Below are 102,483 nucleotides of genomic sequence, written 5' to 3' on the forward strand. Positions count from 1 at the left end.
TTGGTTGTTAGTGGTTAGTAGTTAGTGGTTGATTGTTGGTTGTTAGTTGTCATTGGTCATCATTTGTCACTATTTATTCTCCTCACACTCCTCACACTCCCCCCACTCCCAACCGCACAGCTTTTACTAAATCATTTGGTGTACCAATATCTAGGTAGGTTCCATCGGCAAATACTTCTGCTTGTACGTGAAAACCCTGTTTAATTGCAGCTTGAATGACATCTCCAATCGGCACTTCTGGTAACTGAGGCAAATTAGGATTAGCCCTGAGAGGAATAAGATACTTATGTAGAAACTGAGTAAAAGCTGGTGTCCAAACGGCAATACCCCACATATATCGCAAGTCCGACTGATGGGGTTTCTCGATTATTTGCCGTACTCTACCAGTATCATCAAAGTCAACCATACCTGCTTTCTCTGGTTGATCAGTAGGGAATAATCCCAAAACCACATTTGCTTGAGTTGTCTGTTGACGTGCTAACACCTTTACAAACGCATCTTGAGGTTGAAATAAGATATCAGGAAAACCCAATGCGATTATTGCATCCCGAACAAAAGGGTAAGCTTGATCTAAGGTAAACGGTACACCATAAGGCAAACCCATAATTAGATAGCCCAAGCTCATAGAAAGCATAGCACCATCCCTAAAATACTCCGGGATATCCCACTTCCCCGGACGCAAAATAAAGTATGCCTGATTAATTCCCGCCAGTTGCATTTTTTCTAGCAAGTACTGGCAAACCACTTTCGGTCGCCAATTATTTGGCTCACCAAAATCTTGAAAACCGACAGGATATAACTCTTTGCTTAATGGTAAAGGAGAAATCCGTTTTGCCTGTCCACCTGCTGGTAGCAGCCCAATAACTTGGTGGTTATTCATAAATAATTTATAAGTAGTTAGTTGTTAGTTGTTAGTTGTTAGTTGTTGTAGAGACGTGCCATGGCACGTCTGTACAGTAGTTAATAGTTAGTAGTTAGTAGTTAGTAGTTGGTTATTTCCAATGCCTACTCCTCACACCCCCCACACCCCTCACACTCCACCCTTACCTTAAGCCTATGAGCGCGTCTACACAACCCTCACACTCTCTCCATCTCCCCAATCCAAAATCTAAAATCCAAAATCCAAAATTGTATAAAAAATACCCCCCTTCCCTAGCCATTCTGGCAACAGAAGGGGGTGATTCAATTTTAAGATTCGGTTGCAACTACTTAACGGAAACTGCATCAACATCTACAGTTGCGCTGGAGGTAGAATCCTTAGTATTGTCAGTGGCTTGAACTTCTACATTGGCGTCTATATTACCTCGACGCGCTTTGAAACCTTCAATTACCAGCCCTGATACCTCAGTTACCAGTAAAGTTAAAAGAAAAACATCGTCAATTTGTCCCACAATCGGTAAGAAGTCTGGGGCAATATCAATCGGACTAACAAAATATAAAAGTGTTCCCAAAATTACCCACCAGCGGTATTTAGGGTTACGAATCAAGTCGCGATACCAAGTATAAAGAGATTGAACTGAAAATTTCATGACCTTCACCTCTAGTTACTTTTAATTTTGGCAAATGATTCTTTATAGTTCTTGGGGAAATAACCGTCCTAACATGTCTGGAAGTTGCTACCAAAATTGGGAGATAGGGGATAGGGAAAATGGAAGGAAGTATTTTTCTGTTTCTCTCCCCAATCCCCGATCCCTGATCCCCGATCCCCAACCCCTAATCCCTAACTCCTAGTTAAACTTGTATGTCTTCCCAACTCTGGCCCTACCTAAGTCCTGGTATTCCCGATGATTTATTTGAGCATTTGCCAGGAATTCCCCTTAGTCAAAGAGAAATTAGACTACTGTTGATTGCCCAATTACGCCTATTACCCAACACAGTTTTATGGGATATTGGTGCAGGTACGGGTACTATTCCCGTAGAAGTTGGATTGTTATGTCCCCAAGGGCGAATCATTGCAGTAGAACGGGATGAAGAAGTTGCTAACCTAATTCGTCGTAACTGCGATCGCTTTGAAGTCAAAAATGTTGAAGTCATAGAAGGTAGCGCTCCTGAGTGTTTGCATAATCTCAAAGAAACACCGCACCGTGTCTGTATAGAAGGTGGACGGGCCATCCAGGAAATTTTGCAAGCAGTCTGGGATTATTTGCCACCATCAGGTAGAGTGGTCGCCACAGCTGCTAATCTAGAAAGTCTGTATGCGATTTCTCTAAGCTTTGCCCAACTGCAAGCGAGAAATATTGAAGTTGTACAGTCTGGAATTAACCGCTTAGAAACACGCGGTTTTTCTCAAACCTTTACTGCTGTCGATCCAATTTTTATCCTCAGTGGTGAAAAGTTAGATTAAATTCAATAACAACAAGCTAGGAGATTACTCAATTCAAAATTAAAAAATCTTAATTGATTAGTCTCCAGTCCCTAGTCTCTATTTCCTACCTATGCCTTGGTCTCGAATTTTTAGTGGAATTGTTGCGATCGCTGTTGCTTTATCAGCAACTGTTTTGGGTGGATGGTACTTTACCATCGTATTTGCAATCATTATCTTTTTAGGTCAAAACGAATTTTTTGATTTAGTCAGAGCCAAAGGCATAGCTCCCACTGTTAAAACCACTATGGTTGTTAGTCAAATTCTCCTAGCAATTTGTACACTAGATGGCAACTTAGCTGATGCTGTTATGCCCTTGGCAGGTACTTTTATTTGTTTTTACTTGCTGTTTCAACCCAAAATGGCTACGATCGCGGATATTTCCGCTTCAATACTGGGACTTTTTTATACTGGCTATCTGCCAAGTTATTGGGTAAGATTGCGAGCATTTAACACTACAGCTAGTAATCTTCCTCTAGGAGGCTACTGGCCTCCTAGTTGGGCAGATTTCTTCGCACATAAACACTCAGTTACTTTACCAGATGGTCTGACAGCTACACTGATGACTTTCCTTTGCATCTGGGCAGCAGATATTGGTGCTTATACTTTTGGTAAATTTTTTGGTAAAACCCCCTTATCTGATATTAGCCCAAAAAAAACTGTAGAAGGTGCTGTCTTTGGTGTTGCTGCGAGTGTAATGGTTGCATTTGCTACAGCTTACTATTTTAACTGGCCTAAATACCCTATTACTGGTTTAATCTTGGGCTTGTTAATTGGGGTTGCTGGTCTTTTAGGTGACTTAACTGAGTCAATGCTGAAACGGGATGCTGGAGTCAAAGATTCAGGGCAACTAATCCCCGGTCACGGTGGCATTTTAGACCGTACTGATAGTTATATTTTTACCGCTCCTTTAGTTTACTATTTTATATCTCTTCTATTACCGTTATTGATTTAGTTAGTAGTTAGTAGTTAGTAGTTAGTGGTTAGTGGTTGGTTGTTGGTTGTCATTGGTCATTGGTCACTATTTATTCTCCTCACACTCCACCCTTACCTTAAGCCCTCCGGGTACTCTACCCTACGCTCACGCCTTACGGCGTACGAGAAGCCGGGCTTCGCCCGTCTACGGGGGTTCGCATACCCTTACCTTAAGCCTATGAGCGCGTCTACGTGACCCAAAGCCCTTTCGGCAGTCGCTCATGGGGGACTCACCGGCCCCCACGATCGACAGGGAGGAGCCAGTGCGGTGGACGGGTTTCCCGGCATAAAGCACCTGGCGTTGGGGATTGGGGGCTAGGGGCCCCCTTTGGGGTTGGGGGAGGGAACCCCCCTTCTGCGCGCTGCCTCACCACCGCACTGCCTCGTCTACACACTCCTCACACCTACCCATTGCCCCATCTCCCAATACCCATAACTTAATAAATCTAATTAAATTTCTAGTGATGCTGATAGTAAAGATTACAAAGTTCTATCGTTTACTTTCAAAAGCAACCCTGAAAAATATACTTTAATAAGGATAAGAAATAATATATTATCTCAATACAAGGGATAAAGTAGTTGCATTGCAACTATTGACAAAGTATATCAACATTCTAGGCTGCATTCGACCAAACACTTCGTACCCATATAAATAATTTTTTGAAAAAAGTGGCAATAACAGCCCAGCGGCAAAGGAGAAGGCAATGCGGGGGGAACAGTCCCTGGCCATTGATGTGACTAGAGTAGATGTTCGTAAGCATGTTCTCACCAGACCGCCCATATTATCAAGCCATGAATCAGGATGGGAAAACCTGGGTTTGGAGCATCACATCCAGCCTGCCTATGAAAGCCCGGAACATTACTCTACTAATTATGTGCTTGTAATTAGAATTAAATGCCAGTTAGAATTAGAAAGGTGGCTAGGTGAATGCCATAAAAGCGAAACCTCCATGCCAGGAGATGTTGCAGTCATCCCGCCTTACATAACTCACAGAGCAATTACTGTAGAGGAATCAGAGTTTATAGCTTTAACTTTAGATTCTGAATTAGTAGCCAAAATAGCCCACGAATCAGTTGATCCAGACGTAGTTGAAATCATACCCCACTTTTCCAAGCCTGATCCTTTGATTTATCAAATTGGGCTTGCCCTCAAGAGGGCACTAGAATCTAATCATTCGGTTAGTCGTCTATATGCTGATTCTATGGCAACTGCATTGTCAGCCCATTTGTTGCAACATTACTCTGCCCCAAAACATTGTCTGCAAGATTACCGAGGAGGTTTACCCAAACACAAGCTACAACGGGTAACTGAATATATTATTGACCATTTGGCAGAAGATTTGTTGTTGGGAGCAATGGCTCAGGAAGTTGGTATGAGTAGGTACCACTTTGCCCGATTATTCAAGCAATCCACAGGTCTTTCTCCCTATCAGTACGTAATTCACTGTCGAATTGAGCGTGCTAAGATGTTGCTCTTACAGAGTAAACTCAAAATTTCTGAAGTTGCCTCCATAGTCGGTTTTGCAGATCAAAGCCAATTTACACGTCATTTCAAGCGTATATTGGGAGTCACACCCAAAGAATTACGTAGGAAATAGCAATAATATCCTAAAAAAGCAATAATCATCTATACAGCAACAATCAAGTTTATATACCTTTAGATAGAAGATTTAAAATCCCTATTGAATTCGGCTAGTGGTGTTCAGCCCTAGCAATCCCCCCAATTTCTGCCCTAACAGGCAGCTAGCTGTCTACAACCCAAAGTAAACCGATGGGTAAAGGTTAAAGATCAAGGGGAAAGGTACTTTTCATCTATAATTAACCCTTTCCCTTTTTCCCCTCTTCTTTACCCTAACCTCTGCGATGAGTCTGGTGCTTGTAAGGAAATCAACAGGTGTGAGGGGGGGATAAAAGCTTAAGCAAAAGTCTGAAAGTGCATCTCAACAGATACTTATGCCAAAAGCGCTAGCTGGGCGTTCTACCACTAGATCCTTTTCTTTCTTCTCTAAGGAGAGCGAATGAACGGTAGTAGTGAGCCTCGCGGTAAACGCCTTGATACATCTGAAATTAGTCTGCCCTTACAAGTTCGAGCGCAACTTATTGATATCCTCAATCAAACGCTTGCAACCACGATCGATCTCAAGACTCAAATTAAGCAGGCACATTGGAATGTTGATATTACAAATTCCTCCAATTTACACGAGTTGTTCAATGAAATTGCAGCTGAATTAGATTTGTATATCGACTTGCTGGCACAGCGAGTTACAGTTCTTGGAGGTTTAGCAATTGGTACTGCTCGGAGTGCAGCAGGACTATCAATTTTACCTGAATATCCCCTTCATATTGTACAAGGTAAAGATCATGTGAGTTCGATCGCAGAGCGTTTGGCAATATACGGAAATTTACTCTGGGAAAACATTGATCGGACAGCAGTTTTGGGGGACGCTGATACAGCTTACCTTTATGCAGAAGTTTCTATGGTGGTTGATAAGCGTTTATGGTTCCTAGATGCCCATCTAGTCAATTCGGTTTTGCAAGTTAGTCACCAGCTTGCGGAATATAACTAGACCAGTGTAAAAGTCAATTGTCGATGGTCAATAGCAGAAAAACTCTTGACAATTGACTACATTTATTAAGGGTTAACATTAATTCGTCCGTGACAAACTAATTTTCCTGGGAGCAGCTTTAGCTGTTGGATATCAACATCTGAACCCAAATTCAGATAGTGTCCATTATGGCTTTCTAGGACTGTTCCCTTATTGTTTTTTGCCTGGATGTGTGATATTTGCAACTCATGAGCGCTGAGTAACTCAATGTTTGCACATACTTCTGAAACTGTGAAGCTGTTTTCAGCAGGTTGAGAAATGTAAAGTATTATCCGACTGTGATCAAGAATAATTTTTTGGTAAAAAATTGACTTGGATTTTGGACACTGTTCTGGTAAAAGTTTATCCAGTACATCATTTAAAGCAGTTGATAACAAAGAAGATGAAACAGAAGCGTTAAGTTCATCCTCCTCTACTATGACTTCGCCAACCACTGGTACAGTTTCTAAGAGCCGTAATGGCTGACCCTTGAGTACTGAGCCAATGTTGATACGAATATTTTCTGCCACAAGTTGAATTTGCGTAAGATGAATATCTTGATAAACGGCATGACTAGCAAAAATAGACACCCAAGGAATGTAACCAGAGAGAATTTCGTTATCGCTCGCCTTAATCTCGACTTCCAACTCATAGACTTGGCTGACTTGGGATCTTAGCCATAATTTGAGTGCTTTCGTCAGCACATTCGTAATGATGCGAATTTTTTTGTTGGGAGTTTGCGTTTCTAAATTGTTTTGTGCCATCTACCACTCTATTATTTGTTTATGATTAATTACTTACAAATCTATAAATATTTAAACAAGTCTTAACTGTATCATTTGCGGCTACTTACTACCAACCGCAAAGGTAAAATCTTGTGCAATTAATTGTGTGTTTTATTATTGACTAAAAGTCAAGTAATTTCCACATGGAGGAAAGGTTACAAAAAATCTTATCCCAATGGGGTATTGCCTCACGCCGTCAAGCCGAAGAAATGATTAGGCGATCGCGCGTGCGGGTTAATGGCGATTTGGCACATTTGGGTCAAAAAGTAGATCCTCAAAAAGATACAATCACAGTTGATGGAAAGCCAGTATCATCTGGGCAGCGTCCGAATTTAGTGTATCTGCTACTGCACAAAAGCGTAGGCGTAGTTTCCACTTGCCATGATCCCCAAGGAAGAAAGACTGTTTTGGATCTGCTACCACCAGAATTGCACTCTGGTCAAGGAATTCACCCTGTTGGTCGCTTGGATATAGACTCCACAGGAGCAATCATCCTGACAAACGACGGAGAGTTAACATTCTGGCTAACCCATCCACGCCATAGTATCCCAAAAACTTATCGTGTTCTAGTAGAAGGACATCCGACCGAATCAGTACTACGCATGTGGCGTCAGGGTGTGCTGTTAGACGGAAGAAAAACACGACCAGCACAGGTGAAATTAATCAAAAATTTTGCTGATACTACTTGTTTGGAAATCATTTTAAAGGAGGGAAGAAATCGTCAGATTCGCCGTGTAGCGGAACTGTTAGGACATCCAGTCATTAAATTGCACCGTACCGCCATAGGTCCAATTCAACTACAATCACCTGGAAGTAAATCCTTACGTGAAGGTGAATATCGTCACCTAGAAGAAAGTGAAATTCGCTTTTTACAAAAAGTTAAAGCAGATTCCTATTAACGATTTAGCTAGATTTAAGGAGTAAAAATAAAACATGAATTGGCTAAGTAGGAAAAAGAAGCATGAGTTTACAATTTCATTAGAGCAACAGCAAAGGGAAAAGTTAACAGCAATGGGCGCACAACTTAACTCCTCACGTCAGGAAAAAGGTTTATCATTAGACGAAATGGTTTTATTGACCAGAATACCCCGACGGCTGTTGCAAGCAATTGAACAAGGTAATTTAGCAGAACTACCCGAACCAGTTTACATTCAGGGCTTAATTCGGCAATTTGCTGATGCATTAGGTCTTAATGGTGCAGAATTTGCGAGTAGTTTTCCGATAGGGACTCATCGAGTCAGCTTAAAATCTAGTTGGAAACATACACCAATAGGTGAGTTACGTCCATTGCATCTTTACCTACTTTACATATTTATGATTTTGTTTTCTGTAGGTGGCTTATCTCAGTTATTGAATGCTAATGCTTTGCAAGCAGCAAACAATAATCAAAATAAGTCCAAACAGAATCAAGAGACTGTAATTCAATCGCAAAAGTTTCAGCCTGTTAGTCATATAAATAAAAGTGTAAATCCTCAACAAGTGCAAATTGGTTTGACCCTAACAGAAAAATCTTGGATTCAGGTATTAGTTGATGGCAAGGTAGAGTATGAAGGTGAACTACCAGAAGGAACTCACAAGACTTGGAAAGCTCAAGAGCAACTAACAGTCAGAACTAACAATGCTGGTGGTGTATTAGTAAGTATCAATAAAGAAAAAGCTAAGCAACTCGGAGAACCAGGGAAACAAAAAGAAGTGACGATCGCTGCTAATACGAGGTCATAGTTAAATTGTGAATTATAAACTTGTGCTGTCTATGCTTTGGGTATGGCAGCACTATTTTTTTAGTATTTTAACTCCAAGTTTAGCAGTCATCGGTAATCGTAAAAAGTTGCGATCGCTGTTCATATGGCTGTCTTCATGGGCAAATTAAACATAGGGTTAAATCAAACTATGGTTAATCCGATACCATCAAGCAAACTAGATTCATTATAGATTCATGAGTATATCTAACTCACAACAGGATTTAGTATCCTTAATCTTCAGAATTTCACAGCTAGAAGAAGAACATAATATCCGTAGAAAAAATATTACATGGCTGAAACATTATCTTGATGAACTGAAACAAGAATTTAATGCCAGACCAGAATTAGAGCAGATCGAAGTTATACAGCAGGCGATTGTGCAGTTAACTGCACAAGTTGCTGAGTTACAAGAGCGATTCAAGTTATTGCCTATTTTTAATACCAATCTGGAGCGGAATAACACTACTTATGCATCAAATGAGTTGGTAAATCTTGATAATGCTGATGGTATTAAACAGCAACAACCTCAAGAAGCATTGGTAGACAAGTTTGCTATTCCTGTAAGTATTAGTGCTGTTGAAAGTGTGGGGCAGGTCTGAAGAACGCAAATTTAGAAAAAGCCAACTTGAAAGATGCAAATTTGAGTGGAGCCTATCTGGAAAATGTAAAACTCAGTGGTGCTATTATGCCAGATGGCACAATTCACGATTAGGCATTTTGCAAACAAATCTTTGAGGGCGAAGCATTTGTATAGAGATACTTCTTTTTGACCAAAAATTATGGCAACAAATGCTTCGCCCCTACAAATCGCATATTAAATAAATCAAAATATTTTAATTAATCATGAAATTTGATCCGCAAAAACATCATCGTCGTTCAATTCGCATCCCTAAATATGATTATGCGAAGTTAGGAGCATATTTTGTCACTATTTGTACTTATCAAAGAGAGTGTTTATTTGGTGAAATTGTAGATGGTTTGATGTCTCTGAATAATATGGGTCTAATTGTTCAGATGTGTTGGAATAATTTGCCGTGCCACTTCACAAATGTGCAATTAGATTCTTTTGTAATCATGCCTAATCATCTGCATGGAATTATTGTTATTGGTGATGATTGTAGGGGCAAAGCACTTGTGCAGACAAACCAGAATTCAAACTCAGAGATTTCAACACAAGTGCTTTGCCCTTCTTCACAATCCCAAGGAACAAAACCAGGTTCTTTAGGCGCAATTATCCAAAATTTTAAATCGGTTTCTACACGCAAAATTAACCAAATTAGGGCGAAATATTCTCATCTAGCTGACGGAATACAACACCCCTACATTTGGCAGCGTAATTATTATGAGCATGTTATTCGTAATGAGGAATCATGGCATAACATTCGCCAATACATTGTTGAAAATCCTATACACTGGGCAGAAGATAAAGACAATCCAGTCAATCATGTCAAATAGTAGTGCGATCGCTCTCAACTCCACTGATTAATATTAAGTTAGGGATATACCCTTGTAGGAGCATCCCCACCATGAGTGAAGCAAAAGTTGCAGTAGTCGTTGGTGTCGGGCCAGGATTAGGTTCTGCCGTTGCTCATCGGTTTGCCCGTGAAAGATTTGCTGTGGGGCTGATGGCTAGAAATATAGATAAACTTAGGCAATTTCAAAAGGATATTGAAGCTAATGGTGGGAAAGCGCTGGCTGTTGCTTGTGATGTGTCTGATCCTGCTTCTGTCAACAACGCCTTTGAGCAAGTAAAGTCGCAACTCAATGCACCGGAAGTCTTAGTTTATAACGCTGGAGCCTTTACAATGGCTGGTATTCTGGAACTGACACCAGAACAGTTTGAAGCGAATTGGAAAGTTAACTGTTTTGGTGCATTTCTCGCAGTACAGCAGGTTCTACCCGCAATGGTAGAACGAAGTCGAGGTACAATCCTGCTGACAGGTGCTACTGCTGCAACCAGAGGAGGGGCGCGGTTTGCAGCTTTAGCTGTAGGCAAGTTTGGGTTGAGGGCGCTGGCGCAGTCCTTAGCACGGGAGTTTGGTTCTCAAGGTATTCATGTTGCTCACATTATTATTGATGGCATGATCAATACTCCCAGAGTCCAAGCAATGGCAAGCAACCGAGATGCACATACTTTAGTTTCACCAGATGCTATAGCCGAAACTTACTGGCAACTCTACAAACAGGATACAACTGCTTGGACTTTAGAACTGGATTTGCGACCTGCGGTGGAGAAGTTTTAGAGTTTTGTTAGTGGTTAGTGGTTAGTAGTTAGTAGTTAGTGGTTGTTGTAGAGACGTGCTATGGCACGTCTCTACATTGGTTAAGTGGTTAGTTTTTTATTTTCTCCCGTTCTCCCCTGTCCTCCGTGTCCCCCTTGTCTTCCTTGTCCCCTTGTCCTCCCCATCTCCCCTCTCCTAATCATCATCAATGCCAGATTCTTCTTCGCTTTTTGTTATTTTTTTGATTACTAAATCATCTGTTTCTTTTGCAGTTTCCTCGTTTAATTTATCAGAAACTATGACAAATTCAGTTTCTCTTTTAGATTTACCATTCCATTGATCTAAAACATCTTTCACAAAAACTTCTTCCAACCAAATTTTTGCTACTACAGTTAGCGGTAGAGCTAAAAATAAGCCTAAAAAGCCAAATAAATAGGCGAAAAATAGTTGAGCAATTAAAGTAATCGCTGGTAGTAAGGAAACTTGATGCGCCATCACTACTGGTGTGATGAAATTGCTTTCAGCTTGTTGAATGAAAAAGTAGAGTCCCAAGACAGCCAGAGATTTCCAGGGAGCATCCAAAAGAGCGATCGCCATTGCTGGGATGACGCTGAGTGTTGGGCCTAGATTAGGAATCAAGTTTAAAAATCCTGCTAAAACCCCTAAAGCTAGGGCGGCGGGAACCCGCAAAATTGATAAGCCGATGACACTCATCAGTCCTACTACAGACATGGCAATAAAAGCGCCTGTAACCCATCCTTCTAAGGAAACTTCGCATCTATCCAAAATTCCATCTACTCGTCGCCGATAGAAGGAAGGAAATAACCGAATAAATAGCTTGCGGTATGCTTGGGGTTCGGCTAAGAACATCCCTGTTAAAACAAGCACTAATAATATTTTCAGAACAGCTTCCAAAGAACCAGAAACGACGGCAAAAGAAGTACCGACTGCACGATTAATAAAGGGTTGTGCTTGTTGGCTTAAACTGTTGATATCAGGAATGTATGGAGTTACCTGGCTAGGAAGGGCTGATCTGAGATGGAAAAGCCAAGTATTAAAGCGCTCTATACCTCTAGGAACCTGATAGGTGAGTTGTTGAAACTGAACGGCAAAAGGCGGGACGATTAGCCAGAAAAAACCAATAATACCAGCTATAAAAATGCCTACAGACAAAGCTACAGCCAATCCACGTCTCATTCCCGAACGTTGAAATCTGCGAGCGAGCCGATTTAAGGTAGTTGCTAATACAATCGCAGCAAACATCAGTAAAAGTACTTCTTTTAGTTGCCACAATATATACAGTGATAAAAGTATGGCAATTAAGCCTATCCATTGACCTAGATTCACGCCTTAACTCCTGGCAGTTAATAGACTGCTATCTGAAATCAGTCATCACCTACCAATTTTCAGTGAACAGGCAAATCTGATAACTGTTAACTGATAACTGATAACTGTAAAAAGCAGCTAGGTTAGCTGATTTTAGCAACTTTCACCTTGTAGGGATAAGCTAGCTTTGTTTGTGGGCTTGAAATCGCCATAACAGAGCGATCGCCATCATCACAGTCGGGAATAAAACTATAATCAAAGCGTTGACTGACGTCGCAGGTATGAAGAGAAAAGGACCCGCATACTTAATCAATAGCGAAATCACAACAGAGAGAAAAAATACCTTTAAAACAAAGCTAAGTTGATCTTTCATAGAAAGTACGGCTATTCCCATTGTTATAGGGGGGTACACACGAAAACGAATTGTAACACCCAGTTTTTACAATAAATTCAAGCAGAGCAAAAGCAAATTCCCTGCTTGCACACCCTTTATGATCTATTTGCCAGTTTCACTACTGCTATTTCTGCTGCTGCTGTTACTAGTCCCTTTTCTCTGGTTAGTGCTGGCAGTAGATGTGGTAAGGATTGCAGTAGCTAAGTTGGGATTTTCTCCTAATATAGCTTTTCTATTGTTGACGCTGGTAATTTTAGGCAGCACCATCAACATACCTTTGTACCGCGCTCAATCTGAGATTGTTGTAGCAAACGACTTGATTGATTTGTGGTTAAAGGAGTTTTGGGGTATTCCTCTGAGGAAGGTGCAACGTTCCACTATCATAGCCCTCAATGTTGGTGGTGGTTTAATCCCTGTGCTATTAGCGCTGTATCAATTTACGCAAGGAAATATATTAGCTATTTTGTCAGTGACTGCAATTGTCACAGCAGTAAGCTACTTTGCAGCGCGGGTAGTGCCAGGAATTGGTATCCAAATGAACCCCTTACTAGCGCCCTTGGCTGCTGCTGTGTCAGCTATGTTAATTGCTCCTTCCCACGCGGCACCTGTTGCCTTTGCAGGTGGCATTTTGGGAACTTTAATTGGTGCTGACTTATTGCACCTGAGGGATATCATCACTAAAAGTTCAGGAGTATTAAGTATTGGAGGTGCTGGCGTATTTGATGGTATCGCTTTGTGTGGCTTATTTGCACTGTTATTGAGTTGATGGTTGGTAGTTGGTTGTTGATTGGTGATTCCAACAACAAACAACAATTGAGTTGATAGTTGGTAGTTAGTTGTTGATTGGTGATTCCAACAACCACCAACAAACAACCATCAACAAACAACCACCAACAAACAACCACCAACAAACAACCAACAAAACAAACTTTTCAATCGGAGAGTAAATCAAAAATGCCTGTAGAAACTAACAATAATAAAAATCCCATTAAACCCCCAAAGGCGCGGCAGTTTGGTGGCAGTTTACTGATCCTTTTTACCCTGCTGTTACTCCTTAACTTTATTGTTCCCAGTTTTCTTGGCCCCAGGTTGCCGCAAGTCCCCTATAGTGATTTTGTGGCTCAGGTAGAAGCAGGTAAAGTTGATCGGGCGGTTGTAGGTAGCGATCGCATTGAATATTCCATCAAAACTCAAACGCCCGATGGCAAAACTGTTGAACAGGTTTTCCAAACCACACCCATAGCAGTTGATCTGGATTTACCTAAGATTCTCCGCGACCATAATGTCGAATTTGCAGCACCGCTACCAAACCAAAATGGTTGGATCTCCACTCTTCTGAGTTGGGTTGTACCACCATTAATTTTCTTTGGAATTTGGGGCTTTTTACTCAATCGTGGTGGCGGTGGCCCTGCTGCACTTACTGTAGGTAAAAGCAAAGCTCGTATCTATTCCGAAGGAACAACAGGTGTAAAATTTACAGATGTTGCTGGTGTAGATGAAGCTAAAGCCGAACTGGAAGAAATCGTAGACTTCCTGAAAAATGCTGCTAAATACACCCGCTTGGGTGCAAAAATTCCCAAAGGTGTGTTATTGGTAGGCCCTCCGGGAACTGGTAAAACCCTCTTAGCCAAAGCCATAGCTGGGGAAGCAAGTGTTCCCTTCTTCAGCATCTCTGGTTCCGAATTCATCGAGTTGTTTGTGGGTGTAGGTGCGGCCCGTGTCCGTGATTTGTTTGAACAAGCAAAACAACAAGCGCCTTGTATCGTCTTTATTGATGAATTAGACGCGCTGGGTAAATCTCGTGGTGGTGCAGGCCCCATTATGGGTGGTAACGATGAACGGGAACAAACCCTCAACCAGTTACTCACCGAGATGGACGGCTTTGATGCTAACACCGGCGTCATCATTATTGCTGCAACCAACCGTCCAGAAGTCCTTGATCCAGCTTTGCGCCGTCCCGGACGTTTTGACCGTCAAGTAGTTGTAGATCGTCCTGATAAAATCGGTCGAGAAGCAATTCTGAAAGTCCATGCCCGCAACGTCAAGTTAGCTGAAGATGTAGACTTGGGCATTATTGCCGCTAGAACCCCTGGTTTTGCTGGAGCAGATTTAGCTAACCTGGTGAACGAAGCTGCACTGATGGCTGCACGGCAAAATCGGCAAGCAGTGACAATCGCAGATTTCAACGAAGCGATCGAGCGCCTTGTAGCTGGTTTAGAAAAACGCTCTCGTGTCCTTAATGAAACCGAGAAGAAGACTGTAGCTTATCACGAAGTTGGCCACGCTATCATTGGTGCTTTGATGCCAGGAGCTGGTAAAGTCGAAAAAATCTCCGTTGTACCTAGAGGCGTGGGTGCTTTAGGTTACACAATTCAGATGCCGGAAGAAGACCGCTTCTTGATGATTGAAGACGAAATTCGTGGTCGTATTGCTATCCTGTTGGGCGGACGTTCCGCAGAAGAAATAGTGTTTGGCAAAGTCTCCACTGGTGCTAGTGACGACATCCAAAAAGCCACTGATTTGGCAGAACGCTATGTTACTCTCTACGGAATGAGCGATAAACTTGGCCCTGTGGCATTTGAGAAGATTCAACAGCAGTTTATTGAAGGTTACGGTAATCCGCGTCGAGCTATTAGTCCACACGTAGCTGAGGAAATTGACCGGGAAGTGAAGCAAATAGTAGATAATGCTCATCACATGGCTTTAACTATTTTGCACGAAAACCGTGACTTGTTAGAACAAACCGCTCAGGAACTGTTGCAAAAAGAAATTCTCGAAGGTGCAGAACTGCGCGAGAAACTCAATCAAGCCAAAGCACCAGCACAATTAGAAGAATGGTTGCGTACAGGTAAGGTATCAGAAGATCAGCCTTTGATGCAAACACTTCTTGTTTAGGGATTTAAGAACGCATCCCAGAAAAAGCGATCGCATATCTAGGCGATCGCTTTTTTGTGTTTTGAAACTTGCACAACTATCACAACAAGATTAAACTTAGTCTGTAGACTTAGTCATAAAAAATATGAAAACTGTAAATATCCATCAAGCTAAAACAAACTTATCAAGGTTGTTAGCGCGTGTGGAACATGGAGAAGAAATCATTATTTCCAATCGAGGTATCCCAGTTGCGAAACTAGTTCCGTTTCATACCTCATCCAATCGACGAGATAGTCTAGGACAAGATCGAGGTCATTTCGTAGTTCCAGAAGATTTCAATGCGCCTTTACCGTCAGAAATCTTGGCAGCATTTGAAGGTGATCAAGAGTGAGACTTTTGCTGGATACACAGTGCTGGTTATGGTGGTTTGCCCAACCAGAACGGTTGAACGAGCAAGCGATCGCGCACATTGCTGATGAAACGAATGAATTGTGGTTCTCTGTTGCTAGTATCTGGGAGATAGGCATCAAGGTTGCGATCACAAAGTTATCATTGCCTGAACCAATTGACAGTTATATTTCTAAGCGAATGGTGCTGTTGGGTTCGCGATCGCTAGAGATTACAGCACCTCACGCTTTACGAGTAGCTACGTTACCTTTACATCATCGAGATCCCTTTGACAGAATACTGATTGCACAAGCTCAGATAGAAGACATGACGCTGGTAAGTGCTGATGCAATATTCGGGAAGTACAGCGATATTTCTATTCTTTGGGCAATCAATTAACCTTTTCGATTCACTTGTAACCAGCGATAACCGTATGCTTCTAAGGGGATAGAAGACAAATCCCCATCACCATCAAGTGGTTCATATTGTGAATCGCTAAATAAATCAAACAAATACTTGTAATCCTGTACTTGGAGTCTGGCTATACATGGCTTGTCCGATAAATTATGCACAGCAAGCGCTGCTTTACCTTCCCAATCACAACAATGAGCAAAGACACATTCAGAGTCTGTCTCTAAAATTTGCCATTTACCCCAACCAAACTGCGGACATTGTTTGCGAATCCCGATTACTCGTTCCATCCAGTTAATTAAAGAATCGCGATCGCGCTGCTGTGTTGCAACATTAACCCGTTTATACCCATACTCTCCTTCTTTGATCACAGGTTGAGCAAGTGCATCCGGCGAAGCTGTGGAGAAACCCCCATTATGTGCATCCGACCATTGCATCACTGTACGAACACTGTCTCGACCCGGAAGCGACAGGTCATCACCCATACCAATCTCTTCCCCGTAACGTAACAGTGGTGTACCAGGTAGACTAAATAACAGACTGTAGGTGAGTTCGATCCGACGCCGGTCACCTGCTAACATTGCTTCCTGTACTTCTGGGTTCGCAATGTTTAAATCTGGCTGTTCTTTGTAAAAATGATGCAGATAGTATGCCCCAGCTTTTTCGTCGTACTCCCAAATACTTTCCTGCTCACCAGGAAAGTTAATCTGTTCTGGTTGTGTTTGGGGTGGATTTTCCACCCAAACATAGTAGTCATGGTACTTAGAGTTTTTGTCAGAACGTGCCGCTTGAAACCAAGGATGTAAATTAGATGTATGATTTACTACCAAGTCAATCATTACCCGAATCCCACGTTCCCCAGCCTGATGCATAAACTCAACAAAATCCCCCAAAGTTCCTAGTCGGGGGTCTATGTTGTAATAATCCATAACATCGTAGCCGTTATCCCGATTAGGCGAAGGATAAAAAGGTAGCAGCCACAAACAAGTAATTCCCAATGCAGAAAGATAATCTAGACGGCTGGTCAGTCCTTGAAAATCACCAATTCCATCACCATCTGAGTCCATGAATGTTTCTACATCCAAGGAGTAGAAAATAGCATTTTTATACCACCAGTTTCTCATTGCAATTGTTTTTATCAGCTTAACAACAAGTTCGAGTGTAGCAATTGTGAAACATCCCTATCCACACGCACACATGTTTATAAGTACAAGTATGTGTTGGATAGGGATACAAACGTTACTAAAAATGTATTGAAGTTAGATATTAGGAATTAGGTTTGATTCAAATATTAGTCCTAATATTTGCACAAGCAACTTTTAACTTGATTTAGTTCAAAAAGACCTGACCATCCTGTTGAATTCTCAATGCACTGCGACTGTTATTAAAATCAGTCGTTTCATCCAGCAAAACTGTTAGTACTCCCTCTGGGGAATCAGAGGCAGGTTGAACTTGGAGCAGTCCTCCATCTTCACGTACCATTGTTATGGTTACAGGTGTTGGTAGACCTTGCAGGACAATTTCTTCTCTACCTGCAAGCGATCGCGGTTCCGTATGTCCGATCGCTTGATAGGAAACACGGGCATTAGTGTTATTTTTTATTCTCACATTTACTGTGCCTGCTGTTGGTGTGATGGTGGCGATCGGACTCTGTCTAGTTTCTGGCAAAGGTGGTTGTACAGGAGTCACACCTGTAACACTAGGAGCAACAGGAGGAGTCTGTTCTCCAGATACTTGACCTTGCTGTCTCAGGGTTGCAGCATTCGGTGGACATCCCTGGGGAACCAAAACTCGATTATTATGTGGCTCTTCGTAGAAAATTCTAGGACAGGGGTTGAGTGCAGAAGAAGGAGCTGCTGATGCAGCTAAGGGTATAACAGGCAAACCGATTAATAAACCGCCAAATATACTTCCTAATAGCCCTAGCTGTTTTGTAGTTTTGAGATTTTGTTGATTCATAGTTATCTCCATTGATTCAATAGAAATTTGCAAGTAAAAGATTTAATTCTGATTTTTATATTCTTTAAATTTTTTCAATAACAACTTATAGTCTTACTTTTGCTTATCTGTTGAGAGTTATCATTCAGAATAGATCAAAACATTGCTTTAATTCCAGCTTAAAATCCGATAGTGAAAAATTAGTGAATCATAGAAGGTAATTTTAAAAATTACTACTTAAGAAATAGTATTCACAGCATTTCTGAGATTTTCTAATTTTCTGAGGGCTTATAAATTAAAACTACAGACTGATAAATATTTAATTCTGAAGAGAGAAGCTAAAATCAAATCTATCTTGCCTAGCTAAGTTTTAATATTTGAAAATAAAAGATGATAGCCATCCAAAATCTAAATTTGTCTAACTATAAACTGTGTACAATCAAATACATAAGAATAACTTATTAATTCGAATTTTTGATTGCGAAACATTAAGGAATATTGCAATTACGTGAAATCCTAAGAGACACAGAGAAATGAGCCAAAAGTCCGTGATACTATGCTTTCGGTAAATGTGAAGATTGGGAGTAGACCTTTGACACTACGGGTTGCTGTTGTTGGGTCAGGCCCAGCTGGCTCATCTGCCGCAGAAACTTTGGCAAAAGCTGGGATTGAAACCTACCTGTTTGAGCGCAAGCTAGACAATGCCAAACCCTGTGGCGGTGCAATTCCCCTGTGCATGGTCAGTGAGTTTGACCTGCCTCAGGATATTATTGATCGCCAAGTGCGGAAGATGAAAATGATTTCACCCTCCAATCGTGAGGTTGATATCAATTTAGTAAAACAAGAAGAATATATAGGAATGTGCCGTCGCGAGGTGCTAGATGGTTATCTGCGAAATCGTGCGGCAAAGCTAGGCGCAAATTTAATAAATGCCACTGTTCATAAACTAGATATTCCCACAAACAACACTGACCCCTATACCATCCATTATGTAGACCATACAGAAGGTGGCGCCCAGGGCATTGCCAAAACCCTCAAAGTTGATTTAATCATTGGGGCAGATGGGGCGAACTCCCGTATTGCCAAAGAGATAGATGCCGGGGATTACAATTATGCGATCGCTTTCCAAGAGCGCATTCGCCTGCCCCAAGAGCAAATGGCTTATTATAATGACCTAGCAGAAATGTACGTCGGTGACGACGTTTCTACCGACTTCTACGCTTGGGTTTTCCCCAAATACGACCACGTAGCCGTCGGTACTGGCACAATGCAGGTTAACAAAGCCAGCATCAAACAACTGCAAGCTGGTATTCGTGCCCGTGCTGCCCGTAAACTGGTAGGCGGTCAAATCATTAAAGTAGAAGCACATCCCATTCCGGAACACCCCCGTCCCCGTCGCGTCGTCGGTCGTGTCGCCTTGGTGGGAGATGCAGCAGGTTATGTGACCAAATCCTCTGGAGAAGGTATTTACTTTGCTGCAAAATCTGGACGCATGTGTGCCGAAACCATTGTAGAAATGTCCAACGGCGGTACTCGCATTCCCAGCGAAGCTGACCTTAAGGTTTACTTAAAGCGTTGGGATAAAAAATACGGACTCACCTACAAAGTATTAGACCTCCTGCAAACCGTATTTTATCGTTCTGATGCCACCCGCGAGGCATTTGTGGAAATGTGTGCTGACCTCGATGTACAAAGGCTAACTTTTGATAGCTATCTGTACAAAACTGTTGTGCCAGCAAATCCCATTACCCAACTCAAAATTACTGCCAAGACAATTGGTAGCTTAATTCGCGGTAATGCCCTTGCTCCCTAATCGGGTGAAGATTGAGACTAAGGGTTATTGAGAAGAGGACACATAAGACGCACCTGATTTGGGGAAAACTCTCCGTTTTAGGTGCGTCTAGTCGTTGAGGAATATACTGATTTTTCTACGGCGGGCTGTCTTGAAAATAGTGATCAGGGATGAAACCTAACAGCAAACCCATAATCCATCTGTGTGCCATGAGTGTACCTTACGGAAGTCTATGAGCGCGTCTACGTCTATTTCTTATGCCCTGGTTGTACGCAATTCCCCCTGGGGTTCTAGCTTGTAATTTTTGGCGATCGCTCAAGTTTTCTATCTATTGTCTATCTTTGGGTAGATAGACATCGCATTATATCTAACTACAAATGATAGATATAAAGCTCTTTATACCTGTTTTTGCAATGGCTCTGAAGGTAAAAAGGCTGAGTGCAGAGCAACCGATGATTGGCAAACTTGTTCGAGAACTGCGGCAAGCGATGAACTTATCCCAAGAAAAATTTGCTCAGGAATTAGGGATGACCTTTCCCACGATTAATCGTTGGGAGAATGGACACGCTACACCTTCGCCTCTAGCATTGAAGCAAATTGAGATTTTACTGCAACAGTTAGGCGATCGCGGCGAGGCATTGCGAACAAAATATTTTCCAGAAGATAAGTCAGAATCATGAGTGCAGCGCAACCAGGGGCGATTAGTGAAGAAATTTTCGCGGGTGACAGTGAGATGGCTCAGTTAATGCGATCGCACGACTGGTCAAAAACGCCCCTCGGCCCTGTAGAACATTGGTCGCAGAGTTTGAAGATTGCGGCCAATATTTGTTTGAACTCGCGCTTTCCGATGGTGATTTGGTGGGGTGAAGAGTTGACCCTACTTTATAACGATGCATGGCGACCGATTTTAGGCAACAAACATCCGCAAGCATTGGGCAAACCAGGACAGGAAGTTTGGTCAGAAATTTGGGACATTGTTGGCACACAACTACGCAGCGTCCTCACAACTGGCAAAGCAACCTGGTCTGATGATCAGCTGTTATTAGTCTATCGCTACGGATATACCGAGGAAGCCTACTTCACCTATTCCTACAGCCCAATTTTTTTGGAAACAGGAGAAGTGGGGGGAGCCTTTACAGCAGTTGCTGAAACAACCCAGCGAGTTGTAGGAGAACGTCGATTAGCCACCTTACGGAATTTAGCTGCTCAAACTGGGCAATCCAAAACGGTCGAGCAAGCTTGTCAAAAGGCGATCCAGACCCTTTGCGAAAACTCATCTGACATTCCTCTTGCCCTGCTTTATCTGTTGAATTCTGAAGCAACCCAGGCAACCTTACAAACACAAACTCCTGCTCAAATTCAGCCTGTGATTGCCCCAGCAGAACTCGACCTGACTCAACCGAGCGATCCGTTGACACAAGCACTTGCTTGTGTCGTAAAAAGCAACGAACTGTTTGTATTAGAGAATCTGACCCAATATTGGGGAGATTTCCCAGTGGGACCCTCACACCTTCCTCTTCAGCAAGTGATCGCCCTGCCGATTCGAGCTTCAACCCAAGATTCAATGGTGGGGGTGCTGGTACTGGGAGCCAATCCCTATCGGGCTTTAGATGAAGATCAAATGCAATTTTTAGAGATGACAACGGGGCATATTGCCAACGCGATCGCCAGTGCCCGCGCCTACGAAGAAGAACGCAAACGAGCGGAAGCATTAGCAGAACTTGATCGGGCCAAAACTACATTTTTCAGTAATGTTTCCCACGAATTTCGCACGCCGCTAACGCTGATGTTGAGTCCGTTAGAAGAGTTGTTGGCAAACGAGGGCGTGATTCCACCCGAACAACATCAGCAAATTGAACTCATCCATCGCAACTCATTACGGTTACTAAAACTAGTCAACACACTACTAGATTTCTCGCGGATCGAAGCCGGACGGGTGCAAGCGGTTTATGAACCGACCGATTTAGCCGCATACACCGCAGAATTAGCCAGCGTGTTTCGCTCAGCGATCGAGGGATTAGAGGCAGGAGCAGACGACTACTTGACAAAGCCCTTTTCTGCCCGGGAATTACTGGCGCGAGTGGAAGCAAACTTGAAACTAGCTCAACTGCGGCGAGAAACAGCACAAAAAGAGCAGGCACTACGACTCGAAGCAGAAAGCGCCAAGCAAACTGTCGAAACCATTTTGTCAAGCATCAGTGACGGGTTTTATACACTCGATCGCCACTGGCGTTATACCTACGTCAATGATCGCTACTGTGAAATGGCTAGGATGGAGCGGGAAGCTCTTTTAGGTAAAAGCATTTGGGACTTGTTTGCTGATGCCGTTGATACCGATATTTATTTTCAATTCCAGCGGGCAATGAGTGAGCAAGCACCCCTCCAGTTTGAGTATCTCTACGTCACCTGGAATCGTTGGTATGAACACCGGGTCTACCCCTCGCCTAATGGACTAACGGTTTTTATTGCTGAAATTACTGATCGCAAGCAGACAGAAGCCGAAATTCAACAGCTTAATCAGCAACTCACCCACCGCCTCAACGAACTAGAAACTCTGTTTGATTTGCTACCTGTTGGCGTGGCGATCTCCCAAGACCCAGAGTGCCGCATAATTCGCGTTAATTCCTACCTATCTGAACTGATTCGCCTTCCAGTCGATGCCAACGCCTCCCAATGTGCGCCGCCCGAAGAACGCCCTGTGTATCGCATTTACCGGGATGATCAAGAGATAGCCACCGCAGACTTGCCTATGCAGTATGCGGCATTTCACAACACAGTCGTGCGGGATGAAGTGGTAGACATTGTACATCCCGACGGAACCGTGATCAAGCTGCTGTGTTACGCTTCCCCGTTACTGGATGAGCAGGGCAATGTCAGAGGTGTGATTGGAGGATTTGCAGACATCACTCAGCGCATCCAAAAAGAAGTTGCCCTCAGAGAACAACGAACATTACTAGAAACCATTTTGCGTCAGGCAGCCGATGGCATTATCGTGTGTGACGCAACAGGAAAGCTGACTTTTGTCAATAAGGAAGCCAGACGACTGGCACAGCAAGACCCAGACGGTACAACCCTCGATCTCAACTTGCTGGATTGGGGCACTGCTTATGATACTGATGGAAATCTCATTCCTCTAGAAAGTTACGCCATCTCCAAAGCCTTGCGGGGAGAAGTTAGCAATGGCTTTGAAACACGTATGGTTCGTCGGGATGGTAGTTACTATGACATACTGGTGAGTGCAGCGCCTTTATGGAACGAGAAGCAGGAGATTATTGGTGCTGTTAACACTTTTATTGATATTAGCGATCGCAAACGAACTGAACAAGCCCTACGCCGCAGCGAAGAACGCTTCCGCATCAGTCAAGAACTCTCCCTCGATGCCTTCACCATTCTCGATAGCGTGCGTGATCAAAGCGGCAGGATCATTGATTTTGTCTGGACTGTGAGTGCGATCGCCCTCACTGCCTATGCCGGGGAATATGACCAACAAAAAGCTCTAAAGGCTGGATTTCAACAACATATTCCTAAACCTGTAGAGCCAGAAGTGCTGGTGAGTGCGATCGCCACTTTGGTAAATCAGAAGTGAGGCAATACTTTTCGGAAGAAGCTAGCAAGAGTTTTCTTTACTATAGGGTGAGTACTGCCCAGTGTGTTACACTCTTGTTTATTTACGTGAGCCGATTTTTTTCTGCCTATTACCTATATTCTCACTAGAGGCGAAGCCTCCCAGTGTCGTGTACCCAAACTTTAACCAATTTACAAAACAACAACCAACAACCAACCCCCAACCCCCAACCAACCAATAAAAAAAGGGATAGGCGGTGTGCCTACCCCAAGGCAATAGCCTTAGAAAACCTAGCTATAGCTTAAGCTTTTCTTCGATGACTTTTGGTAAATTATCGGTAAAGATTAGGTTCCAGAAGTCCAAGAATTGATGTACTCGATTTGTTCTGGTGTCAGGGTGTCTATTTTAATTCCCATTGCCTGTAATTTCAACCGGGCAATTTCTTGGTCTACTTCGGTAGGAATGGCGTGAATACCGGGTTCTAGCTTGCCTTTATTCTTCACGAGGTATTCGCAACCAAGAGCTTGGTTAGCAAAACTCATGTCCATTACTGCACTGGGATGTCCTTCGGCAGCAGCAAGGTTAATCAAGCGTCCTTCACCCAAAACTACAACTGACTTGCCGTTTTGTAGGCGGTATTCTTCGGTGAAAGGGCGGACTGTCTTGACTTCTGTGGCTTTAGCGCCTAAAGCTTTCAGGTCAATTTCAATATCAAAGTGACCAGAGTTACAGACGATCGCACCATCTTTCATTACGTCGAAATGTTCGCCGCGAATCACGTGCTTGTTACCAGTAACGGTAATAAACAAGTCACCTAGCGGTGCTGCTTCTGCCATTGGCAGGACGCGGAAACCATCCATTACAGCTTCGATCGCTTTGATGGGGTCAATTTCGGTAACAATTACGTTCGCACCTAGTCCCCGGGCGCGCAGGGCTGTACCTTTACCACACCAGCCGTAACCAACAACAACCAAAGTTTTACCAGCTAGCAGGATGTTTGTAGCGCGGATGATCCCGTCCAGGGTTGATTGTCCTGTACCGTAGCGGTTGTCAAAGAAGTGCTTGGTGTCGGCGTCATTCACATTCACAGCGGGGAAGCTGAGAACGCCATCTTTGAACATAGCACGCAACCGCACAATGCCTGTGGTGGTTTCTTCTGTTGTACCAATGATGTCTGCCAGTTGCTCTTGGCGTTCTTGTACGAGGGTGGCAACTACATCACAACCGTCATCAATAATAATGTTGGGACGGTGGTCTAAAGCAATTTGGACGTGGCGATTATAAGTTTCGTTATCTTCGCCTTTAATCGCAAAGACGGGAATTTCGTAGTCAGTGACGAGGCAAGCAGCTACGTCATCTTGGGTGGAGAGGGGGTTGCTGGCAATCAACACAGCATCTGCACCACCAGCTTTCAGGGCAATTGCCAAATTTGCTGTCTCAGTTGTGACATGGCAGCAAGCTACAAGGCGAATGCCTGCAAAGGGCTTTTCTTGAGCAAAGCGATCGCGAATCTGCCGTAAAACTGGCATCTCACGTCCTGCCCATTCAATGCGCTGTCTTCCCAAGGGAGCGAGGGCGAGGTCTTTAACCTCGTGCTTTAATCGGGGAGATGTTGCGGTCATTAAATAGTTCCTCTATTCAAAGTAATAAAGTTACGTAAATTTTTACGCACTCTACTAGATTATTCCAAGACTGGCGGATTCAACCAGAATTTTTAGTTTTAAATTCAGGTTTTGGGGATTGGGGATTGGTAGTTTATTTTCTCCCGTGTCCCCCTTGTCCTTAATACCTTTTCCTTCTTCCCTTTTCAGCCGTTGAGCTTGCGTAGCTCAAAAATAATTTTGAAAAAAGAATAAACTTCTTCTAAAGTAAATAGGGGTAAATACTCAACAGTAGACAGGTATAATCACTGAAACAGATTTGGCAGTATGAATTTAATCAGTGATCAGTTATCAGCTATCAGTTATCAGTTATCAAATTAAATTACTCACTGGTTACTGATTACTGTTCACTGTCCACTGTTCACTGTTCACTGATAAAGGAGGTATCCATTGCGCTCTCGATTCGTAGCGATCGCTTTCTCTTCAATAGTCGTCACTGTTGGAGTAATGCCACAAGCTACAGCGCAGATTCCCTTTATACCCAACCTGCAACCCCCGAATTTGCGGAGTAGTGAATCGGATAGCAGAACAGTTACAGGCTGGGTTTATTTGGATGGTAAGCGTTTATTTCAGATCACCGCACCAAGAGCGAATATTACGGAGCGTTTAGAGAATATCCAACAAAAAGTCGATCAAATTAGTCAAGAATACTTTCAAAATCCGGATGCAAAACTAGATGTGCAAGTTAAGTCTGAAAACGGATTGCCAGTAATTTATGTCAACAACCGACAGTTAATGACTATTACTGACCAAGATGCCAGACTGCGACAGGTAGATGCTTCGACATTAGCAAATCAAATCTCCCAAAGCTTAGAAGAACAACTAGAACAGGCAAAACAAGAGCGGGAACCAGAGTTTTTAGTCCGCCAGGGTGCAATTGCTGTTGGATGTGGACTAAGCATCCTTGTCATTAGTTGGGGACTTACTCGTTGGAAAAACCGCTCACAAAGGACTTTTATCCAACAGCAACTAGCTTCTACCGCTTCACCAACAGCTAGACCAATTACGACACAGCTAAATCAACAGCAACAACGCCATATCCAAGAAGTCACAAAACGGCTGTATCAGATCGCTCAAGTAGGTATTTGGGGAGGCGGAGGATTATTTATCCTGGGTTTGTTTCCCTATACGCGATCGCTCCAGTTAGGAATTTTCCTCGGTTTACAATATCCGGTGATCTTAGGTGCTGTAGCAATTGCAACTTATGTATCGGTGCGTCTTAGCTATGTACTTATTGATCGCTTCACCTCTGCTTTTGTCAGTAGTAGTGCTTTACTGACTCCAGAAACTTCCGAACGTCTACAACTACGAGTTTCTACTATTTCTGGTGTCACAAAAAGTATAGTTACAATCGTTTGTGCAGGGGTGGGTATTCTATGTGCGCTGCTGGCCTTAGGTATAGATGTCGTTCCTTTGCTAGCGGGTGCAGGTTTAGTTGGTGTGGCTGTATCTCTCGCTTCCCAAAACTTGATCAAAGATGCGATTAACGGCTTTTTGATCATCCTAGAAGACCAGTACGCTTTAGGTGATGTCATTTCTGTGGGGACTGTGGGAGGTTTAGTAGAAAATCTGAATTTGCGGATGACTCAAGTTCGAGATGCAGAAGGACGCTTAATCACCATTCCCAACAGTGAAATTAAAATCGTTGCGAACCTCTCTAGTCGTTGGTCACGCGCTGATTTAACAATTCCAGTTGACTACAAAACTGATATTGACGAGGCTTTGAATTTAATTAAGAAAGTCGCCATCGAAATGGATGAAGACCCCAATTGGCAACATCAAATCGTTGAAACACCCCAGGTTTTGGGGATAGATAACTTTGGCGATCGCGGTTTATTAATTCGTGTCTGGATCAAAACCCAGCCACTCAAGCAATGGGACGTAGCGCGAGAGTTTCGCCGCCGTCTCAAAATCGCCTTCGATCATGCCGGAATTTCTATTCCTGTCCCCCAACAAGCCATCTGGGTAAACGATGCTCAACTGTTAGTTAGTTCAGATTCTAGAGTCAGGGGTCAAGAGTCAAAAGTCAATGGTCATCAGTAGTGGTTGGTGGTTGATTGTTGGTGGTTGGTGGTTGGTGGTTGATTGTTGATTGTTGATTGTTGGTGGTTGGTGAGACCAGCCCCCCAAAAAGGCGGTCTCCGTCACGATGGGGGACTGGCGAACCCGAAGGGTGGTTGGTGGTTGGTGGTTGGTGGTTGGTGGTTGGTGGTTGGTGGTTGGTGGTTGATTGTTGATTGTTGATTGTTGGTGGTTAGTAGTTGTTTAATACTTACTCCTCCCACACCCCTCACACTCCATCCTACGGGAAGCCGAAGAAGGTGCATCTACACACTCCCCCAACTCCCCTAGTTTATTTATAGTACTCATGTACTATAATAAAAAAGGATTCACAAAGTGAAATGTGGAAAGGACAAAGGGGTAAGGATTTTAAATCCCTTTACCTTTTCCCTTTCCCGTTTTCTCCAACTAGACAGACTTCTGGAGATGGGTCAAGGATTTGCCATATGATTAAGCACTATATTCTCAGCCTCAATCCAACTGCTAAACATGACTGGGATCGGTGTATTCTACGTGATCCACTAACAGCCAAGCGTCCAGATATTGCCAAACTTGTAGCTGAGGCTGTTGGTGCTGACACAGGTAGTTATTTGGTGAGTGTGAATATCGAAGTAAAAGTTTTAGAACAAGCAACTGTAGTTCAGGCCGAACAATTATCTTTAAATGTTTCAGAGGTGAACGAAAAACCACAACTAAGGGAAGTAGCATAGTCAAAATTGAACTACCCTACCTATACCGAAGGTTAGGTAGGGATTGTGTCTAGAATATTAAGGACACGAAAATTTATTGTTCCTGTGAACAGCGACAAAATTATATATATTACTTCAGCTTGCTTTTGAGTTTTTCGGCTTCTGACTCTGGACAGGTTAAATATCAAGCAAGTGTTGTTAGTATATATAAAATAATTAAAAATTATCGTTTTATTTAAAATGCCGACTGCTTTAATTACAGGAGCCTCCGCTGGTATTGGCAGAGCCTTTGCTGAGGAGTTAGCTGCACAAAATTATAATCTTGTTCTTGTCGCTCGTTCAGAAGAGAAATTAAACGAATTAGCAAACCAATTAAAGCAAAAACATGAAATTCAAGTTGATGTAATAGCTAAAGATTTGACAGAGTTAAGTGCTACTAATGCTGTCTTTGAGTTTACCAAAGAAAAAGAATTGACAATTGATTTATTAATTAATAATGCTGCTTTTGGAGACTACGGAGACTTTGCCGAAACAGATGAAGAGCGGCAAATTAAAATGATACAATTAAATATCTTGGCATTAGTAGATTTAACCCATAAATTTTTACCACTGATGCGACAGCGCCGTTCTGGTAGCATCATTAATGTTTCTTCTTTAGCTGCATTTCAACCGATACCATATCTTTCTGTTTATTCTGCTAGCAAAGCTTTTGTACGTCATTTTAGTGAAGCATTGTGGGCAGAAAATCGTCAATATGGCATTCGCATCTTAGTTTCTTGTCCAGGGCCAACAGAAACAAACTTTTTTACAGAAGCAAAGTTCCCATTAACTCTTGCAAGCAAAAATACTCAAATTTCAACTTCAGAACAAGTCGTGAAAGAAACCCTCAAAGCATTAGCAAGGGGAGATTCTACTGTTGTAATTGGCGGATTTTCTACTCACTTCATTACCAAAGTAGCTGGTGTAGTCCCACGTGAGACTTTGTTAAATCTTTTGGAAAAGCAGTTTAAAGCGTGAAGGTGTTGGTAGTTGATTGTTGGTAGTTGGTAGTTGATTGTTGATTCTTCCAAACAACAACTAACAACCAACCAACAACTACATATAACGAGTCAATTGCACACGATATCTGTCTTTTTTGGTAACAGCAATATCTCCAACTTCTAAACGTCCTTTACCACGAATGGCAATTAAATCGCCTGTTTTGACTTGAGAACTAGCTTGAGTGATTTCTTTCCAATTGACGCGTACATCACCACCATCAATTAACTCCACCATTTTACTGCGGGACATGCCAAATCCGGCTGAGGCGATCGCATCCAATCTTAAGGAAGCTTCAACAGTAGTTAATTCTTTTTTCTTCGGTTCTCGTACTTTTAACTCGCTTAAATCAATGCGTTGAGTTTTGACAGGAACTGAACGTACCTGCTTGAGGTTCATTTCTAAAAATTCTACCAATTCCGGTACAACAATCGCCTGCGCTCCTCGTTCACCCAGAACAATAATATCCCCCGTCTTTTCGCGGTTAATACCAGTTCCCAACATTGCGCCTAAAAAGTCGCGGTGATTGGCAGTATCAAACAGAAAATTTCCAGCAATATCTAGTGCTGCGATCGCAACTTGAGATAAATCTAAAGAAAGTTCCGAGCGTGCGATCGCCATTCTTTGACGTTCAGCTTGCGGGTATCCTCCCCACGCTAATAACTGCACCTCAGTTAACCGACTAAATACCCGTTGAATTTCTGCTAACTCTGGGGGAGAAAGAAAATGAGTCAAAACTACTTCCCAAGTTTTAATCGCTTGCTCAGCTTGATCAATGACACGAGCAACCGTATCTCTATTTTCAATACCTTTTAAAAGTTCTTCCCTTGGTAGCATTATTTCATTCTTTTGGTGGTTGGTGGTTGGTAGTTGATAGTTGGTAGTTGATAGTTGGTTATTTTTCTAAACAACAAACAACAAACAACTAAAACTACTCTTTATAACCTTGAATATTTTCAGGCTCAAACTGACGTAAAATCCGAGTTGCTTGACGGTGAACACTATCTGAACCTTGCACCACTATTAAGTATTTACCTTCATTCAAGCGATTGCGGTAAGGTAAAGCGTCGCCGCTACCAGCAATTAGACCTATTCCTCCACCAACAAATACACTACCCAAAGCCCCACTTCCAGCGCCCAGCAACCCTGCAACAACATGATTGCCGATTTCACCCGCCCAGGCAAAGGTATCTAACCCTGTAATGATGTTAAAAGTAGCTCCTGCAAAAAATCCAAAAGGTATCAGCCAGAAAGCCATCAGTCTTGCTTGCTTTTGAGCAACTTCTTTGGGGTCAATTAAGCCAAATTCATCAGCACTTTTATAACCCTTACCGAGAATTGTACCTTTTATGCCTTCTTTTTCTAAGGCTAAGTAAGCTGATTCGGCTTGAATACGGTCTGCTAATACGGCAATAAGGTAATTCATTGATATAACAATAGTCGTCTCAAGTAAAATTTGCCCTATTTAACAGGGTATCAGTGGTGATTAGTTAGTGGTTAGTAGTTGGTGGTTGATTGGAACAAACAAAAAACAACAACCAACAATGACCCTTACTCTAACACTTCATCTAGTGGTTCACAAAAAGTATTAACGCCTTGTTTAAGGACATACATCAAAACTGGTGTTCCTAAAATTTGCGGAAATGTGGATATTGTTTTTAACTGTGCCATCATCCCTTGGACTGAACCTTGAAGCAAATCTTCGCGAAATCCTTGCTCACAGATCACAGCACGCCACTTTTTCGCCAAAGCATCCAACCACTCTGAGTTACCTGTTTCTGGTTGTTGTCCGGCTCGAATGGCTAATGTCATTGTTGCATCTTCCAAATCACCTTCACAATCCTCAATGACATCCAGTGCTTCCATCACCGTAGGGTTTTCTGCTAGCTGAGAGCGAAACTGTGCTATTTCTTGCGCTGTGACTTTTGTCATAGTTATACTTTTTCCTAGCCGAGGGACTGACCACTCAGTGTATGTTATTCCAAATTTGACTGCATAATTAATCGCAAGTAATTTATAATCAATAATTTTTAATTAATTAGGTAGTTGCTCATCAATTCATCTATTTTCCCTTTCCCCCGCCAAACTCTTCAACGCTAACAAGCCAGCACCGTAAGCAGGTTCATATCTTGGCAAAATAACTTTGGCCGAAGAAAATTTATTGCTCATAGATGCTGAAAATCTTTCATACATATTGCATCTACCTTGCCATATACTTCCGGTTGTGACGATTTCAAAAACTTCGCCGGGACTAAAAATAGCGTTAACTATTGTAGAAGTTGCTTTGACTAACTCTTGAACAGCACCGTCAATAATTTGATTTGCAACTTCATCTGCTACAGCTGCGGCATGATCCACAATTGGTGCTAAAGCTGCTATTTCTTTAACACCCCAACCACGTCGGTATACTACTTCAATTAAATCTTCAATACTTGCTAAACAAAGATGCTGCTTTAAATCTGCCAAAATTCTAGTTTTGATCTCACGTCCGTCATAATATTTTAACGCTGCTTGCATACCAGCAATAGCAATTTTATAAGCACTTCCTTCATCGCCTAAAAGATAACCCCAACCCCCGACTCTTTTAGTAACTCCTTGCTGATTTCGTCCCAAAACTATTGAACCAGTTCCAGCTGCAACGACAATTCCTACATCATTACCAATTCCCCCAACTAAGGCGATCAAAGCATCATTGGTGATGATGATATTAGATGATTTTAATGACCAAATAACAGGAATATAGCCGCTATTTTGCAAATATTCTAATATACCTTTAATAATTTCGATATCAGCGGCACGACCTACACCTGCTAGTCCTAGACAAATAGCTTCGACCGTAATTGGATCAGTTAAATTTAAGGCGGCGATCATTGCAGTTTGAATTGATGTGATAGCTGCTTCAACCCCAATAATCTGATAATTCGATGCACCAGCTTCTCCACGACCTACTACTTCTCCTTGATGATTCATTAAGACACAAATCGTCTTACTGCCACCACCATCTATTCCTAAAACATAGCTCATATTATTTTAGATTAGGATTGTAAAAATAATATGGAATGAAGAATGCGATCGCCTCTCCCACCTAAAATACTATACTATTTTTCTTCATTTAAAGGAATAAATAGCATAGAAATCATACCAGGAATAGTTAATATACAAACCAAGATAAAAAATAATGGATACCCAAAAAACTGTTGAAGATAACCACTAATAATTCCTGGTAACATCATACCCAAAGCCATGATGCCAGTTGAAATAGCAAAATGAGAAGTCTTATATTCACCTTGAGAAATATACATTAAATAAACGCTAAAAGCCGTAAATCCAAAACCATAACCAAATTGCTCCAAAGAAACTAAAGGATATACTAAACTGAGTGAAGGTTGATGATAAGCCATATAAGGGAGATACAAATTGATGTTTCATAAATCGAACCGTAGAGGTACAGAGAACTCAGAGAGAAGTTAAGAAGAGAGGATAATAGACCTCTTGCAAAAGTCTATTTTCAAAAAACGAACACCGATGAACACCGATAAACACCGATAAAATCTATATCCATCTGTGTCCATCTGCGAAAAGTTTGTAGACGCTTTGCGGCTTCGCGTCTACGCGTCTACAAAGCAGCGTCCCGGAGGGAACCTCAAAGCTTTTCAAGAAAGTGTTCGTAATTAATAATTCTCCTGATTTTTGCAAGATATCTAATCTATTTGACACTGTTTTGGAGAAAATTTATATAGAAATTCATAACACCAACGAATATACTTTCTCCATTCTCCTTCCTCTGCGTCCTCTGTGTCTCTGTGGTTTATTAACACCCAACTGGACACCAATAGGCAATATTATCTGTAATTTCTCCCTCAGAAACACGCATTCCTAAACCACCAGCAACAAACTTGTCATAGCCATTGTTATATAACCAAGCACCCCAAACCGTAGTCATAGGTTCGCCAACAATTTCTACCTTGGGAAACTCTAATAACTCTTGGTAAACATAAGTTTGTTCCGTGTACCACAGATTATTACTGCTACTTTTTGCAACTATTTTTCCAGAATTAACAGCAAATCCACCTTCACCTTCCCTACCTAAAATAGGTTTAGCAAAATAGGAATCTCCTATATCATTTGCATTCAATGAAGTCTTGGGAAAATATTCAAAAATTGTCTCTGCATCTTTACCACAAAAAAAATTCAAGCCCAAATCAGAAATTAAAGCAAATACACTCTTTGGTTGCAATGCAAACGCAGAACCAAAATTTACAATCACAACCTTTATCTGCAAAATCAACTTTTCCAAAGCCGGCCATAATATTTCGCCATTTTCATCAGTATCATGGATTGCCCATTCTACCGGATACCACATGAATAATATATCTACAGGCTTGCCAGTTCTCTGGTCAAATAAACATTTGCCATCTTGAATTCGCAAATATTCCAGCGGCATAATAGTACTTCGATGCACATAACCACTCAACCATTGCATCGTTCCTAAATCTTCAGCATTATTTAAAGTAGTAAAAACAACTTCACATTCCTCAAGCGGTTTATCTAAAAATACTGCTGCCCTTTTTATATGCTGATTGAGTGTAAATTGTAGCGTATCGTGAGCATTTACATCAGGCGATCGCAAGCCAAAATGTTCCGCAACCCTATGATTCCCCACCGTACATTCAAACCAAAAACTCGGCGTTTGGGGATTAGTTTCCACAACCTTCTTCACCCCAGTTTGTTCATTCCAGCACCAATCAAGCCGCATACAAAAAGGTGCAAGCGCATCATACTTCACCAACCTGATACTTTCTTGGGGAAAGCCATAATAAAGTAACGCTTCCTCATCAAGATTGCGAATCACCGACCAAGCTTGCATCAGTACACTACCAACCGCTTCCGAAGCTTGTTTAATTTCCCTGATAGTTTGCGGCGAAACTTGCTGACAATGATAAAGAGCATAAGGACTTGCTTGCTCAGTCAACAGCATACCTGTTGTTTCATCAATTGGGCAAACATTATACCAACCCATTTTCATCGAACGAAACAAGCGATCGCGTTGGGGACAATCAAAAATATTCATCACACTACTCACTTTATCCACTCACCCGACTACCACTACCGAAACTACCAAAACCACCACGCCCTACTTTAGAGTTGCTCTTTGTCGTGGAAGTACCAGACTTGCTTCTGTAAGTGCTAGAACGATGGCGACTGCTGCTATGACTACCAGAGTCATCATCACAGTCATCAGCTTGCTGTGTAGATTGTTGCGGATTATTGCAGTATGACTGATTTGTATTTGAGCTTGTGGTACAGGAAGCCAGTAGTGATACTGTCATTAAGACAACGATGAGTTGGAATAAGCTAGGTTTCAGTTTCATGCTCTGGGTATAAGGTAGAAATTGATCAATAAATAAATACAAGGGTTGGGGGTAGATTTCGCTTTATAGTGTTATTTTTTAATGAACCGCAGAAACGCAGAGAACACAGAGAAAAGAGATTTAGGAGAGGATGATGCGTTTTATACCTTCTTTGAGGAGGGGAACGTTAAAGTTGATGAGTAGACCGAGTGAGTTTTTGGTCATTTTTAAGTAAGACATGACTTGTGCTTCGTGAATTGGCGCTAACCTTTCTACAGCTTTCAGTTCAACGATTAGGACATCACCAACGAGAAAATCTAATTCGCCCTCGCCAACTTGATGATTTTTATATTTAACTGCTACAGGGTGCTTAAACTTGTGAGGTATCCCCCGCATCTCAAACTCAAACCTTAAAGCTTGGTGATACACCGACTCCAAAAACCCCGGTCCCAATAACCGATGCACCTCAATCGCTGCACCAATTACCATTCCCGTCAGCCGACTCATCTCCTCTCCTAACTCTCTTTTCTCTGCGCCCTCTGCGCCTCTGCGGTTCATTTCCATAAAACACCCTCCAACCCTGTGGCAAAATTTATTAAAGTCCTTCCGCACTTAGTTTTCCCAGCATGACCGCAACAATTACTAATCTCCCTGATCGATACGATCCCTTTACCACCGAAGCCAAATGGCAAAAATTTTGGGAAGAAAATCAAACCTACAAAGCCGACCCCCACGCAGGCGGTGAACCCTACTGCATCGTCATCCCACCGCCCAACGTCACCGGTAGCCTGCACATGGGTCACGCTTTTGACAATAGTTTGATTGATACCCTCGTGCGCTATCACCGCATGAAAGGAGATAATGCTCTCTATCTCCCCGGAACTGACCACGCCAGTATCGCCGTCCAGACAATGCTGGAAAAGCAACTCAAGGCAGAGGGCAAAACTCGCTATGAATTGGGACGCGAGAAGTTTCTAGAACGAGCTTGGCAGTGGAAGGCAGAATCTGGGGGGACTATTGTCAATCAACTGCGACGCTTGGGTGTGTCGGTAGATTGGTCGCGGGAACGCTTTACCCTGGATGCAGGTTTAACCAAAGCTGTTTTGGAAGCTTTTAACCGTCTCTACGAAGAAGGGCTTATTTATCGTGGCAAGTTTTTAGTCAACTGGTGTCCAGAGTCACAATCAGCTGTTTCTGATTTGGAAGTGGATGCCAAAGAAGTTGATGGTCATCTTTGGCACTTCCGCTATCCGTTGACTGATGGTTCTGGTTATGTGGAGGTGGCGACGACTCGACCAGAAACTATGCTGGGTGATACGGCGGTGGCGGTGAATCCCAATGATGAACGCTATCAGCATTTGATTGGCAAGACTCTCACGTTGCCTATTATGAATCGGGAAATTCCGATTATTGGCGATGAGTTGGTTGACCCGACTTTTGGGACTGGTTGTGTGAAGGTGACTCCTGCCCATGATCCGAATGATTTTGAAATGGGCAAACGTCACAGTCTGCCGTTTATCAATATTATGAATAAGGACGGCTCTCTCAATGAGAATGCCGGCGAGTTTCAAGGGCAAGACCGCTTTGTTGCGAGAAAGAATGTGGTTGCTCGTTTAGAAGCAGACGGTTTTCTGGTGAAGGTGGAAGATTATAAGCATTCGGTTCCTTATAGTGAGCGTGGTAAAGTGCCTGTGGAACCGTTGCTTTCAACCCAGTGGTTTGTCAAAATTCGCCCGCTAGCAGACCGGGCGCTGGATTTCCTCGACCAGAAAAATTCGCCCCGGTTTGTGCCTCAACGCTGGACTAAGGTTTACCGTGATTGGTTGGTGAAACTGAAAGATTGGTGTATTTCCCGGCAATTGTGGTGGGGACACCAAATTCCGGCTTGGTACGCTGTGAGTGAAACGGGTGGCGAAATTACCGATAACACGCCGTTTGTGGTGGCGCGGAGTGAGGCAGAAGCACGAGAAAAGTTGATAGCACAATTTGGCGAAAATGTCAAGATAGAACAAGATCCAGATGTACTGGATACTTGGTTTTCTGCTGGACTTTGGCCGTTTTCCACTTTGGGATGGCCGGAACAAACCCCGGATTTAGCGACTTATTACCCTACTAGTACTTTGGTTACTGGTTTTGACATTATCTTTTTCTGGGTTGCCAGAATGACGATGATGGCAGGACATTTTACTGGGCAAATGCCGTTTAAGGATGTTTACATCCACGGGTTGGTATTGGATGAAAATGGTCAAAAGCAGTCTAAGAGTAAGGGTAATGGTATTGACCCGTTGATTTTGATTGAGAAGTACGGTACGGATGCCCTACGCTACACGATGATTAAGGAAGTAGCTGGTGCGGGTCAAGATATCCGCATGGACTACAACCGTAAGACGGATGAGTCGCCGTCGGTGGAAGCGTCCCGCAACTTTGCCAATAAGCTGTGGAATGCGGCGCGGTTTGTGATGATGAATTTGGATGGACAGACGCCGCAGCAGTTGGGTGAACCAAATCCTACAGAGTTAAGCGATCGCTGGATTCTTTCGCGTTACCATCGTGTTGTTCAGCAAACCCGGAATTATCTGGATAATTACGGTCTGGGTGAAGCTGCTAAGGGTCTGTATGAGTTCATCTGGGGTGATTTTTGCGACTGGTATATTGAACTCGTCAAATCTCGCCTGCAAAAGAATGCTGATCCGGCATCGCGGCGGGTAGCACAACAAACTCTGGCATACGTGCTGGAAGGGATTTTGAAACTGCTTAGTCCTTTTATGCCTCACATTACGGAAGAAATTTGGCACACTCTCACTCAACAAGGGGCAGAGACTAAGCAAAGTTTATCTCTGCAATTGTATCCAGAGGCACAGACAAATTTTATAGACTCTGGTTTAGAAGAACAGTTTGAACTGTTAATTAGTACAATCCGCAGCATTCGCAACTTGCGCGCCGAAGCCGATGTGAAACCAGGGGCAAGAGTAAATCTCAACTTGCAAACCGACAGCGACAAGGAAAGGCAAATTCTCACTGCCGGACAATCTTACATTCAAGATTTGGCGAAGGTAGAGAATTTAACAATTACTGCTGGTGAGAGTAAGCAACAAGCAGAAAAACCCCGGATTGGTTGGAAGAATATCGCCTTAATTATTGCAGTAATCTACTTTTTCCGACTTGGTTTAGCGATCGCTGATGCGGTTGATGATATTCCCTTGCTGGGAAGTTTCTTTGAAGTTGTAGGTTTTGGTTATGCAACGTGGTTTGTTAGCCAAAATTTACTGTCTGCTGAGGCTAGACAAAAATTCTGGCAACAATTGTTCAAACCAAGTGCTGAGCAAATGGCATCATTGGAAGTATCACCACAACCACACGCACCAGAAAAAGCGATCGCAGGTGTGGTTGGTACAGTACAGGTTCTACTTCCCCTGGCTGGCGTGGTAGATATAGATGCTTATGTAGCCAAACTGCAAAAGCGCCTGACAAAGCTGGAAGGAGAGATTAAATCCCTAACTGGTAGGTTAAGTAATCCTAAGTTTGTCGAACAAGCCCCGCCCAATGTGGTACAGGAAACACGAGACGCTTTAGCAGAAGCTCAAAAACAAGCTGAAATTTTGCGCGATCGCTTGCGTCAGCTAGCATAACAATAAAGAATTATGAATTATAAATTATGAAATTTCTAATCATTGATAATTCATAATTCGTAATTCATAATTTTTCTAAAGTCATGTTATATCTAGCCCAAGTACACAAAAACGAATTTTTAGACCAGTTCCAGTTACATTTATTAGCACGTCAGGAAGCTCAAAATATATGGGTGAGAATCCCAGAAGAAGCTTTTATTCTCCTGGGAAAGGGCAAGACTCTGACAGAAAAATTGCTTGTTTTAGTCGAGCTTTCTCCCACAGGTGATATAGAAAGAATAGAAGAAGCTACTAACTGGGTACTGGATTTAATAGGTACTTACCTCACCACTGGTATTACTCCAGATTTTTTGCGCCAAGAAGCAGAAAGGGCTGAACAGTGGCGGCAAAGTTTGACTTTGCAAAACCAAGATTTAGCACGTCGTACCCTGGAATTAGAAGCACGTCGAGAACAAATTCAAGCCCTCGAAGAAAGTCTGAAACGAGAAAAAAACCTGGTCAATAAAGGTGATAATCCTGGGGAGTAGGGATTGGGGATGGGAGATGGGGTGATGGGGTGATGGGGTGATGGGGTGATGGGGTGATGGGGAGTGGGAGGAGAATAAATAGTAACAAATGACCAATGACTTTTGACCACTAACTACTAACCACTAACAAATGACAATTGACAATTGACCATTGACCATTGACAAATGACTACAGAATTTGAAAAAACAAGTTTAGGTTGGCAGAGTTCTCAATTTCAGCAACAAATTGGAGAATGGCTGGAATATCAGTGGTCTCGTCTTAATCCCACACTACCAGAATTGCCTTCTGGCTGGTCGATTGATTCTTGGTTTATCTCGCTCTTAAAGTTTCTGTTGTGGCTGGGAGTCGGTGTATTTGTGGTTTGGCTAGTCTGGTGGTTGTGGCGAGAATTTAGTCCTTATTTATATTCCAGACTAGCTGGAGGTAGTAGTTCTAACTCTGCTTGCCAAACAGCAAACGTTGAGTTGTCAGCAGCAAAATTATTGACGCGATCGCAAGAATTTTACCGACAGGGAAACTACCGTGATGCTTGTCGCTATCTTTACTTAGTGATGTTACAGCACTTGCACGAAAAAGGTATTCTACCCCATAAAAAAAGCCGTACCGATGGCGAGTATTTACAACTTTTGCGCTTGTCATGTCCCCAAATCCAGCCCTATGAAACTCTAATTACAACTCATGAGCAGTTATGCTTTAGTGATGCTGAGATGCTTGCTGAAAATTACGAGCATTGTCAGCAAGCATATCGGGAAATCTTTCAAGAATAGTATTAGATGAAACCTTCAAATCGCCTAATCTGGCTAGGTGCGATCGCTATTGCAGTATTAATTTTACTAACCATCATTGCTGCTCCCAGTAATAGCAAAATTAACAGTGGTTCTACTTATGGTCTTGCTCCTGATGGTTACGGAGCCTGGTATGCTTTTATGCAAGACCGTGGAACAACAATCAAGCGCTGGCAAAAGCCTTTTGATGAATTAAAGAAAGAAAAACGTCCTGTAACACTGTTGCAAATTTACAGCCAACTAAACCACCCGGTTCTATTATCCCAAGAAAGAGAATGGGTGGAAGCAGGCAATACTCTGGTAGTTTTGGGTGTGCGTGAACGGGTAACAGCAGCCAACTTTAGCACCATGCAAAATTCGCCCTTTGGCGATGTCAAAATTGAAACACGACGACGATTGGCGTCCATATCTGATCAGGAAAAAATTTCTTTAGGCGATCGCTTTGGTGCTGTTGTTTGGGAAGAAAAGCGTGGTAAAGGCAAAATAATTTTTTCTACTACTCCCTATTTAGCTGCGAATGCCTACCAAGATTATCCCAGTAATTTCCAGTATTTAGCCAGCTTGGTTAGCCAAAAAGGTAACTTATTATTTGTGGATGAGTATATTCACGGTTATAAAGATCCCGAAGTCAGAAAAAGTCAAGGGGAAGGGGATTTGTTTAGTTATTTAGCTAAAACCCCATTATTGCCAGCATTTATTCAGGTATGTATCTTACTATTAGTGTTAATTTGGGCCCATAATCGCCGCTTTGGTAAGCCTGTAGCTTTGGAGACACCAGAACTAGATAATAGCGAAGCTTATATTCAAGCACTAGCTGGAGTACTGCATAAGGTCCAATCCACCGATTTTTTGGTAGAAATGATCGGCAAAGAAGAACAGTTACAACTACAAAAAACCTTAGGTTTAGGGTCAGATTTACTAGATAGACAAACTTTAGTCAATACCTGGCAGCAACAAATTCGCACTGCAACAGCAGAACTTGATGCTGTTTTGCAACAATCTCCAAAGCGTCGCATGAGTGAACGAGAGTTGATTAGTTGGTTAGGAAAGTGGCAAACCCTAAGGAGAATGAAAAATAATGCTTAGTTATGTGAATTAATCATTAGTTTCTAGAGAAGCGATACAAATAATCTATCAGTGTTCATCTGTGTTTATCTGTGTACCCTACGGGAAGCCCTACGGGTACTCTACCTTGAAGCCGGGCTTCGCCCGTGTACGGGGGTTCGCATACCCTTACCTTAAGCCCATGAGCGCGTCTACGTGACGGGAAGCTGCGCCACTGCGGTGGACTCTTCTCCCGGCATAAAGGAGCCACTGCGCCCTTGGGGGTTCCAACAGTTGTAGCACGTGGCGTCACGTGGCGTCCAAGACTGCGACCCCCTCACCGCTTGCGCGTCTACGTTAAACAAAATAAAACTGGACAATTGCCAAAAAACCTTATGTTGCTTGTTCAATTCACATTAGAAGTAAATTGAGGCTGTAAACAAAATTGAGGTTTAGAGAAATCGAACACCGTGCAAGGCGATGAACACAGATAGACACAGATAGATGATTCGTAGGTATTTATGTTAGGTGTTGGCTGGGTATACCACTTCTAGCTTACATGGCTAGAAACACGATTAATCACATCTGTGTGATTAATTGCATTTCTACTTCATCAGTGTGTATCTGTGTGCATCGGTGTACCCTGCCTTAAGCCGCTACGCGTCTACGATGTCTCAAATTTCATTGCAAACCGCTATATAATTTATTGTCTAAATTCGGTAACTGTGCATTAAGTAAAAAAATGACTATAAAGGTTGGTTAATAGTTTTGGTTGGTAGTTGGTTATTCTATTTATCACTATCCACTGTAGGGACGCACAGCTAGCTGTGTATCCCTATTAACCACTAACTACTAACCACTAACAACTAACAATTAAAAAAATGAGCGAAACCCACACTGTATTTAATCGCCTTAGTCAAGCTTTAAACCGAGTCATTGTTGGGCAGTCTGGCATTGTACAACAGCTACTCATTGCACTGCTGGCAGGTGGACACGTAATTTTGGAAGGTGTGCCAGGAACTGGTAAAACACTCCTGGTAAAAGTTTTGGCACAGATCATCCAAGCGGAGTTTCGTCGTATCCAACTCACGCCGGATGTCTTACCCGCAGATATTACTGGTACAAATATTTTTGACTTAAATAGTCGCAGTTTTACCCTGAAAAAGGGGCCAGTGTTTACTGAAGTGCTGTTAGCAGACGAAATTAACCGCACTCCCCCCAAAACCCAGGCGGCGCTACTAGAAGCAATGGAAGAAATGCAGGTAACGCTGGATGGTGAAAGTTTGCCACTACCAGATTTATTTTGGGTAATCGCCACACAAAACCCTTTGGAGTTTGAGGGTACTTATCCTTTACCAGAAGCACAACTAGACAGATTTATATTCAAGCTAGTGGTTGATTACCCAGATGAAGTAGCAGAAAAACAAATGTTACTAAATCGACAGGCGGGGTTTGCAGCACGACGCTTAGATATTGCTAGCCTTAAACCAGTGGCAAATGTAGCAGAAATATTACAGGCGCGGCAAGAAGTCAAACAAGTCCAAGTTTCGGAAGCAATCATAGATTATCTTTTGGCATTGGTAAGAACATCGCGACAGCACCCAGATTTAGCTTTGGGTGCATCACCCCGCGCTGCTACTTCTTGGTTTGTGACAGCACAAGCAACGGCATACTTAGCAGGTAGGGATTTTGTTACTCCCGATGATGTCAAAACTGTTGCAACTCCACTGTTGCGTCATCGTTTGCTGTTGAAACCAGAAGCACTGTTAGATGGTTTGCAAATTGATGCAGCGATCGCTTCAATACTTAATAAAGTGCCAGTACCAAGGTAATTATTTGAGTTGGATTTGCTTGAAGTTCTGGTTTCAATCCCTGATGGGGATTTATTAATTTGCAACCGTTAAAACTGAATAGAAGGCGATAATGAAGAAACCAGTAGAGCCAACGCCTAAGCAGGCAATAGCTGCAATTATCGTCTGCGCTCAATTGACAAGAGTTTATAAACGGATAGACTTAGTCAGGCTAGATGAGCGTGATGGAAGTATCTACATACTAGCTAACGATTCAATTGAAGCGCAGATCAAACCAAATGGAGAAGTGATTTGGTTATGACAAAACCAGATTTCAGCCAAATGACAAAACAAGAATTGAGAGCATATGTACTTGCCCATCGGGATGATTTGGAAGCTTTCTATGCTTATGTGGATAGAATGAAACAGCAACCTGGAGTGATTGTTACTTCAATGGAGCAATTAGAGCAATTGATTCGAGAAAGGGAAGACAATCAGACATCCCGAACCGACTAACCCTAATCTCCGCATATCTTAAGATAATGATTCCCTCAAAACGAGTTTATTTACTTTTAATTTTAGGAATTGCGATCGCCTCTACTTTAGCGATCTTTTTTGGCGTTCGTGCTAGCATCACTATGATTTTGCTATATGATGCCGTAGTTTTGGCATCTATGGTTGTGGATGGTTTGTTAGTTCGTCGTCAGCGGGTGCAGGTGTCACGGGAATTACTACCGCGCTTGTCTGTAGGACGGGATAATCTGGTAGTACTGCGAGTTACTTCGGGAAAAACTCAGGCAATCATTCAAATTCGCGACTATTACCCAAGTGAGTTTGGCGTATCTACACCAACATTGCACGCTGCAATTCCGAGTCAAACCACTGAGGAACTAACTTATACTGTCCACCCAACCCAACGGGGAGAATTTCCTTGGGGAGATATCCAAGTCAGACAACTCGGTGCTTGGGGTTTAGCTTGGGACGATCGCAAGATTCCCCAAAGTCTGAAAGTTTGGGTTTATCCAGATTTAGTCGGATTGCGATCGCTTTCTATTCGCTTGACATTGCAATCTTCTGGTGCTATTCGTCAGTTTCGCCAGTTGGGAATTGGCACAGAGTTTGCAGAATTGCGAAACTATCGTACAGGTGATGATTTGCGGTTGATTGACTGGAAAGCAACGGCGCGGCGGGTTGGTTATGGGAATACACCGCCATTAGTCAGGGTATTAGAACCGGAACAAGAGCAAACTTTGTTGATTTTGCTGGATCGGGGAAGATTGATGACAGCAAAAGTCCAGGGTTTGCGACGGTTTGACTGGGGTTTAAATGCAACTTTATCTTTAGCTTTAGCAGGATTACATCGAGGCGATCGCGTCGGGGTAGGTGTATTTGATCGCCAGATGCATACATGGATTGCACCTGAAAGAGGACAAAATCATTTAGGAACTCTGATTGATCGCTTGACTCCAATTCAACCAGTGCTACTGGAATCGGATTATATGGGTGCGGTAACTCATGTTGTCCAACAACAAACTCGTAGAGCCTTAATCGTAGTCATCACCGATATAGTTGATAATACTGCCTCTGCTGAACTGCTGGCTGCCCTTTCTAGACTTACACCCCGCTATCTTTCTTTTGCTGTCACTTTACGCGATCCCCAAGTAGATCGTCTGGCGCATATTTCCCCGACAGCAGACTTTGAGGGAGTGAAAAATGCTTATACCCGGGCAGTTGCTTTAGACTTATTAGCACAGCGACAAGTAGCATTTGCCCAACTCAAGCAAAAAGGTGTGTTAGTACTCGACGCACCCGCAAATCAAATTACAGAACAACTAGTAGATAGATATTTGCAACTCAAAGCGCGGAGTTTACTTTAAAACCCGATTTAATTTGCCACTGCTATAACCTTCTAAATCTAGAGTGACGTAGATAAAACCAAACTCTTGAAATGTGGTGACAACTGTGTTTAAATCTGTATTCAAGACAAAATTTTTGATTTTTTCTGGTGGTAATTCAATCCTGGCAGTGTCGCCTTCTGAACGAACCCGTAAATTCTGCCATCCCAACTTACGCAGAAAAATTTCTGCCCTACCTACACGTTGTAACTTCGCTACAGTAATTTCTTCGCCATAAGGAAAACGAGAACTCAGACAAGGTTGGGCGGGTTTATCCCACCAAGGTAAACTTAGTTGTTGGGAAAGTTGCCGCACTTCGGCTTTGGTAATCCCAACTTCTGCTAGAGGCGATCGCGCACCTCTTTCTTTTGCCGCCTGAATTCCTGGGCGATAATCATGCAAATCATCAGCATTCACCCCATCTACTACGTAGGGATAACCCATTTCTACAGCTAAAGGTTTGAGGGTATCGTGCAATTCACTTTTGCAGAAATAACAACGGTTAACAGGGTTAGAAGTGTAATTAGGATTTTCCATCTCATGTGTAGTGATGATTTGATGGGGAATCCCAATCGTTGCTGCTTGAATTTTAGCATCTTCCAATTCTTCAGGTAACAGACTTGGCGAAACAGCTGTCACTGCCAAAGCGCGATCGCCCAAGACATCATAAGCAACCTTAGCAACCAAAGTACTATCAACACCACCAGAGTAAGCAATTAAAGCTTGGTTCATCTGGGCGAATATTGCTTTAAGTTGCTCAAGTTTTTCTGTCAGCATCATTTTCTAGCCTAGCCAAAACCCCATAATTTACATTGTAGTTAGTGGTTGGTGGTTGGTGGTTGGTTGTTGGTGGTTGGTTGTTGGTGGTTGGTTGTTGGTGGTTGGTGGTTGGTGGTTGGTGGTTGGTGGTTGGTTGTTGGTGGTTGGTTGTTGGTTGTTGGTTGTTGGTTGTTGGTGGTTGGTGGTCATTTGTCAAAAGTCATTGGTCATTAGTTACTATTTATTCTCCTCACACCCCCACACTGCCCACACTCCTCATACTCTCCCTTCCTGTGTCCTCCTTGTCTCCCTAGTCGCCAAATGTATCAGATAGTGAAGCGATATTACTTATTTACTACTATCTACTAACAACCAACAACTAACAACCAGCAACTAACAACTAACAAATAACAACCAACAACTAACACAATAAAATATCCCCACAACTGGTTGGTAACTTGACGGAGATTCCGCCAGAGCCACTAGCAAGTGTGGGGAGTATGATGGTATTAAGAAATAATGATCAATTTCAGGTGCTATTTTGCACTTAGACAAGCTCAAGCAAAACTACACCTTGAGACAGTGTGACTACTGACTTTCGATTAAGACATCGCTTGAATGATGTAATCAAAGTAAGGTGCTGCTTCAGCAGAGTCGCCTGCATTCAGTAAATCAAGGGAGGCTTTTTTCAAGCAGTTGATGGCTTCTACCATTCCAGGTACAGGAACACCCAAGGAATTGTACATTTCTCGCACACCTATTAAACCAATTTTTTCGATTGGTTCTTTGTCGCCAGCAAGTACGCCATAAGTAATTAGGCGTAAATACCAGCCAAAATCACGGATACATAAAGCACGTTGGCGTTCTCCGTAGGCATTGCCTCCTGGCGAGATAAAATCAGGACGCTTTTGCCAAAGCTGTTTGGTAGCTTCCTGAACAATCTTTTTTTCATTTTCAGCTAGGGTACTAGCAATGCGTACCCGCTGTTCGCCAGTTTGCAAAAACTCTTTGATGCTTTTGAGTTCACCACTGCTGGGATAACGCAGTTCGTCGTCGGCTTTGAGAATAACTTGGCTTACTACAGTCATGATATTGAATCACGAGATTTATTATTTGCTAGTTTAACGAGTCTTGTGGACACAAGTGAAGGGGGATTGAGGAGATGGGGAGGTGGGGAACTCGGGGTCCCCTCTGGGGATTAGGGGCTGTGGGGAGATGGGGAGATGGGGAGGTGGGGAACTCGGGGTCCCCTCTGGGGATTAGGGGCAGTGGGGAGGTGGGGAGTGTGAGGAGTGTGAGGAGTGTGGGGAGTAGGGGAATAATTACTAACTACTAACCACCAACAAACAACAAACAACAACCAACCACTAACCACTAACCACTAACCACTAACAAACAACAACCAACAATCAACTATCGACAAATGACTAATTCTTTTTGGAAACAAGGTGAATTAATAGAAGTTCAGATCACAGACACAACTGATACAGGCGATGGTGTAGGACGATCGCATGAACGGGTAGTGTTTGTACCAGATACTGTACCAGGCGATCGCGCTATTGTCCGTCTAGTACACGTCAAACCTAACTATGCTCACGCCAAGCTTAAACAAATATTACAACCCTCAACCCACCGCATTCGGCCAAGCTGCATAGTCGCTGATAAATGTGGTGGTTGTCAGTGGCAACATATAAATTATGAATATCAGCTAGAAGCGAAACGCAATCAAGTTATTCAAGCTTTAGAACGTATTGGTGGTTTTGTCCAACCACCTGTAGATTTGGTTTTAAGGGCTGCTTCACCTCTAGGTTATCGCAATAAAGCCACCTATCCTATGGGTGTATCTGCAACTGGAAATGTCCAAACAGGCTACTACCAAAAAGGTAGCCATCAATTAATTAATTTAAATCAATGTCCAGTCCAAGATCCACGATTAAATTCTTTATTGGCAGAAATTAAACAAGATATTCAAAAGCGAAATTGGGCAATTTATAACGAAAAAGACCACACAGGAATAATACGTCATCTTGGGTTACGCATCGGTCGGCGGACAGGAGAAATATTATTGACTTTAGTTGTGAAAGATTGGGATTTACCAGGTATTAAAGAGCAAGCACAGGAATGGTTAAATCGCTATCCTGCTTTAGTAGGAGTTTGTTTAAACTATAACCCGAAACGCACAAATACCATTTTTGGCAGGGAAACTCGTTGTATCGTCGGTAATGGTTATCTGCGAGAAGAATTTGCTGGGTTAGAATTTCAGGTACGTCCAGACACGTTTTTCCAGGTTTCCACGGAGACGGCAGAGACATTGTTACAGGTTATTCAATCAGAACTACATTTACGTGGAACTGAGGTGCTACTTGATGCCTATTGTGGTATCGGTACGTTAACTTTGCCACTAGCAAAACAAGTTCACCAAGCCATTGGGTTGGAAATACAACCAGAGGCGGTAGAACAGGCGATTTGCAATGCTCAAAACAATCAAATTAGTAATGTGACTTTTCTGACGGGTACAGTGGAAAAATTACTGCCACAACTGGAAATTAAACCGGATATTGTTTTGCTAGATCCCCCACGTAAAGGATGCGATCGCCAAGTTGTCGAAACTTTATTAACATTTCAAGCAGAACGTATAGTTTATGTCAGCTGTAAAGTAGCAACCCTCGCACGCGATTTGAAATTATTTTGCGAAAATGGTGTATACACTCTTACACGTGTACAACCAGCAGATTTTTTCCCTCAAACCGCTCATGTAGAAGCAGCAGCCTTTCTTGTGCGATCGCAGCTGCCTTAAACAACGATATATGGTTTATTTAAAAAACTCTAATTGAAAATTTGTAGTCCAGTCGATAGTAAAAATGCTAAACTTGAATTAAGCTAAAAATATAATTCTAATTGTGCAAAAAAATAGAAGCTGCATGGGCTACTCTCAGATATGAATTGGGTCGTCTAAACTAAAAATCGGCAAATAAAAGAGTATGTTTATACTCTATTTGTGAAAGCAAAGCAATTAAAAACTGCTCATTGCTTAGGTAGGTTTACTTCAGCCGTTTTATGTGAGAACAGCCCAAAATCATTTAGGAGAGCCAATGCTCCCTAGCATTTTCAAAATTTAGTTCCAAAGACGTTAGGTTTGAAGGCAACACGACCACCTCACAAATAATCAGGGTGCCTGTGACAGCAAACTGATGTCTAGCTAACTCTGAAGCTGCGGGGTTTCTCTTGTGATCACCATTTCACTTCGTCCAGTTGGACGTAGTTGGGGAACTATTAGTTTCGCCTCAACTTTATATCTCTGTCCAATCTTAGATTTGCTTCTGGCAGAAATTCCAACGCCCATGCAAGCCGAACTACGACTAGGGCTTCAAGAAGCCTTAGTCAATGCAGCTAAACATGGCAATAATCTTGATCCAAGTAAAAAGGTAATAGTACGTTATTCCTTAATAGATAATAAATATTGGTGGATCATATCAGACCAAGGCGGAGGTTTTACTCCTTCTTGTAATTGTGATACAGATCCAACCGAGTACCTGCCACCAGATGAGTCAGAATGCGGTCGTGGTTTATCGATTTTGCATCTTGTTTTTGACGAAGTAGAGTGGAATACCAAAGGTACTGAGTTAAGGCTGTGTAAGCAATTGGAGCAAGCTCGACCGCGTATACCATTGCTGCGCTAAAGATGGGGAGGTGGGGTGATGGGGTGCTTTTTTTCCCCATCTCCCAATCTCCCTATCACCCCATCTTGGTTCCGTGTGTCGGACAAGGGGGTGCAGAAATAGAGTGGTCTAACCAACCTGTTGCTTGTTCTAACCTCGCGAGGGCTTCCTGTGGTTCTTCCTTAAGGAGGAAGACAAGAGCTGCTGCTGCTTGCTCACCAGCGCGAGCTTTACGGTTAGATTTAAGGCGATGCCAATCATTAGGAGAAATGCTCAACCTCTCCATGAGGGCTTGAGCTAATTCTAAAGTAGTAAATTCATTCAGTTGACTGTTTTTAAGCGGCTGTGTAGATTGAGACATACACTCCAAGGTATCGTCGCATTTACTTTTACTCTACTACTTTAATGAAGCAGCCTCAAAAACCGTCAGAACCACCACAAGAAGATAATCAAGAACTTGATTTTGAACAAGAACTCTTAGAAGTCGAGCGATCGCTTGCAGCTTTAAGAGAACGCTATCAACAGGTACAGCGCGATCTTCGTCAACAAAAACAGTTACAATACAAACTTTATAAACTCAGTCAAGATAAAAAACCGACACCAGAAATACAAGCAGAGTTACGGCAAATTCAACAGCAATTAGAAGTATTAGAAGTCTGCTTAGAGAGTCAACTGTTTTCTTGGCGCAGTTTCAAAGAACCTTTCTGGCAAGCCATACGCTTTGGTGGAATGGGCGTAATCATAGGTTGGATATTAAAGTCTTGCGCTGGGTAGGGATCGGAGATTGAGGATTTATTTAAGATTTAATTCTTTTAAATTAAAATTTAGAGTCTACAATTCTAAAAATGTCACACTCTAAATTTTATGCTTTGATAGAGACATGGTAGATAAAAGAATTGTAGAAATATTACGAAATGGTCAGCCTGATGACTCACTCGAAGTAAAAGGCTGGGTGCGTACCAAACGCGAATTAAAAGGTTTTGCTTTTATAGAAGTAAATGATGGCTCATCTCTAGCTAACCTACAAGTAGTAATTAATCAAGATTTGCCCGATTATGAAAATATCTTGAAAAAGTTAAATACAGGCGCTTCGGTGGAAGTATCTGGGGTTTTAGTAGCTTCTCCTGCCAAAGGACAGCGTGTAGAATTAAAAGCAGATAGCGTCAAAGTATACGGAGAAGCTGATCCCGAAACTTATCCTCTACAAAAGAAACGTCATTCCTTTGAGTTTCTGCGGACTATTGGACATTTGCGATCGCGTACTAATTCCTTTGGTGCGGTTTTCCGTGTCCGTAACGCTTGTGCTACCGCGATCCACCAATTCTTTCAAGAACGGGGTTTTATGTGGGTACATACTCCTATTATTACCGCCAGTGACTGTGAAGGTGCAGGCGAACTTTTTAGCGTCACTAGTTTAGATTTAAAAAATATTCCCCGCACAGAAAATCAAGCAGTAGACTATAGTAAAGACTTCTTTGCCAGACCCACATATTTAACAGTTAGCGGTCAATTAGAAGCCGAAATTATGGCGATGGCGTTTAGCAACGTCTACACTTTTGGCCCTACTTTCCGTGCCGAAAATTCCAACACTTCCCGTCACCTCGCGGAATTTTGGATGGTTGAGCCAGAAATGGCTTTTTGTGATCTCCACGGGGATATGGATTTAGCAGAGGAATTCCTCAAATATATCTTTAAATATGTGCTGGAAAAATGCCCAGAAGACATGGAATTTTTTAACCAGCGCATTGATAACACTGTGTTAGCAACCGCAGATAATATAATTAACAATCAATTTGAACGTATCACTTATACAGATGCCATCAAACTTTTAGAAAAAGCCGATGTGCAGTTTGATTATCCAGTCAATTGGGGCTTAGATTTACAATCAGAACACGAACGTTATCTTTGTGAACAATTATTCAAAAAACCAGTAATTGTAACTGATTATCCAGCCCAAATCAAAGCTTTTTATATGCGCTTAAACGACGATGAAAAAACCGTCGCAGCGATGGATATTCTTGCACCGAAAATTGGCGAAATTATTGGTGGTTCCCAACGGGAAGAACGTCTAGAAGTGTTAGAAAAGCGGGTACTAGCACAAGGAATGAAACTAGAAGACTTGTGGTGGTATCTGGATTTGCGCCGTTACGGTACTGTTCCCCATGCTGGTTTTGGATTGGGCTTTGAAAGACTGGTACAGTTCATGACAGGGATGGGGAATATTCGTGATGTGATTCCTTTCCCGCGTACCCCAGAAAGTGCGGAGTTTTAGTTTCACACAGAAGCAAAGGCGCAAAGTATTAGGGTATGTAGGGTGCAAAAGCTACTTTGAGTAGACTTAGATTATTAGCCCGCAGTTGACTTGCGGGCGAGTCAATTGCTTAGGTAAAATTTTTTGTTATTCGTGCGTCAGAAGAAATGCTTAGACTTTCTATACGTCTGGTAATACATCATCTTAAGTATGCTTCAGTCCCACTTAAGATGTCCTACACTCATCTGATTGCAGCGATCGCCTGATTCCTCTTCTATTTCTATAATTTGATAGTATTATTAATTTATTAATGTTGTCAATATAGTATTAATAAATTATTTTTAATAATAAATGTATGATTTTAAGAAATAATGCCTATACAAAATCGAGTCAAAAGCTTCTTAGAAGCCAGAGATTTATCTGCATACCAGTTCATTAAAGATACTGGTATAGCTCCCGCTACTGGTTATAAGTTGGCCAAAAAGTCTAGCTACCTGCCTTCTGTCCGTGTACTAGAAGTTATTTGCGACACATACAAAGTCCAACCAAGTGAACTTTTAGAATGGGTAGAAGAACAAAAAAGCCTTATGGATATGGAACAGGATGATGAGAATGTGTAATTTATTTTGTTTAGCTAGTTAGTTATGTAGTTAGTGGTTAGTGGTTATTTCCACACTCCTCATACTCCTCATACTTCCCCCTTGCCCCTAATCCCCAACGCCAGGTGCTTTATGCCGGGAAACCCGTCCACCGCACTGGCTCCTCCCTGTCGGTCGTGGGGGCCGGTGAGTTCCCCATCACCCTATCACCCCACTGCCCCTAATCCCCAACGCCAGGTGCTTTATGCCGGGAAACCCGTCCACCGCACTGGCTCCTCCCTGTCGGTCGTGGGAACCGGTGAGTTCCCCGCCTTCCCCATCTTCCCCTCACGGTAGCCAAGGATATTGCCGGAAATTAGGCGGACGTTTCTCTAAAAAGGCCTGTTTCCCCTCGGCTCCTTCTTCTGTCATGTAATAGAGTAAAGTCGCATTACCAGCGAGTTCCTGTAAACCTGCTTGTCCATCGCAATCAGCATTGAATGCTGCCTTGAGACAACGAATAGCAATGGGACTTTTTTCTAAAACTTCCTTTGCCCACTGGATGCCTTCTGCTTCTAATTGTTCCACTGGTACAACACAGTTTACCAAGCCCATTTCCAGCGCTTGTTGAGCATTATATTGACGACAGAGAAACCAAATCTCTCGTGCCTTTTTTTGTCCTACAATCCGCGCCAGATAACTAGCACCAAAACCACCATCAAAGCTACCGACTTTCGGACCCGTCTGTCCAAAAATAGCATTGTCGGCGGCGATGGTAAGGTCACATATTAAATGTAGGACGTGTCCGCCCCCGATCGCATACCCAGCTACCAAAGCAATCACTACTTTTGGCATTGACCGGATGAGGCGCTGCAAATCCAATACATTCAATCGGGGAATGCCGCTATCATCTACATAACCCGCGTGTCCCCTTACACTTTGATCCCCGCCAGAACAAAAAGCATATTTACCATCTGTGTGTGGCCCGTAACCAGTAAGCAAGACAACTCCTATATTAGTATCTTCCCGGGCATCACAAAAGGCGTCGTATAGTTCAAAGATAGTTCTCGGGCGGAAAGCATTGCGCTTGTGGGGTCGATTGATGGTAATTTTGGCAATGCCATCGGCTTTGTGATAAAGAATGTCTTCGTAAGTTTTGACGCTTTGCCAGTTAATTTGCATGAGTGGTGGAATGCGACTTCAAGTTGAAAATTGTAGCTCAGGCTAGGTAACACACTATCAACTAGCTTGAAAAAGGGGTAAAAGGGAGTTAACTTAGTACAGCTTTACATAAAATCGTAGCGAACTTAAACCCAGAGGAACGCAGAGTCTTCTTATGGAAAATTCGCTATGAATTAATGAAATGCTCTACTAGCAGCACACGCGTAACCCATCTGTGTGCATCTGTGTTCATCTGTGTTCGATATTTCTATGCCCCTCATTGTGGCCATTTGCCCTTGGAAATTTCCGGAATGAATCAAAAGCTTGGTGTATCTCCTCTAAATGCTTAGCTTGGTTTGACCAAACCTATAAAAGCCCAAAGGAGTTTTTCAACTATGAGCGATGATATGTCGTCCCTGTCAGTCAATGACTTTGGTGCTTCCTTTAAAAAGTTTCTTGAGCAAGTAACGACTTCTGCCCCCACTGAAGAACCTTTTTTTAAGAGTCAGTTACACACTCATTTTTCAGAAGATCCCCGAACTCTTCCTGTTGTCTCTCAACAATTTGAAAAATCAGACCACCCCAATCTGCAACTTGCTATAGATGAATATTTAGCACAAGGCGGATGTTCTGCTCAATTGTTGGGTGTAATTACCCCTCATGAACACCTGGGAGTCAGTTTATCTCAATTAGTTATTGATACCAATGGGGGGTTTATGAGTTCAGTACAACCGACTCCCGGTCCTGTGCAGTATGTCAATCTTCCCCTTGGTAATGACCAACTTTTAGCCTGCGTGCAATCTGGACTTTATCTGATTAGCAATGGCGATTTACATTTGGCTGTCATGGTGCGTGGTGCTAGTGATTACAGTTTTCGTGCGGGGATTACTGTAGAGGTAATGGCAAGCGATCGCTCCAGTGCCGAAGCCTTTCTCGCCCAGTTGCGAACTTCAATCCGCAGGCGTAATATCTATCGAGGACGGGTAATTTCTCTGGTACAAAGTGAGGATAGAAGGAGCTTAAACGTTATTTTTCATAGTTTACCGTCGTTAAATCGTGATCAAATTATCTTACCAGACGGCTTGCTACAAAGAATTGAGCGACAATCTATAGGTTTTTCCCAAGTAGCTGATAAGCTACAAGCGGCAGGGCGACATCTGAAACGAGGCATACTTTTATACGGGCCGCCAGGAACTGGGAAAACATTGACAGCGATGTATCTTGCTTCCCAAATGCCAGACCGGACAATCATTCTAATTACGGGTCGGGGTATGGGTTTAATTGAAAAGTCTTGTGAGATGGCACGTCTTTTGCAACCTGCAACTTTGATTTTAGAAGATGTAGATTTAATTGCTGAAGAAAGAAGCAGCGACAAAGGTTGTAGTAATGTAGTGTTATTTGAACTGCTGAATCAGATGGATGGGTTGAATGAGGATGCGGATGTTCTGTTTGTGCTGACAACTAACCGACCCGAAATCCTGGAACCAGCTTTGGCAGCACGACCAGGAAGGGTCGATACTGCGATTGAAATTCCCTTACCTGATGCATCTTGTCGGCGCAGACTGTTTGAACTTTATGGCAAAGGTTTGCAGGTGTCGTTGGAAAATTTAGATAGTTTTATTGCACGTACGCAAGGAGTGAGTGCTGCTTTTATTCGTGAGTTAATGCGAAAAGCGGCGCTGTTTGCCGCAGATGAAGGTCAGGAGATATTGATTTGCGATCGCCATCTTGATGAAGCACTATACGAACTTGTAGAGTTAGGAGGCGAACTAACTCACAGCATTTTGGGAGCAGGAGAAGCTTTTTCCTAAAGCTTTGGGATACACTCGTAATCATGACTTGTTTGAATTCAGCTACTTTGCCCCCATCCCTGATTCACGGTGCTTACCCTCTCAGTGTTGCACCGATGATGGATCGTACAGACCGCCACTTCCGGTATTTTATGCGGCAGATTACACGCCGCACTTTGCTTTATACCGAGATGGTGACAACTGCCGCGATTTTGCATGGTGACAAAGAACACTTACTCGGCTTTTCCCCAGAAGAAAAGCCCCTTGTTTTGCAAGTGGGGGGCGATAATCCCAAGGAGTTAGCCCAATGTAGCCGGATTGCTGAGGATATGGGCTACGACGAAATCAATCTCAATGTCGGTTGTCCGAGTAGCCGTGTCCAAGATGGTAATTTCGGTGCTTGTCTAATGGCACAGCCTGAAAAAGTGGGTGAATGTGTAGCTGCGATGATCAATGCTACTCATATCCCAGTTAGTGTTAAGCACCGCATTGGTATTGACGATCGCGATCGCTACGAAGATATGGTAAATTTTGTTCGTGTCGTCTCACAAGCCGGCTGCCAACGCTTTACTGTCCATGCCCGCAAAGCTTGGTTACAGGGGTTAAGCCCGAAAGAAAACCGAGATATTCCACCCCTGCGTTATGCTGATGTGTATCGTCTGAAACAGGAATTTCCCCACCTATTCATCGAAATTAATGGTGGAATTCTTAACATGGAGCAGGTAAAAGAGCATTTACAATCGGTAGATGCGGTGATGATTGGGCGTGCAGCTTACGATCATCCCTATTTATTCGCCACAGCAGACAGTGAAATCTACGGCGAGGCGATGCAACCTCTATCTCGCCATGAAGTTGCTGAAGCGATGTTGGCTTATATTGATTACTGGGTGGCAAAAGGTCTGAAACTCAACAAAATTACCCGCCACATGTTGCAATTATTTGCTGGACAACCTGGTAGTCGAGTTTGGAAGCGTCATCTCACGGAAAATTCCTGCCGTCTGGGAGCAGGTTCTGCTGTGGTACAAGAAGCGTTAGCACAAGTTCCCGACTCGCCATTACTGGCAAATGTGCTTTCAGCCTGTTGATAACGCTTGTGTTTGCAGCATCGACATCAAATCCTGAATTCCCTTTTGCAGATACCGTGTGACTGTCATTGGACTAGTGCCAATTTTCTTAGCGGCATCTTTGCGAGAAAGTTCCTTCAAGAATACTAGTTCTACTGCCATGCGAGGCTTTTCTTCTAACATGCTAATTGCCCCTTGCAGTTGTTGCCGTTCTTCGTGTTGTAGCTGTTGGGCGCCAGAACGAGGACAAGGAAGCGCCTCACCCAAGGTGATTTGACAATCAATGTAGTTAACTACCGTGGCGTCTAAACTCAAAGGCATACGATTTTGAGCAGCTAATTTGGTTTCTTGCCACTCTTGCACAGATACCTTAAGTTGCTTAGCAATTTCTGCATCTTTGGGAGGACGACCTAAAATTTCCGCCAATTCCTTACGAACTTTTTGCCCTTCATTGTAGAGTTCTTGCCAACGACGGGGAATTTTTAAGAGAGTACTGCGATCGCGCAAAAAGTGCAGCATCTCGCCCCGAATATATGGGACAGCAAAGGAACTAAAAGCATATCCTTGGCTGGGATCAAAACGCTCAATTGCTCTGATTAAACCAAAGTAACCGATTTGCTCTAAGTCTTCATAAGGCTCATTACATTGATGGCTAAATTTATGAGCCATTTTCCGTACTAAGCCAGTATGTAATTTAACAAGCTGATTACGAAGTTCAATAGAAGGATTCTGATGGTATAACTGCAATAACTCCATACCATCAGACCGCATAGAGGACTGACTTGTTTCCATAGAAATTCCTTTTGGTAACTCCTATTCCCTAAAAAACGGAGTTGCGTAAACTTCACTTAAGCTGTAATTATTTTCCTTAGGAACGGTTGGAGAAACCATTCGTTGTTTCACTGAACTTATGTAGACTCTCACTCCGTAGCTCAGTATTTACACGCATAATTTTTGTACCCATATCTATTGGATGCAGAGATGCATGATATTGACGTTAAGTTTTAGCGAGCATGTAACCCTTGTGCAGTGCGAGGTCATCAAAGACCTTGATAAATATGCCCAGCGCTTGCAAACACAATGTCTACGGATTCATTTCTCTAATTATGAGCTAAAAATCTAGGTAAGAATGGAATTAGTCAGTAAAATTCTCAAATGTAAAATATGAGCAATACTAGCAACTTCCGTGATGCCATCCGTGAAGCCAGAACTCAAGCCCTAGTCGGACCAAATGTCATAGCCAACGCTCTGCCTTATCTCGGAGGCGGTCTCATCTTAACAGCATTGGGAACCTATGGCGGTTTAGGAGTTATCCGTGCTAACCCCGGATTGTTCTTTCCCACTTTCATCGGTGCAGTGATTGTGGAATTAATTTTGTTCTTTGTCGCCCAGAATGTTGCTGAAAAGGGCAAAAATAGTGTTGCATTGCCGCTATTGGCCGCGTATAGCCTTTTATCTGGTTATACTCTCAGTGGCTTGGTATTTGTGGCACTCAGAAGTGAGGGTGTAGGTATTCAAGGAATAGGTTTAGCAGCCCTTGGTTGTGGAATCACCTTTATCGCCGCTCGTCAGATAGGTTCAAATCTTTCTGACACTGACGGTATGGCTCTGACAAAAACCATTAATCTGGGTATTATCGCCCTGGTCGTGGTTGTCGGCTTACAATTTGTTTTTGCTTTGTTTGGCGTTTACACTCCAGGCTGGTTAGAAATAGGTATTTCTGCTTTGGGGGTATTCCTATTTGCTGGAGCATCTGTAGTTGATTTTTACATCCTGCCACGCACCTACCGCAATGACCAATACCTACCTGCGGCTTTGTCGATGTACTTAACTTACATCAACCTTTTCATCTTCATTTTGAGGCTGTTGATCGCCCTAAATGGTCGTGACTAAGTATATCTAGTAGAAAAACCAATGTTTTAAACTTAATGCCGTGGTTATCTTTCTGATAACTACGGTTTTTTGTGGCTTACATGCTTGGGAAAGTCCTTTCTTGCCTTCTCTTTCACTTTATAGTAAATAGTTAGGTGTACTACGAGATAAATCTGTGGTATGTCTCCATATCTGAGATTTAATTGACAGCATGACGATGTTCCTTACAGATTCCGCCGACATCACCAGGATTTATTTCTCTTCAAGGTTGAATCTGAAGCAGCGTAGTGAGTTGGGTCAGTTTTTGACCCCTGCCCCAATTGCCCGTTTTATGGCGGGACAATTTAGTAGTCTATCGGATCACATCAGTCTTCTAGATCCTGGAGCCGGAGTTGGGTCATTAACTGCTGCTTTCGTAGAGCGGTTATTAGCAAATCCTAACGAGGTTAAGAGTTGCTTCATAACAGCATGTGAAGTTGAATCAGCCTTTCTGTCCTCTTTGAAGCAATGCCTTATAGAGTGTTGTGCAGCTTTAAAGAGCAAAGGAATTCAAGCAAATTATTGTTTGCGTGAAGAAAGCTTTATAGAGGCTTTTCCCCAAATAAATTTGCCGCTTTTTACTACATCATCTATAAATTTTACTCATGCGATTCTGAATCCACCTTATAAAAAGATTCACAGCCAATCCGTCGAAAAGAAGATCCTTTCCAAGATTGGAATTGAAACTGTAAATCTATATAGTGCATTTGTTTGGCTTACTATATTACAGCTTGCCGAGGGTGGAGAAATAGTTGCAATTACGCCTAGAAGTTTCTGTAATGGTTCTTATTTTCGTCCTTTTCGTAAAGCTTTCCTGGAAAGCATGGGACTTAAAAAAATTCATATTTTTGAGAGCCGTTCAGCAGCTTTTGCAGAAGATGAGGTATTGCAAGAAAATATTATTTTTCATGCTATCAAAACAAAAAGCAAGCCTGATTATGTAGAAATTGCTAGTAATTCTGGAACCGAGTTAGATAAGTTTTCAGAATTAAGACATGTTCCTTATAGCGAAGTCGTTGAAGCCAATGACTCTGAGAGTTTTATTCATATTGTGACAAACTCTCTTGAAGATTGTTTGAGAGTGCAAATGGATAAGTTCTCATCTACTTTGGATGAAATTGGTTTAGAAGTTTCTACGGGTCCAGTTGTCGATTTTCGTCTCAAATCAGCTTTGAGAACTTACTTGGATGAGCAAAGTGTTCCACTACTCTACCCAGAAGCTATGAAGGCAGGGAAAGTTTTATTTCCACCCAGCAATCCTCGTAAGGCGATCGCTATTGAACAAAACCAACAAACAAGCAAATGGTTAGTTCAATCTGGTTGGTACGTTTTGATAAAGCGTTTTTCTGCTAAGGAGGAAAAGCGTCGTGTTGTTGCTGCTGTCTGTTCTCCTTTAGATGCACCAGCAATAGGTATAGAGAATCACCTAAACTACTACCATGCTAAAGGTAAGGGAATGAACGCTGATCTGGCACGAGGTCTAGCAGCATTTCTCAATTCAACTTTATTTGATCATTACTTCCGGCAGTTTAGTGGGCATACACAAGTCAATGCAACAGATTTACGTAGAATTAAGTACCCCTGCAAAGATGATTTAATCCGACTAGGAAGCCAGATTGGTGATTTTCACTTTGATCAAGAGCAACTTGATCAGGTTGTACATAAAACTTTGTCGATTATGACTGAAGCAATCAATGCAGTTCAGGCTAGTAAACGAATTGAGGAAGCACTTGCAATTCTCAAAAATATTTCTGCTCCTAGAGAGCAACAGAACGAACGATCAGCACTTTGCTTACTCGCATTGGCAGACATTCGACCTGAAACACCTTGGAATCAAGCAACAGCACCAAGACGCGGAATTACAGAAATGATGGATTGGTTTCGCGATCACTATGGTAAACAATACGCACCAAATACACGCGAAACAGTTCGACGGCAGACGATGCACCAGTTTGTACAGATGGGGATAGTCGTTGAGAATCCAGATCGACCAGATCGACCGATTAACAGTCCAAAATGGTGTTATCAACTTCATCAACAAGCATTGTCACTTCTTAAATCCTATGGCTCTGAGCAGTGGGAAGAGGCTCGTCGAAATTATGTTGTTTCAGTCACAAATTTATTGCAGGCTAGGAATCGCAACATACCAATGATTCCCGTAACTTTGCCTGACGGTCAAGCCATTCAGTGAATTAAAGCAGCTCTTTCAGTCCAGTCGTAAAGGATTAGTTTTTGTTACTGCTTTTCCAAGCCGTAAGGAAATGACTCGTTATCTTGCTGAGATTTCTTGGGAAACTGAAGTTTGGTTAGCAGACCAACCTGATCACATGATTCATTTCAATGGGGAGAGATTCCTTGGTCCCTATGAAGATCCAAAGAATCGTTCTTGAAAATCCCGGTTGTGACAGTAAACCTAACAACACGATTGAACTGACGGTTGAGAAATCTCGATTTTGATGCATAGGTTATCTGCTGCTACTCATCTTTGATAAATTTCACTGGATCTTTTTGGTAGGTGACTTTTCTTCTCCATTTCCCTACTTTCTAAGAAAATCTCAAGTTGATCTATATTAATTAATCCGAAATTGAGATATGTTAAAAATACGGTTCATCTATCGCCAATTAGGAGTTAACCGTGATATCTCCCTCTTTTCCTGTCATAAATCATTCTGATAGAACTATCATTCGGTATTTTAAACAGCGTTCTTTTATCCCACTTCCGCAAGATATACTCTGGAAGATAGAAAAAGGAGTAGTACGAAATTTAACTTGGCATGAAGACGGTACACTCGTCACTTTAGGGGTTTGGGGACCAGGAGATGTCGTTGGTAGAGCTTTATCAAAAATAGAACCATATGAAATAGAATGTTTAACCAAAGTAGAGGTTACTATTTTTCCTGTAAATGATTCATATCAACTCACAGAGATACTACTAGCACACATCGAACAAGCAGAAGCATTAATGATGATTCGCAGCAATAAAACAGTAGAAATTATGCTGATTAAACTCTTGAGTTGGTTAGCCAAAAAATTTGGTCGTGCAGTAGAAACTGGGCAATTAATTGATTTACGTTTAACTCATCAAGACATTGCAGAACTGTTAAACTCAACTCGCGTGACTATTACTAGAGTTCTCACTAACTTAGAAGAAAGAGGATTGATTCACCGTCTGCCTTTGCATCGAATTGTGCTGAAAGAAGAGCAGATATGGCACTATGAAATATAGGAGCGTGATTAGTAGTTAGTGGGTAGAGACGCGATGTTCCTCGCGTCTATACATTAGTAGTTAGTGGTTAGTGGTTGAATCTTATTTTATACAACTGAAGGTAATTGATACAGCAATCCTATATGATTGGTGAGAATTGCAAAGCCAAGATCCCCGACTTCTTTAAGAAGTCGGGGATCTTGTCGCTCAACTTCACACAACTAACTACTAATACCTAACAAAACCAACTATCTCCATCAACATTTGGCTTTCCTACAATTTTTAAATTTAGGGATTCTAAGTAACTTAAACCAGAAGAAATTTGTGATATATCTCCCCTAATTTGTATATCAAAATATCCCTCATAACCTGTGTTTTTTCCTAAACTAGCCCCAGTAATATTTACGACCAAATTATATTTGGAAATTAATTGAGAAATCACAGGTTGATGTTGATAACATGCAGGGATATAGAGGCGAAGACGAATCTGAGTAGCATTGCTGTGCTTGGAAAAATTTGACAATATTATATTTTGCTGATGATTCAAGGTTGTCATTGATGTAATGATTGATGAATAATATCAAGTTTGGTTGGTTACTGATAATAAAAAACCTCACCCCTATCCCCTCTCCTTGGTAAGGAGAGGGTTTTTGTATGATCATGAATAAAAAAACTATTTTAATAGTGTAAATGTCTACGTCTTTAAAAAGTACTAACTAATCAAGCATTAATAAAAAAACTTTGCAGATAGCTAAAGCTAGAAAAAAGCTGATCTTGACTTCCCCAAATTTCTAAGTCAAACCAACCATCATTTTGGACATCAGGTTTTAATAGGGCCCCGCTAATATTAACTGTTACTCCATAGCGAGAAACCAATTCAGAAATTACAGGTTTGTGATAATGATTTTTCGAGATCCACAGTTGTAAACGTATTCTATTGGTTTGATTACTAGAAATTTGTGGATAGAGTTGGTTTTCCCATTTGGTGACTAAACTAGTATGTTCATAGCGTTTTATATTACTCTCTGAAATTGGAAAAGACTGAGAGTCTTGACTAGGCTGAATACTTCCCACAATACTTACTTGCATGAGATCCACACCCATTCGTTGCAAATAAGAGAGGCTATTAATTACTTGTTCTGGATTACCCTGAAGTTCTAAATCAAACCAACCGCAGCTATCAATGTCTGCTGTGAGAGAAGCTGCTTTAATGTTAACTGTAAGATTATAACGGGATATTAATCGAGAAATTACAGGTTGTCTTTGGTAGTGCTGAGGTACGCGAATCCGGATGTGGACTGGGGGTATTTTTGCAGACTTAGATTTAAAGGTAGTCATACAAAATTGACTGGAAAATATAAATGTTTATAACAGGGACTAAATAGCTTTGCACCCTTACAGTCATTGATTGTTAATTGTTGATTGTCGAAACAACCAACAATCAACAAACAACAAACAACTATTTACCAATTACCTATGTTGTTGTCTTCCCAAATTTCTAGTTCCAATTCTTTGAGATAATTCAGTCCACTATCAATTTGCTCAGGTGTTCCTTGTAAGTCTAGGTCAAACCAACCATCACCAATGGCATTAGCTCCAAGAATAGCAGCAGATATATTCACCGTTAGACCATAGTCAGAAACTAAGCGAGAAATAACAGGTTCCTGACGATAATCTTTGGGAATTCTAACGCGAATTCGTTTGTTGGTAAGGGTATTCTGAGAAACCATATTTGAATTCTCCTATTCCACTTTTGATGAATTAGTCATTAGTCGCATTGGTTATTTGTTGGTAGTTGATCGTTGATTCTACTTGCAAACAACAAACAACTTCAAAATGACTAATGACTAATGACTAATGAGCCTTTGTTGATTTGACACCTGTTTTCCGTTCTAAAATCCCCTTCAACACCAAAGTTACGACTGCAAGCAGCGCTAAGATCACAGCAGCTGAGTAGGCTGCTTCTGTTTCATACTGTTTGTAAGTATCTTCTACGAATAGGGGTAAGCTTTGAGTTTTACCAGCGATGTTTCCAGAGACTACGGAAACCGCACCGAATTCACCCATTGCTCTGGCATTGGTTAAGATTAAGCCATAAAGCAAACCCCAACGGATATTCGGTAATGTCACACGCCAAAATGTTTGCCAGCTGTTTGCGCCCAAAGTTTGTGCTGCTTCTTCTTGATCGCTTCCTAACTCCTCTAACACCGGAATGACTTCACGGGCAACAAAGGGCATACTAACAAAAGCTGTAGCCAGTAACATCCCAGGGAAAGCAAAAATAATTTTGATCCCATGCTCTTGCAACCAGCCCCCAAACCAGCCATTTCGTCCGTAAAGTAGCACGATCATTAAACCGGCGACCACGGGCGAAATTGAAAAGGGTAAGTCTATAATACTCAAAATTAAAGTGCGACCAGGAAATTTGTGACGAGCGATCGCCCAAGCTGCACATAAACCAAATACAGTGTTTACTGGTACAGCAATTAAAGCTAGTAGTACTGTCAGCTTGGCTGCACTCAGAAAATCCTCTCGCGTTAGGTTAGAAACAAACGGCCCGACTCCATTTTTGAATGCTTGGTAAAAAACATTGATAGCAGGGATATACAGCATCAACGCTAAATACCCCAACGCGACCCCAATTAATATTACAGGAACAAAACTTCTTGTTTTGGTTGGTTTTTGTTTGTTGGAATTTGCTTGTGTTGTATGAAAATGGGGTTGTGGAAAAGAGGCTTCTTCATTTGGTGTCATATCTTCTTGCCCAACTTTGTAAGAAATTAATAGCTAGCAATATCAGCAAAGAAATCACTAGTAGCACCATGCCAATTACCGTTGCACCAGAATAGTCATACTGCTCTAGACGTTGGAAAATCAGTACAGGTGCAATCAAATCTTTGAAGGGAGTGTTGGAAGATATAATTACCGTCGAGCCGTATTCGCCAACAGCACGGGAGAAACCCAAGGCTATACCTGTCAAAATAGTGGGAAATAATGGCGGTAAAATCACTTTCCAGAAAGTCTGCCATTGCGATGCACCTAAAGACCAAGCAGCTTCTTCGATTTCTTTTTCCATCTCCTGAAGCACAGGTTGCACTGTCCGTACTATAAAAGGCAGCGAGATAAAAATCATCGCCACTGCTACACCCAAACTAGTAAAAGAAATCTTGATACCGAAAGGGGCCAACAGCGAACCAATCCAGCCATTATCGCTGTACACAGTAGCTAGCGTTAAACCTGCTACAGCTGTTGGCAATGCAAAGGGTAAATCCACGGTGGCATCAATAAATCTTTTGCCTGGAAAGTCATAACGAACTAAGACCCAAGCAATCAAAGTACCAAAAACACCATTGAGTAAGGCTGTCACCAATGCCGTTACAAAAGTGACTGTATATGCAGATAAAGCGATCGGACTAGTAGCAATTTGCCAAAACTCAGCTGGGGATTTAGTCGCTGCTTTCAGAAACATGGCAGCGATTGGGACAATCAACATCACTGTTAGATATCCCAAGGTAATTCGCCATGTCCAAGGAAGATGGAAAAATTGATCCAAAAACTTCTTCCAGTCTGGAGTTTTGCTTTTAGTTTTTTGCTGAGGTGGTGATGAAGGAGAGGATACGGTCATGGGAATTGAGGGATCAGGGAACTCGGGGCCCCACTCCCCCAAGGGAGTGAGGATTAGGGGCGAAGGGGCAACGGGTATAAGAGGGACAAGGAGAATAACTAATGACTAATGACCATTGACCCTTGACTAACGCTTGATTTTGGCTTGGATTTGGTCAAAAACTGCTCCATCTTCAAAAAATTTCTTTTGCACTTCAGCCCATCCGCCGTAGTCTTGAACGCTTCCTAGATTATTGACTTTTGTATATTTATCGGCAAGTGCTTTGAGTTCTTTATTTTGGGCTACTGCCTCATCTAGAGGTCGAAATCCCAGTTTGGCGAACTCTTGCTGTGCTTCTGGGGTGAACAGGTATTGAACAAAAGCTTCTGCTACTTCACGAGTACCATGCTTATCAACGTTCTTATCCACCACTGCAATTGGATTGTCGATGGAGATATTTACATCTGGAACAACATAATCAATTTTCTCGCCCTTCTGTTGTGCTAGAATCACTTCGTTTTCGTAATTAATCAAAGCGTCTCCCTGACCCTGCTTAGCAAAAGCGTCAGTAGCTTCACGGGCGTCTTTCGTTAAAATTGGTACATTACTGTAAACTTTAGTCACAAAATCGAGGGCTTTGTCTTCTCCTCCCCCTGTTTTAATGACTGAGTTCCACAACGCTAGAAAGTTCCAACGAGCAATACCTGAGGTTTTGGGGTCAGCAGTAATTACTTTAATATCGCCTTTTTCCAAATCTGCCCAAGTTTTGATGTTTTTTGGGTTTCCAGGACGAGTGATGAGGGCTGCAACCGACCTAGAGACAACAGCATTGTTAGGGACTTCTTTTTCCCATCCAGGTTCAATCAGTCCGGCCTTTTCAATTTTTTGAGTGTCTAAAGCCAGCGCTAAGTGAACTACATCTGCTTCTAAACCATCGATAACTGCACGAGTTTGCGAACCAGATCCCCCATAACTTTGCTTGAAGGTAACGTTTTGGTTATGCTCTTGTTTCCACTTTTCAACAAACTTAGGAATAATAGCATCGTGAGCAGCTTTAGTAACTGCAAAGGAAACGAGGGTTACTTCAACATCCTGTTTATTGTTCCCTGCTGCCACAGGATTTGCTGTAGGATTATCAGCAGTACCGTTGCCATTCCCACCAGAGCAGGAGGCGATCGCTACACTCAAGCTTACTCCAACTAAAGCAAGTGATAGAAAGCCTTTAATTGAGTTAACTTTTACCCTACTAGTGATTTTTAATAAGGTTTGTCTTGATTTTGTAATAACACGCTGCCACGAACTCATTCGATTTACCCCGTTTGCTTAAAAACTACTATTATTCGGTCGGTTTATAGGATTTGATGGTTATTTGTGAGCTATATTACATGGGTGCTGCTTAAAAATCAAGAGAATATCTACGCTTCATTGGTAGGAAAAGTGAGAATAGTTTGAGATTTGTGGCTGAAAATAGAGTGATGGGGTAGTAGTTTACTATATTGATTTTGGCAAGTTGACACTTCCCTGACTTTTTCAAAAAGTCGGGGAACTGTCCCCTCGCAACTTGTTCTTTTCCACTAACTGTATTAGATGTTAAATGCTGATGCAGTCAAGCTCTCAATTACTTTCAATCTTCCTGAATGATTGTTTTGTATTGTATTATTTACCTTGGCTAAAGATATCAAATTTCTCCCTACACCCCTATTTATTGACTAAATCACATCTAACAAACTCTGCAACATTAAATAAACAGAAGTCGCCCCTGGATCTTGATGTCCTACACTCCGTTCTCCTAAATAACTGGCACGACCTTTTTTAGCCTGCATTGGCGTTGTATCTTGCATTCCCTTCTCTGCTGCTGCTACAGCTTTTTGCATTGCTGATAACATATTTTCACCTGCTGTCACAGCTTGCCCAAAGGCTGTAACAGCTGGCGATAAAGCATCCACCATTGTTTTATCGCCCAGTTGTGCTTTTCCTCGCCCAACGACGCCATCTAACCCTGCTTGCAGCATCGCCAGCATATCTTGCTCACTGAGTTCTTGTTTGTCAGCTACTACCGTACTTGCTCGTAAAAATAATGTGCCATAAAGCGGGCCGCTTGCACCACCAACCGTGGAAATTAGCGTCATGCTCACCATTTTTAAAATACTACCGATGTCTTTATCTGCAACAGTTGGCAACTGAGTAATTACCTTTTTAAAGCCACGTTCCATATTTATACCGTGGTCAGCATCACCTATGGCTGCATCTAATTCTGTTAAATAGTCTTTGTTTTCTTCGACTACAGTAGCAAAGGTTTGCAACCACTGTAAAATTTGCTCTTTTGTCACCATCTGTGTACCTCCTGCTGAACGCAGATATCAAAGAAAAATATCCGAGTTTTTACGGTTTCGGTATTGAACAAATGTAAAAGGGATTAGTAAAGTATCTAAGAGAACATCAGCTTGTGATTTTTGCCAAAGCCTCTATCTACAAACAAATTCCCTGCTTGGTTTTTGTGGCTCTTGTCACTTCTACTTGTGCTGACTATACCAAAAATACTGATATTCAAATTGCCCAAGCTAGCCCAAGCGTGTCAGAAAATATTGTATTTCCCAAAAATGTAGGGGTGATAGATGTTACAGCGCCAGAATATGGAGCTATACCCAATGATGGCAAGGATGATACAGAAGCTATTCAAAAAGCACTCAGTCAATTTCCTGGTCAAGGAAGAATTATTTACTTACCTAACGGTGTGTATGATATCTCTAATAGTCTACATTGGCCACCTGGAAAACGTCACCACACCGACTACAAGTACACTACTCTACAAGGTCAAAGTCGTGATGGCGTGATAATTCGCCTTCGAGATCAATCTCCTTTATTCCAAGACTCCAGCAAACCCCGTCCAGTTATTTCCACAGGATTTGATCCAGATTTAGATCCTAACTCAGAAGATTTTAAAGCGAGTTTAGTGGCTCAACGTTTTGGTAATTCTGTAAGAAATCTCACTATTAAAGTGGGAAAAAATAACCCAGGTGCAGAAGGATTGAATTTTGTTGCTAATAATCAAGGAGCAGTAAGAAGCGTCAAGATTATCTCTGAAGACAAAAAGGGAACTACTGGTTTAGCTCTCACTCATGGTGAAATTGGCCCTCTTTTGATTGAGAATGTAGAAATTGTTGGCTTTGATTATGGTGTGCGTACCAATAACAACATTAATAGCATTACCATGCAGAATATTACAGTCCGCGATCAAAATTTTGCAGGTATTTTGAACAATGGACAAGCAATGAGTCTAGAGGGTTTCAACAGTATAAATTCTGTATCAGCGATTATCAATGGTCTAGATCCTAATGAAGGTGTTGATTTTGGTAGCACTTTAACTCTAGTAAATGCTAAATTAATTGGTCGCGATCGCGCTAAAAAACTACCAGCAATTTCTTCAGCTGGGTTTATCTATGCCAGAAATGTATCCTCTTCTGGCTATAAAGAAATTCTCTTAAACAATACCAAAGAAGCCAAAAAAATAGTCAAAGGTTCCAGCTTGGATGAATATACATCCCACCCAATGATTTCGCAATTTCCTTCACCATCAAAGTCATTGCAACTTCCCATTAAACAATTTCCCAAGTTGAAATGGGATAATCCCCAAAAGTGGGTGAACGTCGAGAAATTTGGTGCAGTTGCCAACGATAATAAAGATGATACGGCTGCTTTTCAAAGGGCTATTGATTCTGGTGCAACAACAGTAGTAGTACCAGGTGGAAAAGGAACGTTTATAATTGACGGTTCTCTGCGACTACGAGGCAAATTAGAAAGATTTATTAGTACAGGGGGAGCGCTGAATGGCAAAGGAGAAATAGTAGCAGATAACGGTAGTAAACCAACACTGATTATTGAAAACTTCTTTGTTGAATTTGGTTCTCACTTGAGATGGAAGAATGTTGCCAACAGAACTGTTGTTTTCCGCAGCATTAGTCACCTGAGTTTGGAAAGTAACGGTACAGGAGATGTATTTATTGATGATGTTGTTGTGCCGTATAAAATCAGATTTCTCAACCGTAATCAACATATCTGGGCACGCCAGCTAAATCCTGAAGGAGCTTCAGAAACTAATGTGGTTAATAATGGGGCAAAGCTTTGGATTCTTGGCTTTAAAACAGAGCAAGGTAAGATAAAAATCGAAACTAGCAATGGAGGCTTCACTGAACTTTTAGGTGGCCTGATTTATGCTGCTGGTGGACAAAATCCAAAAGATCCTCTTTTCCGCGTAGTCAATGCTTCTGCTGCTTTCGTTGGTGTTGCTGATACTTATTTTGATAATGATACTTATCAAATATGGGTAGAGGAAACACGTGGCAGGCAGACAAAAAGGCTCACTAGAGATAAAGTTCTTAATAGGATAGCTGGTAACGGTCGGATTCTGCTGTTATATACGGGTTTTGAAAAGTCACCACGTAATAAGTAGTTGGGCAAAATGAAATTCATTCGTGGAGGTAGGGAACTATTAACAGGAAACAGGAAAAAAAGATGTGTAATTAGTTCTATTTGAGTACATAAAACTTATATTAAATCACTTAACAATGAACAGTTATCAGACATATGGTAGGGGACTTATACCCGGTAATGAAACTGATAAATGATAACTGATAACTGATAACTGATAACTGTTAAATTCCCCACCGCAAGCTTGGAGTTTTGACAGGTGCATCCCATAAACGAATCATCTCGTCATCTAGTTTGAGTAGAGTGATTGAGCAACCTTGCATTTCCAAGGAAGTGATATAAGCACCTACTAAATGTCGCACAATTTGTAGTCCCTGCTTTTGACAAATTTCTGCAAGTTTGCGGTAGACAATATATAACTCAGAGAGCGGAGTACCACCCATACTATTAACAAAAGCTAATAAGCGATCGCCTTTGGCAAAATTTGCATCTGTCAGTTCCATTTGTTGCCATTCGCCCATTTTTTCGTCCCACTCTTGCAATGTCCGAGTATAGGATGCATCCTCAATAATTGAAAGCGCTAACATCTCAGCTATCTCATCTGCTGATTTTATACTCATGCGTTCTCTGCCGGGTTCACCGTGAATCCCGATACCCATTTCTATTTCTTGGTTTCCAAGTGCAAATGTTGGTGTACCTTTGGCTGGTACTGTACAGGAAGTCAGCGCCATACCCATACTTCGTCCATTCAGGTTGATGCGCTTGCATAAAGCAGCTACTTGTTGTAAATCGTATCCCTGCTGGGCTGCTGCACCACAGATTTTTTCCGCTAGGACTGTAGTTCCCACACCTCTACGTCCCTGAGTATACAGGCTATCTTTGACTGCAACATCATCATCGATCACAATATTTAGCACCCGGATACCTTCACTCCTAGCTAACTCCGTTGCCATCTCAAAATTCATCACATCCCCGGAGTAATTTTTGACAATGTATAAAATTCCCGCTTCACCATCTACAGCCTTTGCTGCTGCTAGCATTTGATCAGGGGTAGGCGAAGTAAAAACCTCTCCAGGGCAAGCAGCATCCAGCATTCCCATTCCCACAAAACCAGCGTGCATCGGCTCGTGACCACTGCCACCCCCAGAAACAATTGCTACTTTGCCTTTTAGGGGTGCATCAGTTCGATAGACAAAATTAGGATCAAAATTAACTTTGATGAGATCCGAGTGAGCGATCGCCATACCTTCTAGACTTTCGCGCACAAAATCATGGGGATTGTTGATTAGTTTTTTCATCTTTTGCTCGTAGGAAATTTTTGGACAAATATTTGAATCAAAATAATTGTCTTTTTTATTAGTCTAAGAGTTTTATGAACAACGAGCAAAAGATAACCAGAAGTTTTTCCTACTGGTTATTGAGATGCTGAAAACTCATTTCTTATAATATTTTTCAAGTAATTAGGCGTTGCTTCTTGCTATCAATAATATGGAATTCCACATCTATACCATTCATATAGGAACTTATGTATGACAGTAGTCCATAGATAAAGACGATAACACCCATCATTTCTAGCACTTCTTCTAAAGTAGTTATCAAGACAAAAATCATATTGGTATCAGTATAGTAATCTGCATAAAATCCACCCACCATTTCAGCACCAATTGCACCTGCTATATAGATTGTCCCAGCAATCAAAAATAATCTGCGTATCTTTTTAGGAAGGGTAATGACAAATCGCCAAAATAGCAACAAAAACAAAGCTACACAAATAGCACCTGCAATCACCCAAGGGTAGTAAAGAAAGCCTCGGGTATGCAATGCATTTCGTAACGGTAGAATTAGTTTTTCATGAATACTGATGAATTCATCAAAGGATAGATAAACAAAGACTATTGATAGTCCTGCCCATGAGCGATAATCATTATTTCCAGCTGCCTTCTTAGCTTTGCTGATCGTTGCAAGTAGAATAGAACAAAATAGTAAAGCTCCAGCGGAGTAAAGTGAAGGAATATTCATCTCACTGTCAAGATCAAATAAATCTTTAAACAGTTCCCTTGAAGGGTAATCAGGTAGATAATGCTCAGTGAAATTCACAACCACACTAATGATGGTAAGAAAAAATACTATACCAAGTAGAAATTTGACGACTCTTTTAGCAGAAAGAAATACATCAAGTTGATGATATTTTCTAGTTTTTGTAGGATCTACTTGCTCAAGTACACTCAAGTGTTTACTCTTACTTCTATCCGCATCAGAAGATGTGTTGTTGAATTTCTGTCGCTCTGGCAATACTACTTTTTCCATGAAATACTCAATGGTTTGCTGTTTGATCAAACCAAGCATCACTAAAATTTCTCCCAACTGTTTTTCACTTACCTTCTGCTCTTCAAGTGCTATGTTTAATTCAGTTGGGGTAATCAATTCAGCTTCAACTAAGTACATTCCTAGCGGCTTTGGTTGAAATTCTTTGGTCTTGGCGTGGCTTACCATTAGCTTTCCTTGTTTATTTTCATGCGAAAATTCACACTAAAGTCATAAATGATACCAATCACTGGTTATCATTAGAATTTAATGAGTTTATAATTTTCTATTAATTTTTACTTAACCAAGAAGTATAACCGAGTAAATATAAATTTTTGGCAACAAAAGTATGAAGTTAATATATAAATGTGTAATTTTACAATATTTTTGACCGTAAAATTACTTATATGTAGCTTCTCAGGCAAAATATTTCATTTCACTAAGTAAGTAAAATTTTTAATCTATAGGAAAATATAAAAATTCTGTAGGAATCAGCATTTGCCTTCCCATACTTCCAAGAAAAAAGCAAGGATGGGAAGATTTTAAATATCTTTTAATTTATGTAACTAGATGTAAAATAATATCTTTTATAGTGCGGGCAAGATACCCACACTATAAACTTATTTAACCTATTCTTCACTCGTAGATTTTGCTTGGCTTGTACTACCATGCAGCTTAATAAAACTATCAAATGCATACCATGCCAACACATACCAGGGAATGGTTTCTAATTGCAAACCTTTGTTGAGTAATTGTCGAATAGAAAGGCTAGCAAGTCCTATAGGCATAATAATTCGCAAATCAATTAAACCGTTGGTTACATCGTGGACTCGCTGGTTCAAATCAACAATGGAATTTGATACTCCTGCTGCTGCTTCAGTTTTTCCAGCTGTAATATCAGCGAAAACAATGCCTAAATCATATAGTGCAGCAAGAACGTTTTTAAAACTTTCATCGTCAGCATTATGCTGGATAGTAATACTGCCTTGCTGAACATTCATCCGCACATCATTAATACTAGAATTTGCCTCCAAGGTTTTGGCGAGACGTTGCATTTCTTGCTTTTGACGATGGGAATGAGCAACTCGCAAACGTAACCGCCCTGGAGTATTACTGATTATTTTTGTCAGTATAGGTTTAGGCCGCGTTTTAATGATTTTATCTGACATTGTCTTTGGCATATCAGTAAGACTGCCATTACTATTTTTCCACACGTAACCACTCTCCTTGAGCAATTACAAATTTTATTCAACTAGTTCTGTAAGGAGTTTGCAATAAAGCGAATAACTTCTGGGAAAAGCTTTCATACTAAGTTGCAGTTGAGCGTAACACTTTGAGGCATGAGGTGGTGAGTGATATTGTTTTCCCGATCCCCCGATGCCTCAGTTACTATTTTTGAAAGCAACTTAGTATTAATCTAAAATCCAAAATTGCTAAAGGGCTAAGGTGAAAAAGTTTCCTTTTTCCTTGCCCTTTAAACTTTACCTAACAATCGTGTCATGCACCATTGTCAGATATATTATCAGCAGCTTCAACGGCTGGCAGTTGCTTAGATTCAGCGAGTTCTGCTCTGGCTTCGGCTACCATGTCTTCCCAGGTTTCGCCTAATTCTGCAAAAGCTCCTTTGCTCTTTTCGTAAAGAACCAGTCCGCCTTTGATCAAAGACTTAGCGATTGGTTTACCAACTCCAGCTACTACTGGAATCACAACTGGTGCTAAGATAACTGCACCAATACCTGCAATAATTCCAGGTGCGCCAGCATCTTCTACAAAGTCAGTAATTTTTGGTGCCATTGTCATTAACCTCACGAGGATTGAACTTTATATTAAAACCTCTAAATTTAGTTCAGTAGAGATAGATATCTCATCCTGCTGTTGATAGAGATTTTGAAATTTGTTGGTTGTTGTTGGGGACAACCACCAATCAACAACCAACAACCAACCACTAACTATTTTTTGGCTGGAGAAGTGGACGTAAACCGTTGACTCCCGCAACGACTGTGGAGCCATTGTTAACTACTGTTGCCGCTAAAGGATTTAGACCAAAGAAAACGGCTACCATCAAAGCAGCTAAGTTAGGAATGGCAATAATGCCCGTATTTTGCTGAATTAATTGCTTGGTTTGGCGAGCGATCGCGATCGCTTCTAGTAAGCCATGCAAGTTATTGTGCATCAGTACCACGTCTGCTGTTTCACGAGCAATATCGGAACCGTTGGCGAAGGAAACGGAAACATCAGCGTATGCTAAGGCAGGCGAATCATTGATGCCATCACCAACAAATGCAACTGTTTTGTTTTGTTCGTGTAATTCACGGACAACTGTTGCTTTCTGCTCAGGAAAAGCTTCGGCGTGGGTATTGATTGGGGCAATGCCAAGCTGAGCGGCTACAGCACTAGCAGTCTGCTTGTTGTCTCCGGTTAGCATGTGTACTTCCACATTTTCGACCGTTAACAGTCTGCTAATGACTTCGCGGCTTTCGGGACGCAAAAGGTCACTATATTCTATTATACCTAAAAGTTGACCGTTGCTGCCAACATAAATTGCCGAAGCAGGTTTTTGGCGTCCCTCCAAACCAGACATATCCACTTCTTGCAGACGCAGAAAACGTTCACTACCCACAAAAACTGTCTCGCCGTCAATCTCTGCTTTTACACCCAAGCCCAATTGATAGTCCCACTTGCTACGTGGCAGCATTTCAACTTTGTGAGCTTCGGCGTAGCGCATGACTGCTTCTGCAACTGGATGAGTTAGGCGTTGTTCCGCAGTTGCTGCAAGTTGCAGTACCCGCACAGAAGAAACGGCAGGATTCAAACTTTCTACACCAACAACAGCAGCTTCGCCTTGAGTCAAAGTACCAGTTTTATCAAAAACAATGGTATCTACTTGTGCCAGCTGCTCTAATGCCCTACCACTGCGGATGAGAACACCGCGCTGGGCTGCATGAGTGAGGGCTGCTAAAACTGTAGTTGGTACTGATACACGAATACCCGTAGCAAAGTCTAAGGTGAGGACACTGGCTGCTCGTGCTGGGTTACGAGTCAGGGCAAATACTGCTGTTCCTAGTAGCAAAGTTGGCAGGACTGTTCTTTGTGCTACTGTCGCTGCATAGTTTTCCATCCGGGTATCGTGGACGGGAGCTTGCTCCATTAACTGCAAGCTTTTACCCGCAAGAGTATCGTGACCGACTTTTTCGGTCAAAATATACATGCGTCCTTCCCTGACCAAGGTAGAAGCAAAAACGTTTTGTCCCTTAGTTTTTAATACAGGTACAGACTCACCAGTCAGTTTTTGTTCATCTAGCAGCGCTTTCCCCCGCAATATCTTACCGTCAACTGGGACTTGTTCTCCTGGATAGACGATGACGATATCACCGCGCTGCACTTCGTGAATGGGAATTTGTTGCTTTTGAGCATCTCGTTCTACCCAGGCGAATTGCCCCAAGGAACTGAGCAGGTCTAAAGTTTGCTGTGCGGAACAACGAGCAGTGCGATCGCGAATTTTTTCACCAATATCAATTAAACTCAACATCAATGCTGGGGCGAGAAATCTACCTTGAATCGTGGTAATTGCGATCGCGATCAAATCCAAAAAGTCTATATTCAGTTTTCGTTCTACCGTAATTCCTTTCCAAGCGCGTTGGAGAACAGGCAAGGTGGCAAGAGAAATGGTTCCTACCATGAAAATAGGTGAAATGGGTAATCCCAAAGGGCCACCCAGCACGGCTAAAGCAGTAGCAGCCCCAGAAAGTTGTAATCCAGGCCAGGATGTTTCCGTTGCTTTTGTTGTTTTGTGCTTTGTCGGTTTCAAAACTACAACTTCTGCTGCGGATTGAAATACATGCCCCAGATGATGGCGTAGCTTAAATTCTGAGACTGTTTTGGGATTATAAGTAACAGCAACTGATGCAGCAGCTGGCTTGAGTCGAAAAGATGTAACTAACGCATCTGCTTCTAGCAGAACTTGGAGGCGCTGTGCGTAGTCGGGATTGTGACGCAAGCGAGGTACTCGTAATCTTATTCTTCCCGGAATTGCATGGATAACACTGTAATCTACTTTGGGAAGATGCGTGCGTGAATGTCCCTTGTGTTCTATAAAATGGGCTTTCCCATTCTTTTGGGTCAAATTCAGTTGGGATTGACCTGTGGAGGATGGTAGACCCACCTTAACTTGTACCATTGCTTCTCTCTCATACAAAAATATTGGTGAACATTGGCGACGAGAAGACAGTTTGTAGTGAGCGCTGTCTTCGCTCATTGAGGACTAAAGTCCTGACTACAAACAATAATCTTCAAGTCTTTAAATTTAAGAGTCGATATCTTGCAAAAATCAGAATAATTCTTAATTACGTAGACGCGTAGCCGCTTCCGTAAGGTACACTCATGGCACACAGATGCACACAGATGGATATGGATTTTATCGGTGTTTATCGGTGTTTATCGGTGTTCGTTTTTTGAAAATAGACTTTTGCAAAAGGTCTAGTAGTCAGTCAAGAGCGCATCTTCGCTTGGGTTTAAGTCTCCCACTATACGCCTGTTCACTGATTTAGTAGATTGGTTAGAAAATTTAGGCAACTGCCACATCACTGGCAGATTGCAGCAGATTTGCTAAATGTGAGATTGCAGCTTCCAAAACACTGCTATCACGGTCTTTAGTATTAGCTTTCACCGCAGATTTGTATGTGATGACAACTGATGCTGCGGCACGGTTAATTCGTTCGCCGATGACCGTTGGATCTGCTTGTAATAAAGCCTCTAAGCGTTGCACATACTGCGGATCTTTTGCGATTCGAGGCACATGAAACCGAATTCTTCCCGGAATGACATGAGCAACGCTATAAGCTACTTTGGCTGATGGCTTTGCTTGCTGTTCAGTTTTCTGGGGAAGTACGGCAGATTTAGGGCGAGACGAGGACACTGGCAGGACTTGAATACCTATGCAATCAACCCTTCTGCCTTCTGCCTCTTTGAAGCTCAGATCGGAGGCTTCCTCCGCTGTGACTTCTCTGTGCCTTCTGCCTTCTTTACTTTCTTTAGGCAACTTTCTACTCAGCAGAAATTTGTGTTCTGTGATGGTTGCAACTACAATTTTCTTAACAGCAGTGACGTTAAAATGTCTGCTAACTGGAGTAGGGGAAGGTGCAGGGAGAACTGACAATTTCTCCTCGTCTTGTTGTCTGTTTTCTGTGTGGTTGACTGTTGGGTATGAAGTCGTTGGTTGTATAGTTGCTGGCTCTGCTGTACCAGATTGAATCAGATCAATTAGATGCGATCGCATCTCACTATCTGAAATTTCTCCAGATTTGTACATTACCACAATAGACGCGGCAGTGATATTTATTTGCACCTTCGTAACCAATGCCTCTGCTTTCAACAACTTTACAAGACGCTCTTGATATTTTTCATCTGTGGAAATGCGAGGAACACAAAACCCAACTTGTCCTGGCATTGCATAGGTAATGCTGTAAGTTTCTTTTGCCATTCCAAGTTCAGTTTGTTTCTGAGTTTTGGGATAGGAATTTACTGGTTGAATCGTTGCTGGCTCTTTGACTCCAGATTGAATCAGATCAATTAGATGCGATCGCATCTCACTATCTGACATTTTCCCAGACTTATAAGTTACTACCACAGAAGCGGCGGTAATATTGACTTGCACATCTATGACTAAAGCTTCTGCTTTCAGCAACTTTACAAGACGTTCCAGGTAGCTTTGATCTCTGGAAATACGGGGTACGCAAAACCCGACTTGTCCTGGCATTGCATAGGTGATGCTGTAAATTTCCTGGGGTGATCGCTCTTCAGGGCGATCAGTTTGTTGCGTAACTCTTAGCTGGGTTTTTTTTTCTGGGATAGACGCCAGTCCTAACCTTGATCCAACCATTGCTTTCCTCCCTCCTCAGTCCGGGGCTGCATTAATAGGAAAGTTCGCCATAAAGGCGAGAGCATAAGACAAAGCAGGGGCTTTGAATGTAGCCCATAAACCAGTTACCTCTGGTGTAGGTTCCACTGTTGCTGTTCGGAATTCTTCTGGTTTGCTCGACTCAGTAACTGGCTTGGCAATTGGGTGCGTATGAGCGTCTTTTTCTGTGACTCGCGGTGCAGCCTGCTGTGCTAGCTGCATTAAACCAATCCAGTGACCTGCTGCAATATTGCTTGGTTGATATGCGATCGCCACTGATGCAGCATCACAATTAACACGTACGTTTGTAACCTGGGGATCAGCTTTCAGCAATCTTTCCAAGCGTGTTGCGTAATCTCGATCTTGAGCTAGTTTTGGTACACTCAGCCGGATACGCCCCGGAATTGCATGGACAATGTTGCAAGTAATCTTTGCATTGTCCGCAGTGCCTGTTGAGAATAACTCTTGTTTGGTAGGTGCGATTTGCTCCACTTTTGCTAAAGAGGATTGCGATGTAACCTGATGTTTTTTTGTTGATTGTGTTGCAGAAGCTGTATTCAATTTTTTATTCTTTTTAGTTCCGAATAATTGAGGTTCTATATAGTCAATCACACGTCGGGTGGCATCTGCTGTAATCATGTATACCGGAATTGCTGCCAACCCATTGATTCCCAGTGCCCCTGTCACCCCCAGTCCTGCAAATAAAGGAATAAAGGAAAGTCCTTGCTCTTTCCAAAATTCTGCTGATTTCCAAGCAGCGAAGGGATCGGTATTAGTTTGTGAATCAGAAGTAGCTTGATATTGCTGAATGCCAAACTCTTGAAGTCTTGCCAACATCAGTGGCAAAGGCAGCCTACCTTCATCAAATTTAACCACTAAACTACTAGTTTTGTGATTAGTGGTGACTTGTGTTACACCATTATGCTGCCGTAATTCCTGGGATAAACTTTCCAGTATCGAGTTATGACTGACGTCAGTGGCACGAATTCGCACCCGCCCTTGGCTAACATGAATAATTTTTAGACCGCTCAGCCCTAATTGTGCCGTTGACCGTGTAGATACTTCACCCTTGTGATTATCAACTTCATCGCTTTGCTGATGAGCAAAGATTAAGCCAGAAGATTGTTGCAGCGGTTGACTTAACCCCTTGCGACTACTAATAGTATTTGTCATTTACCCAATAGCTACCTCAAAGCCAAAAGGTTAACATCAGATTAAATCTAACTTAAATTTCCACCTGCTGTATAGCTCTTTAGAATTATTTATTGTCAAATCTTGTTAACAATTAATTTTTGATACTCGTGATCAGTGACAATATCTAAATTGCTTTCCAAGCGGTCTAAAAATACTATACCATCAAAATGATCGTATTCGTGTTGAAAGATCCGAGCAACAAAATTAGTTAACAATTGCCTTTGTATCTTGCCGTTTCTGTCGGTGTATTCAACTTCTATTGCCTCATACCTTGGTACTAAACCCCTAATACCAGGAATGCTCAAGCAACCTTCCCAATCTTTGATCATTGTACTCGAATGAGCGATAATCCGGGGATTAATCATGGCCGTGGGTTCCATATGTGGGGCATGGGGATACCTGGGATTAGGGCGTGACGCCACAATCATCACACGATATGATTGGGCAATTTGAGGGGCAGCAATGCCTACACCATTGGACTCAGCAACTGTAGCCATTAAATCGTCAATCACCGTCTGAACTGTTTCATCTTGGATATCTTCAACTTCAGTTGCTTTTTGACGAAGTATGGGATTACCTAATTGAATAATTGGGAGTAATGCCATTTTGGATTTTGGATTGGAACAACTTAATCTCGGTATAGGTTTTTTAAATCTATCGGTCGCAATAATTTTTCAAATTGGTGTATTTCAACCATTATCTCAAGCTCCTAATTATGACTATCAAAAATTATAAGTTATTAAATCTTTTTATTCATAATTCACGCCTGATGTGAATAGATATAGAGACTTATGTTCCTTACGTCTGGTAAAAAATTATTATTTTTAGAAATCGACCACCGATACACACCGATAAACACAGATGACACAGATGGATTTCCCGTAGCTGGTTAGGTGGTAACTGGTATGTTGACTATTCCCCATAATCTATTACCGGCTTTTTTAATTCACAGTCTTACGTAATTCATCATTCATATTAGCTTTCACGCTGAACTGGCAAAGGAGCAGGTCTGACTGCAACTTGCAAATTTCGTCCATCGCGTTGTACTTGTATTTGTAAAGGAATTCCTATTCTACTGTTTTCTACTAATTTTTGCACTTGTTCAACATCAGTCACAGGCTGGTTATTGATACTCTGAATTACATCACCTTCTCTTAATCCAGCATTGGCTGCGGGAGAGCGTGCTATAACAGCAATCAGTAAAACCCCTTTATCCGTTGCCAGATTAATACCTAATTTACTGATTCTTTCTCTAATTTCGGGTGTCAGCGTCGCCATTTGAATACCCAAATAGGGATGATCCACTTTCCCGTTAGCAATTAATTCTTGGGCAATTCTTTGTGCCGTATTGATGGGAATAGCAAAGCCCAAGCCTTGAGCGCCGCGAATAATGGCAGTGTTCATAGCAATAACTTCACCACGAACATTTAGTAAAGGGCCACCAGAGTTACCAGGATTAATAGCAGCGTCAGTTTGAATATAATCAACACGTTTGTCGCTAGCACCGATCGCACTACCAGAACGTCCTGTGGCGCTAATAATTCCAGAGGTTACAGTATTGTCTAAACCCAGAGGATTACCAATTGCAATCACTGCTTCTCCTGGCTGTACAACATCAGAATTACCTAGAGCAATAGTAGGCAAATTTTGGGTATCAATTGTCACTACAGCTACATCTGTGACTGGATCTTCCCCTATGACTCTTCCGTCAAAAGTCCTGCCATCTTTTAATCTTACCGTTACCGTATCAGCACCATTAACTACATGAGAATTGGTTAAAATTTGACCATTGGCACTGATAATAAAACCAGAACCACTACCCCGTTCGACTCGCTGTCTAGGCTGTAGTTCTTCGCCAAAGAACCGCCGGAAAAATGGATCGCCAAATTCATCTGGCGCTGGTGAGGTGATCGTTCTAGCAGAATCTATGCGAACCACCGCAGACCCTACCTTTTGTACTACATTCACTACAAAATTGGGATCTCCAGATGATTGCAAAATAGGAGGCGGAGCGGGAGCAGGGGCGCTTGTCGGGTTTTGCGCTTGAGAATTGGGTGTTTGATTCCCTGGCATATTCACTGGTAGGGAACAGCCCCCAAGGGATACAATTGCTACGCTACCCAGTAGCAGGAACCGCATAGAAGACATGGGGAATTTATTAAACACCCTCTGCGCGTCTTGCAAAACCGTATCTGTTAACTTACTTAATTCTGTATTAAGATTTATTGTTTGCAAGTCATTGTCTGGTTTCTTCATCCGTGCTTACTTCTCCATGTGAATGTGTCAGTGGTAGGATATTGCCTACCGGGGGAGTCCAAACAAAGATTACAACTTAAAAGCATATTCCTGGTCTAGAGTAGCTGAATGTTAAATTGGTGCTTGCTTATATTATTGTGACGATTACCAGCAAAGGTGGTAGATAATGGCAATTCCCATAGATAATCTGTGGAGTCAGGTTCTGGAACGCTTGCAGCTAGAGCTATCTCGTCCCACCTTTGAAACTTGGATCAAAACTGCTAGCGCTGAACGACTGGAAAATAACTATTTAGTCATTCGTACTCCCAACCCCTTTGCCCGTAATTGGCTGCAAAAATATTACATTAAGACAATTACTAATGTTGTTCAGGATATTTTGGGTCATCCTGTAGAAATTTATATTACTGTTGCTCAGGGTGATGATGTGTCTCAGTTAACAGACAAAGAAGGAACTTTATCATTACCACCTCCGACCATTATTTCGGACAATGCTGTTAAAAATCCGCCCAAAACCACTGAATTAAATCCAAAATATGTATTTTCACGCTTTGTAGTCGGAGCCAACAATCGCATGGCTCACGCTGCGGCTTTGGCAGTTGCGGAATCACCTGGTAGAGAATTTAACCCCTTGTTTTTATGTGGTGGTGTAGGTTTAGGTAAAACTCACCTGATGCAGGCGATCGGGCATTATCGCTTAGAAATTTGCCCAGATTCAAAAATATTTTATGTTTCGACCGAACAGTTTACTAATGATTTAATCACTGCTATTCGCAAAGACAGTATGCAAAGTTTTCGCGAACACTACCGAGCAGCAGATTTGATTTTAGTTGATGATATTCAGTTTATTGAGGGTAAAGAATATACCCAAGAAGAGTTTTTTCATACATTTAATACTTTACATGAAGCTGGTAAGCAAGTTGTGATTGCTTCTGATCGCCCTCCTAATAAAATTCCTCGTCTGCAAGAACGTCTAAGTTCTCGGTTTGCAATGGGCTTGATTGCTGATATTCAACCGCCAGATTTAGAAACTAGAATGGCTATTCTACAAAAAAAAGCCGAGTATGAAAATATCCGGCTACCGGAGGATGTAATTGAATATATTGCCTCTAATTACACCTCAAATATTAGAGAACTGGAAGGAGCATTTATTCGGGCGCTGGCATATGTTTCTATTTGGGGTTTATCCATGACGGTAGAAAATATTGCACCTGTACTGGAACCTCCTACTCAAAAGGTAGAAGCAACCCCAGAAACAATTTTAACCATCATCGCCGATGAGTTTAATGTGACGATTGACGACCTCAAAGGCAACTCACGACGGCGAGAAATTAGTTGGGCTCGTCAGATAGGAATGTATCTAATGCGGCAGCACACGGATTTAAGTTTGCCTAGAATAGGAGAGGAATTTGGTGGTAAAGACCACACAACGGTTATGTATAGTTGTGAGAAAATTACGCAATTAAAAGAAACAGATCAAAACTTAGGACAAACACTACGTCAACTGAGCGATCGCATTAATATGACAAGCCGACCTAAGTAGAAGGACAAGGAGGACAAGGGAGATGGGGTGATGGGGTGATGGGGTGATGGGGTGATGGGGTGATGGGGTGATGGGGTGATGGGGTGATGGGGTGATGGGGTGATGGGGTGATGGGGAGACAATTAACTACTAACCACTGTACAGACGTGCCATGGCACGTCTGTACAACCACTAACAACCAACAATCAACAACCAACAACCAACAATCAACTAAATCATTAAGTGAACTATCCACTCACCACTAACAACCAACAATCAACAACCAACAATCAACTAAATTATTAAGTGAACTATAAAAAACTATTAAGAATAAATTAGATTGTGGAAAATCCCTAATTAATTGTGGAAAACTCATAAAAATCCTGTGGAAAACTTAATTAAGTATAATTATCCTGTGGAAAAACTAGAGAGATTTTCCACATATTTTCCACAATTTCCACATACTGTAGTTAGTGGTTGTACCAGACGTGCCATGGCACGTCTGTACAGTGGTTAGTAGTTCTTTAAAATATTTACTCCCCCCACTGCCCATTGCCCTAACCTTGCCTAACGGTGTTACCATATCCAAGCACACCAGCTAACTTTGACTATGAAACTCGTTTGTACTCAAAGCGATCTCAGTACTCACCTCTCATTAACCAGTCGTGCTGTTCCTTCTCGTCCTACTCATCCAGTTTTGGCGAATGTGCTGTTGCAGGCTGATGCTGAAACGAACCAAGTTAGCCTGACAGCGTTTGATTTGAGTTTGGGTATCCGCACCAGTTTCAGTGCTGAGGTAGTACAATCGGGAGCGATCGCTGTGCCTGCGAAACTGCTTAATGACATAGTCTCTCGTTTACCAGAGGGAGAAATTACCCTGGACGATGAATCATCAGCTACTGACAATTTACCAGACTATAACGGTTTAATTGTTACACTCACACCTAAGAGCGGACGTTATCAGGTACGAGCAATGGGGGGCGAAGAGTTTCCAGAACTGCCCGTGATTGAAAATACTCAACCTATGCAGTTCAGTGTTAGTACATTGATTGAGGGTTTACGGGGTTCATTGTTTGCCACCAGCGCAGATGAAACCAAGCAAGTACTTACTGGTGTACATTTAACGATTAAGCAAGACACTCTAGAATTTGCTGCAACTGACGGACATCGCCTCGCAGTCGTGGAAACTACCAATGAAAGTCCAGATGCTAATAGCGAAGATGGTTTAGAAGTAACAGTACCAGCAAGAGCCTTGCGCGAACTAGAGCGAATGCTGGCTCATAGTTCTGAATCTGAAGAATCTGTAGCGTTGTATTTCGATCAAGGTCAAGTAGTATTTGAATTTGGTAATCAACGCTTGACTAGCCGTACTCTAGAAGGGCAGTATCCAGCTTACCATCTGCTTATTCCCAAACAATTTCAAAGAGAATTGACATTAGAAAGAAAGCAATTGTTGAGTTCTTTAGAACGAATTGCTGTACTCGCAGATCAAAAAAATAATCTAGTGAAAGTCAGCCTCAATGGTGATGCTCAAGAAATTACCTTATCTGTGGAATCTCAAGATGTGGGTAGTGCTATGGAAACCATACCAGCCCAGATATCAGGAGAAGATATAGATATAGCTTTTAATATTAAATATTTAATGGAAGGTTTAAAAGCTTTGCCAGCTTCCGAGATTCTCATGCAGATGAATACAAACCTTACGCCAGTGATTTTCACTCCCTTGGGTGGTTTGAAAATGACTTATTTGGCAATGCCTGTTCAACTGCGTAATTAAATCTAAACTCAAGCAAGCGATCGCCTACATTCAAGCTCATTTATCTGAAGATATCTCGTTGGAAGCGATCGCGACTAAAGTAGAGATGAGTCGCTATTACTTTTGTCTAGTTATTCAAACAATCTACAGGCATTTCTCCTCACCAGTATGTGATCAAATGCCGCATTGATCTAGCCAAAGCGTTGTTATTGCAAGGACAGAGCAGTATTGCCGATGTTGCCCTCCAGGTCGGGTTTACCAGTCAAAGCCACTTTAGCAAGCACTTCAAACACCTGAGCGGCAATGACACCCAAAGCGTATCGGGAGAGTTGAACCGACTACTCAGGTTGACCTACGATACAAAATGAAAAGCCAGGAGGATAATCGTCATGACCATTAAACTTGACCTCAAGCCAGAAATAGAAGCCCGACTGATTGCCCAAGCCACAATACAGGGAGTCTCCGTTGATCGCTATCTCGAATCGCTGATTGAACGCCATTTGGCGACCCAAACAGAACCCGAATGGAAAGCGCTCCTCGATCAATTGGGCAGAAGCCCTTCTCTGGCAAAAGCGCCGCCATTATCAGATGAAGCAATCAGCCGCGAAAGCATTTACCGGGAACGGGAAGATCAGCTGCTATGAGTTATCTGGTAGATTCAAATGTACTCCTGCTGTCGCATCGGAATTTCAATCCAGAACTCTGTACCAAATCCTGGACGGGAGTCACATTTAAAAACACCACCGTGTTTATCCACAATTATTTGGTAACTAATCGAAAGTCCTAAGCCAGTACCTTTACCAACTGGCTTGGTGGTGAAAAAAGGATCAAAGATACGATTAATAGTCTCTTGTGATATACCAGGGCCATTATCAGCAATTCTGATGACAACACTGGGTGTATTGCCAGAAATTTTACCCACAGCTGTTCTGATTGTAATTGTTGGGATATGAGTTTCTGAGATAGACTGCCTTTGCTGCTCTAGCGCATCGATCGCATTACTCAAAACATTCATAAAAACTTGATTCATTTGCCCGGCATAGCACTCAACCAAAGGTAAGTCACTGTATTGTTTAATTACCTGAATAGCACAGCCCTCTGGTTTAGCTTTGAGGCGATATTGTAAAATCAGCAGTGTATTGTCAATACCCTCGTGAATATCAACAGGCTTCATATCCGCTTGGTCAAGCCTGGAAAAATTTCGTAAAGACAAGACAATTTGACGGATGCGTTCAGTACCTATCTGCATGGAATTCAGCATTTTCGGCAAATCGTCAATTATAAAATCTAAGTCAATTTCTTCTGCTCGTTCCCGAATTTCTGGATTGAGATCATGGTAGTGCTGCTCGTAAAGAGCCAGCATATCTAGTAAATCTCTGGCATAGTCATTAACATAGTTGAGATTGCCATGTATGAAATTCACAGGGTTGTTAATTTCGTGGGCCACACCCGCCACTAGTTGACCAAGCGAAGACATTTTTTCGCTTTGAATCAACTGAGTTTGCATTTGTTGTAAGTCATGTAGTGCTTCAGCTAATTGTTCTGCTTGTAACCTGGTTTGACTAAGTAAATCAGCTTGCTCAATTGCCACACTCAGCTGGGCTGCAACTTGAGTAGTAAACTGAATTTCTGATGGTTGCCATTGCCGAGGTTGACTACACTGGTGAATGCAGAGTAAGCCCCAAAGTTGGTCGCCTTTGGATAAGGGTACAACTAAGTTAGCTCTAATCTGAAATTGTGCCAGAACTTGAAGGTGACACTCTTGTAATCCAGCGTTGTAGATGTCAGCTACTGCTTGAATTCGTCCTTGGGCATAATGGATGGCATACTGTTCGCCAAAGCAGTGATCGTGAATTTTGGCACCTAAAGCAGAAGGAAAATCTGGCAACACGTCTTCTGAAACGAACTCGCCATCACTAAAATTGGAATCGAAAGCAAAGTGAAATATCCCTACTCGATCAGCATTCAAACAACGCCGCACTTCCCGCACACTGGCAGCAAAAATGTTATTTAGATCCAGCGATTCCCGCATTTTTGCAACAACTTCAAACAAAATTCGTTGTTGTTCTGCTGACTGTTGCAAGTCTAAAGCTTGCTGCCGTGTTTGCGCGAGTAGTTCTGCTTGCTGGAGTGCTACCCCTAATTGGACAGCAATCTGGCTCAGAAAGTTAATTTCATAGGTTTGCCAATGCCGGGGTTTGGTATGCTGATAAGCTGCGAGTAAACCCCAAAGTTTGTCCCCAACAAAAATAGGAGCAAGTATAAAAGCTTTAATCTTGTAATGCTCTAAATTTTCCAGATGACACTGCTCAAACCCCATTTGATATATATCATCGACAGCAAATGTTTGATTGTGGCGATAGCGTCCCCCTTGTGTTTCTTGTAGATAAGTATCGTTCCAAACTAGATTCACGCCTAATTTAGAGACATTTGACAAGTTGGGATTAATAGCCTCGAAATCACCAACAAATTCACCACCCCATTCAGAATCGAAGCGATAAACTGAAACACGTTCAGCTTGTAACAGCTCGCAAGCTTCTTTAGTGGTGGTTTGAAAAATAGTGTTGGCTTCGAGAGACTCACGAATCTTGGTAATGACGCCAAATACAGCCTGTTGTTGTTCAGTTGCTTGTTCCAGTTGCTGCGTGCGCTGCTGGACTTGCTTTTCTAGGTTGGTATTGAAACTTTGTATTTGTTGGTACAACCTGTATTGCTGAATCGCTGAGGCAAATTGTTTACCAATTTCCCTAGCCAATTCAATTTCTGCCAATGTCCACTTGTGAGCTTGTGCTTTTTTAGACTCGCGCCAGACCTCAAACGATAGGCGAGGATATTGTTGCCGACTATCCGGATCAAATTGTCCTGCCCAAAGTTTTTCTGTGTCTATTTCATTGCGGAAAATACTTAAATAACCTAGTAACTGCTGACGATATTGCAGCGGTATCATCAACATGCTACGAATTTTAGTTGCTGCAAAAGCTGGTTGCAAGGTACGTAAGCCTGGAGTTTCATAAATATCTGAAATTCCCCATACATCATATTCACCAGACTTGTAATATTCTTGCCAGACACTATACTGTTCTAGGAATGGGTATACGGTTTGTTCTGGAATCGCAGGCTGTTGTCCGTAGGTATAAAGCTTGACACAGTCATTTCCAGGTATTAAACACTCATTTAAGCTTCTGGTGTTGCTGCTGTGAAAATTTGAGGGATCATCTCTCACACAAAGCCTACCACCAGCACCACCAAAGGCAGTAACTGCCGTTTCTAAGGCTGGCTGTAATGCGATCGCAGGTAGTGAATGCAATAAGGTAGCAATGCGGTTGACAATGCTTTCCCTTTCGGCTTGGGTACGAGCTTGAGTCAGCAGATCACTGTGAGCGATCGCCACTGACAGCTGTTCAACCACCATTTGCAACACTTCAATTTCATATTCATTCACCGAACGTGACAGGGAATGATGAGAAACCAATAAGCCCCAAAGTTGATCTTGATGGATAATTGGCACTACAATACTCGATTTCACCCCCATCGCCTTTAGGTACTCTATATGACAAGGATCTACAGGACGGTAGTGGATATCCTCGGATAAAACCTCACCAGTGTCCAAGTCACGCACTATACTTTGACCAATTTGCTGATGATCCAGATCAATAACTGATCGTACTCGTGACTTGATAAACAACTCCCGAGCATCTGGCGGAATATCATCTGCTGGAAAGTTTAACCCCAGCAGTGATGGCAAATTATGATCATTTATTGACTCAGCAATCACCTGACCGCTTTCATCATCATGAAACTTGTAAATCATAACTCGATCCGTACCGAGAAATGAGCGTACTTCGGCCACTGTTGTTGTCAGAATTTCTTGTAATTTTAATGAGCGGCGAATGCGGTTAGTAAGGCGACGCAACAAGTCTTTTTGCTGAAGATTTGCTTGCAGGTTTTGTTCCTGAGATAAAGTCATTTTTTTATCAAAAAATATCAGCAGAATAATTGACGCCATTACCTACAAGGGTGGCGAGCCGGATGCAAAAATTAAAAGTGCTTTTGTTTAAAGCTTTTTATTTCAACTCACATGCAGTACTGCTGTACGGCGAAAATAAGTAGAGAGTAAAAAAGCAGTCAAAATGCTTGTTTGATAAGCATAATTTTTTGCTTTTTGCATGTTTGTTCTCATGCATGAGCAGTAAATATAAACTATTTTTCGATTTATTTAATAATTTTGTCTTCAGTAAAAGTACTAGTAAGTTGATTAAATAATCTATATAGTTCAATTTATCTAACTTTAACAACTGTAAAGAAACTCAATTCAAGTATGTGGTAAATAAAACTCGCAGCGATCGCAACAATACATAGCATTAACAGACAAGATCCCCAACTTCTCCAAGAAGTCGGGGATCTGTTCTTTGTAATTTTCACTTTTGCAGATAGGATTGCTATATGAATAACTACAAAGAAAGTTACTTAGTCTTAATTTTTACAATAATTCCTTAATCTTTCTATATAAAAATAATAAAAATAAATTTTTATGGTAGATGCTAATTTTGATATTTCAATTCATTTCCCCTGCTGAAATTTGGTAATATCTCATCTCAAAAACCGTCAAAGTAGTAAATTTTTAGGTTTTCCAGAGTAAAGCATAGCCAAACTTCAAATTTTTACTTCAGTTATGGTCTTTCTTCGAGATCGGGATCGTATCCGGTGAATGTCAATGACTTCCGCATCTTTTCAACAACTTTGATCAAGAACTGCTTTTGTTGCCCTGTAGCTTGCAAATCATCCAGTGCCTTTCGCAAATCAGCAGCCTGTTGTTGTGTTTTTGCCAGTAATTCAACTTGCTGAAGTGCTACCCCAAGTTGGGCTGCTATTTGAGTTAGGAATTTAATATCAGATGAATCCCAGTAACGGGGCGCTGAATGTTGATAAGCAGCTAGCAAACCCCAGAGTTTTTGACCAACAAAAATAGGAGCGATCGCAAAAGCTTTGATGTGAAATTGCTCCAAGATGTCGACATGACAGGGAGCAAATTCCATCTGATAAATATCATCGACGGCGAATGTTTGATTGTGGCGATAGCGTCCCCCTTGTGTTTCTTGTAGATAAGTATCGTTCCAAACCGTATTGACACCGAGTTTGGATAAATGTGACCATTCTGGATTAGCCACCTCAAAATCACCGACAAATTCACCACCCCAATCACTGTTGAAACGATAAACACTGACACGCTCCGCTTGCAGTAATTGAGAAACTTCTTGGCTAGTGGTTTTAAAAATTGTCTCTACATCGAGAGAATCTCGGATTTTGGCAATCACCTCTGAAAGCGCCTGTTGTTTTTTTGTTGACTGTTCTAACTTGGTAGCGTCTTGTTGGACTTGAGTTCTGGCATTGGTAACAAGCATCCGTATTTGTTGAAATTGCTCGTTTTCGTGAATTGCAAAGGCAAATTGTTGACCTAATTCTCTAGCTAATTCTACTTCGTCGATATTCCACTCCCAAGCTTGGGCTGTTTTCGATTCTTGCCAAACCTCAAACGATTGACGGGGATATAATTGGCGTTCGTCAGAGTCAAACTCACCCGCCCAGAGAATTTTTGTTTCAATTTCATCCCGAAAAATACTTAAATACCCCAGCAATTCTTGACGATAATGGAGTGGAATCATTAACATGCTGCGAATTTTGGTTGGTCGAAAAGCAACTTGCAGATTTCGCAAACCAGGAATTTTATACACATCTGAAATTGCCCAAATATTGTATTTACCAGACTTGTATCGCTCCTGCCAAACACTATATTGTTCGATCAGTTTGTACTTTGCCTGCTGTGGGATTACAGGTTGTTTGCCATAGGCATAAACCTTGATATGCTCGCTATCAAGTTGCAAGCAATCTGCAAAACTTTCCATCACGAGTTGATTTTTTATGCAAAGCCTACCACCAGAACCACCAAGGGCAGCAATCGTTTCTGCTAAAGCTGACTGATACTCAATTGTGGGCAATGAATGCAGCAGGATCGCGATACGTTTGATAGTGGCTTCCCTTTTGGCTTTTTCACTAGCTTGGGTGAGGAGAGTACTTTGGGCGATCGCTAAGGAAAGCTGATCGGACACCATCTGCACCACTTCTAGTTCTGATTCTGAAATTGAACGAGATTCGGTATGGTGAGATACCAACAATCCCCAAAGTTGATCGTGATGCATAATCGGTACTACGAGAGAGGACTTAACCCCCATTGCAGTTAGATATTCCACGTGACAGGGATCTACTGGGCGATAGTAATTCTCTTGGGAAGATGTTTCTTCGTCTTCTAAATCCTCAGATAGGGGAATGCGGCCGATTTGTTGAGTATCAACATTCACTATCGAACGTACCCGTAACTTGATAAAAAGTTCTCGGGCTTCAGGCGGAATGTCATCTGCTGGAAAATTGAGTCCTAGTAGCGAAGGTAACTTGTTACTATCCACAGATTCAGCTACAACTTGACCGCTTTGATCCGGATGAAATTTGTAAATCTTTACGCGATCACTTCCAAGAAACGAACGTAATTCTGCCACCGTTGTTGTGAAAACGTCTTGCAGTTCTGACGATAAACGAATACGGTTGGCAATGCGAAGCCGCAGAGTTTCTGCTTTGATAGTCACCTGCATATATTCCAAGAAAACGTGATATTACTTATAATTAAGATAAGATTATGTATCACATTTAAGAACATAATTACATTAATTAATTTAAGTTTTTATTTATACGATTTTTTGGGGATACCACCTGGTTATTTCCCCACTATGTTATTTAATTACCCATCAAAAATTGTAAACAGGAAAACGTATGAAATAATACTTAACCTTTTTGCTTCTTGCTACGGTCTCTACCACAAAAAGGCGACATGCACTAGTGATTAGTACTTTGTTATTCGCAAGTATTAACTACCAACTATATACCACCTAATAGCTACTAATAACTAAAATATAAGCAGCATAGAATTAGTATGTTATTTGCTTGCTACTTGAGAATTGTCGATAATGTCGTTAGACAAAATTAAATTTACTGTTTGAGGCAGGCAATAGGAACTCTTGCAATCAAGGAACAATGGGGTCAATCTAAAACCCAAAATCTAAAATCCTGTTAGGGTATAAGGTGGGCAGTACCCACCCCAAAAAATTAAGTATTTCCAGCCTCAGCAAAGCGAATTTTTAAATAATCTTCTTCCATTTTCGCTCCGGCTGGTTGCAGTGCTGCTAATGCTTGCGGTAAGACCAAATTACGGCGATGATTGCCAATAGTAATATTTAACTCATCACCTGTTTTACTAAGTTGAATTTGGTTTTTAGGAATACCAGGTAAATACAATTCCAAACTGTATTGATTTTTATCTTGCACAACTCTGATTGTGTTCTCTTTATAATAAACCTGAGTTGGATCTTCGTCTTGGTAAAGTGTCTGTTTGAGACGTTCTAGTGCTGCTAAACCGCACATTTCTTCTGAGAAAAGAGGTACTTCTTTCACAGGTAAGGGATGGAAATTTTCGTGAATCTCCTGACGATATTGCTGTTGATTCTCTTTCCAGCGTTGGAAAAATGAGTCTTGGACTTCGTCGGGAATAATGCGATTAGCAATAACTAAATCTGTGGCGACATTATATAAACTCAGATAGGCATGGGCGCGGAGAGATTCTTTAATCACCATTTTTTCTGGGTTGGTGACGAGACGCACTGAGGTTTGATTATTGTCAGTTAAGACTTTTTCTAATGCTTCGATTTGTTGGTAGAACTCATAAGGTGCATCCATCACCTCTTTATCTGGTAAAGAAAAACCCGCGATCGGTTTAAACAGAGGTTCAACCAAAGGTCTAAGGGCAACAGAAATATTTTGAAACGGTTTGTAAAAACGGCGCATATACCAACCACTGACCTCTGGTAAACTCAGCAGCCGTAATGCTGTACCAGTCGGGGCAGAGTCGATAATCAAAACATCAAAATCGCCTTCATCGTAATGGCGTTTCATTCGTACCAAGCCAAAAATCTCATCCATGCCTGGTAAAATAGCCAATTCTTCCGCTTGTACCCCATCTAAACCCCGCGCCTGCAAAACTTGAGTAATATAGCGCTTGACAGCACCCCAGTTTCCCTCTAATTCTTGTAGCGCATCTAGTTCCGCACCCCACAAGTTGGGGCGAATGAGGCGGGGGGCGTGTTCTAGTTCCAAATCAAAACTATCTGCCAAAGAGTGGGCGGGGTCTGTACTCAAAACCAGGGTACGATAACCAAGTTCTGCACAACGCAGTCCAGTGGCGGCGGCCACGGAAGTTTTACCTACACCGCCTTTTCCAGTCAGTAAAATTACGCGCATGGATGATTCTGTCTTGTCTGAGAAGTATTTACATTTATTTACATTATCGATTTTTTAGCAGAGAAATGCTGTTTGATTACATCTAGACGCGAACAATTCCAATAATCTATGTGAGAAATGATCAAACCGTCACAGTTGAGTCGCAATTCACTCCAACCAGGGATAGAAATACGCGGTTTCCAGGGCAGGGGACTATTCCAACTGAGTGTCCACTTGGTTTTAATAGTGTCTCCTTCTTTTTGGATATCATGCAAATCCATTTTGGGATTTAAAAAAAAAGTCTCAATGAATTTGATCATCAGCTTGTATAGCTGAATACCCCTAAATTTAAATACTTTGTCTTGAAAATAAACGTTTTCAGCGTAGATGCTGTAAGTTTGATTAGCTGGAAATCTTTGATAGTCCTCTTTGAGGATTTGCATAATATCCATAAAAAAGATTGGGGATCAGGGATAGGTGATCGGGAATTGGAATAGAACCTCTTAGTATTAGAGTAGATAAAAAATCAATAATTTGTAATCCACTTTCTATATCCACTCAGTGGCAATAGCTCAAAATTAATTAGTCTTTGACTCTCAAAATTTCATAATTCATAATTCATAATTTTTATGACTATTGAACGCATACCCCCACCAAACTACCCCAGAGTTGAATTTGGGCGACGAATTATGGCATTTGGGATTGATTTTTTGATTGTTTGGTTAGTTAGTTCTCTATTGGGAACTAGTGCGCTTGGTATTCAATTTCTCCAGATATTTGTTTTTGCGATCGCTTGGTTGGTGTTACGAGTGGTAGTAGTGTATAACAACCAAGGGCAAAGTTTGGGGCGTTATGCCTTAGATATGAGAGTACTGGAAGTCGAACGAGGAAGAGTACCAGATTTACAGACTCTGTTGAAACGAGAGGCGATCATTGGTTTGGGGGCGCTTTTACTTGCGATCGCCTTAAGCAATATTATCCGCAATCCCACTGCTATACTGCTAATACTTCCCCTAGCCATAGATTGTGGTACAGCTGTATCTGATACCCAACTGCGGCAAGCTTTGCATGATCGCTATGCTAGGACTATAATCGTCTCGGCAAGACGTGGCTATTCGCTAGATATAAAAGTCAAGCGAATGCTTGAAACTTTGCAGCGAAATGTGCGAAGATAGATATTTGTGTTAATTATTCTCAGGCTTAATTGTTTGTAAAGTTATGGCTAAGGCTAAAGGTGTCCGAATTATAGTGACACTGGAATGTACGGAATGTCGTACAAATCCAGATAAACGCTCTCCAGGTGTTTCGCGTTATACCTCGACTAAGAATCGTCGTAACACCACAAATCGTCTAGAACTCAAAAAGTTCTGCCCCCACTGCAACAAACATACTGTTCACAAGGAAATTAAATAGACAACCATGAGTTATTACCGTCGTCGTTTGTCTCCGATTAAGCCGGGAGAACCAATTGACTATAAAGATGTAGACTTGCTGCGTAAATTTATCACTGAGCGCGGTAAAATATTGCCCCGTCGCATTACCGGACTGACCTCTCAGCAACAGCGAGCGTTAACATTAGCGATTAAACGCGCTAGAATTTTGGCTTTATTGCCGTTTATCAACGCAGAAGGCTAAATAGATTGTGGATTTTGCGAAAAGTTTGATCGCCGCAAGCCGGCGCTCAAAGCTTTTCAAGACGGATTTGAGACGAATAAGCTAAGTTTATGTAGCATTGCGCTTGGCGTTTGTGAGTCCAAAATCTAAAATCTAGAAAAGTTTAAGTGTAAGATCGGCTTATCAAGCTTAAAATTATTCAGATTTGGGATTTAATAGCAAGTTATTTCATCCAAAATCTAAAATCTAAAATATTTTATTCAGTGCGAGGCTTGTGGAGAAGGGGACGCTAGTTGAATTTAGACTTCAAGGCGATCGCCGTTTGGGTGTGGTAGATCGTCCAGACGGCAAAACCCGTTGGTTCATAGTCGATGAACGGGGTCAATCTCACAGTCTCGCGCCTAGACAAATCACCTATACAGTTACCGGACAAACTTATAAATCCTCACAAATTTCTAGTTTTCTTGAAGAAGTAAAGCCTTACTTAGATCCATCAAGCTTAGAAGTAGCTTGGGAACTGCTAGTAGAGGATGGGGAAGCAGTAACGCCAGAAGTAATGGCAAGCTTACTGTTTTCGGAATCACAACCACCTCAGTGTTATGCTGCTTACTGGTTGCTATCAGAAGATAAAATCTATTTCAAGCAAAAGGGAGACTCTTACGAACCCCGCACAGCCGCCCAAGTAGCAGAACGCAAACACCAAATAGAAATAGAAGCACTAAAAGCAAAAGGACAGCAAGAATTTTTGGCTCGTGTAGAGCAAGCACTCAAAGGTGAAGCAGTCGAGTGGCAAAGACATGACCGCCACCGCTTAGAAGCTTTAGAAAAATATGCAGCACTGCTTGCCGACATAGTGCGTGTAGGGCTAAATTATGACTCTCTGGCTCGTGCCTATCCGCCGCCAGCACCAGTCCTGGAAACGATGAACATGCTAGGACGTTCTGCAACCCCCCAAGGAGCCTTTCAATTATTGGTAGACTTGGGTTGGTGGAGTCCTCATGAAAACTTATTTCTGCGTCGTTCCTCAATTCCAGTTCAATTTCCTACAAAGGTACTAGAAGTGTCGCAACAGCGATTGCAATCACCACCGCCAGATCCAGATGCTAACCGCCTGGATCTGACCTACCTCAAAGTGTACACAATTGATGATGAAAGTACTACCGAGATAGACGATGGTCTGAGTTGGGAGCAACTTCCAGATGGGCGGGAAAGATTATGGGTGCATATCGCTGATCCAACACGATTTTTGATGCCAGAAGATGAGTTAGACCTAGAAGCCAGAAAGCGGGGTAGTACAGTTTATTTGCCAACGGGTATGGTTCCCATGTTTCCAGAAATATTGGCAACTGGGCCCATGAGTTTGGTGCAAGGACAGGTTTGTTGTGCCCTCAGCTTTGGAATTATATTGGATGCATCTGGCGCAGTAGAAGATTACAGCATTCATGCCAGTTTAATTAAACCTACCTATCGCCTTACCTACGAAGATGTAGACGAAATGCTGGATTTGGACGTGCAAGCGGAACCCGAAATTGCCGCCATAGCCAGATGGGCAAACAAGCGTAAAGCCTGGCGCTATGCCCAAGGAGCCATCAGCATCAATATGCCAGAGGCGATGATTAAAGTCAAAGAAGACGACATCAACATCTATGTTTTAGATGACTCTCCCTCCAGACAACTAGTAGCTGAGATGATGATACTTGCTGGTGAAGTTGCTGCGCGTTATGGTCAAACTCATCAAATTCCTCTGCCTTTTCGTGGTCAGCCGCAACCAGAATTACCCCCCGAACAAGAATTACTCCAACTACCAGCAGGTTTCGTCCGTGCCTGTGCCATGCGTCGCTGTATGCCTAAGAGTGAAATGAGCATTACACCAGTACGCCATGCTGGTTTAGGCTTGGCTACCTACACTCAAGCGACCTCTCCCATCCGCCGCTACAGCGACTTGCTTACCCACTTTCAGCTCAAAGCACATCTGCGGGGCGATGTTCCACCCTTTTCCGCCGAACAACTCAAAGAAGTGATGATGACCGTTAGTACCATCACCCAAGAAGTCACAATGGTGGAACGGCAGACAAACCGCTATTGGGCATTAGAATACTTGCGCCGTTGCACGGATAAAGTTTGGCAGGCAACAGTATTAATGTGGTTGAGAGAAGATAGCGGTTTAGCGCTAATTCTTTTGGAAGATTTGGGTTTGCAGTTACCAATGTCTTTCCGACGTGCTTTGAAGTTGGGTGAACAGGTTTTAGTGAAAGTTTCCCACGCCGACCCACAAAAAGACGTGATTCAATTTCAGGAAGTAATTTACCAAGAAGCGTGAAGTCACAAAGACTAGAGTATCAATTCAGTATGCACAAACTCATGGAATGAAAATTTCAGGTTAACAAGTAGGTGGACGTAATTAAATATATAAATTTGGGGCTAATAACCAAAACCCACTTTCACAATTATCAGTTGTCAATAACTGTTAACTGATAAGTGATAACTGAATTTGCGGGCGAGTGATTGTTTAGTCTGACAATATTTATCGAACTCACGTTAATTGAGTCTTTCTAGTGAAGTTAAGTAATAAATAATAAACTTAAGTGGATATTGTCCCCCCAGCTTGAAAAACCTGTTGAGCAGTAAGATTTAGTTCTGGGAATATTGGTGATACGATGCGCTCATAAAAGCGAAACTGATTAATTTGATATTCACCTTCAACCAAAGCGTAAACAGAGATTGTTGGTTGCTTAGGGTTGCCAATAAACCGTCTGCCTCCTAAAGCTGCATAATCCACAACCCAGTATTCTTCAATGCCCATAACCTCATAATCAGCCACTTTTTTTAGGTAATCGTCACGCCAATTAGTACTAACAACTTCAACGACTAAGGGAATGGATTTAGCTTGACTAACAGTTGATTCTTTTTTCCAAAGTGGTTCATTTACTAAGTTAGGACGATTTAATATCACCACATCTGGCAAGTAAGCTGATTCACTCTCAAGTGGTTTGACGAATGCTGTTTTAGGGATGAAATAAGGAAGATTTAAGCGACTATATTCTAAAGTGAATTTTGTAGCTAAAAATCCAACAACCTCTTCATGGTCGCCTGTAGGTGGGGGCATCTCAATAATTACTCCGTCATGCAGTTCATATCGGCTTTGTGAGTTTTCTGGATACCAAGCAACGAATTCATTGAATGTAAGTAGTTTGCGTGAGGCTTGAGTCATAGCTTTTCTCAAAGCAAAAATTAGTAGATGTCTTATTTTGAAAAAGTTCTAAATAATTGCATATTACTCATTGAGTAATACAAATGAACTTAAAAAAGACAATCAAAATCAGGATTTAGGCAAACAATAGCCGAAACTCTAATTTTCAGGTAGGGGCAATTCATGAGTTGCCCCTACAGCGTTTAGTTTTGCGTAGTTCCTAAAAGTGATAAAATAAATTAATTTACAATTAACCAATAAAAACCTTATTGGGAGTACAAACAATAAAGTTTTAATACATCTAGGCAATTTTTGCAAAGATGCGTTATCATTTTTTTTTCTCCAAAAAAATCCCCTAGCAACCGACAGTCAACTAGGGGTGTTTGTTATCAGGGTGCATCTACCATTACTATGTTCTAAGACAAACCAATATGCTCCGGATAATTTTGTGCAAATTCTTGGCTACATGTTTGTTTTTGCACAGAAAAAAATCCCCTAGCAACCGACAGTTAACTAGGGGAGCGAGTTATCAGGGTGCATCTACCATTACTATGTTCTCAGATAAACCAGTGTGCTCCGGATAATTTTGTGCAAATTCTTGGCTACATGTTTGTTTTTGCACAGAAAAAAATCCCCCGATAGCCTATAGCTAGCAAGGGGAGTTTGTTATCAGGGTGCATCTACCATCACTATGTTCTCAGATAAACCAGTATGCTCCGGATAAAATTGCGAAAATGGGATTAAAAAGTTATGAAAAACAACAAAAAATCCCTCAGTAGCCAATTACCAACAAGGGGAGTGAGTTATCAGATTCCATCTACCAGTCATCTCTATAATGCTTCGGTTAATGGGTAAGGGGAATTCATGGGTTTCTCTATGTCCTTTAACCCAATTCCAGTAAATTTTTCCTGATCAACACTCTTAGGCAAGAGTATGCTCTTGCGAACTGTATTGCTAGTCATCTACCAGCCATCTACCAATCTTTGTGTTTTAGAGCAAAACAGTTAGTATAGTCTGGATGCATTTACCAATGATTCTAGGGATATAAAGGTATGAGACTAAAGCTAAAATCTTCCACTTTTGGTAAGGGATTAGTTAGACCCATACCCATACACCCTGATTTAGTAGGAAACTGGGTGATCAAAATAAAAAACCCTAGTGCTTGATAGCCAACTAGGGAAGCCGAGTTACCAGGGTATATCTACCAATTCAAAATTCTAGTTGCCAATCTTATCATCAGGATAGTTTATTTGACTTTTCACGGTATGTAGAAACCTTAGGAATGGGAAATAGTTCAGGGGAAACTTGTGATCTCTACTCTGTATTGGGATTAGGGATCATAAGCAGGGGTAAAGATAGCTGTGATCGGACTTACAGATGAAGACGAAAAATCAAGGCTTTAGGCAAGGGGTGCTGTTCGGTTAGGGGTATAAGGGTGTAGGTAGGTGTTCAAAACCCTTACACCCTTCCAAAACTGCATAGTCTTATCGCATAAGTCTTGTGTGAGCTTCTTTTCCCTTTTCCCCTTCCCTAACATCAGTTTTCAGACATTCCGTGAAAAGTAAGGATAAATTTTTGGTGCATTGGGGACGTTTTTCTGGTAAGGATAGAAAAACCCCCCAGCATGTATTAGCCAAGCAGGGGAGTTAAAGATCAAGGTGCATCTACCAATAAGAATGTTCTAGGCACAGCCGATAAAATCCGGATTAAAGTTGTAGAAGTTGCAAGAGCAGCAAAACAACTGCAATCAGAAACATCTTGGTGACAAGATGCATCTAAATGTATCAGAAACGAAATATCACTTGTAAATGAATCGCGTTTCAAATCGGCTCGTAGGAGGCAAACAGGAGAAGTTGTGACCCAGGAATTTCAAATTTCCGTAACCCCTGTAGGGCAAAACGACTACTTGGTGCGGACGGAAAGAGTCGCGCAGGGAGTGCCGTTGGCAGAAGAACTGGTGACTTGGCCTGTAGCTGATTGGTTGACAGCTGCTGGACATTTGATGAATGACCCATTGAAGTTAGTGTTACAGGGGGATGCGATCGCCAGAAACTCTGTCAACTTAGCAGCATTGGGTCGGGACTTTTACGATAAATTGTTTAAAGGCACCCTCAGAGATAGTTGGATGGCCGCCCAAGGTATCGCCCAAAATCGCCAAGGGGTATTGCGCCTACGTTTGGGATTAAAAGATAATCGGTTAGCGCGTTTGCCTTGGGAAGTGATGCACGCAGGCGATCGCCCCATAGCCACAGGCCCATACATTGCTTTTTCTCGCTTCCACTCTGGAATTAATGGGGCATCTCGTCTACCATCAATGCCTACACCGCCTGAAGAAGGTGGCATCAGAGTATTGATGGTAGTTGCTTCTCCCAATGATCGAACCCGTTTAAATTTACTGAAACAAGAAGCTGAAGAACTACAAGCGGAACTACATCGCCAATCACCACGCTTCTCGGAAACTGGGGCTTATCTGCCAGGTATTGAACTAACTTTGTTGGAACAGCCAGGTAGGGAGGAATTAACACAAGCCCTGGAACAAAGACGCTATCACATCCTGCACTACTCTGGTCATAGTAACTTAGGCCCCAATGGCGGTGAAATTTATCTTGTCAGTGGTAGAACAGGCCTTACCGAGACATTAAGTGGAGACGACTTAGCAGGCTTACTCGTCAATAACAATATTCAAATGGCTGTGTTTAACTCCTGTTTGGGGGCATACGCGGCTACTTCTGACCCCACCCAAGAAACAGGCGAACGTAATCTTACCGAAAGCTTAGTAAAGCGGGGTATCAGGAGTGTTTTAGCCATGTCAGAACGCATTCCTGATGAAGTCGCGCTGACATTAACACAGTTATTTTACCGTAACCTTGCTCAAGGATATCCTGTAGATTTGTGTGTGAGCCGAGTACGGCAAGGCTTAATCTCTGCCTATGGATCGCATCAGATGTACTGGGCTTTGCCTATTTTGTATCTTGATAAAGATTTTAATGGTTATCTCGGGCCGGAAACTGATGTACCCCAAACGGCAAAATTGCTCAACGAGTATGATCCGGCCTTGGGGGGAACAGCAGCACTCTACCCAGCTACGACAGATAATACCGATCTGTCTTTGCCAATGGATAATATGGTTGCCTCTGGTCTGACACAAGACTCTGCGGAGTTAGACTGGTTAGGCGAAGAAACCTGGGGTGATTTGGTAGATGAAATTGAGTATGACGACCCAACCTATGCCCAGGATTCATCTGTAGTCGCAGGTATATTTGGTGAACTAGGCAATTCCACAGATGCTAACGAGCAAACCTCCATGAAAGCCGAACTCATAGGGCAGGATGGAGAAGATAGTATTGATGACACAGACAGTGAAAATCTCGCTGCATTGTTGGGAGAATTTGCACCACAAATAGCGCCAAATAGACAAATTGCACCAGCAAGTGATGAAGTCGCTGTTGATGATAGCTTAAGTGCAGATTGGCAAAGTACTTTTGCTTCTTCTTATATTACCCCATCTGAGAAAGCTGCCTATAGACGACGCGCTCGACGTCAGTTGTTGTCTATAGTTGGATTTGTGGGAGTGAGTGCGATCGCAGTATTTGTAGGCATAAATTGGTGGCAGCAACGAAACTCAACTCTATCTGACATACCATCAATATCCACCGAGTCTAAATCTAGCCAAAATCTGTCACCGACTAGTATCAAAACAGAGGCAACCGGAATAGTCACCGCCTATGCTACCGATAAACTCAGCAAAGGTGACTTACAGAATGGACTATTAGCTGTAGAGGCACTTCTTGATCGTAATGCCTTAGATAACGCGAAAACAGCCCTTGATCTTGTTCCTGCCAATCAGTTAGATAACTCATTTGTCAACTTTTTAAAAGGACGGTTAGCATGGCAGTTTGTCCAAATCAAAGACGCTAGATATAGTGTCGATGATGCCCGGCGTTTTTGGGAAAATGCTGTAAAAACAGAACCCAATTCGCTTTTATATTCTAATGCATTAGGTTTTGCTTACTACGCAGAAGGCAATCTCAATCGTGCCAACGACTCTTGGTTTAAAGCATTGAACGCAGCTGTTAAACAGAATACATCAGCTAGTAATATAGTAGTCAAAGCAAAACAAGAAACTCATGATACTTTAACAGCGTATGCAGGCTTAGCCATTGGATTATACAAAGCTGCACGTAATCAGCCAGATTCTAAACGAGATCAATATCTTAATGAAGCAGTAAAACTGCGGCAAATGGTAGTCAAAGATGATCCTACCAGTTTTCAAAAAAATCAATTAGCTAACAATTGGATGTGGTCAGAAGAAGCAATTAAAGATTGGGAATCTCTTCTACAAATCAAGATTGGATCTCAATAATCTACTAACTTCTCACACCGCACCGCTACTGGCAGCGATCGCATGAGTCTACAGTTAAATAAAGTCCCTAACTTATTTATTTGTCTTGCTATTTTGAGTGGGATAGCTAGCGGTATGCAGCAGATAACTATTGCATCAAGTTTAGCTGTAAATCAAAAGCAAGCAATAACTCCTTCATTAAAGCAAAAGCAAGTGTCAAACCAGCTATTTCGTATTGTCCAGAATGGCAAGTATGGCTTTATGGATGAAACTGGTAAGATAGTTATTAAACCGCAGTTTGATTTAGCCTGGAACTTTATTGATGGTTTGGCACAAATAAAAATTGATGACAATTATGGTTATATTGATCAAAGTGGAAAACAGATAGTTTCACCAAAATTTCGTTTAGCTTTTTCTTTTTCTAACGGCTTAGCATTAGTAGTAGATGACTATAAATATGGCTATATAGATACATCTGGTCAAATAGTTATTCAACCACAGTATGAAGAAGCTTTAGCATTCAAAAATGGATTAGCGGCAGTTAAAATTAATGACCAATGGGGCTATATCAATAAAACTGGCAAGATTGTAATTCAGCCAAAATATCAGCAAGGATTACACTTCAATGAAGGGTTAGCAGCAGTTGAAGTTGATGGGAAATGGGGATATATAAATTCTAGTGGTCAAATAGTTATTCAACCGCGCTTTGATGAAACTATAGGTTTTTCTCAAGGTTTAGCAGCAGTTAAAGTTGCTAATAAATATGGTTATATCGATAAAACTGGCAAGCTTGCTATCCAGCCACAATTTGAGCAAGCCTGGGAATTCAAAGAAGGACTAGCAGTTGTTCAAATTGCTGATAAGTGGGGATACATAGGTTCCAATGGACGAATGATCATTGCACCTAAATTTGAACGAGTAACAGATTTTTCAGAAGGCTTAGCTGCTGTGAAGATTCAAGAAAAGTATGGCTATATTGACTCACGTGGAAAGATGGTAATTGCACCGCAATTTGATTTAGGATTGAGTTTTAAAGATGGGTTGGCATTAGTATATACAGGCGGCAAGGCTGGCTATATTAATAAGCAGGGACAATTTGTTTGGCAGCAGACAAATTGAGCTATATAAGGTTATTTCACGATACACTCGGGTCATCATTAGGTTTAAGCTGACGTAAAATCTGTTGAATTCGTTCTACCTTTTGGGGTTTATTTTGGGCTTTAAAAGCACTCAATGCTTTTTCTAAAGATGCGATCGCTTCATCTCGCTTACCAACTTCCCAAAGCGCTTGAGCTAAATTAGTCAGCGCATCTCCATAATTGGGATTAATTGCTAGTGCTTTATTGTATTCTGCGATCGCTTCTTGCCATTGTTCTTGACTGGCAAAAACAAGTCCCATACCATTGTGTGCAAGCGCGTATTTAGAATCTAAGCGAATTGCTTCTTGATATTGTTTAATTGCCTCGTCTTTTCTCTCCTGACGAAACAAGACATTACCTAACTGATAATAGCCAAAAGCATCTTTGGGATACTTCTTAATTAATTGACGTAAATTCTCTTCTGCACCAGCTAAATCACCTTGGCTAAATAAAGTATTTGCTGTTCTAATTAGTTGCGATCGCTCTTGCTGTCCACTGTCACTGCCGGAGAATTGCGCTAGTATTTGTTCCTGGGTGTGTTGTTTGGTAGTACCAGGATTGCGTACCTGTGCAACAGCAAACTCTGAGGTATTTGTGACGAGCAAAATACCCAGACTCAAGTAACAAGCAGTTTGAGCCAATCTTGGCTGAAAAGAATTTTTTGGCTTCATCACGCACTAAATTTTCTATTATTTAGGATTTATATCCATAT

At 41.9% G+C, this 102,483-nt stretch carries 96 protein-coding genes and 2 pseudogenes; 52 read left to right on the forward strand and 46 right to left on the reverse strand.

All coding sequences use genetic code 11. The features are described from left to right. Positions 1 to 91 precede the first annotated feature (91 nt). A complete protein-coding gene (locus tag UYI_RS0123000) occupies positions 92 to 880 on the reverse strand; it encodes a nucleotidyltransferase family protein (protein WP_016869023.1) in 789 nt (262 codons plus the stop codon). A gap of 325 nt (positions 881 to 1,205) precedes the next feature. After that, on the reverse strand, positions 1,206 to 1,529 hold the full coding sequence (locus UYI_RS0123005) for a YkvA family protein (protein WP_016869024.1): 324 nt from the start codon (positions 1,527 to 1,529) through the stop codon (positions 1,206 to 1,208). A gap of 212 nt (positions 1,530 to 1,741) precedes the next feature. Between UYI_RS0123005 and cbiT the strand changes: the two genes are divergently transcribed. From cbiT to dps, 4 genes are all read left to right on the forward strand, one after another. Further along, on the forward strand, positions 1,742 to 2,344 hold the full coding sequence (gene cbiT / locus UYI_RS0123010) for a precorrin-6Y C5,15-methyltransferase subunit CbiT (protein ID WP_009457531.1): 603 nt from the start codon (positions 1,742 to 1,744) through the stop codon (positions 2,342 to 2,344). A 91-nt stretch (positions 2,345 to 2,435) separates the two neighbouring features. Beyond that, positions 2,436 to 3,317: a phosphatidate cytidylyltransferase gene (locus tag UYI_RS0123015; RefSeq protein ID WP_016869025.1), complete on the forward strand. Its 882-nt coding sequence runs from the start codon at positions 2,436 to 2,438 to the stop codon at positions 3,315 to 3,317. 724 nt (positions 3,318 to 4,041) lie between these two features. Continuing rightward, on the forward strand, positions 4,042 to 4,935 hold the full coding sequence (locus UYI_RS0123020; protein WP_016869026.1) for an AraC family transcriptional regulator: 894 nt from the start codon (positions 4,042 to 4,044) through the stop codon (positions 4,933 to 4,935). 420 nt (positions 4,936 to 5,355) lie between these two features. Beyond that, positions 5,356 to 5,904: a DNA starvation/stationary phase protection protein Dps gene (dps, locus tag UYI_RS0123025; RefSeq protein ID WP_016869027.1), complete on the forward strand. Its 549-nt coding sequence runs from the start codon at positions 5,356 to 5,358 to the stop codon at positions 5,902 to 5,904. Between the two features lie 65 nt (positions 5,905 to 5,969). Here the strand turns inward: dps and UYI_RS0123030 are convergent, their stop codons facing one another. Then, entirely contained in the window at positions 5,970 to 6,686 is a 717-nt protein-coding gene (locus UYI_RS0123030) for an LmeA family phospholipid-binding protein (RefSeq protein ID WP_016869028.1), read from the reverse strand. Positions 6,687 to 6,850: 164 nt separating this feature from the next. Between UYI_RS0123030 and UYI_RS0123035 the strand changes: the two genes are divergently transcribed. The 7 genes from UYI_RS0123035 (at position 6,851) to UYI_RS0123055 (ending at position 10,692) form a co-directional block, all read left to right on the forward strand. Next, positions 6,851 to 7,606: a pseudouridine synthase gene (locus UYI_RS0123035; protein ID WP_016869029.1), complete on the forward strand. Its 756-nt coding sequence runs from the start codon at positions 6,851 to 6,853 to the stop codon at positions 7,604 to 7,606. Positions 7,607 to 7,640: 34 nt separating this feature from the next. Continuing rightward, positions 7,641 to 8,429 (forward strand): helix-turn-helix domain-containing protein, encoded by a 789-nt coding sequence (locus UYI_RS0123040; protein WP_016869030.1) that lies wholly within the window; start codon positions 7,641 to 7,643, stop codon positions 8,427 to 8,429. A 7-nt stretch (positions 8,430 to 8,436) separates the two neighbouring features. After that, complete coding sequence (locus UYI_RS37760) at positions 8,437 to 8,577, forward strand: hypothetical protein (RefSeq protein WP_162140416.1); 141 nt, start codon at positions 8,437 to 8,439, stop codon at positions 8,575 to 8,577. Between the two features lie 66 nt (positions 8,578 to 8,643). Continuing rightward, positions 8,644 to 9,048: a hypothetical protein gene (locus tag UYI_RS0123045; RefSeq protein WP_016869031.1), complete on the forward strand. Its 405-nt coding sequence runs from the start codon at positions 8,644 to 8,646 to the stop codon at positions 9,046 to 9,048. Positions 9,049 to 9,074: 26 nt separating this feature from the next. Next, entirely contained in the window at positions 9,075 to 9,161 is an 87-nt protein-coding gene (locus tag UYI_RS35190; RefSeq protein WP_235148004.1) for a pentapeptide repeat-containing protein, read from the forward strand. A gap of 131 nt (positions 9,162 to 9,292) precedes the next feature. Further along, on the forward strand, positions 9,293 to 9,904 hold the full coding sequence (locus tag UYI_RS0123050) for a transposase (RefSeq protein WP_016869032.1): 612 nt from the start codon (positions 9,293 to 9,295) through the stop codon (positions 9,902 to 9,904). Positions 9,905 to 9,975: 71 nt separating this feature from the next. Then, a complete protein-coding gene (locus UYI_RS0123055; RefSeq protein WP_016869033.1) occupies positions 9,976 to 10,692 on the forward strand; it encodes an SDR family NAD(P)-dependent oxidoreductase in 717 nt (238 codons plus the stop codon). Between the two features lie 174 nt (positions 10,693 to 10,866). On the opposite strand, the gene UYI_RS0123065 is transcribed toward UYI_RS0123055, so the two are convergent. Together UYI_RS0123065 and UYI_RS0123070 are read right to left on the reverse strand one after the other, a co-directional pair. Beyond that, on the reverse strand, positions 10,867 to 12,018 hold the full coding sequence (locus UYI_RS0123065; RefSeq protein ID WP_016869035.1) for an AI-2E family transporter: 1,152 nt from the start codon (positions 12,016 to 12,018) through the stop codon (positions 10,867 to 10,869). Positions 12,019 to 12,178: 160 nt separating this feature from the next. Then, a complete protein-coding gene (locus UYI_RS0123070; RefSeq protein ID WP_026086127.1) occupies positions 12,179 to 12,370 on the reverse strand; it encodes a hypothetical protein in 192 nt (63 codons plus the stop codon). Positions 12,371 to 12,488: 118 nt separating this feature from the next. Between UYI_RS0123070 and UYI_RS0123075 the strand changes: the two genes are divergently transcribed. The 4 genes from UYI_RS0123075 (at position 12,489) to UYI_RS0123090 (ending at position 16,051) form a co-directional block, all read left to right on the forward strand. Then, the gene (locus tag UYI_RS0123075; RefSeq protein WP_016869037.1) at positions 12,489 to 13,157 is read left to right on the forward strand and encodes a DUF1614 domain-containing protein; all 669 of its coding nucleotides are present in this window, start codon (positions 12,489 to 12,491) and stop codon (positions 13,155 to 13,157) included. Positions 13,158 to 13,345: 188 nt separating this feature from the next. Next, positions 13,346 to 15,286, forward strand: a complete 1,941-nt coding sequence (gene ftsH / locus UYI_RS0123080; protein ID WP_026086128.1) for an ATP-dependent zinc metalloprotease FtsH — start codon at positions 13,346 to 13,348, stop codon at positions 15,284 to 15,286. A 124-nt stretch (positions 15,287 to 15,410) separates the two neighbouring features. Further along, entirely contained in the window at positions 15,411 to 15,656 is a 246-nt protein-coding gene (locus UYI_RS0123085) for a type II toxin-antitoxin system Phd/YefM family antitoxin (RefSeq protein WP_016869039.1), read from the forward strand. Continuing rightward, positions 15,653 to 16,051 (forward strand): type II toxin-antitoxin system VapC family toxin, encoded by a 399-nt coding sequence (locus UYI_RS0123090; protein ID WP_016869040.1) that lies wholly within the window; start codon positions 15,653 to 15,655, stop codon positions 16,049 to 16,051. The genes UYI_RS0123085 and UYI_RS0123090 overlap by 4 nt, the downstream gene beginning before the upstream one ends. Here the strand turns inward: UYI_RS0123090 and UYI_RS0123095 are convergent. After that, the gene (locus UYI_RS0123095) at positions 16,048 to 17,187 is read right to left on the reverse strand and encodes an alpha-amylase family glycosyl hydrolase (protein WP_016869041.1); all 1,140 of its coding nucleotides are present in this window, start codon (positions 17,185 to 17,187) and stop codon (positions 16,048 to 16,050) included. The genes UYI_RS0123090 and UYI_RS0123095 overlap by 4 nt on opposite strands. 205 nt (positions 17,188 to 17,392) lie before the next feature. Further along, a complete protein-coding gene (locus tag UYI_RS0123100) occupies positions 17,393 to 18,022 on the reverse strand; it encodes a hypothetical protein (protein ID WP_016869042.1) in 630 nt (209 codons plus the stop codon). Positions 18,023 to 18,557: 535 nt separating this feature from the next. Here UYI_RS0123100 and chlP point away from each other — a divergent pair. The 3 genes from chlP (at position 18,558) to UYI_RS40050 (ending at position 23,379) form a co-directional block, all read left to right on the forward strand. Further along, positions 18,558 to 19,814 (forward strand): geranylgeranyl reductase, encoded by a 1,257-nt coding sequence (chlP, locus tag UYI_RS0123105; RefSeq protein ID WP_016869043.1) that lies wholly within the window; start codon positions 18,558 to 18,560, stop codon positions 19,812 to 19,814. Positions 19,815 to 20,170: 356 nt separating this feature from the next. Beyond that, a complete protein-coding gene (locus UYI_RS0123110; protein ID WP_373278966.1) occupies positions 20,171 to 20,473 on the forward strand; it encodes a helix-turn-helix domain-containing protein in 303 nt (100 codons plus the stop codon). Continuing rightward, positions 20,470 to 23,379 (forward strand): PAS domain-containing protein, encoded by a 2,910-nt coding sequence (locus UYI_RS40050; RefSeq protein ID WP_016869045.1) that lies wholly within the window; start codon positions 20,470 to 20,472, stop codon positions 23,377 to 23,379. Before UYI_RS0123110 ends, UYI_RS40050 begins: the two co-directional genes overlap by 4 nt. Positions 23,380 to 23,702: 323 nt before the next feature. Here UYI_RS40050 and ahcY read toward each other — a convergent pair whose 3' ends face one another. Next, positions 23,703 to 24,980 (reverse strand): adenosylhomocysteinase, encoded by a 1,278-nt coding sequence (gene ahcY, locus UYI_RS0123120; protein WP_016869046.1) that lies wholly within the window; start codon positions 24,978 to 24,980, stop codon positions 23,703 to 23,705. A 486-nt stretch (positions 24,981 to 25,466) separates the two neighbouring features. On the opposite strand from ahcY, the gene UYI_RS0123125 reads away from it, so the two are divergent. Then, the gene (locus UYI_RS0123125) at positions 25,467 to 27,062 is read left to right on the forward strand and encodes a mechanosensitive ion channel family protein (protein WP_016869047.1); all 1,596 of its coding nucleotides are present in this window, start codon (positions 25,467 to 25,469) and stop codon (positions 27,060 to 27,062) included. Between the two features lie 101 nt (positions 27,063 to 27,163). Here UYI_RS0123125 and UYI_RS38435 read toward each other — a convergent pair whose 3' ends face one another. After that, the gene (locus UYI_RS38435; RefSeq protein ID WP_157226381.1) at positions 27,164 to 27,346 is read right to left on the reverse strand and encodes a hypothetical protein; all 183 of its coding nucleotides are present in this window, start codon (positions 27,344 to 27,346) and stop codon (positions 27,164 to 27,166) included. Positions 27,347 to 27,526: 180 nt separating this feature from the next. On the opposite strand from UYI_RS38435, the gene UYI_RS0123135 reads away from it, so the two are divergent. Both UYI_RS0123135 and UYI_RS0123140 read left to right on the forward strand, forming a co-directional pair. Beyond that, a complete protein-coding gene (locus tag UYI_RS0123135; protein ID WP_016869049.1) occupies positions 27,527 to 27,790 on the forward strand; it encodes a hypothetical protein in 264 nt (87 codons plus the stop codon). A 219-nt stretch (positions 27,791 to 28,009) separates the two neighbouring features. After that, positions 28,010 to 28,786 carry an SDR family NAD(P)-dependent oxidoreductase gene (locus UYI_RS0123140; protein WP_016869050.1) on the forward strand — a complete coding sequence of 259 codons (777 nt, stop codon included), beginning with the start codon at positions 28,010 to 28,012 and terminating at the stop codon, positions 28,784 to 28,786. 78 nt (positions 28,787 to 28,864) lie between these two features. Here UYI_RS0123140 and UYI_RS0123145 read toward each other — a convergent pair whose 3' ends face one another. The 8 genes and pseudogenes from UYI_RS0123145 to UYI_RS0123175 form a co-directional block, all read right to left on the reverse strand. Then, positions 28,865 to 29,644, reverse strand: a complete 780-nt coding sequence (locus UYI_RS0123145; RefSeq protein ID WP_016869051.1) for a photosystem II S4 domain protein — start codon at positions 29,642 to 29,644, stop codon at positions 28,865 to 28,867. Positions 29,645 to 29,738: 94 nt separating this feature from the next. Further along, complete coding sequence (locus UYI_RS0123150; protein WP_016869052.1) at positions 29,739 to 30,233, reverse strand: hypothetical protein; 495 nt, start codon at positions 30,231 to 30,233, stop codon at positions 29,739 to 29,741. A gap of 125 nt (positions 30,234 to 30,358) precedes the next feature. Beyond that, entirely contained in the window at positions 30,359 to 30,739 is a 381-nt protein-coding gene (locus UYI_RS0123155) for a hypothetical protein (RefSeq protein ID WP_016869053.1), read from the reverse strand. A gap of 126 nt (positions 30,740 to 30,865) precedes the next feature. Then, positions 30,866 to 31,831 (reverse strand): N-acetylglucosamine kinase, encoded by a 966-nt coding sequence (locus UYI_RS0123160; protein ID WP_016869054.1) that lies wholly within the window; start codon positions 31,829 to 31,831, stop codon positions 30,866 to 30,868. Between the two features lie 74 nt (positions 31,832 to 31,905). Continuing rightward, positions 31,906 to 32,226 (reverse strand): annotated as a pseudogene (locus UYI_RS0123165) (MFS transporter); the annotation flags it as partial. Positions 32,227 to 32,618: 392 nt separating this feature from the next. After that, complete coding sequence (locus UYI_RS0123170) at positions 32,619 to 33,878, reverse strand: glutathionylspermidine synthase family protein (protein WP_016869056.1); 1,260 nt, start codon at positions 33,876 to 33,878, stop codon at positions 32,619 to 32,621. 13 nt (positions 33,879 to 33,891) lie between these two features. Beyond that, positions 33,892 to 34,179 (reverse strand): hypothetical protein, encoded by a 288-nt coding sequence (locus UYI_RS37125; RefSeq protein WP_146007595.1) that lies wholly within the window; start codon positions 34,177 to 34,179, stop codon positions 33,892 to 33,894. A 120-nt stretch (positions 34,180 to 34,299) separates the two neighbouring features. Beyond that, positions 34,300 to 34,722, reverse strand: coding sequence for a GxxExxY protein (locus tag UYI_RS0123175; RefSeq protein WP_016869057.1), 423 nt, complete (start codon positions 34,720 to 34,722; stop codon positions 34,300 to 34,302). A 62-nt stretch (positions 34,723 to 34,784) separates the two neighbouring features. Here UYI_RS0123175 and UYI_RS0123180 point away from each other — a divergent pair, with 62 nt between their 5' ends. From UYI_RS0123180 to UYI_RS0123215, 8 genes are all read left to right on the forward strand, one after another. Continuing rightward, on the forward strand, positions 34,785 to 37,787 hold the full coding sequence (locus tag UYI_RS0123180) for a valine--tRNA ligase (protein WP_016869058.1): 3,003 nt from the start codon (positions 34,785 to 34,787) through the stop codon (positions 37,785 to 37,787). Positions 37,788 to 37,870: 83 nt separating this feature from the next. Continuing rightward, on the forward strand, positions 37,871 to 38,314 hold the full coding sequence (locus UYI_RS0123185; protein WP_016869059.1) for a hypothetical protein: 444 nt from the start codon (positions 37,871 to 37,873) through the stop codon (positions 38,312 to 38,314). Positions 38,315 to 38,479: 165 nt separating this feature from the next. Beyond that, positions 38,480 to 39,082 carry a DUF4129 domain-containing protein gene (locus UYI_RS0123190; RefSeq protein ID WP_016869060.1) on the forward strand — a complete coding sequence of 201 codons (603 nt, stop codon included), beginning with the start codon at positions 38,480 to 38,482 and terminating at the stop codon, positions 39,080 to 39,082. Between the two features lie 6 nt (positions 39,083 to 39,088). Continuing rightward, positions 39,089 to 40,186: a DUF4350 domain-containing protein gene (locus tag UYI_RS0123195; RefSeq protein ID WP_016869061.1), complete on the forward strand. Its 1,098-nt coding sequence runs from the start codon at positions 39,089 to 39,091 to the stop codon at positions 40,184 to 40,186. 839 nt (positions 40,187 to 41,025) lie between these two features. Then, positions 41,026 to 41,976 (forward strand): AAA family ATPase, encoded by a 951-nt coding sequence (locus tag UYI_RS0123200; RefSeq protein ID WP_016869062.1) that lies wholly within the window; start codon positions 41,026 to 41,028, stop codon positions 41,974 to 41,976. 91 nt (positions 41,977 to 42,067) lie between these two features. After that, positions 42,068 to 42,256 (forward strand): DUF6888 family protein, encoded by a 189-nt coding sequence (locus UYI_RS0123205; RefSeq protein WP_016869063.1) that lies wholly within the window; start codon positions 42,068 to 42,070, stop codon positions 42,254 to 42,256. Then, entirely contained in the window at positions 42,253 to 42,450 is a 198-nt protein-coding gene (locus UYI_RS0123210; protein WP_016869064.1) for a DUF6887 family protein, read from the forward strand. Before UYI_RS0123205 ends, UYI_RS0123210 begins: the two co-directional genes overlap by 4 nt. A 26-nt stretch (positions 42,451 to 42,476) precedes the next feature. After that, the gene (locus UYI_RS0123215) at positions 42,477 to 43,811 is read left to right on the forward strand and encodes a DUF58 domain-containing protein (protein ID WP_016869065.1); all 1,335 of its coding nucleotides are present in this window, start codon (positions 42,477 to 42,479) and stop codon (positions 43,809 to 43,811) included. On the opposite strand, the gene larE is transcribed toward UYI_RS0123215, so the two are convergent. The 3 genes from larE to UYI_RS0123230 form a co-directional block, all read right to left on the reverse strand. Then, positions 43,803 to 44,609 (reverse strand): ATP-dependent sacrificial sulfur transferase LarE, encoded by an 807-nt coding sequence (gene larE / locus UYI_RS0123220; protein WP_016869066.1) that lies wholly within the window; start codon positions 44,607 to 44,609, stop codon positions 43,803 to 43,805. The two genes, UYI_RS0123215 and larE, sit on opposite strands and share 9 nt — an antisense overlap. Further along, positions 44,587 to 44,805 carry a hypothetical protein gene (locus tag UYI_RS37130; RefSeq protein WP_157226382.1) on the reverse strand — a complete coding sequence of 73 codons (219 nt, stop codon included), beginning with the start codon at positions 44,803 to 44,805 and terminating at the stop codon, positions 44,587 to 44,589. Before UYI_RS37130 ends, larE begins: the two co-directional genes overlap by 23 nt. A gap of 385 nt (positions 44,806 to 45,190) precedes the next feature. Next, positions 45,191 to 45,676 (reverse strand): allophycocyanin subunit alpha-B, encoded by a 486-nt coding sequence (locus tag UYI_RS0123230; RefSeq protein WP_016869068.1) that lies wholly within the window; start codon positions 45,674 to 45,676, stop codon positions 45,191 to 45,193. A 335-nt stretch (positions 45,677 to 46,011) separates the two neighbouring features. Between UYI_RS0123230 and rlmD the strand changes: the two genes are divergently transcribed. Beyond that, complete coding sequence (gene rlmD / locus UYI_RS0123235) at positions 46,012 to 47,385, forward strand: 23S rRNA (uracil(1939)-C(5))-methyltransferase RlmD (protein WP_016869069.1); 1,374 nt, start codon at positions 46,012 to 46,014, stop codon at positions 47,383 to 47,385. A 430-nt stretch (positions 47,386 to 47,815) separates the two neighbouring features. After that, a complete protein-coding gene (locus tag UYI_RS0123240; protein WP_016869070.1) occupies positions 47,816 to 48,268 on the forward strand; it encodes an ATP-binding protein in 453 nt (150 codons plus the stop codon). A gap of 55 nt (positions 48,269 to 48,323) precedes the next feature. Here the strand turns inward: UYI_RS0123240 and UYI_RS0123245 are convergent, their stop codons facing one another. Further along, positions 48,324 to 48,608, reverse strand: a complete 285-nt coding sequence (locus UYI_RS0123245) for a DUF6439 family protein (RefSeq protein ID WP_016869071.1) — start codon at positions 48,606 to 48,608, stop codon at positions 48,324 to 48,326. A 44-nt stretch (positions 48,609 to 48,652) separates the two neighbouring features. On the opposite strand from UYI_RS0123245, the gene UYI_RS0123250 reads away from it, so the two are divergent. The 4 genes from UYI_RS0123250 to UYI_RS37135 all read left to right on the forward strand — a co-directional run bounded on the left by UYI_RS0123250 (position 48,653) and on the right by UYI_RS37135 (position 51,433). Next, positions 48,653 to 49,021, forward strand: a complete 369-nt coding sequence (locus tag UYI_RS0123250) for a hypothetical protein (protein WP_016869072.1) — start codon at positions 48,653 to 48,655, stop codon at positions 49,019 to 49,021. 106 nt (positions 49,022 to 49,127) lie between these two features. Continuing rightward, entirely contained in the window at positions 49,128 to 50,519 is a 1,392-nt protein-coding gene (gene asnS / locus UYI_RS0123255; protein WP_016869073.1) for an asparagine--tRNA ligase, read from the forward strand. A 350-nt stretch (positions 50,520 to 50,869) separates the two neighbouring features. Beyond that, entirely contained in the window at positions 50,870 to 51,118 is a 249-nt protein-coding gene (locus UYI_RS33285) for a helix-turn-helix domain-containing protein (protein ID WP_016869074.1), read from the forward strand. 33 nt (positions 51,119 to 51,151) lie between these two features. Beyond that, positions 51,152 to 51,433 (forward strand): hypothetical protein, encoded by a 282-nt coding sequence (locus UYI_RS37135; protein WP_157226383.1) that lies wholly within the window; start codon positions 51,152 to 51,154, stop codon positions 51,431 to 51,433. Here UYI_RS37135 and menB read toward each other — a convergent pair. Next, positions 51,425 to 52,258: a 1,4-dihydroxy-2-naphthoyl-CoA synthase gene (gene menB, locus UYI_RS0123265; RefSeq protein WP_016869075.1), complete on the reverse strand. Its 834-nt coding sequence runs from the start codon at positions 52,256 to 52,258 to the stop codon at positions 51,425 to 51,427. The two genes, UYI_RS37135 and menB, sit on opposite strands and share 9 nt — an antisense overlap. Before the next feature lie 374 nt (positions 52,259 to 52,632). Here menB and UYI_RS0123270 point away from each other — a divergent pair, with 374 nt between their 5' ends. Both UYI_RS0123270 and dusA read left to right on the forward strand, forming a co-directional pair. Further along, a complete protein-coding gene (locus UYI_RS0123270; RefSeq protein WP_016869076.1) occupies positions 52,633 to 54,048 on the forward strand; it encodes an AAA family ATPase in 1,416 nt (471 codons plus the stop codon). A gap of 23 nt (positions 54,049 to 54,071) precedes the next feature. Next, positions 54,072 to 55,112, forward strand: coding sequence for a tRNA dihydrouridine(20/20a) synthase DusA (gene dusA / locus UYI_RS0123275; RefSeq protein WP_016869077.1), 1,041 nt, complete (start codon positions 54,072 to 54,074; stop codon positions 55,110 to 55,112). Here dusA and UYI_RS0123280 read toward each other — a convergent pair. Further along, entirely contained in the window at positions 55,101 to 55,883 is a 783-nt protein-coding gene (locus UYI_RS0123280) for an RNA polymerase sigma factor SigF (RefSeq protein ID WP_016869078.1), read from the reverse strand. The two genes, dusA and UYI_RS0123280, sit on opposite strands and share 12 nt — an antisense overlap. A gap of 372 nt (positions 55,884 to 56,255) precedes the next feature. Between UYI_RS0123280 and UYI_RS0123285 the strand changes: the two genes are divergently transcribed. From UYI_RS0123285 to UYI_RS0123295, 4 genes are all read left to right on the forward strand, one after another. Continuing rightward, positions 56,256 to 56,984 carry a Bax inhibitor-1/YccA family protein gene (locus UYI_RS0123285; protein ID WP_016869080.1) on the forward strand — a complete coding sequence of 243 codons (729 nt, stop codon included), beginning with the start codon at positions 56,256 to 56,258 and terminating at the stop codon, positions 56,982 to 56,984. A 196-nt stretch (positions 56,985 to 57,180) separates the two neighbouring features. Continuing rightward, complete coding sequence (locus tag UYI_RS33290) at positions 57,181 to 59,193, forward strand: Eco57I restriction-modification methylase domain-containing protein (protein WP_235148002.1); 2,013 nt, start codon at positions 57,181 to 57,183, stop codon at positions 59,191 to 59,193. Beyond that, a complete protein-coding gene (locus UYI_RS39190; protein ID WP_235148006.1) occupies positions 59,171 to 59,392 on the forward strand; it encodes a BsuBI/PstI family type II restriction endonuclease in 222 nt (73 codons plus the stop codon). The genes UYI_RS33290 and UYI_RS39190 overlap by 23 nt, the downstream gene beginning before the upstream one ends. Before the next feature lie 245 nt (positions 59,393 to 59,637). After that, positions 59,638 to 60,228: a Crp/Fnr family transcriptional regulator gene (locus UYI_RS0123295; RefSeq protein ID WP_016869083.1), complete on the forward strand. Its 591-nt coding sequence runs from the start codon at positions 59,638 to 59,640 to the stop codon at positions 60,226 to 60,228. Positions 60,229 to 60,442: 214 nt separating this feature from the next. Here UYI_RS0123295 and UYI_RS0123300 read toward each other — a convergent pair whose 3' ends face one another. From UYI_RS0123300 to dhaL, 7 genes are all read right to left on the reverse strand, one after another. Beyond that, positions 60,443 to 60,763 (reverse strand): NIL domain-containing protein, encoded by a 321-nt coding sequence (locus tag UYI_RS0123300; RefSeq protein WP_016869084.1) that lies wholly within the window; start codon positions 60,761 to 60,763, stop codon positions 60,443 to 60,445. Between the two features lie 164 nt (positions 60,764 to 60,927). Continuing rightward, complete coding sequence (locus UYI_RS0123305) at positions 60,928 to 61,545, reverse strand: NIL domain-containing protein (RefSeq protein WP_016869085.1); 618 nt, start codon at positions 61,543 to 61,545, stop codon at positions 60,928 to 60,930. A gap of 125 nt (positions 61,546 to 61,670) precedes the next feature. Next, the gene (locus UYI_RS0123310; protein WP_016869086.1) at positions 61,671 to 61,937 is read right to left on the reverse strand and encodes an NIL domain-containing protein; all 267 of its coding nucleotides are present in this window, start codon (positions 61,935 to 61,937) and stop codon (positions 61,671 to 61,673) included. A 124-nt stretch (positions 61,938 to 62,061) separates the two neighbouring features. After that, the gene (gene cysW / locus UYI_RS0123315; protein WP_016869087.1) at positions 62,062 to 62,961 is read right to left on the reverse strand and encodes a sulfate ABC transporter permease subunit CysW; all 900 of its coding nucleotides are present in this window, start codon (positions 62,959 to 62,961) and stop codon (positions 62,062 to 62,064) included. Next, positions 62,948 to 63,832: a sulfate ABC transporter permease subunit CysT gene (gene cysT / locus UYI_RS0123320; protein WP_016869088.1), complete on the reverse strand. Its 885-nt coding sequence runs from the start codon at positions 63,830 to 63,832 to the stop codon at positions 62,948 to 62,950. The genes cysW and cysT overlap by 14 nt, the downstream gene beginning before the upstream one ends. 126 nt (positions 63,833 to 63,958) lie before the next feature. Then, the gene (locus UYI_RS0123325; protein ID WP_016869089.1) at positions 63,959 to 65,116 is read right to left on the reverse strand and encodes a sulfate ABC transporter substrate-binding protein; all 1,158 of its coding nucleotides are present in this window, start codon (positions 65,114 to 65,116) and stop codon (positions 63,959 to 63,961) included. Positions 65,117 to 65,520: 404 nt separating this feature from the next. Next, a complete protein-coding gene (dhaL, locus tag UYI_RS0123330; RefSeq protein WP_016869090.1) occupies positions 65,521 to 66,144 on the reverse strand; it encodes a dihydroxyacetone kinase subunit DhaL in 624 nt (207 codons plus the stop codon). A 113-nt stretch (positions 66,145 to 66,257) separates the two neighbouring features. Here dhaL and UYI_RS0123335 point away from each other — a divergent pair, with 113 nt between their 5' ends. Next, positions 66,258 to 68,261, forward strand: a complete 2,004-nt coding sequence (locus UYI_RS0123335; RefSeq protein WP_016869091.1) for a glycosyl hydrolase family 28-related protein — start codon at positions 66,258 to 66,260, stop codon at positions 68,259 to 68,261. Positions 68,262 to 68,463: 202 nt separating this feature from the next. Here UYI_RS0123335 and dhaK read toward each other — a convergent pair whose 3' ends face one another. The 9 genes from dhaK to UYI_RS0123385 form a co-directional block, all read right to left on the reverse strand. Further along, positions 68,464 to 69,537 carry a dihydroxyacetone kinase subunit DhaK gene (dhaK, locus tag UYI_RS0123340; protein ID WP_016869092.1) on the reverse strand — a complete coding sequence of 358 codons (1,074 nt, stop codon included), beginning with the start codon at positions 69,535 to 69,537 and terminating at the stop codon, positions 68,464 to 68,466. 154 nt (positions 69,538 to 69,691) lie between these two features. Further along, on the reverse strand, positions 69,692 to 70,732 hold the full coding sequence (locus UYI_RS0123345; RefSeq protein WP_016869093.1) for a hypothetical protein: 1,041 nt from the start codon (positions 70,730 to 70,732) through the stop codon (positions 69,692 to 69,694). Positions 70,733 to 71,172: 440 nt separating this feature from the next. Next, the gene (locus UYI_RS0123350) at positions 71,173 to 71,757 is read right to left on the reverse strand and encodes an HMA2 domain-containing protein (RefSeq protein WP_016869094.1); all 585 of its coding nucleotides are present in this window, start codon (positions 71,755 to 71,757) and stop codon (positions 71,173 to 71,175) included. 283 nt (positions 71,758 to 72,040) lie between these two features. Then, positions 72,041 to 72,337 (reverse strand): DUF5132 domain-containing protein, encoded by a 297-nt coding sequence (locus UYI_RS0123355; protein ID WP_026086132.1) that lies wholly within the window; start codon positions 72,335 to 72,337, stop codon positions 72,041 to 72,043. 151 nt (positions 72,338 to 72,488) lie between these two features. Next, positions 72,489 to 74,720 carry a heavy metal translocating P-type ATPase gene (locus UYI_RS0123360; protein WP_016869096.1) on the reverse strand — a complete coding sequence of 744 codons (2,232 nt, stop codon included), beginning with the start codon at positions 74,718 to 74,720 and terminating at the stop codon, positions 72,489 to 72,491. A 387-nt stretch (positions 74,721 to 75,107) separates the two neighbouring features. Next, a complete protein-coding gene (locus tag UYI_RS0123365; RefSeq protein WP_016869097.1) occupies positions 75,108 to 76,421 on the reverse strand; it encodes a hypothetical protein in 1,314 nt (437 codons plus the stop codon). A 15-nt stretch (positions 76,422 to 76,436) separates the two neighbouring features. Continuing rightward, positions 76,437 to 77,612 carry an HMA2 domain-containing protein gene (locus UYI_RS0123370; RefSeq protein ID WP_016869098.1) on the reverse strand — a complete coding sequence of 392 codons (1,176 nt, stop codon included), beginning with the start codon at positions 77,610 to 77,612 and terminating at the stop codon, positions 76,437 to 76,439. 95 nt (positions 77,613 to 77,707) lie between these two features. After that, entirely contained in the window at positions 77,708 to 78,238 is a 531-nt protein-coding gene (gene def / locus UYI_RS0123375) for a peptide deformylase (protein WP_016869099.1), read from the reverse strand. A 370-nt stretch (positions 78,239 to 78,608) separates the two neighbouring features. Then, a complete protein-coding gene (locus UYI_RS0123385) occupies positions 78,609 to 79,781 on the reverse strand; it encodes an HhoA/HhoB/HtrA family serine endopeptidase (protein WP_035138997.1) in 1,173 nt (390 codons plus the stop codon). A gap of 274 nt (positions 79,782 to 80,055) precedes the next feature. Here UYI_RS0123385 and dnaA point away from each other — a divergent pair, with 274 nt between their 5' ends. Next, positions 80,056 to 81,429: a chromosomal replication initiator protein DnaA gene (gene dnaA, locus UYI_RS0123390; protein WP_016869102.1), complete on the forward strand. Its 1,374-nt coding sequence runs from the start codon at positions 80,056 to 80,058 to the stop codon at positions 81,427 to 81,429. Here the strand turns inward: dnaA and UYI_RS37765 are convergent. After that, entirely contained in the window at positions 81,422 to 81,664 is a 243-nt protein-coding gene (locus UYI_RS37765) for a hypothetical protein (RefSeq protein WP_162140415.1), read from the reverse strand. The two genes, dnaA and UYI_RS37765, sit on opposite strands and share 8 nt — an antisense overlap. Before the next feature lie 354 nt (positions 81,665 to 82,018). Here UYI_RS37765 and dnaN point away from each other — a divergent pair, with 354 nt between their 5' ends. The 3 genes from dnaN to UYI_RS0123400 all read left to right on the forward strand — a co-directional run bounded on the left by dnaN (position 82,019) and on the right by UYI_RS0123400 (position 83,808). After that, on the forward strand, positions 82,019 to 83,185 hold the full coding sequence (gene dnaN / locus UYI_RS0123395; RefSeq protein ID WP_016869103.1) for a DNA polymerase III subunit beta: 1,167 nt from the start codon (positions 82,019 to 82,021) through the stop codon (positions 83,183 to 83,185). A gap of 149 nt (positions 83,186 to 83,334) precedes the next feature. Then, positions 83,335 to 83,532, forward strand: coding sequence for a helix-turn-helix domain-containing protein (locus UYI_RS39195; RefSeq protein ID WP_071588872.1), 198 nt, complete (start codon positions 83,335 to 83,337; stop codon positions 83,530 to 83,532). Positions 83,533 to 83,553: 21 nt separating this feature from the next. Continuing rightward, on the forward strand, positions 83,554 to 83,808 hold the full coding sequence (locus tag UYI_RS0123400) for a hypothetical protein (protein WP_016869104.1): 255 nt from the start codon (positions 83,554 to 83,556) through the stop codon (positions 83,806 to 83,808). Between the two features lie 14 nt (positions 83,809 to 83,822). On the opposite strand, the gene UYI_RS0123405 is transcribed toward UYI_RS0123400, so the two are convergent. The 4 genes and pseudogenes from UYI_RS0123405 to UYI_RS0123425 all read right to left on the reverse strand — a co-directional run bounded on the left by UYI_RS0123405 (position 83,823) and on the right by UYI_RS0123425 (position 91,938). Next, positions 83,823 to 87,131: a GAF domain-containing protein gene (locus tag UYI_RS0123405; RefSeq protein WP_016869105.1), complete on the reverse strand. Its 3,309-nt coding sequence runs from the start codon at positions 87,129 to 87,131 to the stop codon at positions 83,823 to 83,825. A 745-nt stretch (positions 87,132 to 87,876) separates the two neighbouring features. Continuing rightward, positions 87,877 to 89,808, reverse strand: a pseudogene (locus UYI_RS0123415) (GAF domain-containing protein); the annotation flags it as partial. A 511-nt stretch (positions 89,809 to 90,319) separates the two neighbouring features. Beyond that, positions 90,320 to 91,507 carry a TRC40/GET3/ArsA family transport-energizing ATPase gene (locus UYI_RS0123420; RefSeq protein ID WP_016869108.1) on the reverse strand — a complete coding sequence of 396 codons (1,188 nt, stop codon included), beginning with the start codon at positions 91,505 to 91,507 and terminating at the stop codon, positions 90,320 to 90,322. 38 nt (positions 91,508 to 91,545) lie between these two features. Continuing rightward, the gene (locus UYI_RS0123425) at positions 91,546 to 91,938 is read right to left on the reverse strand and encodes a DUF2358 domain-containing protein (protein WP_016869109.1); all 393 of its coding nucleotides are present in this window, start codon (positions 91,936 to 91,938) and stop codon (positions 91,546 to 91,548) included. Between the two features lie 177 nt (positions 91,939 to 92,115). Here UYI_RS0123425 and UYI_RS0123430 point away from each other — a divergent pair, with 177 nt between their 5' ends. The 4 genes from UYI_RS0123430 to UYI_RS0123440 all read left to right on the forward strand — a co-directional run bounded on the left by UYI_RS0123430 (position 92,116) and on the right by UYI_RS0123440 (position 95,420). After that, a complete protein-coding gene (locus tag UYI_RS0123430) occupies positions 92,116 to 92,661 on the forward strand; it encodes an RDD family protein (protein ID WP_016869110.1) in 546 nt (181 codons plus the stop codon). Between the two features lie 43 nt (positions 92,662 to 92,704). Then, a complete protein-coding gene (gene rpmG / locus UYI_RS35200) occupies positions 92,705 to 92,899 on the forward strand; it encodes a 50S ribosomal protein L33 (protein ID WP_009453780.1) in 195 nt (64 codons plus the stop codon). A gap of 6 nt (positions 92,900 to 92,905) precedes the next feature. Then, positions 92,906 to 93,121, forward strand: coding sequence for a 30S ribosomal protein S18 (gene rpsR / locus UYI_RS0123435; protein ID WP_009453779.1), 216 nt, complete (start codon positions 92,906 to 92,908; stop codon positions 93,119 to 93,121). A gap of 253 nt (positions 93,122 to 93,374) precedes the next feature. After that, on the forward strand, positions 93,375 to 95,420 hold the full coding sequence (locus tag UYI_RS0123440) for a ribonuclease catalytic domain-containing protein (protein WP_016869111.1): 2,046 nt from the start codon (positions 93,375 to 93,377) through the stop codon (positions 95,418 to 95,420). A gap of 261 nt (positions 95,421 to 95,681) precedes the next feature. On the opposite strand, the gene UYI_RS0123445 is transcribed toward UYI_RS0123440, so the two are convergent. Then, a complete protein-coding gene (locus UYI_RS0123445) occupies positions 95,682 to 96,311 on the reverse strand; it encodes a Uma2 family endonuclease (protein WP_016869112.1) in 630 nt (209 codons plus the stop codon). Positions 96,312 to 98,145: 1,834 nt separating this feature from the next. On the opposite strand from UYI_RS0123445, the gene hetF reads away from it, so the two are divergent. Together hetF and UYI_RS0123455 are read left to right on the forward strand one after the other, a co-directional pair. After that, positions 98,146 to 100,653 (forward strand): cell division protein HetF, encoded by a 2,508-nt coding sequence (hetF, locus tag UYI_RS0123450; protein WP_016869113.1) that lies wholly within the window; start codon positions 98,146 to 98,148, stop codon positions 100,651 to 100,653. 42 nt (positions 100,654 to 100,695) lie between these two features. Continuing rightward, on the forward strand, positions 100,696 to 101,751 hold the full coding sequence (locus UYI_RS0123455) for a WG repeat-containing protein (protein WP_016869114.1): 1,056 nt from the start codon (positions 100,696 to 100,698) through the stop codon (positions 101,749 to 101,751). Positions 101,752 to 101,767: 16 nt separating this feature from the next. Here UYI_RS0123455 and UYI_RS0123460 read toward each other — a convergent pair whose 3' ends face one another. Continuing rightward, entirely contained in the window at positions 101,768 to 102,442 is a 675-nt protein-coding gene (locus tag UYI_RS0123460; protein ID WP_016869115.1) for a tetratricopeptide repeat protein, read from the reverse strand. Positions 102,443 to 102,483: the final 41 nt, after the last annotated feature.

Source organism: Fischerella muscicola PCC 7414, from assembly GCF_000317205.1.
Taxonomy (GTDB): Bacteria; Cyanobacteriota; Cyanobacteriia; order Cyanobacteriales; family Nostocaceae; genus Fischerella; species Fischerella muscicola.

Bases quoted from the DNA above. Each gene is read 5' to 3' on its own strand.
- UYI_RS0123000 (WP_016869023.1), bottom strand. From the start codon at position 880: ATGAATAACCACCAAGTTATTGGGCTGCTACCAGCAGGTGGACAGGCA.
- UYI_RS0123005 (WP_016869024.1), bottom strand. From the start codon at position 1,529: ATGAAATTTTCAGTTCAATCTCTTTATACTTGGTATCGCGACTTGATT.
- cbiT (WP_009457531.1), top strand. From the start codon at position 1,742: ATGTCTTCCCAACTCTGGCCCTACCTAAGTCCTGGTATTCCCGATGAT.
- UYI_RS0123015 (WP_016869025.1), top strand. From the start codon at position 2,436: ATGCCTTGGTCTCGAATTTTTAGTGGAATTGTTGCGATCGCTGTTGCT.
- UYI_RS0123020 (WP_016869026.1), top strand. From the start codon at position 4,042: ATGCGGGGGGAACAGTCCCTGGCCATTGATGTGACTAGAGTAGATGTT.
- dps (WP_016869027.1), top strand. From the start codon at position 5,356: ATGAACGGTAGTAGTGAGCCTCGCGGTAAACGCCTTGATACATCTGAA.
- UYI_RS0123030 (WP_016869028.1), bottom strand. From the start codon at position 6,686: ATGGCACAAAACAATTTAGAAACGCAAACTCCCAACAAAAAAATTCGC.
- UYI_RS0123035 (WP_016869029.1), top strand. From the start codon at position 6,851: ATGGAGGAAAGGTTACAAAAAATCTTATCCCAATGGGGTATTGCCTCA.
- UYI_RS0123040 (WP_016869030.1), top strand. From the start codon at position 7,641: ATGAATTGGCTAAGTAGGAAAAAGAAGCATGAGTTTACAATTTCATTA.
- UYI_RS0123045 (WP_016869031.1), top strand. From the start codon at position 8,644: ATGAGTATATCTAACTCACAACAGGATTTAGTATCCTTAATCTTCAGA.
- UYI_RS0123050 (WP_016869032.1), top strand. From the start codon at position 9,293: ATGAAATTTGATCCGCAAAAACATCATCGTCGTTCAATTCGCATCCCT.
- UYI_RS0123055 (WP_016869033.1), top strand. From the start codon at position 9,976: ATGAGTGAAGCAAAAGTTGCAGTAGTCGTTGGTGTCGGGCCAGGATTA.
- UYI_RS0123070 (WP_026086127.1), bottom strand. From the start codon at position 12,370: ATGAAAGATCAACTTAGCTTTGTTTTAAAGGTATTTTTTCTCTCTGTT.
- UYI_RS0123075 (WP_016869037.1), top strand. From the start codon at position 12,489: ATGATCTATTTGCCAGTTTCACTACTGCTATTTCTGCTGCTGCTGTTA.
- ftsH (WP_026086128.1), top strand. From the start codon at position 13,346: ATGCCTGTAGAAACTAACAATAATAAAAATCCCATTAAACCCCCAAAG.
- UYI_RS0123085 (WP_016869039.1), top strand. From the start codon at position 15,411: ATGAAAACTGTAAATATCCATCAAGCTAAAACAAACTTATCAAGGTTG.
- UYI_RS0123095 (WP_016869041.1), bottom strand. From the start codon at position 17,187: ATGAGAAACTGGTGGTATAAAAATGCTATTTTCTACTCCTTGGATGTA.
- UYI_RS0123100 (WP_016869042.1), bottom strand. From the start codon at position 18,022: ATGAATCAACAAAATCTCAAAACTACAAAACAGCTAGGGCTATTAGGA.
- chlP (WP_016869043.1), top strand. From the start codon at position 18,558: ATGCTTTCGGTAAATGTGAAGATTGGGAGTAGACCTTTGACACTACGG.
- UYI_RS0123110 (WP_373278966.1), top strand. From the start codon at position 20,171: ATGATAGATATAAAGCTCTTTATACCTGTTTTTGCAATGGCTCTGAAG.
- UYI_RS40050 (WP_016869045.1), top strand. From the start codon at position 20,470: ATGAGTGCAGCGCAACCAGGGGCGATTAGTGAAGAAATTTTCGCGGGT.
- ahcY (WP_016869046.1), bottom strand. From the start codon at position 24,980: ATGACCGCAACATCTCCCCGATTAAAGCACGAGGTTAAAGACCTCGCC.
- UYI_RS0123125 (WP_016869047.1), top strand. From the start codon at position 25,467: ATGCCACAAGCTACAGCGCAGATTCCCTTTATACCCAACCTGCAACCC.
- UYI_RS38435 (WP_157226381.1), bottom strand. From the start codon at position 27,346: ATGCACCTTCTTCGGCTTCCCGTAGGATGGAGTGTGAGGGGTGTGGGA.
- UYI_RS0123135 (WP_016869049.1), top strand. From the start codon at position 27,527: ATGATTAAGCACTATATTCTCAGCCTCAATCCAACTGCTAAACATGAC.
- UYI_RS0123140 (WP_016869050.1), top strand. From the start codon at position 28,010: ATGCCGACTGCTTTAATTACAGGAGCCTCCGCTGGTATTGGCAGAGCC.
- UYI_RS0123145 (WP_016869051.1), bottom strand. From the start codon at position 29,644: ATGCTACCAAGGGAAGAACTTTTAAAAGGTATTGAAAATAGAGATACG.
- UYI_RS0123150 (WP_016869052.1), bottom strand. From the start codon at position 30,233: ATGAATTACCTTATTGCCGTATTAGCAGACCGTATTCAAGCCGAATCA.
- UYI_RS0123155 (WP_016869053.1), bottom strand. From the start codon at position 30,739: ATGACAAAAGTCACAGCGCAAGAAATAGCACAGTTTCGCTCTCAGCTA.
- UYI_RS0123160 (WP_016869054.1), bottom strand. From the start codon at position 31,831: ATGAGCTATGTTTTAGGAATAGATGGTGGTGGCAGTAAGACGATTTGT.
- UYI_RS0123170 (WP_016869056.1), bottom strand. From the start codon at position 33,878: ATGAATATTTTTGATTGTCCCCAACGCGATCGCTTGTTTCGTTCGATG.
- UYI_RS37125 (WP_146007595.1), bottom strand. From the start codon at position 34,179: ATGAAACTGAAACCTAGCTTATTCCAACTCATCGTTGTCTTAATGACA.
- UYI_RS0123175 (WP_016869057.1), bottom strand. From the start codon at position 34,722: ATGGAAATGAACCGCAGAGGCGCAGAGGGCGCAGAGAAAAGAGAGTTA.
- UYI_RS0123180 (WP_016869058.1), top strand. From the start codon at position 34,785: ATGACCGCAACAATTACTAATCTCCCTGATCGATACGATCCCTTTACC.
- UYI_RS0123185 (WP_016869059.1), top strand. From the start codon at position 37,871: ATGTTATATCTAGCCCAAGTACACAAAAACGAATTTTTAGACCAGTTC.
- UYI_RS0123190 (WP_016869060.1), top strand. From the start codon at position 38,480: ATGACTACAGAATTTGAAAAAACAAGTTTAGGTTGGCAGAGTTCTCAA.
- UYI_RS0123195 (WP_016869061.1), top strand. From the start codon at position 39,089: ATGAAACCTTCAAATCGCCTAATCTGGCTAGGTGCGATCGCTATTGCA.
- UYI_RS0123200 (WP_016869062.1), top strand. From the start codon at position 41,026: ATGAGCGAAACCCACACTGTATTTAATCGCCTTAGTCAAGCTTTAAAC.
- UYI_RS0123205 (WP_016869063.1), top strand. From the start codon at position 42,068: ATGAAGAAACCAGTAGAGCCAACGCCTAAGCAGGCAATAGCTGCAATT.
- UYI_RS0123210 (WP_016869064.1), top strand. From the start codon at position 42,253: ATGACAAAACCAGATTTCAGCCAAATGACAAAACAAGAATTGAGAGCA.
- UYI_RS0123215 (WP_016869065.1), top strand. From the start codon at position 42,477: ATGATTCCCTCAAAACGAGTTTATTTACTTTTAATTTTAGGAATTGCG.
- larE (WP_016869066.1), bottom strand. From the start codon at position 44,609: ATGATGCTGACAGAAAAACTTGAGCAACTTAAAGCAATATTCGCCCAG.
- UYI_RS0123230 (WP_016869068.1), bottom strand. From the start codon at position 45,676: ATGACTGTAGTAAGCCAAGTTATTCTCAAAGCCGACGACGAACTGCGT.
- rlmD (WP_016869069.1), top strand. From the start codon at position 46,012: ATGACTAATTCTTTTTGGAAACAAGGTGAATTAATAGAAGTTCAGATC.
- UYI_RS0123245 (WP_016869071.1), bottom strand. From the start codon at position 48,608: ATGTCTCAATCTACACAGCCGCTTAAAAACAGTCAACTGAATGAATTT.
- UYI_RS0123250 (WP_016869072.1), top strand. From the start codon at position 48,653: ATGAAGCAGCCTCAAAAACCGTCAGAACCACCACAAGAAGATAATCAA.
- asnS (WP_016869073.1), top strand. From the start codon at position 49,128: ATGGTAGATAAAAGAATTGTAGAAATATTACGAAATGGTCAGCCTGAT.
- UYI_RS33285 (WP_016869074.1), top strand. From the start codon at position 50,870: ATGCCTATACAAAATCGAGTCAAAAGCTTCTTAGAAGCCAGAGATTTA.
- menB (WP_016869075.1), bottom strand. From the start codon at position 52,258: ATGCAAATTAACTGGCAAAGCGTCAAAACTTACGAAGACATTCTTTAT.
- UYI_RS0123270 (WP_016869076.1), top strand. From the start codon at position 52,633: ATGAGCGATGATATGTCGTCCCTGTCAGTCAATGACTTTGGTGCTTCC.
- dusA (WP_016869077.1), top strand. From the start codon at position 54,072: ATGACTTGTTTGAATTCAGCTACTTTGCCCCCATCCCTGATTCACGGT.
- UYI_RS0123280 (WP_016869078.1), bottom strand. From the start codon at position 55,883: ATGGAAACAAGTCAGTCCTCTATGCGGTCTGATGGTATGGAGTTATTG.
- UYI_RS0123285 (WP_016869080.1), top strand. From the start codon at position 56,256: ATGAGCAATACTAGCAACTTCCGTGATGCCATCCGTGAAGCCAGAACT.
- UYI_RS33290 (WP_235148002.1), top strand. From the start codon at position 57,181: ATGTTCCTTACAGATTCCGCCGACATCACCAGGATTTATTTCTCTTCA.
- UYI_RS0123300 (WP_016869084.1), bottom strand. From the start codon at position 60,763: ATGACAACCTTGAATCATCAGCAAAATATAATATTGTCAAATTTTTCC.
- UYI_RS0123305 (WP_016869085.1), bottom strand. From the start codon at position 61,545: ATGACTACCTTTAAATCTAAGTCTGCAAAAATACCCCCAGTCCACATC.
- UYI_RS0123310 (WP_016869086.1), bottom strand. From the start codon at position 61,937: ATGGTTTCTCAGAATACCCTTACCAACAAACGAATTCGCGTTAGAATT.
- cysW (WP_016869087.1), bottom strand. From the start codon at position 62,961: ATGACACCAAATGAAGAAGCCTCTTTTCCACAACCCCATTTTCATACA.
- cysT (WP_016869088.1), bottom strand. From the start codon at position 63,832: ATGACCGTATCCTCTCCTTCATCACCACCTCAGCAAAAAACTAAAAGC.
- UYI_RS0123325 (WP_016869089.1), bottom strand. From the start codon at position 65,116: ATGAGTTCGTGGCAGCGTGTTATTACAAAATCAAGACAAACCTTATTA.
- dhaL (WP_016869090.1), bottom strand. From the start codon at position 66,144: ATGGTGACAAAAGAGCAAATTTTACAGTGGTTGCAAACCTTTGCTACT.
- dhaK (WP_016869092.1), bottom strand. From the start codon at position 69,537: ATGAAAAAACTAATCAACAATCCCCATGATTTTGTGCGCGAAAGTCTA.
- UYI_RS0123345 (WP_016869093.1), bottom strand. From the start codon at position 70,732: ATGGTAAGCCACGCCAAGACCAAAGAATTTCAACCAAAGCCGCTAGGA.
- UYI_RS0123355 (WP_026086132.1), bottom strand. From the start codon at position 72,337: ATGGCACCAAAAATTACTGACTTTGTAGAAGATGCTGGCGCACCTGGA.
- UYI_RS0123360 (WP_016869096.1), bottom strand. From the start codon at position 74,720: ATGGTACAAGTTAAGGTGGGTCTACCATCCTCCACAGGTCAATCCCAA.
- UYI_RS0123365 (WP_016869097.1), bottom strand. From the start codon at position 76,421: ATGGTTGGATCAAGGTTAGGACTGGCGTCTATCCCAGAAAAAAAAACC.
- UYI_RS0123370 (WP_016869098.1), bottom strand. From the start codon at position 77,612: ATGACAAATACTATTAGTAGTCGCAAGGGGTTAAGTCAACCGCTGCAA.
- def (WP_016869099.1), bottom strand. From the start codon at position 78,238: ATGGCATTACTCCCAATTATTCAATTAGGTAATCCCATACTTCGTCAA.
- UYI_RS0123385 (WP_035138997.1), bottom strand. From the start codon at position 79,781: ATGTCTTCTATGCGGTTCCTGCTACTGGGTAGCGTAGCAATTGTATCC.
- dnaA (WP_016869102.1), top strand. From the start codon at position 80,056: ATGGCAATTCCCATAGATAATCTGTGGAGTCAGGTTCTGGAACGCTTG.
- dnaN (WP_016869103.1), top strand. From the start codon at position 82,019: ATGAAACTCGTTTGTACTCAAAGCGATCTCAGTACTCACCTCTCATTA.
- UYI_RS0123400 (WP_016869104.1), top strand. From the start codon at position 83,554: ATGACCATTAAACTTGACCTCAAGCCAGAAATAGAAGCCCGACTGATT.
- UYI_RS0123405 (WP_016869105.1), bottom strand. From the start codon at position 87,131: ATGACTTTATCTCAGGAACAAAACCTGCAAGCAAATCTTCAGCAAAAA.
- UYI_RS0123420 (WP_016869108.1), bottom strand. From the start codon at position 91,507: ATGCGCGTAATTTTACTGACTGGAAAAGGCGGTGTAGGTAAAACTTCC.
- UYI_RS0123425 (WP_016869109.1), bottom strand. From the start codon at position 91,938: ATGGATATTATGCAAATCCTCAAAGAGGACTATCAAAGATTTCCAGCT.
- UYI_RS0123430 (WP_016869110.1), top strand. From the start codon at position 92,116: ATGACTATTGAACGCATACCCCCACCAAACTACCCCAGAGTTGAATTT.
- rpmG (WP_009453780.1), top strand. From the start codon at position 92,705: ATGGCTAAGGCTAAAGGTGTCCGAATTATAGTGACACTGGAATGTACG.
- rpsR (WP_009453779.1), top strand. From the start codon at position 92,906: ATGAGTTATTACCGTCGTCGTTTGTCTCCGATTAAGCCGGGAGAACCA.
- UYI_RS0123445 (WP_016869112.1), bottom strand. From the start codon at position 96,311: ATGACTCAAGCCTCACGCAAACTACTTACATTCAATGAATTCGTTGCT.
- UYI_RS0123455 (WP_016869114.1), top strand. From the start codon at position 100,696: ATGAGTCTACAGTTAAATAAAGTCCCTAACTTATTTATTTGTCTTGCT.
- UYI_RS0123460 (WP_016869115.1), bottom strand. From the start codon at position 102,442: ATGAAGCCAAAAAATTCTTTTCAGCCAAGATTGGCTCAAACTGCTTGT.